Below are 115,343 nucleotides of genomic sequence, written 5' to 3'. Positions count from 1 at the left end.
CGCATCATAAAAGGGAGCAGGGAGGCAGCACTTATCAGTGAACATGCGAAAAGAATGAATGAAAAGAACCGATTTTCCAAATAGAATATGAGAATGCATGTTTATCATCTTCTCTATATTTAAATATCTTGAAATATGAAACGGTTATGAGACCAACCATTGAAAAAGGTTTTCAGAAACGATCAACAAGCAGAAGGTATTTATGAGATCGTTGAGGAAGGAGGTGGTTATATTTATTTTTTATATTAATTCATAAAAATATATTTCCAATAACTTGACTAAATGGAAATTTAATTCTATACTCTGTATCACAGAGTTCTTTGTGGAAGAGGAGTTTATTTATGAATAATGAAAAATTAAATAATTCAGAAATATTAGAGAATTTATCTCATATCAAGACGATTACAAATTATAAAACAGAGTATTGTAAACAAACTAGTATTTATTTTATCATTTGGGGCCTCATTTGGATAATGGGATATTCAATCCCTTTACTTTTTGCTAACTCAATAGCTACAGGTGTCTTTTGGCTTATTTTAGGAATTGCGGGCTGGGTTATCACTTTAACTACATATTTTAAACAAAAGAAAATGATACCGATGCCCTTGTTTTTAAGAACTCAATTGCAATACACATGGCTTGGTCTTGGAATCATTTTAGGTATCTTTATTTTTTTAATATGTGTTGGTTTATTACCATATACATTAAAGAATTTACCCTTTTATGTTGTTTTATTGGTTTCTATCATGTATTTACTCTTAGGTATTGTTCTGGCTAAAGAGATCTTTATTATGGGGTTCTGGCTAAGTGTTTTAGGTGTAACTACATTTTTATTATTTCCTAGTTTAATGAACATTATCTTTGCTTTTATTGGTGGAGGAAGTTTGTTATTAACTGGCGTGATTTTAAAAAGAAAAGGACAAGGAAATGAGTAATGTCAATAGTTTAAATGATTTAATCCATCCAAAAGTTCGATTAGGGATTATGAGTTTATTAATGGTTTATGAAAAATGTGATTTTAGCTTCTTAAAAGGTTCTTTATCTGTAACAGACGGTAATTTGGGTTCGCATTTAAAAAAATTAGAGGATGCAGGCTATGTGCTAATCACAAAGACTTTTGTGGATAAAAAACCAAAAACAATCGTTAGTATAACAGAGTTGGGAGAGCACGCCTACAAAGAATATTTGAGTGTTATTGAAGCCATTTTAAAAAATAAATGAGATGGAAGGAAAGGGTGCCAAATGTTGAAAATAGAAAACGTCAGTAAAAAATACGGGACTACCCAAGCGTTAGACAGTATTACATTAACGATTCCAGAAGGAGTTTGTTATGGATTAATAGGTCCAAATGGGTCTGGTAAATCAACCTTGATGAAAATTATATCTCACATCATAAAATCTTATGAAGGCAGAGTTGAGCATGTTGGTGAGTCTAAAAGTGTGCTCGGCTACATCCCTCAAGACATCAGCTTAGAGGAAAAGTTAACAGCTAAAGTAAATATGGAGTTTTTTGGACAGATTTATGGTTTAAAAGGGAAGACATTAGATGAACGAGTAGAAAAAACACTAAAAGATGTTGGATTGTGGGAAAGAGCAAATGATATAGTTGAAAGCTTTTCAGGAGGAATGAAACGTCGTTTGAATATTGGTTGCGCTCTAATGCACGCTCCTAAGTTAATTCTTTTAGATGAACCGACAGTGGGGGTAGATCCTCAATCAAGACGTTATATTTTCGACATCATTAACAAATTGAAGGAAGAGGGAAGAACTATTATCTATGTTAGTCATTATATGGAGGAAATAGAGAGTTTATGTGATTATGTGGCTTTCATTGATAAAGGGAAAATTGTAGAAGAAGGAAAAATAGGTGAGCTTTTGAATCGTTACGCAGAAACATCTGTCTTTTTTGAATCTATGATTCCTAATAAAACATTAACTAGTCTCGGGTATGATTTTATTACTCATCAAGGTGGAGTGTTAGTAAAAACTACAAAACCATTAGATACTTTAGAAGATTTGGCTAAACTGAGTAAAAAGGAATCATTGGTTCCCGAGCAATTATCTTTGTACAGACCGAGACTTGAAGATGTCTTTTTTCAATTAACAGGAACAGATTTACGTGATCAATTACAATAAATATCTTTATGAATGAAAACCACTCTCGTATTTCAATTAAATTAACTTAAAAGAGTAACTGATGTAGAAAGAGCATAAATCTAACGAACAGAATGAATTTGTGTGTACCGTAGATTTAAAATCATACGTAATTAGTCAACATTATGTGACTAATTCTAATTCGTCACATCCATAAATGGTAAAATAAATAAAAAATGTGATTATTTAAGAGTTATATAGAATGGGAATCAAATTAATATAACGGGAGTGATTTTTATGTGGCCATTAGTCCGCATCGAATCTATAAAACAGGTGAAAGATCGATCATTGTTGTTCTGGACCATTTTATTACCAGTTGCTTCAATTATTCTTTTAATAGAATTATTTACATCAGGTAGTTCTCAAGCACAAAAAACATTGGTTGCTTCTCAATCAGTGACAGGGATGAGCGTGTTTTTCTCCACATTTGTCATTATTTCAATTGTCATTAGTTTTGTAAAAGATCGTGAGAAAGGAATTGTGGCAAGGCTAGCAAGTACTCCTTTACAGCCGCATCATTTTTTTCTTGGAAAGTGCGTTCCTTTCTTTATCATCATTTTATTTCAAGTTTTGTTGTTAACCATTTTAGGGGTTTATTTATATGGTATTGAAATAACACAATACAGCTCGTATTTCTTAGTAGTTGTCCTATTATCAATGCAAGTGACTTCATGGGGAGTTGCCATCGCCGCATTTGCTAAAACTGAGAATACAGGCCTAGTGATGACAAACATGATTGCTTTAGGGACAGCAGTTGCTTGTGGTTTATGGACTCCATTTGATCAATTACCTGGTTATCTCAAAATAATTGGAATGCTCTTCCCGCAGTATTGGGCACATCAAGGCTTAGTGCAATCAGTATCAACACTACCCGGGGGAGAGAATTTGATCTTAGTAACAGTAGTCCTTATAGGCTATACACTGTTAGGGTTTATTCTTTCGTTAGTTGGCTATAAAAAATATATAAAGAGAGCCAGAGGCTAGCCTCTAAAAATTCCAGCTAAATGTTATGCACATAAACTTTAAATGTTGATTTTAATGATTTATCTAAAATTCAAGTAGTCTATTTCTAAAACGCTGACCACAAAATCAATACATGTATGCCGTCTGTAGAAAAGGAGTGAGGCAATGTTAAGTGAAGAGGTAGAACTGTATGTTGAAAGTTGTTTTCGGCCATATAAAATTTGACTGGAATTGATTCATCGGAAGAAGCCATACATTGTGCAAATAAATTGAATATAAAAGCTAATTTTATTTGTACAGATATCAAAAATTTTTCATCACATGCGAAAAGTTATGATGTGATTTTAATACATTTGTGTTTTGGGCTGTTTGATGATCCGTTAGCATTATTAGAACAGCTAATTCCTTATTTATCAAATGAATCTATTATTTATATTGTTGATTTAAATCGAGATAGTCTAGAAAGTGGATTGAGTTCAGTTCAGAACAAAGAAGAGGAACTGTATTTATATGATCAATATCACGCCTCTTTGACATTATCTGAGTTCGAACAGTTACTCACCTATATGACCAAAACTAGAAAAGATATGATGTATAAGATTGGTACTTCTATAATTGGAGGGTTTAGCCCATTTAGTATGGAGTTTTTATCGTTAATAGGAAATGAAAATTTACAACAAACGTTAAGACAGGTTCCAGACGAATATAGCAGTTCAGAACAGAAGACACCTTTACTTTTACATGCATGGCTTATTAAACAGTCTGGATAGAATAACTCCATGTAAACATGGTTCTTTCTTTATGTATAATGTGAATGATCTCTAAATTGCTATTCGCTAAAAATTAAAGTGGCGTTTGTTTCTTTGAAGTGAGGGAGCAAAGGGATTAAAATTGAACTGTTTATTTCTTTAGCGTTGAAGTTTTTATCCATTAGGGAGCTTTGAACTGATACACTCTTTTCTTCTATATGAATACCCACCCTGTGTCATACAAAATGTTTTTTCGAAATAGAAATGACTTAGTGTAGATATTACTTTCTTTCATAGGGGCCCTGTTCTTCGCTCTCATTGCATACAGCTGCATTATTCCCAGCCCGTTCTGGTCAGAGTGGCTTTCCGTCTATATATATCTATATATAAAGGAAGAGAGAGGTATTAATGGTACTGAACATGCTGCAGTAATCGATGAACGAGTACCTATTTTAAGGAGGAACTTCATTTGCATAAAAAAATTGGATATGGTATAGTTTTTATGGAAATGCTAACGATTACCGAGACAAGAGTGGGGAAACCCGCTCTTTTGTATTGAACAGGCAATTTTTGTCTCGACATTATTCATCCGTTTTCTGCTCCCCCTGCTCACATAAAGCAGGGTTTTTATGCAGAATGATTGATAAGAGCGTTTATCGAAAGCACAAGGAGGAAGAGAATGAGCAAAAAAGTAGTGGATGTCGTAAGCGAAATGGTACAGCCAATTTTAGATGGCTTACAGCTTGAACTCGTTGATGTTGAATTTGTCAAAGAGGGTCAAAACTGGTTCCTTCGCGTGTTTATTGACTCTGATAAAGGCGTCGATATCGAAGAGTGTGCCAAAGTGAGCGAAGCCTTGAGCGAAAAGCTTGATGAGGCAGATCCGATTAGCCAAAACTACTTTCTTGAAGTGTCCTCTCCTGGAGCGGAGCGCCCATTAAAGAAAAAAGCTGATTTTGAAAAAGCACTTGGAAAAAATGTTTTCATGAAAACATATGAACCAATTGATGGTGAAAAAGCATTTGAAGGTGAGCTTACAAGCTTTGATGGTGAGATTGCAACAGTGACAGTGAAGATCAAGACAAGAAAGAAAGAGATCAATATTCCATACGAAAAAATAGCTAACGCAAGATTAGCAGTTTCGTTCAATTAACCTTTTCATTGATATAAGGGGGAACCATAAAAATGAGTAGTGAGTTGTTAGATGCCCTGACTGTTCTTGAGAAAGAGAAGGGTATTAGTAAAGAAATTATAATTGAAGCAATAGAAGCTGCACTCATTTCTGCATATAAGCGTAACTTTAATCAAGCGCAAAATGTTCGTGTTGATTTAAACCGCGAAACGGGAACGATTCGTGTGTTCGCAAGAAAAGATGTTGTAGATGAAGTGTATGATTCTCGTCTTGAAATCTCAGTAGATGATGCAGCCAATATTAACCCGAATTACATGGTTGGTGACGTCGTTGAGATTGAAGTCACACCAAAAGACTTCGGACGCATTGCAGCTCAGACAGCGAAACAAGTTGTGACGCAGCGAGTGAGAGAAGCAGAGCGTGGTGTGATCTACACTGAGTTCATCGACCGCGAGGAAGACATTATGACGGGAATCGTTCAGCGAATTGACAGTAAATTCATTTACGTGTCACTTGGCAAAATCGAAGCCCTTCTTCCTGTCAATGAACAAATGCCAAATGAGGAATACAAACCGCATGACCGCATTAAAGTGTTCATTACAAAAGTGGAAAAAACAACTAAAGGACCGCAAATTTATGTGTCTAGAACACATCCAGGTCTTTTAAAGCGTTTATTTGAAATTGAAGTGCCAGAAATTTATGATGGTACTGTAGAGCTTAAATCGGTTGCTAGAGAAGCTGGGGACCGTTCTAAAATATCTGTTCGTACAGATGATCCTGATGTTGATCCAGTTGGCTCATGTGTTGGACCAAAAGGTCAGCGTGTACAAGCAATTGTCAATGAGCTAAAAGGCGAAAAAATTGACATTGTCCATTGGTCTAATGACCCGGTTGAATTTGTTGCCAATGCGCTGAGTCCATCAAAAGTACTTGATGTCATTGTGAATGAAGAAGACAAGGCGACAACAGTCATTGTCCCTGATTACCAGCTGTCATTAGCGATTGGTAAAAGAGGTCAAAATGCTCGTCTTGCAGCAAAGCTGACTAGCTGGAAAATTGACATTAAAAGCGAAACAGATGCAAGGGAACTCGGTATTTTCCCAAGAACTGAAGACTCTGAATCTCTTTTCTTAGAGGCTGAACCAGTAGCTGAGGAATCTGACGAATAAGAGGTGATGTTAAAGGTGAATAGCCGAAAAAAAATCCCGCTTAGAAAATGTGTCGTGACGGGAGAAATGAAACCAAAGAAAGAACTGATCCGTGTTGTTCGTTCTAAAGAAGGTGAAGTGTCTGTTGACGCAACCGGAAAAAAGAACGGACGCGGAGCTTACCTTTCTCTCGATAAAGAAACCATTCTTGCGGCAAAGAACAAACGCAGTTTACAGCAGCAATTTCAGACACAGATTGACGAACACATATTTGAAGAATTACTAGAACTAGCTGAAAAGGTGAAAAAACCAAATGAATGAATCTGAATGGTATCCTTTGCTTGGTCTAGCAAATCGAGCTCGTAAAGTCGTGTCAGGAGAAGATCTGGTGATCAAAGAAATTAGACATGCGCGTGCTAAGCTGGTTCTTCTTGCAGCAGATGCCTCATCTAACACAGAGAAAAAGGTATCTGACAAATGCAAATTTTATAATGTTCCGGTTAGAAAAGTTGAAGACCGTTCCGTTCTCGGACGTTCTATTGGGAAAGAAGCTCGCGTAGTTGTCGCTGTCACTGACCAAGGCTTCGCTAAGAAGCTCATAAGCTTGCTCGATTAATTTATTTGGGGGTGAACGAATGGCTAAAGTGAGAGTATATGAATACGCAAAAGCCATAGATGTTTCAAGTAAAGATATTATAGCAGCGCTTAAGGATATGAACGTGGAAGTGAACAACCACATGGCGACGCTTGAAGACGACACTGTGAAAAAGCTAGACGCTATCTATAAAAAAGCCAAAGCAAAAGAGACAGCTAACGAGAAACCCGCAGAACAAAAAAAACAATCATCTAACAAAAACAATGATAGAAAGAAGAATGACGTGCAGAATAATCAATTTAATAAAAACAAAAAAAACAACAACCAAAATAAAAACAAAAACAAACGCGGTGGAAATAACAAACCGCAGCATCAGCAAGCTAGACCTGTGAAGCCTAAAAAAGAGCTTCCTGAAAAAATTGAATTTACAAATTCAATGACCGTCGGCCAACTGGCTGATGAGCTTGGAAAAGAAACAGCTGAAATCATCAAAAAGCTGATGATGCTTGGTGTCATGGCAACGATCAACCAAGAACTTGATAAAGATACAGTTGAATTAATCGCTTCTGAATATGGTGTTCCAGTTGAGGAAGTCATCATTTTAGAAGAAACTGAACTTGAAAAGTATGAAGTTGAAGATAAAGAAGAAGATATGCAAGTACGCCCTCCAGTTGTGACGATCATGGGACACGTTGACCACGGAAAAACAACTCTTCTTGACAGCATTCGTAAGACAAAAGTCGTCGAAGGCGAAGCAGGTGGAATCACGCAGCATATCGGTGCATACCAAATTGAAGAAAATGGCAAAAAAATTACGTTCCTTGATACACCTGGACACGCAGCATTTACAACGATGCGTGCACGTGGTGCCGAAGTAACGGATACGACAATTCTAGTCGTTGCAGCAGATGATGGTGTCATGCCGCAAACAATTGAAGCCATCAACCATGCAAAAGCGGCAGAAGTGCCAATCATTGTCGCTGTCAACAAAATTGACAAACCAACAGCGAACCCTGACCGTGTGATGCAGGAGTTAACTGAGCATGGTCTTGTACCAGAAGCTTGGGGCGGTGAAACGATCTTCGTTCCACTATCTGCAAAAACAGGTGAAGGCATTGACGAATTGATCGAAATGATCCTTCTTGTCAGCGAAGTTGCAGAACTGAAAGCCAACCCAAATCGTGCGGCAAAAGGGACTGTCATCGAGGCTGAGCTTGATAAAGGAAGAGGTTCTGTTGCAACCCTCCTTGTTCAAACAGGTACACTTCATGTAGGTGACCCAATTGTTGTTGGAAATACATTTGGCCGTGTACGTGCAATGGTCAATGACATCGGTCGCCGCGTGAAAACAGCAGGACCATCTACACCTGTTGAAATCACTGGTTTAAATGATGTACCGAATGCAGGGGATCAGTTCCTCGTATTCAAAGATGAAAAAACAGCTCGTCAAGTCGGTGAGGCGCGTGCTTCTAAGCAACTGGACGAACAACGTTCAGATAAAGCGAAATTATCTCTAGATGACCTATTTGAGCAAATCAAACAAGGTGAAGTAAAAGATATCAACTTAATCGTAAAAGCAGACGTACAAGGTTCTGCTGAAGCATTAACGGCAGCTCTTCAAAAAATTGAAGTCGAAGGCGTAAAAGTGAAAATCATCCATACGGGTGTTGGAGCAATTACGGAATCAGATATCATTTTAGCAAGTGCTTCTAATGCCATCGTGATCGGCTTTAACGTACGCCCTGACGGAAATGCGAAGAGCACAGCTGATACAGAGAACGTAGATATCCGCTTGCACCGCATTATCTATAAAGTCATCGATGAAATTGAAGCTGCGATGAAAGGGATGCTTGACCCTGAATATGAAGAAAAAGTCATCGGTCAAGTTGAAGTTCGTCAAACGTTCAAAGTATCTAAAATCGGTACAATTGCAGGCGGCTATGTGACTGAAGGAACGATTACAAGAGATAGCGGAATCCGCTTAATCCGTGACGGCGTCGTTATTTTTGAAGGCGAAGTTGACGTGTTAAAACGATTTAAAGATGATGTGAAAGAAGTTTCACAAGGCTATGAATGTGGTATTACCATTAAGAAATACAATGATATCCGTGAAGGTGATGTCATGGAATCATTCGTTATGCAAGAAATCGAAAGAAAATGATCGGTTATACCGAATGTGAGTGCATGATCTATGATGCATCCTCACTGAAGGAAAAACGTGCGGTTCTTCAGCGTATATTGACAAGAACGCGTCATAAATTCAATGTAACCATTGCTGAAATGGATTACCAGGATACATGGCAGCGTACATCAATTGGAATCGCCGTGATTTCCTCATCTCGGGTTCAAGTGGAAAAGGAGCTTCAGCGTGTATTAAGCTTTATCGATTCTTTTCCTGAAATTGAACGAACGATCACGAAAACTGAGTGGTTTTAATTAGAGGTGATAAGATCATGAGTATGAGAGCAACCCGTGTGGGTGAGCAAATGAAAAAAGAATTGGGCGACATCTTAGGCAGAAAGCTAAAAGATCCAAGAATCGGCTTTTTGACTGTAACCGATGTCGAAGTATCCGGAGATTTGCAAATTGCCAAAGTCTACATTTCTGTTCTTGGCGACGAGAAGAAAAGGGAGGAAACCTTAAAAGGCCTTGCAAAGGCTAAAGGGTATATCCGCTCTGAAATTGGCAATCGAATCAGACTTCGCAAAACACCAGAACTGCATTTTGAATTCGACGAATCCGTAGATTACGGAAACCGAATTGAAAGCCTGATTGCTGAATTAAACACAAAAGATCACGAATAAGACGTTGAAATAAGGATAGGCGATGATCGTCTGTCCTTTTTCATCGTTTATGAAAGGAGAGAACGCAGATGATAAATGGTGTTCTTTTATTACATAAAGAAAGAGGCATGACCTCTCACGACTGTGTGTTTAAAGTAAGAAAGATCTTGCACACAAAAAAAGTTGGACATACAGGCACCCTCGACCCAGAGGTTTCAGGTGTTCTGCCTATTTGTATCGGAAGAGCAACGAAGATCGTAGAATACTTAACAGATAAATCGAAAACGTATGATGCGGAAATCACGATTGGCTTTTCTACAACAACAGAAGACCAAACAGGTGAGATTGTAGAAGAAAAAAAGGTGGAAAAACCGATCTCAGAAAAAGAAATTGATGCGGCGCTGAAGCAGTTTGAAGGAACCATTGAACAAATTCCTCCCATGTTTTCTGCTGTGAAAATTGGCGGGAAAAAGCTCTATGAATATGCAAGAGAAGGCATTGAAATCGAGCGGCCGAGCCGTGAAATTACCATTCACCGTATCGAGCGGACAACACCTGTCACATATAAGGATGGTAGCGTGTCATTTAGATTCACCGTTCTATGCTCAAAGGGAACGTATGTGAGAACTTTAGCGGTTGATATCGGGAAGAAACTAGGGTTTCCAGCTCACATGTCACATCTCATTCGCACAGGGTCTGGCGATTTTACACTTGATGAATGTATCACGCTGGATGAGCTGCGAGATATAAGTGAGGATGGAACTGTAGATGAGCACCTTGTCCCGATCGAGCGTGCGCTCAATCATTTGCCGAAATGGGAGATAAATGATACATTAGCAAGTAAAGTGGAAAACGGTGCAGTCCTGCCAATGCCTGATGAATTTGCTCATTTCGCAGAGGAGGATCGTGTCGCTGTATTTGCTCCTTCAGGTCGTTGTCTGGCGATATATATGAAGCACCCGACCAAACAGAACCTGATGAAGCCGGCGAAGATCTTATCTCAGGACAAGCAATCTTAAAGAAAAGGTGACATCTCGTGAAGACTATACATATTTCACACCCACATACATTGAATCAAAAGAATCAAGTCCCGTCTGTCATGGCTTTGGGCTACTTTGACGGTGTTCACCTCGGGCATCAAAAAGTCATTGATGAAGCAAAAAGCATTGCGAAAAAAGAAGGATTGGTCTTAGCGGTTATGACCTTTCATCCGCACCCATCACATGTTTTGCAAAAGGCACGGGAACCAAAAGACTTAATTACACCGCTTGAGGATAAAATTGATTTCATCGAACAGCTGGGCGCTGACTATTTATACATCGTGCAATTCAGCGAGAGTTTTGCAGCACTATCTCCTCAAGAGTTTGTGGATCAATATTTGGATGAACTGAATGTGAAGCACGCAGTAGCGGGGTTTGATTTTACGTTTGGCCGTTTTGGTGCAGGCACAATGGAAACGTTCGATGAATACGGAAAAGGGCGTATCACGGCAACTATTGTACCTAAGCTTTCCAATCAAGACCGAAAAGTCAGCTCCACTCTCATTCGTTCCGCATTAAAAAATGGGGATGTAGAATATGTGAGCGAGCTATTAGGAAAACCTTATCAGCTTCGTGGTATTGTCATCCATGGAGACAAACGCGGACGGACGATCGGTTTTCCGACAGCTAATGTCGGCTTATCTGCTGAATACATTATTCCGCCAACAGGGGTATATGCAGTAAGAGCAGAAGTGAAAGGCAAAGAATATGACGGCGTTTGTAACGTTGGCTATAAACCAACATTCTATGAAAAGCGTCCTGATCAGCCTGCCATTGAAGTAAACCTTTTTGATTTTAACGAAGAAATATATGGCCAGCCGATTAAATTACAATGGTTCAAGCGCATTCGCAGTGAACGAAAATTTAACGGAATCCAGGAGCTGACGGCTCAAATCAGTCAAGATAAAGAAGAAGCGATTCAGTTTTTTCAAGATCAGCTCAAACAAACAAAAAAATCATAGAAAAACTGCTCTACCATTTGCAAATTCAGCATATTTTTAGTATGATTATTCCTGTAGCTTTAAAACCACTTACTTGGCAAACCGACTTCACCGACGGTTGCGAGGTAGATGGGGCTAACATGATTTGGAGGTGAAACAGGATGGCAATTACTCAAGAGCGTAAAACGCAATTAATTAATGAGTTCAAAACACACGAATCTGATACTGGATCTCCAGAAGTTCAGATCGCTGTCCTAACAGAATCAATTAACAACTTGAACGAGCATTTACGTACTCATAAGAAAGATCACCACTCACGTCGCGGTCTTTTGAAAATGGTAGGTAGACGTCGTAATCTTCTTACGTATCTACGTAATAAAGACGTAACTCGTTACCGTGAGTTAATTAACAAACTAGGCTTACGTCGATAATCGTAAAAAGCGGGAGGATTCCCGCTTTTTTATCGTATAATCACTAATATTTTATGGTTAAAATGTTGAAAGAATGGCAAAAACCCTTCTACATACAGCTTTCACATTGATATGTGAAAATCATTTTGTTCATAATAAGAACTAACTAAAACTTTACGATAAGAGAGGAGTTTATCTCAGAATGGGACAAGAGAAACATGTCTTCACCATAGACTGGGCTGGACGTCAACTGACAGTTGAAACTGGCCAGCTTGCAAAGCAAGCAAACGGAGCGGTCCTCGTACGCTACGGAGATACGGCTGTGCTTAGCTCAGCAACAGCTTCTAAAGAACCAAAACCACTTGATTTCTTCCCGCTCACTGTGAACTACGAAGAAAGACTATACGCAGTAGGTAAAATTCCTGGCGGCTTCATTAAAAGAGAAGGCCGTCCAAGTGAAAAGGCTATCCTTGCGAGCCGCTTAATTGACAGACCAATTCGTCCGCTGTTTGCAGATGGATTTAGAAACGAAGTACAAGTCATTAGTATCGTCATGAGTGTGGATCAAGATTGCTCATCTGAAATGGCTGCAATGTTTGGCTCATCTTTAGCTTTATGTGTGTCTGACATTCCATTTGAGGGACCAATCGCCGGCGTTACAGTAGGACGAGTGAATGGAAAACTGATCATTAACCCAAATGTGGAGCAGCTTGAACAAAGTGACATCAATCTTGTGGTTGCCGGAACAAAAGATGCGATCAACATGGTAGAAGCTGGTGCTGATGAAGTACCGGAAGAAACAATGCTTGAAGCGATCATGTACGGTCACCAAGAGATCAAACGCTTAATTGAATTCCAAGAAGAAATTGTGAAGGCAGTCGGTAAAGAAAAAATCGATATTCCTTTATATGAAGTAGATCAAACGTTAGCAGACGAAGTAAAAGCACTTGCTGAAGCTGACCTGCTGAAAGCGATTCAAGTACATGAGAAGCATGCGCGTGAGGATGCAATCAGTGCTGTGAAAAAAGCTGTAGTAGAGAAGTTTGAAGCAGAAGAACGTGACGAAGCGACGATTAAACAAGCGAAAGATGTCTTAAACAAGCTTGTCAAAAACGAAGTTCGCCGTTTAATCACTGAAGAGAAAGTACGTCCAGATGGACGCGGCGTAGATCAAATCCGTCCACTTTCTTCAGAAGTAGGACTTCTGCCAAGAACGCACGGTTCAGGCCTATTTACAAGAGGACAAACACAGGCGCTCAGTATTTGTACTTTAGGTGCACTTGGCGATGTGCAAATTCTTGATGGTCTAGGTGTTGAAGAATCAAAACGCTTTATGCACCATTACAACTTCCCGCAATTCAGTGTTGGTGAAACAGGTCCAATGCGCGGTCCAGGCCGTCGTGAGATCGGACATGGCGCACTAGGTGAACGTGCACTAGAACCAGTCATTCCATCCGAAAAAGATTTCCCTTATACGGTTCGCCTCGTTTCAGAGGTATTAGAATCAAACGGATCTACTTCACAAGCAAGTATTTGCGCAAGCACACTTGCGATGATGGATGCGGGTGTTCCAATTAAAGCACCAGTTGCAGGGATTGCAATGGGACTTGTGAAATCTGGTGAATACTACACAGTGTTGACAGACATTCAAGGAATGGAAGATGCACTTGGAGATATGGACTTTAAAGTGGCAGGTACATCAAAAGGTGTAACAGCACTTCAAATGGACATCAAAATCGATGGTCTATCAAAAGACATCTTAGAAGAGGCTCTTCAACAAGCGAAAAAAGGGAGAATGGAAATCTTAGACAGCATGCTGTCAACGCTTCCTGCTTCTAGAGGAGAATTGTCTCGTTATGCACCAAAAATCTTAACGATGACGATCAATCCGGATAAAATTCGCGATGTCATTGGACCAAGCGGTAAACAAATCAATAAAATCATTGAAGATACCGGTGTGAAAATTGATATCGAACAAGATGGTACAATCTTTATTTCTTCTACAGAAGAAGATATGAACCAAAAAGCGAAGAAAATCATTGAAGATCTTGTGAGAGAAGTTGAAGTAGGACAGCTTTACCTAGGTAAAGTAAAACGCATTGAAAAATTCGGTGCCTTCCTTGAAATCTTCAGCGGAAAAGATGGACTTGTTCATATTTCTGAGCTTGCGCTTGAGCGTGTGGGCAAAGTAGAAGATGTCGTGAAAATTGGCGATGAATTACTTGTTAAAGTCACTGAAATCGATAAACAAGGCCGTGTGAACCTTTCTCGCAAAGCTGTTTTACGTGAAGAAAAGGAAAAAGAAGAAAAGCAGTCTTAATGAGATCAAATAAAATGTGTTAGAAGCCAGGTATCCGTGCCAGGCTTCTTTCTTTTCTTGCGCTAACAATAGTTCTAGCTTGTTTCTCCCCATCATAATTTGTGGTAAAGGGGAGGGACAACCATTGAAAAAAACGTTACCATTCATTGTGTTTGTATTTTTACTGCTCGTGTCATATCAAACGATGAAGCAGCCGGCTGCTGTTACATATATTGAATCAATGAAAGAGCATGCCGAGGCTGCATCTGTTTCAAAAGATATTTTATATCAGGAGATTGAATCGAAGTCTTCTGACTATGAAGTAAAGGCGCAAAATGCTAAGATTGATAAAGTGTGGAAAAAGATACCTGGCTTAAATGGACAGACAGTCGATATCGATGCTTCTTACGAAAAAATGAAGAAACAAGGAACATTCGATGAAAAGCTGCTTGTGTTGAAAGAAACAAAGCCATCTACTCATTTACATGAGCTTGGTGCTGAGCCCATTTATAAAGGGCATCCAGATAAAAAAATGAACGCATTCTTGATCAATGTGGCTTGGGGTGACGAGCATTTAATCAACATGTTAAAGACGCTCGAAAAGCATCAAGTCAAGGCGACCTTTTTCTTAGAGGGCAAATGGGTGAAAAAAAGCACAGAGCTTGCTAAAAAAATCGTGGCAGATGGTCATGAAATTGGAAATCATTCATACAATCACCCAGATATGCGCACACTGACAAGAGAACGAGCATTAGAGCAGATAACGAAAACAAATCGCCAAATTGAAGAATCCCTTGGGAAGAAACCAAAATGGTTTGCGCCTCCAAGCGGCAGCTTTAAAGATGAAACAGTCAAGCTTGCCAAACAAGAAGGCATGGAAACCATTATGTGGACAGTAGACACGATCGACTGGCAAAAACCATCCCCAGCTATTTTACAAAAGCGGGTGCTTGGGAAAATTCACAATGGGGCGATGATATTAATGCATCCAACAGATGCAACGGCGAAAAGTCTTGACGCACTTATCACTCAAATCAAGGAAAGAGGATATGAATTAGGGACGGTTTCTGACCTCCTAAGTGAAAAAAGACATCCGTGATGCGATCTGTTTGTTGAATAGGAGGAGCAAAACTTGGTCAAAACGTATACTTGCCAAAACGGAGTAAGAATTGTACTCGAAAACAATCCCACTGTAAGGTCTGTCGCAATTGGCGTCTGGATTGGAACAGGCTCTAGACATGAGACACCTGAAATTAATGGGATCTCACACTTTTTAGAGCATATGTTCTTTAAAGGGACAAAGACAAGATCTGCACGTGATATCGCAGAATCCTTTGACCGCATTGGTGGTCAAGTGAATGCCTTTACATCAAAAGAATACACTTGCTACTATGCAAAGGTGCTTGATTCACATGCTGGCTACGCCCTCGATGTATTAAGCGACATGTTCTTTCACTCAGCTTTTGATGAAGAAGAGCTGAAAAAAGAAAAAAATGTGGTGTACGAAGAAATTAAAATGTATGAGGATACACCTGATGACATCGTTCATGATTTATTAAGCAAAGCCATTTATGGTGATCATTCATTAGGATATCCGATTTTAGGAACAGAGGAAACACTCTCAACCTTTAACGGAGACTCACTTAGAAAATATATGGATGAATTCTATACCCCGGACCGCGTCGTGATCTCAGTTGCAGGGAATGTAGATGAGACCTTTATTCGTGAGGTTGAAAAGCTATTTGGCTCTTATGAAGGAAAAGGGAAAAAGCAGCCTGTAGAAGCTCCAGCATTTCATTATGACAAGCTCACACGCAAAAAGGAAACGGAACAAGCGCACCTCTGCCTGGGCTTTAATGGCCTTCCAGCTGGAGATAAGGGCATCTATGACTTAATCGTCTTAAATAATGTTCTTGGCGGAAGCATGAGCAGCCGGTTATTCCAAGATGTAAGAGAGGACAAAGGACTTGCTTATTCTGTCTTCAGTTATCACAGTTCATTTGCAGACAATGGAATGCTGACGATTTATGGCGGAACTGGAGCGAAGCAGCTTAACCTGCTTTCTGAGACCATCTTACAAACATTAGACGTCTTAAAGCGTGAGGGAATCACGCAGAAAGAACTAGAGAACTCTAAGGAGCAAATGAAAGGCAACCTCATGCTCAGCCTTGAAAGCACAAACAGCAAGATGAGCCGAAACGGTAAAAATGAACTGCTCCTTGGTAAACATCGGACACTCGATGAAATTATTGACGAAATCAACAACGTCACATTAGACGGCGTGAATAACTTATCTAAACGCATATTTACAGAAGATTATGCGCTCTCGCTTATTAGTCCGACGGGTGATGTACCTTCTGCTTAAACAAAAAAGGCATGTCTTTTAAAGAGATGCCTTTTTTTCATGCAAAAAGATTAATCAGCTAACTTGTTTTGCAGCTGATGAACAATTTTATTGATTGTCGAAAAGTGCTCTGTCAGTAATTCCTCATCTGCAAATTGAATATCAAAAACCTCTTCTAATTCCAAAATGAGTGAAACTGCTTTAATCGAATCGAGACCGTGATTTGTTAATTCTTCATCTGCACCAATAGAAACCTTGCTGCTATCATCCAAAGAACGCAGAACCAAATCTTTTACTTGACTTGAAAGTGAAAGGACATCCGTCGTTTCTTTCATCTGCAACGCTCCCTTTTACAAATTTTCTATCATTTACATAAATTAACTATATTAGAATGGAAAAACATTGTAAAGCAGTTTCGACATAAATAGGAATTGTTGATCATTCTATTCAAATGAAATATTTGGTAGAGTGAGAAGAAAAGAGACTGGAAGGATGAATCAATCCATGAATAAAACAGACCTTATGCAGCACATTCCCTTATTAAAAGAAGCAGTCAGCATAGACCAGATCGATAAAGGGTATTCTCGGGATGAAAAATGGGTCATGACTACGGTATCAGGTGAAAAATATGTCCTTCGATTCACAGATCAAGACCAGTATGACAAAATAAAGACGCAGTTTGAGCTGCTATATGAATTAAGGCGTCACGGTGTTCAGTGTGCTGATTCAGTGGACATCGGTGTTCTAGAAGCAAAACAGCAAGTGTACTATATTTTATCGTTTATAGAAGGCCAGGAAGCAAAAGAAATCATGAGTCAGTTAACTGAAGAAAAGCAGTATGCTCTCGGGGTAAGTGCAGGTCAGGATTTACGAAATATGCATAAATATCCGGCACCTTCACACATCGAATCTTGGGAAGATCGTGTCATGAAAAAGCATCATCGATATTTAACGGCTTATCGGGAAAGCGGTATCTCCCTTGAAGGGGATGAAAAAGTGGCTCAGTTTATAGCAAAGCACATAGATATTGTGAAAGGCAGGCCTAATCAATTTCAGCACGATGATTTTCATTTAGGGAACATTATTGTAAACAATAATAAATATGCAGGTGTTATAGATTTTAACAATTTTGATTGGGGAGATCCCATTCACGATTTTTATAAAGTAGCTCTTTTCAGCAGAGAAACTAGTGAAGCCTTTTCGGCTGGTCAAATCAATGGATATTTTGATGGGAACATTCCAGATGACTTTTGGCTGCTTTACTCTGTTTATGTCGCAATGAGTATCTTTTCATCGATTATGTGGGTCATTAAATTCGATCCGGGTCAAATGGATGAGATGATTGAAAGACTAGAAAATGTGCTAAAAGATCATGATTATTTTAATCAAATAGAGCCTGAGTGGTATGCGCGTATCACTAGATAACAGTGAAATATAGGACGATTAGGCAGTGATGGAAGTCACTGTCTTTTTTGTTATAATGATACAAATTACACATTGTCATGACTAAAAACATTTTATATAATCCAAACAAGGATCGAAAAAGATGTAAAAAAATTCCGTTTTTTGTTGAAAAAGAGCAAAAGGCTGGTGATGGATTGAAACAAATCGACAAGGGTTCAAAGCAGTTATGGCGTGTTTATTTATGGACACTCTCATTCTTAAAGCCTTATACAGGTAAAGTGATTCTAGTTATTATGAGTGGTTTCGTTATTACCTTGAGCGAGCTCATAATACCGAAATTTATTCAATATTTTATTGAGTCCATTTTGCCAGCAAAAGACTTTTCAAAAATGAATGGTTTATTGTTAGGACTGACTTGCTTAATTGTACTTGGTATTATACTGACAGCCGCACGAAATTTATGGCAAAGAAAATTGATTGAACAAGCCTCAAGAGATTCACAATTTGCTGCCTTCCAGCAAATTCGTCAACTTGGTTTCTCATACTACGAACAACATTCTGTTAGTGAAACACTCTCCTTTGTTAACACACAGACACGAGCTGTACAAGAAATTTACAGACGATACTTCCCACAATTTATCAATCAGATATTATTTATCGCCATCTCACTTTACTTTATGATAAACATTTCTATTTTTCTCACACTAATCATCATTCCAAGTTTTATACTCTACTATGTCTTCGGACCATGGCTTGAAAAAAAGGCAACGGTCTACGGTAGACAAAGTGCGGAAGGTTTTCGCACGCTGCAAACAAAATTATACGAAAGTCTTGCTTCGATGGAAGAGCTTAGAATTTTAGGCTATATGAAATGGGATATGGAACGGATTCAAACATTACATGAAAAAGTGCGCCAAGATCATGAAAAAAATGTTTTTTTCGCCTATTTACGAGGAAGCAACCGCAGGTTGACTTATTATATTGGTGCTCTTGCCACTTTTGTTATCGGTGTCCACCTTGTAAAGACTGGACAGCTAACGACAGGTGGTTTTGTGGCATATATACTATATTATTTTTCAGCGATGCATATGCTTACTTCCATTGTCACACTTTTAACAGAACAACGGATATTAACCTTTCAAATTGAACCTTTATATCATTTTATGAAAAAAACACCTGATATTAAAGAGCCTCAGCAGCCGGTGCACCTTGATCGTGTAGAAGGCGATATCGTCTTTCATGACGTCGATTTTCATTATCCAAATCATCCTCCTTTATTAAAAGGGATGAATCTACATATTCGGCAGGGGGAAAAAGTAGCGCTGGTCGGTACGAGCGGCGGAGGAAAAACATCGCTTCTTAAGCTAATTGGACGTTTTTATGATCCCTCATCAGGGGTGATTACAATGAATGGAGTCGATTTGCGCCGTTTACCTACTAGTCAAATAAGAGATGCGATGGGATTTGTTTTTCAAGAAACGTTCTTATTTAACATGAGTGTAAAGGACAATATTCGTTTTGGAGATACAAGTCTTTCAGATCAACAGATCATTGAAGCCGCAAAAAAAGCAGACTGTGATTCATTTATAAAAGAATTAGAAGATGGATACGACACCATACTCGGGGAAAGGGGATTAAAACTTTCCGGCGGGCAAAAACAAAAAATAGCGATTGCCAGGCTATTTGCTAAGAATCCAAGTGTTGTATTACTCGACGAAGCCACAGCATCTCTTGATAATGTCAGTGAGCAAAAAGTCCAGCAGGCATTACACCAAACATTTAAGGAATCTACTGTCATTGCAGTTGCGCATCGTTTATCAACGGTCAAACATTTTGACAGAATTATTTTGATAGAAGATGGTTGTGTGTTAGAGGCTGGACAATTTAATGAATTGATGAGGAAAAAGGGGCATTTTTACCAATTAGCGTCTGACCGCTCAGAAAAGGAGGCAGGTGTAACATGAGAAAAAATTGGCTGTTTCTTTTGATCACAAGGCAAAAATGGATGCTCATCCTTGCTCTTTTACTCGTTTTGATTGAAGCAGCAGCTAATTTAGCCATGATAGGACTGCAAAAGTGGCTCATTGATGATGTTCTTTTTAATAGTGGTATCAGTCAGCATTTCTCCCAAATCTTGATGCTGTTTGCCATTATATTTTTTGTATATGTTGTGATGTTTGTTGCCAGCCCATATGTGATGCATAAAAACTATCTGACCATCCACCATTCATTGCAGAAAATGATGTTAGATCAGCTTCAGCAAGTATCCATGAGATCATATAAAACTCACCCTGTTAGTTTTTATTTACACAAGCTGAATCAAGATGTAAAGACAGTTGCTGTTACGGCTGCTTTACATATACCGAAAATTGTACAAACGATTTTTATGGCCATTGTTTTATCTATCATTTTACTATCTGTGAGTTCTGTCTTATTTTTCTTGCTTCTTTTTGCAAGCGCTTGTTATTTCATAGTCGGTAAAAAAATGGCGAAAACGGCAACAAACATAGCAAAAGATGTGCAGGAGAGAAAATCAGAACTATTCGTGCATGTGGAAGAAGGAATTTCTTCTACAAGGGAAGTTGTCGCATTTAATCGACGCAAGTGGGAAATCGGTTTGTATGAAAAGCTATTTAACAAAATGATGGATCGTGTCATGAAGGAAGGAAAGTTTCAAAACAAGCTTCTTTTTTTAACAGAGCCATTGAAATGGTTTGGGATCCTATCAGTTCTAGTGTTTGGCACATATCAAGTAGCAGCAGGAAGCATGTCCATCGGTTTATTTGTCGTCATTTACCAATACGCATCTCAATTAATGAAGAGTTATCAAGAGTTATTCCAGTATGTATTTGAATTTTTCCAGCAGCGTGCATCTGTTCATCGAATCGCAGAAGTACTGCAAATGGAAAACGAAGAAAAAGGAACAAAACGAATAGATGCTGTAGAAGACGTGGTGTTTGAAAATGTTTGCTTTTCTTATGAACAAACATCTAAAGGCGCTTTAGACGGCTTGAATCTTCATATTCCAAAGGGAAGGAAAGTGGCGATTGTTGGAGCGAGCGGCAGCGGGAAATCGACAATCTCAAAGCTTACACTTGGACTTTACCAGCCAGATAGCGGGGGAATTTTAGTGAATGGGGTTGATCTATCAGAGATAAAGCCATCTCATTTATTAAAGCGAATAGCCGTTGTCCCGCAAGAGCCCTATTTTTTCCCAGACACTATACGCCTGAATTTAATCATGGGATTAAATGATGTGACCGAGGAACAACTTGAACAGGCTTGTGAAGTTGCACAAATTCTTTCCTTCATTAAAGGGCTTGAAAAAGGTTTTGACACAGTCATTGGAGAGAGAGGGATTTCCCTCTCAGGAGGACAAAGACAGCGATTAGCTATCGCCAGAGCACTTTTAAAACAGGCTGATTTACTTATATTAGATGAGGCGACCTCCGCGCTAGATCGGCAGACAGAAAGGAAGGTTCAACAAGGGATAGACGATGCCAAAGGGGGCGGAACCTTGCTTGTTATTGCACACAGATTATCGACCATACAAAATGCAGATATGATCTATGTACTTGAAGGCGGTGCTGTTCAAAGCTGCGGTACTCATGAGGAGCTGATGGAAGCCTCCTCGCATTACCGCTCTTTATTTATGGCCCAGGTGATTACAGCGTCTTAAGTCAGTTTGTTTTTAACCAAAGTGAAGAGTCGATCTAAGGTGCGGAAGTGATCGGGATGTAATTCTTCGTCTTCAAAGGCAATATGAAAGGTGTCCTCTAATGAAATAACAAAAGAGACGATTTGGACAGAATTTAATCCTAAAGCTTTTAAACTATCATCCCGGCCTGGCTGCTCATTGAGAGACAACTTATTCATGACAAGCTGGACAATTTTTTCTTCAACTTCAGTTATTGTCAATTCATTCATGCCGCGGCTCCTTTCTAAGAGATTGATATATGTTACATTTTGGTTGATGTAGGAAAAAAATGCAATTGTTTTTATAAATCTATCATAAGGGGTGGCATCCATTGTCATATGTAAGCTATCAAAAAAATGATGTTCGGGTCGTATTAGGTGCAGATGAATCAGTTCAGAATTTAGTTATAAGTAAAGTGCATCCCTATATTGATTGCAGCAAAATAACAGAAAAACATAAAGGTGACGTTTGGACGATTTTAACCAGTGAATATGCACAAGAAATTCAAAAAGAAATACCGCTTAAAGAAGTCTTTTACGAAACGAAGATGGAGCCCCGCTGCCGTTACCTGTATGACGGAGAGAAAAAAGTCATAGTGATAGATGAACCAAAAGATGTCAGATGGACAGCCCAGCATGCGCTTCGGTTAATAAGAGTTTTGCTTCGCCTTTTGTGTTATCAGGATGGACTCATCTATTTGCATGGGGGCATGATGGAGATGAATCAAAAGGGAATTGCCCTAGTAGGCGGATCAAGGGCAGGGAAAACGTCCACCATTTTATCCTTATTATCATTAACCGATGCCCAGTATATCACCAACGATGATATCGGTGTTTCATATACGAACTCCGAGTACACAGGAACTGGCTGGCCGAGATCTATGAGTATTCGGAAAGATTCGTTTGAAGCCATTGAAAAGCTTGGTACCCCATACAGACTCCAAACATCGAGTCATCCATTTAACGAGGATGATAAAAGCTATCATTTTGTATATCCAGAGGAGTTAGAAAAATGGTTTTCACGTGAAGTCAAAACAATGGGGAAAATCGATGTGATTGTGTTTCCTGAATTTTTACCTCACGGGCAAACTGGTGCAGAACTTTCGAAAATGACTCCAGAGGAAGCAGCGGAACGTTTGAAGCAGCATGCAGTCATTAATCCTGGAAGACATAATGAATTCTTATTACCGTATTTCACATTGCCAACACCCGAAGGGCTAGAGCCATTTCTTAACGCACTAGCGGAAAAGGTGCCTTGTTACTCATTAAAGCAGGCATTTACTTCTTTAGAGAAAGGCACTGCCCTCATTCAAGAGCTTATTGAACAATCCGACATTGTCGTGTAAGACTTTTTGGAGGTGAGTTATGGTTGAGCAGGAGTACAAATATTTGTTGTCACAAGCAGATTTTCAGCACATATATGACATGTTCATTCAAAGTCATACCCTTTCTTATGTACTTAATTTCAATTACTATTACGACACACCAGATTTTTTATTAAAACAATTTGGTTATACCGTACGTATCCGTCAAATCAGCGGCAAACTAACACTTGAAATCAAACGCCCCAGTCAAACGTCTGGCTATAAAAGAGTAAGAGAAGAAACGTCATTACCTATTGAGGAGTTACCGCGAAAACTAGATGTACAGAACATCATGACGTCTTTACCGATTACAATCACTCAACAGCCAGAATTGTTAGGACTATTGGTCACTGAACGAACAACCTTTTACATTGAGAAAGGCCTCAAAGTCGATTTGGATCAAAGCAGCTATCTGGGCATCACAGATTATGAACTGGAAATTGAATATGACAGTGAAAAAGCATATGAGGCAGATCAATTGTTTCATACACTAACTGATGATTTGGACATGCCAGACAATCGAAAAGGGAAGCGCTCTCGTTTTATCACTAGATTTCAATCGTTTTACGGGAAGGAGTAGTCAAACATGCGGGCTGTTTTGGATCAATCCACTCTCTCAAACGAGCAGAGGCTGTTATTACTTAGCTCACGTATTCAATTAAATGAACAAGAAGAAGAGTCTATTAGAGCTCTATTGAAAGATGGCATCGATATGCCTAAATTAATTGGCCTGGCATCAAGACATAAGGTGCTTCAGCTGATGACGCCTCATTTGATTCGTCTTGATGATGAAAAAAGCATGACGACAACATACAAATTTTTGCTTCACTATCACTATATAGGGAATCGGCAAAAAAATGTGGAGAGATTCAAAGAATTCAAGCGTCTTTTACAAACATTCCGAAATGCAAAGCTGAAAGCGGTCCCCCTTAAAGGTGCCATTTTAACCCCGCTTGTGTACAAAGATTATGGACTGCGAATGATGTCAGACCTTGATTTCTTAATTCATCCAGATGACCGGAAGAGTGCCTCTTCATTGCTCAAGAAGGAAGGGTTTATCATCGGGAAATATGACTGGGCAGCCGATCAGGAAATACCGATTGAAAGAGAAGAAGAAATGATGTGGAGAATGAATGCCGGGAATCTTTATTCACATATTAAACGAAGCGGAGAAGATTTTTTAAAGGTACACCGAGTCGATTTCTCTTATGATGTTGAGCTGAAAAAAAACTACGAAGCAACAAATGCTTTGCTGGATGCTGCTGAAGAAAAATCCTTTTTTCAAACAGATGTCTATTTGCTTCAGCCGTTAGATTTTCTTATCCATCTTGCCTTTCATCTATATAAGGAGGCAACAAACGTACAGTATGTCTACTTACATGCAGATCTTAATTTGATTAAGTTTTGTGATGTAAGGGAGTACGTCATGTTTGCCGAAGAGCAAAATCAGCTTGATTGGCATGCTTTGCAAGAAAGAGCGAAGAAATTAGGGGCCGAGAAAGCACTTTTTTACACGTTTACGTTTTTAGATTTATTGTATCAAACGAACTATATTGACCAATTGAAGCAGCTAGACATGAGTGACCAATCATTTTTAGAAGCCTATGGAGAGAATGATTTCGGTTCTTTGAAAATATGGAAAAAATCCTTTATGGAACGTTTTTTCAGCTTGGATAATCGCGATGAGCTTGAAGAGGAGCCAGCGATACAGCTATTTCCTGAAAGGCAATAGCAAATTGAAGAGGAGGATTCGATATGGATATAAAAGCGCTTTTTGAAAAGCCGAAGAACGATTTTCCTTATGAAAAATCATTTGTGTTTGCAGGTATTCATTTTCATATTCTATCAATGGAATTGCTGGCGATTGAAGATATTGAACATTATATCCCAAAAGAATTGGATCGCAGCGAGGGAGATATCCCTTCACAGATTGAAATACGTTTTATCATTGATCCGGAGCTTGAACAGTCTGTTCGCAGTGCTTGCTTTCAAAAGGGTGAAACCATTACAGCAAAAAGGAAGTTTACCTACAAACGATTAAAATTAGATGATCAAGTATTATTTGCCTCACATGAAGGTGACGAGCCGCACAGTGTGGCGGTCAATAAAGGGCGTTATGCTGTGATTGGAAAAAACAATAATGAGTCTGCGATACGCTGTCCACTGCGAATCGTTCGAGAAATTGCCCTTAGAACATTAGAAAATCAAGGTGGATGTTTTACACATGCTGCAGCTGTCTCTTTTGAAGATGGCCAAAAAGGAGCGCTCATTATCGGCGATAAAGGTGCCGGGAAGTCAACTACTATGTGGCAGTTTTTGCATCATGGAGGAGCAGATTTTATCACAAACGATCGTTCCATTTCAGTGCTTGAAGATCAGGAACTTACTGTGTATGGATGGCCGATGTGCTTGGCGCTTGGAGTAGGAACTGTTCAAGCCACAACAAATATACAGGAACTGAAAAACAAAAAATTCAGCCGGTCTCAAGATAAAAGAATATGGGATGAAACCATATCAACAGAGGAAGAGGCAAAAGAAAAATGGGCGAGCGGCTGTAAGTTTGAAATTACACCAAAAGAAGCTGCTGAAATGACAGGAACAACGATTAGAAGCTCTACGAAAGTAGATATGGTGATTTTTCCATCACTCAAAATAGGTTCTGGTGAGATTAGGCTTGTGCCGGTAAAAAAAGATGATCAAAGAGCAAAAGACATTATGGCAGCAAATATAAGAGAACCAGAAGATCCCGACTATTTAAAAGGCTGGCTCGGACTTCGGCATGTGTCAGATACCTTTCTGGAGCAAAAGGCATCTGAGCTTATCCATCACTTGTTTAACATGCCATGCTTTTATTTAGAGGGTGATCCGCGTCACCTGCAAGAAGCCATTCCAGATCTGTTAAACAAAAAAGTCAGTTCGATTTAAAGAGACGATTGTCTAAACATTCGTTTGAGCCGGTCTTCACGTTTTTTCATTTGCTCGTGATCTGCTGGCAGCAAAATTTGAAAGAGCATTTCGGCAATTGGCCGTGCGAGCCTTTCGTCAGAGTTCAATAGAATGCAAACACCTAATTTTCTCTTTGGAATGAATCCAATATAGGAGGTGAACCCTTTAATTTCTCCGCTATGTTCAGCTAAGGTGAATCCGTTAAAAGGTCTCAAAAACCATGAAAGACCAACACCTCTGCTGAAATCTTCTTCAACCATAACGGGGCTTTGCATTTCTTTTAGTGAATGCTGATGAAGCAGGCTGTTTGCACCGTATTGAGCTTGAATGAATTGAATCAGATCATCTGCTGTGGAGATTAGTCCGCTTGAACCATCCTCCCAAGATGGTGTTTCAGTACTTGGATAGGATACGCCGGACAGGCCTGAGGAAGAAACTGTATACCCTTTGGCTGTGGATGCTGTTTCAATAAATCCAGTTTGCTTCAAATCGAGCGGTTTTAGTATATGGGTGTGAACTAATTCTCTATATGGCTGATGACTCACCTTTTCTAGCACTTTACTTAATATAGAGTAGCCAAGACTAGAATAATTGATGATAGACCAAGGCGGTGTGAAAATAGTGAGTATTTCAATACACTGAGCTAGAGTCATATCTCGTAAATGATCGGCTTTGTCGAGTGCTTTGGGCAGGCCTGAGATATGAGAGGCAATCATTCGGAAAGTGAGTGGAATTGGTTCAGACAAGTGACTTTTTATGAAAGAAAGTAGTGGTTCGTAAGTATGAATGGGTGCATCGAGTTGAATAGATCCTTCCTCTCGCAATTTCATCATAACCATTGCAGTAAAAGGCTTAGTCACAGAACCAATTCGAAAGGTTGTGTCTTTTGTAACAGGGGTGCCGCTTTCAATATCAGCGAGGCCCTCATGCCACGACCAAATGTGCTCATCTTCATGAGAAATACAAATGGAACAGCCGGGGATTTGATGTTGTTCTAATAATTTCCTTATATCGGTGGTTGTATTTTGCAGACGCTGCACGATTGATTCATTGATCAAAATAGACACCTCTTTCATACAGAATATATATATATTACCAAATGTTTCATGTTGTTTTAAGATGAATGATTAATATTTTTATATTTTAAAAGAGAGCGGGCGATAGATAATGAAAACCATTCAAAAAACCATTCTTGATATTTTAAAAGGTGATGGCCAAGATATAGAACAAATTCCATATGAGCTTGTGGAACGTAAAGGTGTAGGACATCCAGATACGATGTGTGACGCTATAGCAGAAAGGGCTTCTCAATACTATTCTCAATATTGCATGGAGCATTTCGGCAGAGTGGCACACCACTGGTTTGACAAAGTCATGCTTCTTGGCGGAGATGCTGATGTTTCGTATGGGAAAGGGACAATGGTCAAACCGTATCAAGTTGTGTTTGCTGGAAAAGGCGCATACGCATACGGCGATGAGCCCATTCCTCTTAAAAAGATTCTTTTCGATGCGGCAAAGGATGTGTTATCAGAGGTGACAACAGGATTTGATCCTGAAGAACATCTCGTCATTGACTGCCGAATCGTTGATCATCAGGGGGCAGGCCGCAAAAATTCACGATATCGTCCGATGGTTGAAACGGACATGATTGAAATCGGTGATCCAAAGCTTGTGTCAAACGACTGTAACTTACTGCATGCTCATGCGCCATTAAGCCGTCTTGAGAAACTGGTTCTTTATACAGAGCGTTATGTGAATGGCCCAGAATTTAAAAAAGTCAATCCAGATACCGGCTGGGATGTAAAAATATTTGGAAGCAGACGTCATGAAGATTTTAAACTCATTGTGAACATGCCATTTTTAGCTAAAGATATTCATAGTCTTGAGGAGTATTTTGCCCGCAAAAAAGAATGCCAAGATCAAATCGCTCGCTATATTCATGAAACGTTAGGCCTCACGCCTGACCTCATGCTGAACGCTACAGATCGCAATGGGCGTCCGTACTTAACAGCACTAGGTTCTGTAGCAGATACCGGCGATGTAGGAGTTGTTGGAAGAGGAAATCGATTAAATGGACTGATCACCCCAATGCGGTCTATGAGTATAGAAGCGCCGGCTGGGAAAAATCCGCTTGATCATACAGGGAAATTATATGGAGTGCTCGCACAACGGCTGGCAGATCAAATTTTTGAGACCATTCAAAAGCCAACAGAAGTGCATATCTTTACTTCAAAAGAGGCACCGCTCCACAACCCGGATGAAATTTCCGTTCGTATTCAGCAGTGGGATGGAAATGAAGTGGATAGAAAAAGAATTGAAGACCTCGTCATGAATGCGGTTCATTCAATGGGCGATGTGACAACAGATTTAATTTTTAAAGGCGTGACAATGTGGTAAAAAGGATGAAAAAAAGAGTCATTGATGCCGTTCATGCATGTATTCATACAAAAGAACCTTTGGCAGTGACCATTCATCCATATGAAATTGGAAAACAACAACAATTGAACCAGCACCATCTTCTGTTGATGCTAAAGCCTGAATTAACAAGCATCAATAAAGGTGTACAGCTTGATCTAATACTAGATGAACTTCTCCACCGATTAGATGATCGTGATGTAGAAATAGGAGCCGTTCGCGTTATATCATCCTTATATTTGAAAGAAAAGAAAATAATTGAAAACCAATATGGGATGCTAAATAAAATTTCTAAAAACGGTCTGAGTGAAGTGTCAGATGCAGCAAAAAAGATGCTCGCTTTGAAATACCCAGAGTTTCAAAAGAAGGAACATTTCATATATGGAGGCCATCAATTTTTACAAAAGTACAAAGAGCTCACACCGTATGGTTTAGAGCTTTTAACCCGAAACGTCAAGGTTGACAAGCTGGGTGCGGGCACATACGCCATAGAGGCCGAGGTGGATGGAGAAAAAATGCTTCTGCTCAATTCATTCCACCCTTGCCAAATCGAGTGGTTCACTGCACCTGCAAAGTCTATTATCGTCATTGAATGTTTTTTAAAGCAGCCAATGAGGATGTTGAGAGAAGATTTCATCGGTGCAACGGACCCTAAAGAGGCTAAAGCGGGTTCTTTTAAACACATGCTGCTGTCGGAGCAAAAACGGTTTGGTTTATCTAACGTGTGTACTCGATTTAATGGCATTCACCTGTCACCGGGTCCTGTAGAAGCAATGGCGGGAATGATTCACTATTTTAGTACACCTGATACAAGACTGACTCCCGCGCATACACTTTTTGGACAGCTGTTAAAGGAAAATGGCTTTTCGGCGGAAGCATTAGATCTATTATGTAAAGATGTATCCATTCATTCAAGCGAAACGCCCGTATTTGAATTAACAGAAAACCTAAATTGGGATGAAGCACTTGATCTGCTAGTAAAAGTGAGAAACGACATTCAAAAGTATCAATGTGTTCTGTAACGGAGGGAACAACTTGAACAATAAAGGAGCTAGCCAGCGAATTTGGATTGTCGGTCCGCCTGGATCTGGAAAAACAACCCTTGCACATCAATTGAAGCAGGAGTTAACGTTACCTCACTATGAGCTCGATGCCCTATTTTGGCAAGCGAACTGGAAAAAAACAGATAAGTCGGTGTTTATCGATAACGTCCATGAAATTGTCAAACAAAAGAAATGGGTCGTTGATGGTCAATATTCATCTGTTCACCACATATTGGCTGAATATGCTGATACGATCATTTGGCTTGATATAAAGAGAAGACAGACATTCCCCCGTCTCATGAAAAGGACATTCAAACGGCTCATCACAAGGGAGAAACTTTGGAATGGAAATAAGGAGCGAATGGGGAACGCGCTCCAATTTTTCTCATATGCCTTTCAAGTCTATCCAGAGGTGATTCATCAAAACGAAAAGCTTTTTCACAAATTAAAAGAACAATCTCATGTGAAATGCTTGCGCATAGACAAACGGGACGAGGCAGATCAAGTGTTAATGAAAATCAAAAACCTTGAGAAAAAGGGGTGAGGACATGACGACATTAGATGATGCTAATAATGTCCTAAAATATTGGTTTTCGGAACAGCCGATTCGTTTAACACCTTTAAACGGAAGAAGCCCTAATGAAGGATGGCTTGTTGAAACGATCAAAAACCGTTTTGTCTTAAAAAAATGTGCGAGAAATCATGATGCGGAGTGGCTTCAATATTTAGAGGAATTAACAGATGCTCTGCTTGATCATGGCTTCCCGATTCAACCTATGATGGAAGCAAAAGACCGTCGTAAGACCATTTTATTCAAAGAACACTTTTGGCAGCTGCGGCCCTATTTCGAAGGAAGACCATATGAAATGGGAAATCGTTCAGATGAACAAGAAGCCATCCGGGTCTTAAAACAGCTCCATTCATTGAAGAACTTACCGAAAGGACCTGTGAATCCAAACTGCGAATTGAAGAACTGGATTACTTCTCCGGACGAAACGCTCGGCAAGACGGCTTACGCCCTAAAAAAGGTTGTTTCTTCTAAAAAGTCTGCTGCTTTGCTCAAAGTGTATGAACGGGAGCTAATGAATATCATCACGCTGCTAAACCCTAGTATATATGAAGCATTACCTCATGCTGTTACACATGGTGACTTTCATTCTGGCAACCTGTTAATTCGTAACAAAAAGCTTGCCATGGTTCTTGACTTTGATACAGCAGGCTATAGACCGCGGGTATATGATGCAGCAATATCTGCTTTTTTGTTAACGAGAATCAAGAGAGGAACGTTTCAACTAGATATTGTGAAAACGATTCAATTTTTAATGGCATATGCAGATGACTTATCCGAATATGAATGGCGTTCAATATCTGCTTTTATCAGACTTTTATATATTCCAACAGAGCGGTATTTAACACTGCTTCATACCTATACACCTCACTTACTAAACTGGTATATTGATTGGTCTTTCGAAGCACTAGAATCTGCATCGAACCAGCTGAAGGAAGATTGGTATCTCCAAAAGGAGATGAGAATATGAAGGTCGCTGTTGTCACTGGCGGAAATAGGGGCATAGGCAAAGAAGTATGCAGACAGCTTGCGCAGTGTGGAATACTTGTTATTTTAACTGCACGGCAGCTTGAAAGTGCCAAAATAGCTGCGTCTGAAATGACTGAGCATGTTGTGCCATTTCAGCTGGATGTAACAAATGAAGAATCGGTTGAATGTTTCTCGGCATTTATGAAAGATTCGTTCGGGAGAGTGGATGTGCTCATTAATAATGCCGGTGTCTTTCATGACAACATAAAGGATCATACATTTCCATCTTTTCTAGATCTTCCTGTATCGACACTCCAAGAAACGATGAATGTGAATGTGTATGGTGCAGTCAGAATGACCAAGGCCGTTTTCCCTTACATGAAAGAGGCTGGATATGGACGAATTGTCAATGTATCTAGCGGTATGGGAAGGCTCTCTGCGATCTACGCTTCAGGCGATGTCAGGCGTGACGGAAAAAGCGGTCCTTACTACCGGATGTCAAAAGCGGCGCTGCATGTTCTCACAAAAGTCACAGCTTTAGAGGGAGCACCCTATTCTATCCTTGCGAACGCAGTATGTCCTGGCTGGGTACAAACGGACATGGGGACATCTGAGGCTGTTAAAACCATACAGGAAGGTGCATCAGGAATCGTGTGGGCGGCACAGCTGCCCCGAGATGGACCAACAGGAGAATTATTGAGAGACGGTCAAAGACTTCAGTGGTAAGAGGAGGCAGCTACATGCGAGGTATGAAAGGAAAGACGGTTATTGTGACAGGCGGAGCTCAGGGGATTGGATATGCGGTCGCAGAACGAGCCGCACAAGAAGGTGCACAAGTCGCCATTGCTGATCACCATGAAGATTACGGAATTGCAGCAGAAAAACAGCTCAAAGCAAATGGATATGATGTTTTGTTTATAGAGGCTGATATTGCTGATGAAGCATCAATTGTTTCAATGATCGAAAAAACAGCCAATCATTTTGGGAAAATTGACATGCTGGTGAATTGTGCAGCCGTTTTTATCATGCGGGGTCTTGAAGCAACCGTTGAAGAATGGCGGCGCATCATGGATTTGAATATTATGGGACAAGCGCTTTGTGTCAAACATACTGCGCCTTACATGGAGAAAATAGGAAAAGGATCGATTGTAAATATTGCATCTATTTCAGGCCACATTGCCCAGCCAAAATATTTAACATATAACGCGACAAAAGCAGCTGTTGTCAATATGACGCGGTGCATGGCAATGGATTTGGCGGATGCAGGTATTCGTGTAAACGCAGTGAATCCAGGCACGGTGTGGAACAAAAATAACGAGCGGTTCCATTTAGAAGAGCTTGGATTGACAAGAGAGCAAGCAAATCAGCATCCTGATATTGGCGGGATGCACATGTTGAAACGAACCGCTGATCCAGAAGAGATCGCATCTGCTGTCATCTTCCTTCTTTCAGAGGAAGCGAGTTTTATTACAGGAGAAAATTTGATGGTTGACGGCGGCTATACTGCCATGTAGAGGAGTAAAAATTGCATGAAATTTGATCTGCACACACATCATCAACGCTGTGGTCATGCGGAAGGGAACATCAGAGAATATATCGATGAGGCTGTCAAATTAGGTCTGGATTTTATTGGAATATCAGATCACTCCCCGTTCTTTGGTGAAGAGGCTGACCACTTTAAACCCTGGGTAGCGATGGCTAAAAGTGAATTTCAATCATATATAGAGGAAGTCCTGCAGTTGAAAAAGGAATATGACGGAAAAATTCACGTGCTGTTAGGTGTCGAATCTGACTATTTTCCAGAACACGAGGCCCTTTACCGAGACGTGTATCGACATTATCCATTTGATTATATCATTGGCTCGGTTCATGTCAGTAATGGATATGACCTATTTAACCGGAAACGGTGGGAACGAATCACAGAGCAACAAGCCATCATTGAAAAAGAAACGTATTACGAGTTAATTAAAATGTCTGCTGAGAGTCAAATGTTCGACGTTTTAGGCCATATTGACGCCTTAAAAGGTTTTTATCCACAGATTGCTCATGTCAAAACAGAAGCTGTCGATGATGCACTGCAAGCAATTGCGGAGAGTGGTTCTGTCATTGAAGTGAATACCTCTGGCAAAACAAAAGACTGCGGCGGCTGGTATCCATCATTGGATCTATTAGAGCGAGCCAAATTTTACGGTGTGGATGTCACGTTTGGCTCAGATGCACATCAGCCAGCCCGAGTAGCAGATGATTGGCTGAAAGTAAAACAGACTCTGAAGGAACTAGGTTATCAGGAATGGTATATCTTTCAATCTCGTCAAAAGCGAAAATTGGCTCTATAAATTCTAAAAAAAGGGGTTATAAAAATGACAAAAGTTCGCGTAGCAATTGCAGGAGTAGGATCATGCGCTTCAAGTATCGTTCAATTTGTAGAATTGGCAAAGGAAAAGATGGATACGCTCTCCGGTGTTATGCATGATGTCATTGGAGGTTATCACTTGTCTGATGTGGAATTTGTTGCAGCTTTTGAAGTAGATCAAAATAAAGTAGGAAAAGACTTATCAGAGGCTATTTTTACTAAACCAACGGCTGCAGTAAAACATATTGATGTTCCGTTTTTCCAAGTACCCGTTGAAGCAGGTCCTTTATGTGATGGTCTTGAAGGAGATTTGTCCAACTGCATTCAGCCGCATGAACATTCATTAAAAATGAACACACATGATGTGACGCAAAGATTAAAGGACGTTCAGGCAGATGTACTAGTCTGCTTCTTACCGACTGGTTCATTTGAAGCTGTTCGAGTATATGCAGAGGCGTGTGCACACGCGCAAACTGCCTTTATTAATGCGACACCTGAACCGGTGGCAAATGATCCTGAATTTGTCAAAATGTTTGAAGAGTCGAATACACCGCTCCTTGGAGATGACTTAAGAAGTCATTTAGGTGCCACAACACTGCATACAGCGTTAATTGAGCTATTAAAATCCCGAGGGATTGACATTACCAATACGTATCAATTGAATGTCGGAGGCAATACAGACTTTTTAAACCTTGCCAACCCAATGAGATCAACGAGTAAACAAAAATCGAAGAGAAAAGCATTATTTGCCTCTGGTATTGATGCCAGCGAAGTGGCAGCAGGTCCAAATGGCTATGTCAGCTACTTAGGGGATCATAAAGTCTGCTTCCTGCGATTGGAAGGAAATTCTGTTTTAGATTCAGACATTTCGCTTGAAATCCGTTTACAAGTAGAAGATTCTCCGAATTCAGCTGGTGTTATCGCTAACGCAATGCGTGTAGCAAAAGCAGCTAAAGACATGAATCACAGCGGTGTCATACATGACGTCTGCCCGTTCTTATTCAAAAGCCCTCCAATTGGACAAGTAGATTCAGAGTCATTACGTCTATTCAATGAATATGTAGCAAATGCTGAGCTGAAAAAGGTGTGATCAGTGGAAGCAGAACTAAATCTTTGCGAGATAAAATTTGCCGCTTTTGACTTGGATGGAACATTAATTGATGACAGAGGCAGGCTTATTGGTGATGTCCATGGCGCAGTGAACATGCTGCGCCAAAGAGGCATTATTTCAATTATTGTCACAGGCAGAACCTATGATTCTTTCTTCTCTTTGAACTTAGATCCATCTTTACTCGATTTATTTCATCATGATGTTTTGCTAAATGATGGAAATGTGATTTGTCACCATCAAAAGAAAACATTTGACGTGAAACAATATCTAGATGCTGCTATATGCCAGCAGGTCATTTCATCACTTGATGGTCAAGCTGAATTTGTCATTGAATCACACGGGAAGCATGTGGCATCAAGTAAAAGCGCTAAGTTGAAATATTGCATGCTTTACACATTTCCACGAGAAAAAATAGAGGTAGGTCATCAGAAAGAATTCAAATTTGACCGTGTGACAAAACTATTTATTTTACCGAAAGTAAAAATAGATATCGCTCATCTATTAAGAGATTATCATTGTGATGTTGCGGATGCCCAGTTTTTAAATGCACAAGTGATATCCCCGAAAGGAATTTGTAAGGCAGATATGCTTGGGCAACATTTATTAGATTGTTTTGGAGAAAGTGATTTAAATCGTGTGATTGCTTTTGGAAATGGTCATAATGACAGACTGCTGCTGAAGAAGGCGAGGTGGGGGCTGGCAGTTCAAGATAGCCATCCATCGGCGATTGAGTTATGTGATGTACATCTGTGGGAGCCAATTTATGACTATCTTAATAAAGTTTTACAACCATTAGAAGCACCAGAAGTGATCAATGAAAAGGGAGGAATTTAGTTGAGAACCCTTCAGCTGCCTTTACCAGATGCGCTAGAAGATACAATGATACCGGATTTTGTGGAAAGAGTTTCTTTTCTATCAGCCCATATTTTGCACGTTGATCTTCTTGAAGAGGAATCTGTTATTGAAGTAACAGTCGATCATACGGGAGATGCAGAGGCAATATCAGCTGCGTTTTTAAAGTTATCGTCAAATGTAGCTCAACTGCGGAGGTTTCGTGAAAAGGAAATGAAATCAAATATTCATTTAAAAAGTGAGCCTGTTCATTCGAAACTAAGCGGGGATGACCAAAAGAGAACCTTCTACGATGAAATTGAAATGGAACTCGCACACTATTTTGATCAATTATTCTTAAATATGGGGGCTTCACTTGGAGCCAAATTAAGAAGATACCCTTCTACGATGAGTAAAGAATTAATGGAAAAGTGTAAATACCATACGAATTTTCCGCAAAATATTTATTCTGTCTTTGAAATACCTCATGATTACCAGGTTATTGATGACATTCGAGAAAAGCATCATGGTTTTCTTCCTGAACACTTCCAGCAAGCAGGCCGATTTTTACAACCGTGCATTTGTTATCATTGCTACGAGGAATGGGAAGGGAATACCTATACAGACAATCAAATGATGACAGCAGCGGGGCAGTGTTTTAGACATGAAATTTCTTGGAAAGTAGATCCACTAAGGAAACTAGAATTTAGTATGCGTGAAATTGTCTTTATCGGTGATAACGAGTACATCAATGAAACGAGAAAAACACTTCTTGAACACACATGGCAATGTTTTCATCAGCTTGGCCTTAGTGGAAAGGTCACCACCGCAAATGATCCCTTTTTCTTTTATGATGATATGGATAAAGCGAATTATCAATTAATGGCGAACAGCAAATATGAGTTAGTAGCTGTGACAGAAAAGAAAGACGTTTCGATCGCTTCATTTAACGACTGTGGAGAGATGCTTTGTGAAAGGTTCCAAATCAAGGGAGAAGATGATATGCCGCTTTATTCAGGTTGTGCCGCATTTGGTATCGATCGATGGGTGCAAGTATTTTTACAAACATACGGTCGAAATCGAAAGAATTGGCCGGATGAAATGCTTCATATAAAGGAGGGTCAATATGCTGCAAAGTAATCTGACTCAAGAAGAGCACACAGCCCTCATTTTATCTGATCCTTTTTTAGAAGACAGCCAGATAGAAGAGATGCAGGAGCTTCTATATCAGCAGCAAGACTGGAATGTCATTCTTGGAATGCTGCATGTTCACCGGACAGCCGGTATTGCATGGAAAAATATTAAACGTTACGCCATTCATTTAAGAAAAGATTTTAAAGCAACTTATTTTTTAAAGTCATTAGAGATTATGTATAAGGGGCAATTAGAAACGGCACGAGACAATATCAAGTTAAACGATCAGTTATTCCAAGCACTTGATCAAAAAGGAATTGAGTATGCCATTGTAAAAGGAAGTGTGATTGGTCAGTGGGCATACGGCGATATAGGGCTTCGCTTATTTGGGGACAACGATCTCTTTATCTCACAAGATCAGCTGCAAGAAACTGGACATGTATTAAAAGAATTAGGCTATATTCAAGGTTCTTGGAATTATGAAACGGAGACAGTCACACCTGCGAAACGAAAAGACATTCTTTACCTCATCATGAACTCACATCAAACCTACACCTACATGAAACCTACACCAGAATGCCGCTTTATCGACTGTCATAAAATCGATGTTCAGTTTTCAGTTGACCTCATGACAGGAAACCGGACAGATTCAATTGTCCAAGAAATGCTGTCTAGACGAATTCAAACGTCTGTTGACGAGCACCTTGTATGGTCATTAAAAGAAGAGGATATGCTGATTTTCTTATGTATTCATTTTTACAAAGAGGCGATTTATTTAAATGAAGTCGAGTCAATGAAAGATTTACTGCTTTATAAGTTACTTGATATATATGGGATGTTTATGAGAGAAGACCTATTGGATGTGGAGTTGTTTGTCCGTCGAACGAAAGCGTATGGCTTTGAAAAGATGGTCTATTTTGCTTTGCATTATGTGAATGAAGTCTTTCCTCATACGATTCCTGATCTTGTCATGGATGCACTTCAGCCTGAATCACTTGCTTATTTATCCGAAGTACTGGATGCAAATGATGTCGTTCATACCTGGAATCAGCCCATCCGTAAAAGATTCTTTCACATTAATCGGTCTTTAGAAATACAAAAGCATTCTGTTCATAAGGAGTAGTGTGATGAAAGATCCGGCAGCGCTATTTGATTTTAAGGGAAGAAACGACGTCATATGGTTTGGGAATATGAATCAAGAACAAAGCTGGGATCAAACAAAGGCTTTACCTGTTATGACAGACCATGTTCAAAATGAACTGGTTCTTCAGCAAGAACAACAACTGCTTTTAATTGCTTCTAAGGATCATCATGTCATCATGCATCATCAGCCTGAATCTGCTTTTTTAGCCTATTTGGAAAAGCAAGGTGTCAAGCTTCCGCATATGGTTCAAAAAGAAGATGCCTTGAAATTAAAGGGACTCATTGTACCTTATCTTTTAGATGAATCGGTTGAACAAGCATCGTCGCTTGAAAAAAGAAAGATTTATGGCTCAAATTCAACACTCGTAAAGCGATTCAATCATAAGATTTCGACTAGAAAATGGGCAAAAGAACATCAGTTTACCGTCACGTGTGGTGCTGTTTGTCAAAATACTGACGAGTTAAAACAGACGTATGAAGAATTAAGGGCGAATCATTTCTCAAAAATGGTTCTGAAAATACCTTATGGATCATCTGGTAAGGGACTTCGTATTTTAAAAAACGAGAGAGAATTCAAGCAGCTAGTGACCTTTATTGAAAGAAGAAAAATCCAAACAGACCTTCTCTTAGAAGGGTGGCATCCGATTAAGCGATCTTTAAATGCTCAATTGCTCATTCAAGAGGAAGGATCACACTTACTTTCAATTACAGAACAGAAAATTAATGAGGACGGCATCTACTTAGGGACCGATTTTGCGCCTATTTATGAACAGGACAAAAAACGTGAATATGAAGTAAGCATGCATCGAATCATAGAGCTTCTATATGAAGAAGGGTATCGTGGCGTGGTTGGCGTTGATTCGATCATTGATATAAATGAACAGCTCATACCGATTATTGAAATAAATGCCCGGTTCACGCAGGTTACTTATTTACTCCCAATCATTTGTCGTTTTTTTTCAACCTACGAATATATTGAAAGCCGCTTTAAAAGATTCTCATGCAGTGCCGACCTGCCGTTTGAAGATGTGTTAACGGAGGTAACAGAAGCACTCGATCCGGGAGAAGATGGTGGGTTTTTTATTTATACTTTCGGTAAAACGAGAGCGGATGATATGTGGCACTATCGACTGTTTATATTGTTTTACCATATGAAGAAGGACAAGCAGATTCATATGCTGACAAAGTTTGATGATATGGATTTTTCAGCAGAAAGGGGGAGAGAATTTGCCGAAAAATGACTCTACGCTCTTAGAGAAAGCGAATGGTTATGGGACGCCGATGTATGTATACGATGGAGATGCATTGAAAGATCACTATGATCACATTACAGCATGGCTCCATCAATCAGCTGAGGTGTTCTTTTCATTTAAGTCCAATGGAAATGTCTCGATTGCGTCATTGTTACAGTCTTTTGGGGCTGGTATAGAAGTGGCTTCTGCAGGAGAGCTCCTTATGGCTGTAAAAGCAGGTTATTCCCCGGAGCAAATCATTTTTTCTGGCCCTGGTAAGCGGAAGCAAGAGATCGATGTCGCGATCCAGCATGAGATCTATTGTATTATCGCAGAATCAAAGGAAGAGCTTATTTATATCGCTGAGTCTGCAAAGCATCAGGATAAACAGGCATCAGTAGGCATTCGGATTAATCCTGAATCCATTGAGTCACGAGCAAAAATCAAAATGGGCGGAGTTCCAAGTCCATTTGGGATAGATGAATCCAAACTGAAGGACGTATTTGACCTATTTCAGAAGTATGATCATTCGCTCGTATTTAAAGGGATTCATATGTATTTGGGAACTCAAGTTCTTGATGAAACATCGCTTTTATCATCGTTTGAATACACGCTCAATACAGCTGTTCGAATCAAGAAAGAATATGGACTAACATGCCAGATGGTTGATTTAGGCGGCGGGTTTGGTATTCCGTATTTTCAGCATGAGACACCACTAAATGCCGAACGGTTATTTCAAAACGTAGCGGAATTGATTCGAGCGTACGAAGCTGAGCTGGAATTTCCGAGATTTATTATTGAGATGGGGAGATTCCTTTTAGCGGAATGTGGTGTTTATTTAACAACTATACAATATGTAAAAGAATCAAAAGGACAGACGTTTTTAATTGCAGATGGAGGAATGCATCATCATCAAGCGATGACGTTTAGAGGCAGGCTGCTCCGCAATAATTATCCGATGCGGCTCATTAAACCTTCTAGCAAGCCCTCGGCTGTAGTGAAACAATCGATTGTTGGTCCACTATGTACTCCGGAAGATTTAATTGGCCGGCAGGTAGAGCTTCCGCAAGGCGATGTAGGTGATCTTCTTTGTATTGAGAAATCAGGGGCATATGGACTTTGCTACAGTCCAACCTTATTTTTAGGTCATTCTTCTCCGCTAGAGCTGCTTTTGTTTGATGGAAACGATTATGTCATTCGAGAGAGAGGGACCCCGGATGATCTTTTATTGAAACAAAATAGATTATTCTTTAGACAAAGGAGGGATGAATATGACACTGACGGAGCTACGACAAGAAACGATTGATCGTCTTGTTTTGCAATTTTCGGAAAGAGCGCGTCAGCTTGATGATGAATTTCAGTTCCCGCATCAAAATCTAGACGAGCTGATTAATTGTGGATTACATGTCGCCAATATGCCGCAACAAGACGGGGGTCTTGGATATGGATTTGAAGAAACGGTGACTCTTTTGTCACACATATCTAAAGGGTGCGCGTCGACAGGACTCATTATGGCGATGCATTACTATTCGCTCGGCGCATTTTCTGAAGTGCTTACAAGTGAGCAGCAGGCCGCAATTTTTGAAGATATTCGGCGTTCAGGAGAACTAATCGCTTCTGTTAGCGATCCGAATGTGATTTTTATTTATCAGCGTAAGCAAATGGACGGGATTCCGACCATTACCGCAGAGAAAACAGATGGCGGATATCTTGTGAGTGGAACTAAATTCACAGTGACTGGTGCACCGCGCATTAAATATTTACCGATTTATTGTCAGTATGCGCCGTCGTCTTGCACATCTCAATATGGAATGACTGCGCTCTTAATGACATTACCGAGTGAAGGCGCTGCAATTGAGGAATCGTGGAATTATTCGGGCATGAGAGCATCGATGAGTCATCACATTCATTTTGACCAAGTGTTTATACCCGATCATCAGCTCATCGGGCGGGAAGGCTACGCAATAGAAGATACTGAAAATTTAATCTATTGGTTTCGTCTAGCTGTTACAGCTGTTTATTATGGCATTGCAAAATCAGCATATGAACATGCCCTCGGTATGGCATATAAAAGAAATGATCGAATTTCCAAGAAAAAATCAGCCTTTTTACCAGGCCAGCAATTTCGTATTGCAGATATGAAAATTAAATTAGATGTTGCACATTCTCAGCTTATGGCCTGCGCTCAGCAAGCAGATCAAGAAAAGAAACAAAATCATTACACAAGTGATTTGTATACGAAGACGCTGATTACAAAACTTGTTGTTACGCAAGCAGCAGAAGAAATCGTACAGCTAGCTTCTCAGGTCGAGGGTTTTTCTTCATTACAGCAAGGATCTTTGCTTGAGCGTTTAAGCCGAGATGTGAAAGCGGCAAAATTTCATCCGCCTTCTGAAGATTTATTAAAAGAAGTGATTGCGAAAAAAGAGCTGGGCATTATCCCGTTAAAAAATCGCTGGGTATGATGGCCAGAAAAAGGAGGAGACATATGTGGCTACTGCAGCACCTATTTACCGGAACAATTATTTAAACTGTTCTCAATTAACGATTGCAGCCATGCTTCTTAGAAAAGGGATTGAAATTGATAGGGTTTGGAGGCAGGCAGGCCTTGTTTATAGACCTCAAGACAAAGGATTTGTTTTAATCGGTTCCTTTAAACATTTTCGTGAGGATATTCTCCATCATAATGGCATTCATTTAGAAGAAATTTTTTACACGGAAGAGGAATTAGACCTCTATATCAACCGTGTGTTTAAACAGCATCCAAGCGCAGGGACTGTCTCTGTTTCCTTAGATATATTTGAATTACCGTACTGTCCATTTTACGAAAGAGAACATGGATATCACACATTGGAAGTACTTGAGGTAAATGATGATCATGCAGTGGTCAGTGACCATGCTTACTCCTATCATGGCACATTGAGTAAAGACCATTTGATGAAAGCTGCCCGCTCTGTATATGAACATACACCTCGAACCGAGAATCGTTATAAGTGGATCAAACATGTGGAACTTCAGAAAGAACCGGATGTGCTGGTGATATTAAAGGAGCATGCTTCCATCTTAGAAGGAGCACCGCCGCATTTTGATTTGCCTGGAGCTGTCACAGGGCTAGGTGCTATTTCAGTCATTCAAAAGGATTATATTGATAGTATCAAAGACAATGAAAATGGTAATTTATTAGACAATGTTTATTTTGAAGGATTAAAAGATGTGGCCAACTCCAGAAAACATATGGTGACATTCTTATCTTCTTATGAAAATGAGCTTTTACATCCCCTTATTCAAGCGTTTGAAGATGCTTATCAAAGCTGGACAGTGCTCGCCAATTTTACGGCTAGAGTAGGGCTCAGTAAAAATCCTCGCAGTATGATAGACAGGACGGCGAATCGGTTTCAAAAAACATTAGAAGTGGAGACCAGCCTGCTCACAGAACTAAAAGAGGTGATTCAAAATGAAGACCTATCAAACTCTCTCTCTTCATGATTATGTCAATAACAGAGGCATCACATATCAAAATGAATATGACAAAGGCCAATTAACAATTGGCGGAGCTTCTTTGCCGGCTGAGTTAATCATGAACGTGCAAGATCCTATTATCGAAGGGATTCCTTTTCAGTTCATATATCAAGATCAAGGAGACAATATTGAATTAGAGGGACAGTCTCTTCGTTTTCCGCCACTTGAAGCAGAAGCGCTTCATGTCGTTGGCTGTTCATCCAATGGCAATCTTTACGAAGAGATTTCATTATTACGAGAGGGGAACGTTGTCTGTGAGACTCGGCTTTCATTAACGGATGTGATTGAACGTGAACCAGCATTTCATGATCGAGCGGCATATGCATTTGATTATATTCATACGGTATCCGGCATTAATCATCATTTGACATCAAATCTTTGGCTTGATTCGCTCACCTTTTCGCAAAAAGTAGTTTTTGATGAAATTCGCTTTCAAGATAATCCATTTATGCATATTTTCGCAATGACGATTCAGCAGTCAGATCATTAATGGAAGGGAGCCATGTCTATGTGCGGCATTGCAGGCTATTGTCATTTTAACCAAGCACCACTTGATCCTCACATCTTACTGAAGATGAAAAGCGCACTTGCTGTGCGTGGACCTGATGATAGTGGTGTCTATCAAGATGACTCAGTTGGTCTGGTTCATACGCGGCTTTCAATTATTGATATTCAATCTGGGCCGCAGCCAATAACAAATGAAGATGATTCTATATGTGTGATTCTAAATGGAGAGATTTATAATTTTAAAGAATTAAGAGAGAACTTATGGAATAAAGGCCATTTGTTTCGCACTGAGACAGATACAGAAGTGCTTGTTCATGGCTATGAAGAATACGGAATTTCCTTTGTTGAGCAATTAAACGGAATGTTTGCAGCTGCGATATGGGACAAAAAGAAGAAAGCACTTTATTTGTTTAGAGATCGTTCTGGGATTAAACCGCTGTATGTTTCAGAATGCCGGGGAGGGCTTATTTTTGGATCGGAAATGAAGGCTCTTTTTCAGCATCCAGACATACAAACTGCTATTGAGCCAGACGCTGTTCTTAGTTATTTATCCTTCCGTTATTCGATCGGCGAGCAGACTTTTTTTCAAGGAATTCAAAAATTACCCCCAGGTGTCATCTTGAAAATAGATGAAACAGGCATAACAAAAGAGACCTACTGGCAATATCCGCTCCCAGCTGATGGGATCGATCGGGGAGAACGTTATTATCAAAAGGAATTGTTTGAATTAATTCAAGATAGTGTGCAAAAACAGATGATGTCTGATGTGCCTGTGGGAGCTTTTTTGAGCGGGGGAGTGGATTCGACTTCGATTGTCGCTTTGATGTCCAAATACAAAAACGAGAATATTCATTGTTTTTCGACCAGCTTTGAAGAGGAAGGCTTTTCTGAAGAAAGCTATGCCAAACTCGCGGCAGATCAATACAATGTCAAGCTACACTCACATAGAATGAGTGAAGAAGAGTACTTTCAATTATTGCCTGAAGTTGTGAAGCGAAGAGATCATCCTCTTTCTATTCCTCATGAAGTCGCTTTTTACCATATGTCACGGGAAGCAAAAAAGCACGTGACGGTGGTTCTATGTGGTGAAGGAGCGGATGAATTGTTTGCAGGTTATGGACGTGTCTTTAGGAGTCCAGCAGATTGGCGGAAAATTTTATGGCTTCAAAAAAACCGAAAACTGTCCTCCATCCTTTCGAAGGTATTATTTGAACTATCCTTTCAGCAGCAGGTACATCAATTGATCGACCTTGAAGGTGAGATGGATCATTACAAAAAAAGGTATGCATGGTTTACTGCTGGCGAAAAAGAGCAGCTTTTAAGTCGGCACGCTAGTTCAATTGACCCTCCTGACTCACACATGAACCAGTTTATTGCCCATTGCTTTCAAAAGATGGAGGGTGCGTCGTATGAAAATAAACTGCTCTATTTATTCCAGCAGATTCATTTACCAAATCTGTTAGACCGGCTTGATATGATGACGATGTCACATGGACTAGAGGCGCGTGTTCCATTTCTTGATCATCGCATCATCCAATTTGTCAATGACATGCCCTTCAAATATAAGCTTCCTTATAAAGGACTGCCTAGCAGGCTGCAAGCATTTTTTCAGTCGAGTCTCAAAACGAGTGAGGTACAAGACATTCCGAAATATATGTTAAAAAAGACAATGGAGCAAACAGTGGATAAGCGTATATTATATAGAAGAAAAATGGGTTTTCCGGTTCCGGTGTATCATTGGATGAGCAAAAGGATGAAAGAAATCGAAGAGAAGCTTCTTGATCAACAAAGCTTTGCAACAGAACTGTTTCAAAGAAAGCCACTAGAACAATTTTTACGAAATCATTCGAATCAGAAAAACAAAAATGGAGCGGATCAAAAAGTCTGGATGCTGTACAACTTGGAATTATGGCATGATCACTACATGAAAGGGACGCAGCTTTCTCTCCAAACGAGTCATTAAAGAGATCCGGTCTATTCCCCTTGTCTGCTGCATATATGATACGGAAGGGAAGTGATGCGACTTTGAGGCTGAGTGAACTGTCGGGAAAAGAGATTGTCGATATTAAAAGAGCGGAGCGGCTTGGCGTGCTTGGACAAACTGATCTTGAAATCAATGAACAGGACGGTCAAATTACAGCACTCATTATACCTTCCGTGAAGTGGTTTGGCTTTCGAAAACAAGGAAATGACATCCGCGTCCCGTGGAATCACATTCAAAAAATAGGATCAGATATGATCATTCTCGATGTGCCTGAAGAACTTCAGCCGCACGGAGAAAAAGAGCACCCGTCATAAACGGGTGCTCTTTTTCTTTTCTCTCTCTGATTCGTTCACAGGCTGAATCCTCTCCTCATATGCTGAAAGGGAGATTCAGAAAATATTACAGACTTTTTTAAATAAAGAAGGTGAACGGTCAGTATGTTGAGCGGTTTAACGGTTGCGGTGATCGGGGGAGATGCAAGGCAGCTTGAAATTATTCGCAAGTTGTCACAGCAGCATGCCAAAGTGTTTTTAGTCGGATTTGATCAGCTGGACCATGGATTTATTGGCGCTGAAAAGCTGAAAATGTCTGAACTTCCATTCGAACAAGTAGACAGTATGATTCTGCCAGTATCAGGGGCAACGGATGAAGGCGTTGTTGCAACTGTTTTCTCAAATGAGCAGGTCTTGCTGGAAGCAAAATATTTAGAAAGAACCCCTGCCCATTGTACCTTGTACTCAGGTATTTCAAATACGTACTTAGACAATCTGGCAAAGCAGGTGAACCGGAAGCTTGTGAAGCTGTTTGAGCGAGATGATATTGCCATATATAACTCTATTCCAACAGTTGAAGGGATTATCATGATGGCCATTCAGCAAACGGACTATACGATTCACGGGTCTCATGTCGCTGTTCTCGGACTTGGAAGAACAGGACTCACGATTGCCCGCACATTTCGGGCACTAGGGGCAGACGTAAAAGTAGGGGCGGCAGACACAGCACATTTAGCGCGGGCCTTTGAGATGGGGCTTGATCCATTTTCAATGGACCGGTTAAAAGAAGAAGTAACAGACGTTGATATTATCATCAATACCATTCCAAGTCTTGTATTAGATTCATCTGTCATCGTCAGCATGACACCAAAGACACTCATTTTGGATATCGCCTCCCGCCCCGGCGGAACAGACTTTGACTTTGCACAAAAGCACGGAGTAAAGGCACTTCTTGCACCAGGACTCCCGGGGATTGTTGCACCAAAAACAGCAGGACAAATCATTGCAAAAGTGCTCTCCGGGCTTTTATGTGAACTTGCGGAGGAAAAAAGGGGGATGGAATCATGACATCATTAAAAGGAAAAAGAATCGGCTTTGGTTTAACAGGTTCCCACTGTACGTATGAAGCTGTTTTTCCGCAAATCGAAGCGCTTGTAAAAGAAGGGGCAGAGGTGCGTCCAGTGGTGTCGTACACGGTGCAGAGCACGAATACGAGATTTGGAGATGGAGCTGAGTGGATCGAGCGGATTGAGAAGCTGACTGGATTTAAGGCGATTGACTCAATCGTTAAAGCAGAACCGCTCGGACCTAAGCTGCCGCTTGATTGTATGGTCATTGCTCCTTTAACTGGAAACTCAATGGCGAAATTTGCAAATGCCATGACAGACAGTCCTGTTTTAATGGCTGCTAAAGCAACCATTCGAAATCATCGTCCTGTCGTTTTAGGTATCTCAACAAACGATGCGTTAGGCTTAAATGGTACAAATCTGATGAGACTGATGTCGACAAAGAATATTTTCTTTATTCCATTTGGCCAGGACGATCCATTCAAAAAACCGACCTCGATGGTCGCAAACATGGATCTGCTATCTCAAACAGTAGAAGAGGCGCTCCAGCATAGACAAATTCAGCCGATTTTAATTGGACCAAACGAATAATAGTTTCACTAGAAAATCATGAAAGATTCAAAAAAGATGCTTCAAGCCTTGCTTTTCTATGGTAAAATAAAATGTAAAAAGTCATAGGGTGGCCATCCGAAAGAAAAGAATCATGGATGGGTCGGAAGGAGTTTTACTGATGGGAAGAGGATTGCATGTAGCTGTAGTTGGAGCGACTGGAGCTGTCGGTCAACAAATGTTAAAAACACTAGCTGACAGAGATTTTGAAATGGATACACTTACTCTACTATCCTCAAAACGTTCTGCTGGAACAAAAGTGACATTCAGAGGTCAAGAGTACACTGTTCAGGAAGCAACACCTGAAAGCTTTGAAGGAGTAAACATTGCATTATTCAGTGCTGGAGGAAATGTTTCCAAGGCGCTAGCTCCTGAAGCAGTCAAACGAGGTGCGATTGTTGTTGACAACACTAGTGCTTTTCGTATGGACGAAAACATCCCTCTTGTCGTACCAGAGGTAAACGAAAAAGATTTGCATGATCATCAAGGGATCATTGCAAACCCTAACTGTTCAACGATTCAAATGGTAGCGGCATTAGAACCGCTTCGTCAGGCGTATGGAATGAAAAAAGTCATTGTCTCTACGTATCAAGCAGTATCAGGTGCGGGACATGAAGCCATTGACGAACTATACAGCCAATCACAAGCTATTTTAAATAAAGAAGATGTAAAACCAGAAGTCATGCCTTATCAAATTGCATTTAATGCGATTCCGCAAATTGATAAATTCCAAGACAATGGTTATACATTCGAAGAAATGAAAATGATCAACGAAACGAAAAAAATCATGCATATGCCAGAGCTGGAAGTAGCGGCAACATGTGTGAGACTTCCAATTGAAACAGGTCATTCAGAATCTGTTTACGTCGAACTAGAATCAAATGATGCAACAGTTGAAGACCTCAAATCAATTCTAAAAGATGCACCGGGAATTACGCTGCAAGATGATCCGTCTCAGCAAATTTATCCAATGCCTGCAGATGCTGTTGGGAAAAACGACGTATTTGTCGGCCGCATTAGGAAAGATTTGGACCGTCCAAACGGGTTCCATATGTGGATTGTATCTGATAACCTGCTTAAAGGTGCTGCATGGAACTCAGTTCAAATTGCAGAAAGCTTAAAAGCATTAAAATTAGTTTAACATTTAATGGATGTTGAGGACGAACAGAAGAGAGTTAGGCATCTTTCGCCTGCTCTCTTCTGTTACGTCAGAATGAACTTGGAGTGAAAACAGTGAAAATAATTGTCCAAAAATTTGGCGGTACATCTGTCAAAGATGATCAAGGTAGAAAAAGGGCACTTGCACATATCTTATCTGCAAAAGAGAAAGGCTATAAGTCGGTTGTCGTCGTTTCTGCAATGGGACGAAAAGGTGATCCCTATGCGACAGATACGCTGCTCGGTCTGCTTTACGGCAGCGCGCAGAACATGACAAATCGAGAAAAAGACTTGCTTGTTTCCTGCGGAGAGAATATATCAGCTGTTGTGTTTTCAAGTATGCTGAATGAAAACGGGCTAAAGGCTGTAGCGATGACTGGAGCTCAGGCGGGCTTTGTGACAGATAAGGAGCATACAAGTGCGAAAATTATTGACATGAAGTGCGAACGTCTGGAGGCAGCACTGTCTGAACATGATGTTGTCGTTGTCGCTGGGTTTCAGGGAGCGGCGAAAAATGGAGACGTGACAACAATCGGACGAGGTGGCAGTGATACGTCCGCAGCTGCTTTAGGCGCTGCATTGCAGGCAGACTTTATTGATATTTTTACAGATGTAGAAGGCGTTATGACAGCAGATCCCCGTATTGTTGAAAATGCAAAACCGCTTAGAGTCGTGACATATACGGAAATTTGCAACCTCGCATATCAAGGGGCAAAAGTCATTCACCCGAGAGCTGTCGAAATTGCGATGCAGGCAAAAGTACCAATGAGGGTGCGTTCAACATACTCTGATGATGAGGGCACACTCGTTACATCACACTACTCAGATAAAATGAGCCATGATGTGTACGACCGCCTCATTACGGGTATTGCACATGTCAATGATGTGACGCAAATCAAAGTTCCTGCAAAAGAAGGTCAGTACAGTGTACAAACAGAGGTCTTCAAAGCAATGGCAAACGCACAAATCAGTGTCGACTTCTTCAACATCACACCGAGTGAAATTGTGTATACAGTGACAGGTGCAATGACTGAAAAGGCAACGTCGATCCTAAAAGATCTTGGCTATACGCCAATTGTGACAACAAATTGTGCGAAAGTATCAGCTGTTGGCGCAGGCATTATGGGTGTACCAGGTGTCACATCTAAAATTGTATCGGCTCTATCCGAGCAAAACATTCCGATTTTACAATCAGCTGACAGTCATACGACCATTTGGGTGTTAGTGAACGAAGAAAACATGAGAGCGGCTGTCAATGCCCTGCATGAAGTGTTTGAACTTTCAAGATAAATGTGATTGAATCATGATGAGGTGAAAAAAATGAATTTCGGAAATATCGCAACAGCTATGATTACACCTTTTGATAAAAAGGGCAACATCGATTTCCAAAAGCTATCAATTCTCATTGATTACTTGTTAAAAAACGGCAGTGACTCTTTAGTCGTTGCAGGGACAACAGGCGAATCGCCAACTTTATCGAATGAAGAAAAAGTTGCTCTTTTTCAGCAATCGGTCAAATTAGCAAATGGTCGTTGTAAAATCATTGCAGGAACAGGCAGTAATAATACAAATGCGTCTATCAAACTAACGAAAAAAGCAGAAGAAGCGGGCGTTGATGCAGTGATGCTTGTCGTACCTTATTACAACAAGCCATCACAGGAAGGCATGTATGCACACTTTAAAGCAATTGCCGAGTCTACATCTCTTCCTGTCATGCTTTACAATGTACCAGGAAGAACGGCTGCGTCATTAGCACCAGAAACAACAATTAAGCTTGCACAAATACCAAACATTGTTGCCATCAAAGAAGCAAGCGGCGATCTTGATGCCATGACAAAAATCATTGCAGAGACGCCAGAAGATTTCGACGTATATTCAGGGGACGACAGCTTAACACTTCCGGCTGTATCTGTTGGTGCAAAAGGAGTTGTCTCTGTTGCGTCTCATATCGTAGGACTGGATATGCAGCAAATGCTGAAAAGCTATGCTTCAGGCCAAACAGCTAATGCAGCATTGATCCATCAAAAGCTGCTTCCAATCATGAAACAGCTTTTCTCAGCGCCAAATCCAACGCCTGTCAAAACAGCCCTTCAGCTGAAAGGACTAGACGTCGGATCTGTTCGTCTTCCGCTTTTGCCTTTGTCAGAAGAAGAGAGACTGGATTTAAGCAGCGTTTTAAACAGCTGATCAAAACAAAAGATTTCGTAAGCGGTCATTCTCAGATGTCCCTGAGTATGACCGTTTTTTATACATAAACACTTTCTTAAAATGTGACTTCATCTTGTTTTCTAAAATTAGATTCAGTTATAATAGCATTAAGCGATGATGGACGGGCTTGAGACTAGGAGGATAAGAATTTTGAAAAAGAAAAATACAGAGAACGTAAGAATTATTGCACTCGGAGGCGTTGGAGAAATCGGGAAAAACCTATATGTCATTGAGATTGATTCGGACATATACGTGGTAGATGCAGGCTTAATGCATCCAGAAAACGAAATGCTAGGCATTGACGTCGTCATTCCTGATATCTCTTATTTAACAGAACGTGCTGATCGGGTGAAAGCAATTTTTCTTACCCACGGACATGATGAAGCAATCGGAGGCGTATTCCATTGCTTGAGCAAATTGTCTGTACCAGTCTACGGAACGAAGCTGACCCTTGCGTTACTTCGAGAAAAATTAAAGCAGTATGGCTTCAATCAAAAAGCTGATTTGCGTGAGGTACATGCGAAATCAGTCATTACTTTTGAAACAACAAAAGTATCATTCTTTAGAACGAATCACAGCATCCCTGATTCAGTAGGGATCAGCTTCAAAACCTCTCTTGGTTCAATTGTATGCACAGGTGATTTTAAATTTGATCAAACCCCAGCGCTTAACCAAGCCTGTGACATCGGAGAGATTGCGAAAATTGGAAACAACGGCGTTTTAGCACTGCTTTCAGACAGTGCAAATGCTGAAAAACCAGGCTATACACCTTCTGAGGCGCTCGTCCAAGACGAAATCTCAAATGCGATGTACAATGCTGAAAATCGTGTGATTGTTGCTGTGTCTTCATCTAATATTAACCGCGTGCAGCAGATCATTAATGCAACAAATCAAAATGGCCGTAAGCTTGCCGTTGCAGGGAAGAATATGATGACCACCCTTCAGCTGGCGATCAAGCTAGGTTATGTTACAGCAGACGAAGAATTATTTGTACCCGTTCAAGAAGTGAAGAAAATGGCGAAAAACGATGTGGTCATTCTGACCGCTGGAAGCCACGGAGAACCTCTTGCTGCTTTAACAAAAATGGCGAAGCAAAATCACAAACAGCTTCATATTGAAAAAGATGACACGGTTGTGATTGCATCTACACCTCTTCCTGGACAAGAACTCACATACTCTAAAACAGTGGATTTCCTTACAAGAAGCGGAGCACAAGTCATTTTTGCGCAAAAACGAGTGCATGTATCTGGACATGGCTGTCAAGAAGAGTTAAAGCTGATGCTGAACTTACTAAAACCGAAGTATTTAATTCCGGTGAATGGTGAATATCGTATGCAAAAAGCCCATTCTCGTATTGCTGAAGAAGTAGGCATGAAACGCAGTGACATTTTCTTGATTGATAAAGGAGATGTTGTTGAGTTTAGAGGGCAGAACGTCAAAATCGGTGAAAAAGTTCATCAAGGAAACATTTTGATCGATGGACTTGGCGTTGGTGATATCGGAAACATTGTGTTACGCGATAGACGCCTATTGTCTCAAGATGGCATCTTGATTGTTGTCATCACGCTTGATAAACAAAAGAAACAATTAATTTCTGGACCTGAAATCATCACAAGAGGATTTGTCTATGTAAGAGAATCCGAAGAGCTGATTGTGAAAGCAACAGAAATGGTCAAAGGGATTGTCAAAGAGCAAACGGAAAACTCAATTGTTGAATGGTCAACACTGAAACAATCCATGCGCGATGTACTAAATCAATTCCTATATGAAAAAACAAAACGTAAGCCGATGATCATTCCAATTATTATGGAAGTGTGATGAGAAAAGCCCAAAGAGTATAAGCTCTTTGGGCTTTAGATTGTTGACAAAGTGCTAAAATGAACTTTATTTTAGCACTTTGTCTTCTTTTTAGCGTGATAGAAAACCTTTGCAGTCTAGAAAGGACGAGCACCGGAGCGGAGCGAATTTGACATTCGTGAGCACCGAAGCGCAGGACTGACAACGAATGCGAGGGTTTGTCTACACGCTAAGCCCAAGGAGCATAAGCTCTTTGGGCTTTTTTGATGTAGCGTGAGGAATGCGGATGGAATATGGCCTACTTGTTCATAATAGGAGAAGAGTTTGAGGAAAGGATGGAGACAAATGGACGAAAAAAATGAACAGCAGCCTGAGCGAAAGCCAGAAGAAAAAGATAGCATTATGAGCAAAATACAGCAGCTTGGTGAAACAGCCGTTCCACAGCTGCCGCAAGATACAAATATCCATTGCCTCACTATTATTGGACAAATTGAAGGCCACATGCAGCTTCCACCGCAAAATAAAACAACCAAATACGAACATGTCATTCCACAAATCGTAGCAGTTGAACAAAACCCTAAAATAGAGGGCCTTTTGATCATCTTAAATACAGTAGGAGGAGATGTTGAAGCGGGACTTGCGATTGCAGAAATGCTTGCTTCTTTATCGAAGCCAACTGTCTCGATTGTGCTTGGCGGCGGCCACTCCATAGGTGTCCCGATTGCTGTATCGTGTGACTATTCGTATATTGCAGAAACAGCCACAATGACGATTCATCCTGTGCGGTTAACAGGTCTTGTGATTGGTGTTCCGCAAACCTTTGAATACTTAGACAAAATGCAGGAAAGAGTCATTAACTTTGTCACAAGCCACTCCAACATTACAGAAGAGAAGTTTAAAGAGCTCATGTTCTCAAAAGGCAATTTGACAAGAGACATCGGAACAAATGTCGTTGGTCATGAGGCAGCGGAATACGGACTCATGAATGAAGTGGGCGGCGTAGGACAAGCGATTAAAAAGTTGAATGAACTTATCGGAGACAGGGCATCTCAAAACGAGGGGCTGATCCAATGATTTTATATACGCCTATGCCATATGAAGCCATTTATGCTGAAGAACAGGGAGAACGTAAACTTCAGCAAGTAAACATTCAAGGTGTGCCTGTGATGGTTGAAATGAAAGAAGATGAAGCAGAAATCGTTCAAGTCATGAGCACCAACCCAATGGATTTTCTCAATCAAGAGCTTGCACCAGGCAAGCGATTGAAGTTACATTTAGGCACCAATCAAACCGACTCATATGAATGATTCTATGCTATAATAAAGGGAAAACTTACAACAAGATGCAGCCAAAACCAGGCTGCTTTCTTTCTGATCTTTCGGTAGGTTATATTTTCTTTCGTAGTAAGGTGATGAGTATGGCTAAAAAGAGAAAACGGAAAACGAGAAAAAAACAAAATAAACAGCTAAAACTGAAATATGAACTAAATGGGTTAGTCTGTATTGCCATAGCGATCATTGCCATTTTACAGCTAGGCGTTGTTGGACAAACCTTTGTACATCTATTCCGATTCTTTGCAGGTGAATGGTTCATTCTCTGCCTTATCGGATTATTTCTTTTTGGTGTGACGATTTTCTGGAAAAAACAAATCCCAGATATTTTGACAAGAAGAAAAGCAGGTCTCTACTGCATCATTGCGAGTATCTTGCTTTTGTCACATGTGAAGCTCTTTCAGCATCTTTCATCTGCTGGTGTCATTGGCTCTCAAAGTGTGATTAGAAATACATTTGAGCTCTTCTTGATGGATATGAAAGGTGAAACAGGGTCGCCTGATTTAGGGGGCGGCATGATCGGCGCCGTCTTGTTTGCTGCTTCTTATTTCTTATTTGCACAAGCAGGCTCGCAAATTATGGCGGTTGTTCTCATGCTGATTGGAATCGTCCTGATTACAAACCGATCCCTTCAGGAAATGGTGAAAAAAGTGACGATTCCTGTATCACAATTTATGGTGAAGCAGTGGAAAGCGTTTGTTGAAGATATGAAAGGAATCAGGCAGGCGAAAAAGACCGCGTCCTCTCAAAAAACAAGTGAAAAGAAAAAACGTTCACGCATTCAAGAAGAAGACGAGGATGATCTGATCGTGATCGAAGAGGAAACGCCGTCTTCTGATAATAGCCAGCCAATTATTTCAAGCTTTGCAGACAGGGATGACATTCTCACACCGCCGGTTCAAAAAAAGCAGGCGGCAAAAGAAACAGATCCTCTTCAAGAGTCTGCGCAAAGTGCAGCAGTTCAATCAGAAACAGCCGATGAACCAAAAGAGGCGCCGCCGATGACGTTTACTGAACTTGAAAACAAAGATTACGAATTGCCGTCACTTGATATTTTGGCAGAGCCCCAGCATTCAGGTCAGCAAACAGATAAGAAAAATATATATGAAAATGCAAGAAAGCTTGAAAAAACATTTCAAAGCTTTGGTGTTAAAGCAAAAGTCACCCAGGTTCATTTAGGTCCAGCTGTGACCAAATATGAAGTATATCCAGATGTCGGTGTGAAGGTCAGCAAGATCGTCAATCTAAGTGATGATTTAGCCCTTGCACTCGCGGCAAAGGACATTCGAATTGAGGCGCCGATTCCTGGTAAATCAGCCATTGGGATTGAAGTTCCGAATGCAGAAATTGCTATGGTTTCATTAAAAGAGGTATTAGAATCGAAGCAAAATGACCGTCCAAATGCTAAGCTCCTCATTGGACTAGGCCGCAATATCTCGGGTGAAGCTGTGCTTGCTGAAATGAACAAAATGCCGCATTTGCTTGTAGCAGGTTCGACTGGAAGCGGAAAAAGTGTGTGTATTAATGGTATTATCACAAGCATTCTCATGAGAGCGAAGCCCCATGAAGTGAAAATGATGATGATTGATCCAAAGATGGTTGAACTAAATGTATATAACGGCATTCCGCATCTTTTGGCTCCTGTCGTAACAGATCCTAAGAAAGCCTCGCAGGCACTTAAAAAAGTAGTCAGCGAAATGGAACGCCGCTATGAATTGTTTTCTCATACGGGGACAAGAAATATTGAAGGCTACAATGATTACATTAAACGAATGAATCAAACAGAAGAAGCTAAACAGCCAGAACTACCTTATATTGTTGTCATTGTAGATGAGCTGGCAGATTTAATGATGGTCGCTTCCTCTGATGTGGAAGATTCTATTACAAGACTTTCTCAAATGGCTCGTGCTGCGGGCATTCATTTGATTATCGCTACACAAAGACCTTCTGTCGATGTCATTACAGGTGTCATTAAAGCCAACATCCCGTCCCGCATTGCCTTTAGCGTATCCTCACAAACAGATTCAAGGACGATCCTTGATATGGGGGGAGCAGAAAAGCTGCTGGGCAGAGGGGACATGCTGTTTTTACCTGTTGGTGCAAACAAGCCGGTTCGTGTGCAAGGTGCTTTTTTATCAGATGAAGAAGTGGAACATGTTGTTGATCATGTGATCACACAGCAAAAAGCACAATACCAAGAGGAAATGATTCCAAGCGAAGAAACGCAGGATCAGCTTGCGGCTGTGGAAGATGATCTATATGATGAAGCAGTTGAATTGATCATCGGCATGCAGACGGCTTCTGTTTCTATGCTGCAAAGAAGATTCCGCATCGGTTATACCCGGGCAGCACGTCTCATTGACGCAATGGAAGAACGAGGCGTTGTAGGACCATATGAAGGCAGTAAACCGAGAGAGGTTCTCCTCTCAAAAGAACAATATGACGAGCTCTCTTCATAAGTTGAAGAGAGCTTTCCTGAAAAATAGTAAACGATAGTATGATTATGTTAACTGGATGTCAGACTATTTATTTATTTGCAAAAACATGATATAGTTATGTTCAACTTATCTCGGAATAGAGATTTCTCATCTTATCATTTGCATTGATTAGACGGAGGGAAAACATGTCGACCAAAACAGACAATCGCCATTTATATTTGAAAGTGATTGACCGTATTAAAGAAGATATTCAAACAGGTGTATATGCCGAAAAAGAAAAGCTGCCTTCGGAGTTTGAGCTCTCAAAGCTTTTAGGTGTGAGCAGAGCGACACTGCGTGAAGCCCTTCGTATACTAGAAGAAGAGAAGTATTTAATTAGAAGGCATGGTGTGGGAACTTTCGTCAATTCAAGACCACTTTTTTCGACAGGCATAGAACAGCTGACAAGTGTCACGAAAATGATTGAGCAGGTCAATATGACGCCTGGTACCATCTTTTTATCCTCGCAAGAAGGTGAACCAACAGAGAATGATATCATTCGTTTTCAATGTGATGAATCTGATGGGATTTTTTCAATGGAACGCGTTCGAACGGCAGATGGACAGCCAGTTGTTTATTGTTTAGATAAAATTCCAGTCAAACATCTTCCCGCTTCTTTTACACATGAAGAAGAGTCTCTTTTTGAGCTGTTTGGAAGAGAACCGCACAACGGGATTAAATATGCAGTTGCTGACATCGAACCAATTGGCTATCACGATCAAATCTCACCGATTCTAGATTGTGACCCTGAAACGGCGTTATTATTACTGAAACAAATGCACTATGATCAAGATGATCAGCCGGTCTTATACTCCCTCAATTATTTTCGAGCGGATAAATTCAGCTTTCATGTCATACGCAAACGATTTTAATAAGCAGTCGCTTCCATAGGCGGCTGCTTTTTGTTTGCCCATACATAATACTCGTCAAACTTGCCACACTAATACGTAACAGTATATAGAATTGGGTGAATGATGTTGGGCGAGAAAACAGTCAGTAAAAAGAATATCATTGCATTATCATCAGTGCCTCTAATCATGACACTAGGGAACTCGATGTTAATACCAGTATTGCCAGAGATAGAAAAGAAACTCTCGATCACTTCCTTTCAAGTCTCTCTCATTATTACGGTATATTCGGTTGTAGCAATCTTATGTATTCCAATTGCTGGTTACTTATCAGACCGGATTGGGCGAAAAAAGGTACTGCTGCCGTGTCTTTTAATCGCTGGACTTGGAGGGGCTGTGGCGGCAGTCGCCTCAACGATCATGAAAGAACCGTATATGTGGATTCTGTTTGGCAGGGTCCTTCAAGGTGTTGGTTCAGCTGGAGCGGCACCTGTCGTTATGCCATTCATAGGAGATTTGTTTCATGATGATGAAGAGGTAAGTGCAGGACTTGGCGCCATTGAAACCTCTAACACAGCAGGAAAGGTACTAAGCCCAATTATTGGGGCACTTCTTGCTTCATGGTTTTGGTTTGTGCCGTTTTGGTTCATTCCGTTCTTTTCGATCATCAGCTTTCTCATGGTACTGTTCATGGTAGAGTCGGCGAAAAAAGAGGAGGACCCGCCTACATTTAAAGAATTTTTAAAATCAACAAAGACCATTTTTAAGCATGAGGGACGCTGGCTTTATGCCATTTTTGCTATTGGCGGTTTTATTATGTTTCTTCTTTTTGGTGTGCTTTTTTACTTATCCGATAACCTAGAGGCGGCTTATCAAATAAAGGGCGTCAAAAAAGGGCTCCTGCTGAGTATTCCGCTCCTTTTTCTATCAATCAGTTCCTACATAGCTGGAAAAACGATTGGAAAAGAAAAAGGAAAAATGAGAATCTTTTTAATCGTAGGGATGGCTTTGTTATCACTTTCTTATATTTTTTTATGGTGGAATCACAGCTTTTACTTATTGTTTATCTGTTTAAGCATTGGCGGAGTTGGCATCGGTATTGTGCTGCCTGCACTTGATGCGCTGATTACAGAAGGAATTGAAAAAGAGCAGTGCGGTACCATTACGTCATTTTATAGCAGTATGCGATTTATCGGTGTTGCTTTAGGACCTCCGATTTTTGCTTATCTTATGGATAAAGGGGACTCCATTGTTTTTATTCTCTCGACCATTTGCAGTCTCATTTCACTATTTTTGGTCCTCTTTTTCATCCAGCCAGATGAAGAGGATGAGAGTGAACAATTGAAAACGGTTTAAATATAGAAAAAAGATGGTATTTTGCCATCTTTTTTCTTTTTTATAAATTGACATGTAAAATTTTGATAGTTAAACTAATGTATAGTAATATCTTTTAAATTATCCCAAATCGGAGGTGTTCAAAAACATTCATTTTCTGTCTTTCTTTAGGCAGAAATTGAGCTCGCGTGCTGATGATGGAGATGTGTTTCTTCAACACGTAAGGACAATTGAATAGGTCATCCTGCCATTTGAAGGAGACGCAGTCAGCACTTCAGACACGCTCAAATACAGCAAATTGATTGATGAACTAGAAGGAGCTTGAAGCAGCTATGTTGCAAATAATTAAAGCAAGATGGATTGTATTATTGGTGTGGATGATAACAGCTGTGATTCTGTTTATTACTGCGCCCGATTTAGAGGAATTAACAAGAGAAAAAGGGCAATTAAAGGTTCCGGAGGGGACACCAACAGCTGAGGCACTTCAACTATTGGATAAGCTGTCAGATAAGAACGGGAAAAAAGATACAGGTGTGCTTGTATTCTCCGAACAACATCTGTTCCCTGCGAAAGAGCAGGAATTAAAAAAGGCTTTAGCTGCACTTACGACACATGCCCCAGAACTCCACATTGACGGAATTACTTCGTATTTTCATGTAGATCCGGACATTCAAAAACAACTTTTATCAAAGGATAAAAGTACACTTCTTGTTCCATTCAAATTCGACCACTACGAAACAAAAGCTGTGAAGATTAAAGAACAAATTGAGGAAGTTTTAAAGCCCTATCATGTCTCATATGAAATAACGGGTCAAAAATTTGTGGATTCAGATGTCATTCAAAGCTCTCAACAAGGTCTGAAGAAAACTGAACTTATTACGATGATTTTTATTTTCTTTATTTTAATAATTGTTTTCAGATCGATATTAGCACCTGTTGTTCCGCTCATTACGATAGGCATTTCTTACGCTGTCAGCCGGTGTATTGTGGCTTTTCTCGTAGAATATACACAATTTCCTCTATCTAATTTTACTCAGATTTTTATGGTAGCCATTATGTTCGGTATCGGAACGGATTATTGCATCCTGCTGTTAAGCCGTTTTAAAGAGGAGATCGGTCAAGGCCGTGATGTCAAAGAGTCGATTATCATCACGTATCAATGTGCAGGGAAAACGGTATTTTTCAGCGGCTTAGCCGTGTTAGTCGGTTTCTCAAGTATTGGATTTGCTAAATTCCAATTGTATCAATCAGCCGTTAGTGTTGCCGTTGGAGTAGGCATTCTGCTGATAGCCCTTGTCACCATCGTTCCCTTTTTTATGTCTGTTTTCGGAAAATCTCTATTCTGGCCGTCTAAAAGAGAAAACATTCAGCACCCGCAAAGTAAAATGTGGGAATGGGCTGGGCGTTTTTCATTTAAAAGGCCGCTGATCAGCTTAGGGTTAGTCGCTCTTATTACGGTACCTCCTATTCTGATGTACGACGGCACCCTATCTTATAACAGTTTAAATGAAATTGGGAATAAGTATGAGTCGGTGTCTGCATTTAATACGATATCAGAGCAATTTGGCTTTGGTGAAGCACTGCCGCTGAATGTGCTTGTCGAAAATGATGATAAGCTAGATAATCAAGAAAAAATTGTCATGATTGAAAAACTGACTCGTAAATTAAATGACATTGACGAAGTCAAAACAGTCCGCAGTGTCACGCGTCCTGTTGGGGACGGGCTGAGCCAGCTTTATGTCACCTCTCAAGCGAAAGAGCTGGGAGGAGAACTTGGCAAAGGCCATGAAGGAATCGGGAAAATTTCAGATGGTTTGACCGAAACAAATCTCGCCCTCCTCAAACAAAAACCAAAAATTGAAGAATCCGCTCAAGGCATTGACCAGCTGATTGATGGAACAAAAGCAATCAAAAGCGGTATCGGAGAAGTCAGGGAATCTCTTATCTCTTTAGAAGATGGGGTGAGGCGCAGTAAAGATGGCGTCGGCACCATTCGAAGTAAAATCAAAGAAGCGAAAAAAGAATTAGAGCAAGAATATCGCAGCAGCGAAACGATGATTCAAGAGCTTGAGCGAGTGGTGAATACACTGGAACGCCATGCGAAATCGAATCAGCAGCTGATGACAACCATTAAGAAAGTAAAGGCATCCTATGAAAATCTATCATTTGAAGCATTAGAAAATCGTCTTCCAGAAGTAAAAGATATGGATGAATATAAAGAAATCAAGAAAGTATTCAAAGAAACAAAAGGAATGCTTGATCAAGCAGGGGATCAAATGAGTGTATATGAAAAGGAAGCCGCTCACTTTAAGCAAAAGATCAAGCAGGCAGATCAAGTGATTCAAACCTTATCAAGCAAGCAAAAAGAAGTGAAACGCCAAGTGCAAGCGCTCATGGATGGGCTTGATCAAATTTATGACGGTCTTGAACAAACAAATGAGGGCCAAAAACAATTGATTAAAGAAATGCCTAAAATTGAAGATGGTGCAGATCAGCTGACAGACGGTCAAAAATCCATCAAAAAAGGATTTAGCCAGCTTTCATCAAAACTTACATTATTAACAGATGGATTAGATGAAAGTATTCAAGGGCTTGAACAGGTCAAAAGCGGCTTCACCGAGGCTGACGGCTACTTAAAGCAGCTTCAGCAAGCGCCAGATGAAGAAGTAACGGGCTGGTTTATTCCAGAAGAAGTACTGAAACGCCAAGAATTTAAGCAAATTTTTCATACGTATATGTCTCCAGATCGTAAATTAACGACTTTTGAAGTCATCTTAAATGTGAATCCATACAGCAATGAAGCGATGAAAGGTGTCGCGAAAATTGAGGAAACACTTGATCAATATTTACCTGTGAGTGGACTCAAAAATGCCAAATACGGTGTATCTGGTATCTCAAGTTTAAATGTGGATTTAAAAGAAACGTCTGACGGTGACTTTATTCGAACAGTCATCTTCATGTTAATTGGTATTTTTATTATTTTAATTATTTTATTACGGTCAATCGTCATGCCGATATACTTAACACTTTCACTGATTTTAACGTATTTTACATCGATCGGGTTAACAGAATGGATATTTAAAACATTTTTTGGCTACGATGGTGTCAGCTGGGCTGTCCCATTTTTCAGCTTTGTTATACTTGTGACGCTCGGGATCGATTATTCAATCTTCCTCATGGATCGTTTTAATGAATGGAAGGGAGAGCATGTACAAGCATCCATGATATCAGCGATGAGAAATATGGGGTCTGTCATTATTTCTGCAGTGGCTATTTTAGCGGGTACGTTCGCCGCTATGCTGCCATCGGGAGTATTATCACTTGTTGAAATTGCAACGGTCGTACTCATTGGACTTTTATTGTATGCTTTTGTTGTATTGCCGCTCTTTATTCCGGTCATGGTTCGGATTTTTGGTAAATGGAATTGGTGGCCGTTTAGAATGAAATAACGACTGGCGTCTCTGCTATGAGCAGAGGCGTTTTTATTTCCTATCCTTTCCTCTGATTGATATAATGTCTATTAAATGGCTGTTTTACGTATATATCAGCTATGTTCTAATACATAATAAATAGGATGAACAAAGGAGGTTTCTCATGACGTACTTACAAGAGAAGACACTGGACACACCTGGTCTTCATACTCATATTGTCAAAACAGAAAAATTTAAAACCGTGACAATCCTTTTTAAAATGCTTGCACCGCTATCCAAAGATGACGTCACCATGCGTTCTCTTTTCCCGCATGTGCTGTTAAGAGGAACAGAAAAAATGCCGAAAACAGGAGCATTGCGTGCCTATTTTGATGAGCTCTATGGAGCAACCGTTTCTGCCGACATGGCGAAAAAAGGTGAGAATCACATCATTACCTTCCGCCTAGAAATGGCGAATGAAAAATATTTAAAGGATCAAACCCCTTTACTAGAAAAAGGGATTGCCTTACTATCTGACCTACTATTCCACCCGTATGTTGAAGATGGGGTGTTTAGTCAATTATATGTAGATCAAGAAAAACGCACTTTAAAACAGCGAATTCAGGCAGTTTATGATGACAAAATGCGTTATTCGAATTTAAGACTCGTGCAGGAAATGTGTAAAGGTGAACCATATGCATTGCATGTCAATGGTGAAATGGAAGACATCGACGCAATCACACCTCACTCACTCTTTGAAGCTTATGAGCATGCGCTGCAATCAAACCAGCTTGATCTTTATGTTGTCGGAGATGTTGACGAACAGGATATCAGCCGAATGGTCTCTCAATACTTTAAAACAAGTGAAAGAGAACCAGTCCAACAGCAGGCTGAATCAACAAGACCTCAAAATGAACCAAAAGAAGTCATTGATGAAGAGGACGTGAAACAAGGCAAGCTGAATATCGGATTTCGCACACATACAACCATTGCCGATAAAGATTATCCGGCGCTGCATTTGTTTAATGGCATATTCGGCGGTTTCTCGCATTCTAAGCTATTCATCAATGTTCGTGAAAAAGCAAGTCTTGCGTACTACGCTGTGTCTAGACTTGAGAGCTTTAAAGGTTTGATGATGGTCATGTCAGGGATTGAAGTCGGCAACTACCAGCAGGCAGTAGACATCATCAAAGAACAATTTGAAGCAATGCAAAAAGGTGATTTTTCAGATGAAGCAATTGATCAAACAAAAGCAGTCGTCAAAAACCAGCTGCTTGAAACGATCGATACATCTTATGGGACAGCAGAATATTTGTATCAGCATGCCGTTGTGCCAACTGGGGAAACCCTTGATTCCTTTTTAGAAGCATTAGACCGTGTGACAAAAGAGGATATCATCAAAGTGGGTCAGAAAATCGAATGGGATACGACCTATTTTCTTAAAGGAACGGAGGGTGCTTCATGACAGTGAAAACAATTCAATTCGATCAGCTGCAAGAAACGGTCTATCACGAAAAAATGGAAAGCGGACTTGACGTCTATGTGCTGCCAAAGCAAGGGTTTAACAAAACCTATGCGACCTTTACAACAAAATATGGCTCTGTCGATAATGAATTTGTGCCGCTTGGCAAAGAAGACATGATTCGAGTGCCTGACGGTATTGCGCATTTCTTAGAGCATAAACTGTTTGAAAAAGAAGATGGAGACGTGTTTCATACATTTAGTAAACAAGGAGCATCCGCAAACGCTTTTACAACGTTTACGAGAACGGCTTATTTATTCTCAAGCACCTCAAATGTCGAACAAAATCTTGAGACACTCATTGATTTTGTTCAGGAGCCTTATTTTACTGAAAAAACAGTCGAAAAAGAAAAGGGCATCATTGGCCAAGAGATTAACATGTATGATGACAATCCGGACTGGCGTTTATTCTTTGGTCTGATTGAAAATTTATATCAAGAGCATCCTGTGAGAATTGATATTGCTGGAACAGTAGAGAGCATTGCCCCTATTACAAAAGATCATTTATATGAATGCTATGAAACGTTCTATCATCCGAGCAATATGCTTCTATTCGTCGTCGGTCCAGTTGATCCGAAGCAGATTTTAGATCAAGTCAGAGCGAATCAGGCGAAAAAGCCATTTACAGACCAGCCAGAGATTAAACGAAAAGACATCAATGAGCCTGAAGGTGTGTACCGGAAAGAATACGAACTTCCAATGAACGTACAAGGCTCTAAATGTATGTTCGGTTTGAAAACAAAGAACCCGCACAAAAAAGGAAATCAGCTGCTAAAGCATGAGCTTGGGATGAATCTCATTTTAGAGACGCTGTTTGGCAAAAGCTCCTTACAATATGAACAGATGTATGAAAAGGGCTTAATTGATGAAACATTCAGCTACGATTATACCGAAGAAGGCGGCTTTGGCTTCACTTCAGTTGGCGGGGATACAAATGATCCTGATCAACTCGCAAAAGTATTAAAAGAAACCCTTCTTCAAGCAAAAAGCCTCATGACAGAAGAGAAAATTGAGCTTGCACGCAAGAAAAAAATCGGCAGCTTTTTAAAAGCCATGAATTCTCCAGAATACATTGCGAACCAATTTACTCGATATGCATTCTTAGATATGAGCTTATTTGATGTCGTCACAGTACTGGAACAAATCCAATTAGACGATATTCAGCAAATTTTAGATGAAGAAATTGATGAAGAACGGATGTCTGTTTTCAAAGTCGTCCCGAAAACAAAATAAAATAAAAAAAAGACAAACTCAACGTATAAGAGTTTGTCTTTTTTGTGTCCAGCGGAAGAAAGCGCTTTATATGTGAGGATATTGATTGACAATTGTTTTGGTAATTAGTTAAACTCTTTAATAGTTAAACAATTAAACTAAAGGAGAAGCATATGGTACAAAATAAAATTGCACAGCTCATCCAGAGGTATGCGGACGTCTATCTCATGGTGGAGAAAAAAGTATCGAGTATGATCACGGAAAAGCTGGATAAAGAACTGACACTTGATCAATATTACTCGCTTCGATACATCAACTTACACCCAGGATGTACATCAACAGACCTTGCCATCGAATGTAATGTCAATAAAAGTGCTGTGACATCCATGACTAATCGTCTTTTTAATAAAGATTATATTTATCGAGAGCATGATCAAGCTGATCGAAGAAACGTTCATCTTTACGTGACACCTGAAGGAAAAGACGTGGTCAGCCGAATGGAGAAGCAGCTTCAGGATCTTGTTCGGTCTTATTTAGAAAAGTTTGATGAAAAGGAAATTGAATCATTTATTCAAACATATGAAAAGATTTATCAAATTATCATCGAAGAGGAGGCACAACATAGTAATGAGAGCAATCATAAAAGGTAGATGGCTGATCACGATCCTCTGGGTCGTACTAGCGGCAGTATTACTCATCACCGCTCCTAATATGGCACAATTAACTAAAGAAAAAGGTCAAATTTCTGTTCCTGATGGTTATCCTTCTTCCTACGCCGATCAATTATTAAAGAACATGTCTAAAAATGGGGATACGGAGAAATCGATCGTCATGGTTTTCCAAAATAAGGATATCGTTAAAGAAAGAGAAACCTCTTTAAAGAAAGCAATGGAGATATTAGAAAAGGATCAAGACCTCCATGTGCAAGACATCACTTCTTATTTTGATGCAAACAAAGATATCAAAAAACAAATGCTCTCTAAAGATCAAACAACACTTCTTGTTCCAGTTACATACGACTCGAACAAAATCAAAGCATCCGATTTTAAAGAAAGAGTCAATGAAAAGCTAAAGAGTCTGAACCTGACATTTGAAATGACAGGGCAACCACTGATCGACGATGATGTCATTACAAGCTCGCAAGAAGGTCTGAAAAAAACGGAATTCATTACAATTGGGTTTATTTTAATTGTTCTTGTGCTTGTCTTCAGATCGGCAGTAGCACCATTCGTTCCTTTAGTGGCAGTGGCGCTTTCTTATTTAATCAGCCAATCGATTGTGGCTTACCTAGTAAAGTATGTTGATTTTCCGCTCTCGACCTTTACTCAAATTTTTATGGTCGCCATCATGTTTGGGATTGGTACCGACTACTGCATCTTATTGCTAAGCCGGTTTAAAGAAGAACTATCTCATGGAAAAGATAAGATTGAGGCTATTATTACAACATATAAGACGGCAGGTAAAACTGTTTTATTCAGCGGAATTGCTGTCCTCATTGGTTTTACGTGTATCGGTTTAGCCCAATTCCAACTGTATAAATCAGCTGTAGCGGTTGCAGTTGGTGTCGCCGTGCTAATTGTGGCACTCCTCACGGTCGTTCCATTCTTTATGGCGGTTTTAGGAAAAGTGTTATTCTGGCCGATTAAAGGAAATATTGCCCACCCGCAATCGAAAATGTGGGAAACAGCAGGTCGTTTTTCATTTAAGAAACCACTTTTCAGCTTGTTAATCGTTGCAATGATTGCCCTTCCGCCGATTCTCATGTATAAAGGGACACTTTCATATAACAACCTTGACGAAATCGGCAATAAATACGAATCCGTCAATGCATTCAATACCATCTCTGACAAATTTGGACCAGGTGAAGCTCTTCCAGCAACAGTTGTGGTAAAATCATCTGATCTTTTAGACAATAATAAAGGCCTGATTGCTGTTGAAAAACTCAGCCGCGCGATCGAACAAACAGATGGCGTCAGTAAAGTGAGAAGTGCCACCCGTCCTGTTGGTAAAGGGTTGAATGATCTTTACGTGAAATCTCAAGCCAAAGAGCTAAATAGCGGGCTTGATAAAAGTAATGAAGGGTTGAAAAAGATCCAAGATGGACTTGCGAAAGCGAGTAAATCTATTGAAGATCAAACTCCACAAATCAAATCATCAGGAAAAGGCATCAACCAACTCATTTCGGGTACTGAGTCGGTACAAACGGGTATTCAAAACGTCGAGAAATCGTTGAAAAAACTAAAAGACGGTATCGATCAGAATAAACAAGGTGTTGCTAAAATTAAAAATGAAATAAAGACTGCGAAAAAAGAACTAACGGATCAGGTTGCACAAGTAAACCAGCAAGTGACCTTATATAAAAACATTTCCAAAGAATTAAAAGCAGCATTGGCACAAGTCGATACATCATCCTCTGCTGCAGCGGATGTAAAAGCTTTGATCAGTCAAGCGAATAAACAATTCAGTACACTTGAGAATCAAATTCCGCAAGTAAAAGAAAATCAATCGTATCAAGCCATCAAAGCTTCCTATAATGAACTTTCTGCTACTTTGCAAGAGGGTGCTAAACAGGCAGACAGCTATGCAAAACAAGCAAAAGAAGCCAAAAAGCAGCTTGAAGCAGCAGATGCTTTTATCGCAAAAGCCTCAGAGCAGCAAAAAGTGTTTACAAATAAAATCGATGAGCTGATTGCTGGCTTAGAAGCCATTGAAACTGGACTGAATCAAACATCTAAAGGCCAAGGACAGTTAGCAGATAGTATGCCTCAACTTGAAAATGGTGCAGGTAAAATCATTGATGGTCAAAAACAAATGAAAGAAAAGGTTGGAGGCTTTGGTGATGAGCTCACCAAACTGACAGATGGTCTCAATAAAAGTGTAGATGGACTTGAGAAAATTTCAAACGGCTTAATGGGTGCAGGAGACTACTTAGATGAACTGAAAAATGCACCAGATCAAGACATGGCCGGTTGGTTTATTCCAAAAGATGTCCTGAAAAATAAAGCATTCAAGCAAGTATTTGATTCATACATGTCGGATGACCGCAAGATGACAAAGATTGATGTCATTTTAGAAAACAATCCATATGGGAACGACGCCATGAAAACGATTAAACAAGTAGAAGCTTCGGTAGAACGTGCACTTCCTGAAACAAATCTAAAAGATGTTTCATTTGGCGTATCTGGTGTATCAAGTATGAACGCTGATTTAAAACAGCTGTCAGACCAAGACTTCAATAAGACGGTTCTTTACATGATGATCGGTATTTTCCTGATACTGGTGATTCTGTTCCGTTCTCTCGTTATGCCGCTTTACTTAGTTGGATCGCTGATTTTGACTTACTTCACTGCGATAGGTGTAACAGAATTTATTTTCACCCATTTCTTTGGATATCCGGGCATTAACTGGGCGGTTCCATTCTTTGGCTTTGTTATATTAATGGCGCTCGGAGTCGACTATTCGATTTTCTTAATGGAGCGGTTCAATGAATACAAAACAAAAGACATTCAGTTTGCGATGACCGAATCAATGAAGAATATGGGCTCTGTCATTATGTCTGCTGCTGTTATTTTGGCAGGAACATTTGCAGCCATGCTTCCATCAGGTGTGCTGTCTCTCCTGCAGATTGCAACACTTGTCCTCACAGGACTTTTACTGTACGCACTCGTTGTGCTACCATTGTTCGTACCTGTGATGGTGAAATTGTTCGGATCAGCCAACTGGTTTCCATTTAAACGAAAAGAATAGGTATTCTATATAGAAAGAAGGAATCAATGTGACGAGTCGTTGGGCGCTGATTACGGGTGCCAGTGGCGGGATTGGGCAGGCAGCAGCCAAAAAGCTTGCCCAAGAAGGCTGCAACCTAATGCTCCATTACCATAAAAATGAACAGGCAGCTGTACGTCTTGCCGCTCATTTGGATGAGGCATATCACATTCAGACGCACGTCGTTCAAGCAGATTTAGCTGTAACGGGCGGAGCAGATGAGCTTGTCAGCCGTCTGCCGCTCTTTCCAGATATTCTTGTTTTAAATAGCGGCAAGAGTCATGTCGGATTGGTGACAGACACAGAAAAAGACGTATTAGCCAGTATGGTGCAGCTTCATGTCACAAGTCCATATGAGCTTACCCAATCCCTTTTACCTGCCATGATTCAAAAGAAAGCAGGCCATATCATTGCGGTCAGCTCGATATGGGGAGAAACGGGAGCATCGTGTGAAGTGCTGTACAGCATGGTCAAAGGTGCGCAAAATGCGTTTATTAAAGGATTAGCAAAAGAGCTTGCTCCAAGTGGAATTAGAGCAAACGCTGTCTCACCAGGTGCTGTCAAAACAGATATGATGAATTGTTTTACGCAGGAAGACATTGCAATGCTGGAAGAAGAAATCCCGCTTGGCAGGCTTGCATCGCCTGAGGAAGTTGCAGATGTTATTTGGTTTCTCGCCTCAAAACAGTCAAGTTATATCACTGGTCAAATTTTATCTGTTAATGGCGGCTGGTACTGTTAAAAAACGTGTATAATTCGTCTCTCCATGACAAAAGCTATGGCTGTAATTCATCTTTTCGAATGGAGGAATCGACATGTCTGTACTTGAGAACTGGGACCATTGGAAAAACTTTTTAGGTGATCGCTTAAATCATGCGCAGGATAAAGGTTTAGAAGATGATACCATCAATAACCTTGCGTATGAAATTGGCGGATATTTAGCTAACGAAGTTGAGGCAAAGAACGAGCAGGAAAGAGTACTTGCTGATCTTTGGAGCGTTGCATCAGAAGATGAGCAGCGTGCCATTGCAAATATGATGGTCAAGCTAGTTGAAAATAATAGCTCGCACTAAACAAAAAGAGGGGTCGTTTGTGCCTCTCTTTTTATTTTAACCGTTTCACAACATTGTGCTTTCTAAAAATGTGAAAATGCTTTATGATAAAGGAAGGTAAAAATTTGCCACAATGAAGGGGGTAATATCATTTGGCAAAGCTCGAATGGTATTTTGAATATGAGATACAGGTAAACCGTCCCGGACTTTTAGGAGACATTTCTTCTCTAATGGGGATGCTTTCAATTAATATTGTGACAATCAATGGTGTTGATGTATCAAGACGCGGAATGCTTTTGCGCTGTGACCACACAGATCAAATTAAGCGCCTTGAATCAATTTTAAATACAATGGAAACGATAAAAGTAACGAAATTAAGACAGCCAAAGCTTCGTGACCGCTTAGCTGTTCGTCATGGAAGATACATACAGCGTGATGCGGATGACAAAAAGACGTTCCGTTTTGAAAGAGACGAGCTCGGTCTTCTTGTTGATTTTATGGCTGAACTCTTTAAAAAAGAAGGACATAAATTGATTGGGATTCGCGGAATGCCGCGTGTCGGAAAAACAGAATCAATTGTGGCTTCAAGTGTTTGTGCAAGCAAGAGATGGCTGTTTGTATCGTCTACTCTTTTGAAACAGACGATCCGAAGTCAGCTGATCGCAGATGAATACAGCCCAGATAACGTCTTTATTATTGATGGGATTGTGTCGACAAGAAGAGGTTCTGAGAAGCATTTGCAGCTTTTAAGAGAAATTATGAGACTGCCGGCAACCAAGGTGGTTGAGCATCCAGACATCTTTATTCAAAATTCAGAATATACAATGGATGATTTCGACTATATCATTGAATTGCGTAATAGCGCAGACGAAGAGATTACATATGAACACGCTGAAGAACCACAAGTGTTTGATCATTCTGGTTTTTCTGGCTTCGATTTTTAATATGGTAATGGTAGGTGTTTGTTTTGACTGAATTGGGAAAACGGCTCATTGAGGCCAGAGAGGAAAAAGGGATGTCGCTGGAGGATCTTCAGACGGTTACCAAGATCCAAAAGCGCTATTTGCTAGCAATCGAACAAGGAAACTATGATATTATTCCAGGTAAATTTTACGTCAGAGCGTTTATTAAGCAATATGCCGAAGCCGTTGGACTGAATCCTGAACAATTGTTCGAAGAATTTCGTAAAGATGTTCCAAGCACGTATAACGATGAAGTATCGGATAAATTATCGAATATTAAGCCGCAAAGAGAGCTGCCAAAGCCTGCCTCAAAAGTGCTTGAACTATTGCCGACAATTTTAATTATTGGAGGCATCCTTGTGGTCATCGCCATCATTTATGTGATCGTGCAGGCGGTCAATCATGATAGTGGACAGAAGAATAATCAGGCGGCCCCTCAGCAATCAGAATCTAAATACGAAGTATCTAAGGATTCATCTCTTGCAAAAGATCAAAAGAAAAAAGAAAAAACTTCGTCAGATGCTAAAGAAAAATCATCTAAAAAAGACGATTCATCAAAAGACGATGAAACTGTATCTTTAAAGGCGACGAATACAGAAGGCTCGACAACAACGTATGAAGTATCAGGTGCAGACGAAATGGAGTTAACCATTTCTGCCTCGCAAGCTTCATGGTTGCGCGTAAGAGACGAATCTGGAAAAGTGCTGAAGATGGGTGAACTAAAAGATGGCGAATCGTTTAAAACAGACCTGTCTGATCTTGCTCAGGTCGACATCCGTCTAGGCAATGCGTCTGGAATTGATATCAAGGTAAATGACGAGAAACTTAAGTACGAATTAGACCCTAAGAACACCATGACACAAAACATTGTGATTGTGAATAAAGGAAAGGAAAAGTCATCTTAAGCAAGTAGATGACTTTTCTTTTGTTCCTACTATTATATATACATAAAAAATTGCATTATTGGAGGATTGGATTTCATGTTTAACTTACCGAATAAAATAACCCTTTCTAGGATCGCCTTGATCCCTGTTTTTATGATCATTATGCTTGCACCGTTTGATTGGGGTGTTGCGCGCTTTGGCGACGTCAGCATCGAAGTGACGCATCTTGTTGGAGCGATCCTGTTTATTGTCGCTTCAACAACTGACTGGATTGATGGATACTACGCACGTAAGCTTAATTTGGTGACAAACTTTGGTAAATTTTTAGATCCGCTTGCAGATAAATTGCTTGTTTCAGCTGCTTTAATTATACTTGTTCAATACAACCTCACACCGGCATGGATGGCGATTGTAATCATTAGCCGTGAATTTGCTGTAACAGGTCTAAGGCTTGTATTAGCTGGAGGCGGTGAAGTGGTGGCGGCGAATATGCTTGGAAAAGTGAAGACATGGGCGCAAATCATTGCGATTTCAGCACTTTTACTGCATAACCTTCCGTTTGAACTTGTATCATTCCCGTTTGGTGATCTAGCGATGTGGGTAGCGGTGTTCTTCACTGTTGTCTCAGGCTGGGATTACTTTGCAAAAAACTGGGAAGCTTTAAAGAATTCTAACTAAAAAGGACGTGTACGCTTTGAAGTCAGAGAGAAAAGCAGAAATTATTGCAGTCGGTTCCGAACTATTGCTAGGGCAAATTACGAATACGAATGCACAATTCATCAGCAAACAACTAGCTGAAATTGGTGTGAATGTTTATTACCACACAGCAGTTGGTGACAATCCAGAGCGTTTAAAACAGGCCATTCAGGTGGCGCAGGAAAGATCTAATTTTATTATCTTCTCAGGTGGTCTTGGACCAACTAAAGATGACTTAACAAAAGAAACGATTGCGAGCACGCTCGGGAAAGAGCTTGTGCTAAATGAAGAAGCATTTGAATCGATTCAAGACTACTTTCGAAAGACCGGCCGCGATATGTCACCGAACAACCGTAAACAGGCGCTCGTTCTAGAAGGATCTGATGTGCTTGTGAACCGTTTTGGGATGGCCCCAGGTATGTTTGTTCAAGAAGACGATACGTTTTATATGCTTCTTCCTGGACCGCCAAGTGAACTGCACCCGATGTTTGAAAATGAGGCAAAGCCGCTGATTTCTGAGAAACTTGGCTTAAAGGAAAAAATCGTGTCTGTTGTTCTGCGTTTCTTCGGAATCGGTGAATCGCAGCTTGAAACAGACCTAGAAGACTTAATTGATGCTCAAACGAATCCGACGATTGCACCACTTGCATCTGACGGTGAAGTGACGCTAAGGCTAACTGCTAAGCATGAGGATGAAAAAGAAACAGAGCGTCTGTTAAAAGAAACAGAAACGAAAATTTTAGCGCGGGTAGGTGAGTATTTCTACGGATATGGGGATACATCACTTGTCCGCGAAGCGTCCAAAGCCTTGCACGAACACGGAAAAACAGTAGCAGCAGCAGAAAGCCTGACTGGCGGAATGTTCTCCGAATGGCTGACAGATCTCGAAGGAGCGTCATCCATTTTGAACGGAAGTGTGGTTTGTTATACAAACCAAGTCAAACAGCAGGTACTTGGCTGCCGGGAGGAAACATTGTCTTCCCATGGCGCTGTCAGCAAAGAGTGTGCTTTAGAGCTTGCTGAAGGGGTTAGAAAGCTGACCGGAAGTGATATTGGCATTAGCTTTACGGGTGTAGCAGGCCCTGATACCCATGAGGGTCAGCCTGTTGGAAAAGTGTTCATTGGTCTATCGACAAAAGACCAGACGGATGTGTTTGAATGGATGTTTACAGGCAGCCGGTCGGGCATTCGAAAGCGTGCTGTGAAATATGGTCTGCATCACTTACTCAACTTATTAAAAGAGAGTTAATTTTGTTTTTTGTTAGGTTTACTCCTTTATATAAGAGCGTTTTTTCTAATAGAAAACACTCTTTTCTTAAAAGATCTGCCGAGAAAAAAATCGAATATGTGTTCGTTTTTTTCTTGGCAAATGACGTAAAACAAGGTATAGTATAGATAGTGGAATTGATAAAGGAGGAAACAATAGAATGAGTGATCGTCAAGCAGCCTTAGATATGGCTCTTAAACAAATAGAAAAACAGTTTGGTAAAGGCTCTATTATGAAACTAGGAGAGCAAACAGATACACGTATTTCAACAGTACCTAGTGGTTCGTTAGCACTTGATACTGCGCTTGGAATAGGCGGATATCCCCGCGGCCGTATTATCGAAGTATATGGTCCAGAGAGTTCTGGTAAAACGACAGTAGCCCTTCATGCCATTGCTGAAGTTCAGCAGCAGGGAGGACAAGCTGCATTTATTGATGCAGAGCATGCACTCGATCCAGTTTACGCTCAAAAACTAGGTGTCAACATTGATGAACTGTTACTTTCTCAACCGGATACAGGAGAGCAAGCACTTGAAATTGCAGAAGCTCTTGTCCGCAGCGGGGCAGTTGATATTGTTGTTATTGACTCTGTAGCTGCTCTTGTACCAAAAGCAGAGATTGAAGGAGACATGGGTGATTCACATGTTGGTCTTCAAGCACGTTTGATGTCCCAAGCACTTCGTAAACTATCAGGTGCCATCAACAAATCAAAAACAATTGCCATCTTTATTAACCAAATTCGTGAAAAAGTTGGAGTCATGTTCGGTAACCCTGAAACAACGCCTGGTGGACGTGCGCTGAAGTTCTATTCGTCTGTTCGTTTAGAAGTGCGCCGTGCTGAACAGCTGAAACAAGGCAATGATATTATGGGGAATAAAACGAGAATTAAAGTGGTGAAAAACAAAGTAGCACCGCCATTCCGTATTGCGGAAGTAGACATTATGTACGGTGAAGGGATCTCAAAAGAGGGAGAAATCATCGACCTTGGAAGCGAGCTGGATATCGTACAAAAGAGCGGTGCTTGGTATTCTTACCAAGAGGAACGTCTTGGACAAGGCCGTGAAAATGCGAAACAGTTCCTAAAAGAAAATAAAGATATCATGCTGATGATCCAGGAGCAAATTCGCGAGCATTACGGTTTGGATAATAACGGAGTAGCGCAGCCGGAAGCTGAAGAGGCGCTAGAACAATTAGAATTAGAATAAAAATTAAATCAGTATGAAATAATAAAAAAGGCTGGGTGAAAAAACTCAGCCTTTTTTATTTTGCAAAAAACTTTCGACAACTTTTTCAGTACTTCATCCGTCTAAAGTGTACAAAACGGCATTTATTTTGGGAGGAAAAAGTCATGACAAGCCCGACCCGCAGAAGAAATGCAAAACGCAGCCGGAAACAACCAAGTCAGAGGGGAAAAATTGTGCTTGTTTTTTTAGCAGCGATGATTTGCCTAACGATGTGGAATGTGCTTCATCGAAATAGTGAAGAGAAGAACCCGTTTCAAAAAACTGCTGTAGCTTTAGAAAACAGTCAGAAAAAAGAAGTCAAAAGGAAAACCGCCAAAAAATCAGAGGAACAAATCAAAACAGTGGACCGCAATCACAAAATCAGCAGTTATTTAAAGGAGATCGGTTTCAGCGGAACCGCCATGATTGTTAGAAATGGAGAAATCGTAATAAATAAAGGTTTTGGTTATGCAGACCGTAAACGAAAAATTCAAAATAATCCATTGACATCTTTTTATGTCGGTTCGTCACAAAAAGCGCTAATTGCAACCGCTATTTTGCAGCTTGAGGAAAAGGGGAAACTTCAGACAAGTGATCCGGTAAGCACGTATTTACCTCATTTCCCAAACGGTCATACAATTACTTTGAAAAATCTGCTGACACATACATCGGGAATAAACGGACATATTGAAGGAAACGGCGCAATTACTCCGGACGAATTAATAAAAGACATAGAACGTCAGGGAATTAATCGTCAGCCGGGCGTTTGGAGCTACAAGGATTCCAACTATTCTGTTCTTGCTTATATTGTTGCTGAAGTAAGCGGTGAGTCCTATGAACAATATATAAAGAATCATATTTTTAAACCGGCGGGAATGACGCATGCAGGCTTTTACAAAACATATGAAAAAGAACCTTATCCTTCTGTCGGGTATAAGCTGAAAAGCAGCAAAGCGGTTACACCGTATATGCCCGATCTATCTCAGCTGTACGGTGCTGGAGATATTTATATGAGTGCTATAGATATGTACAAATTTGACCAAGCCCTGATAGACGGCAAACTGTATTCGCAGAAGAGCTATAAAAAGATGTTTACGCCAGGAAGCAGCTCCACATACGGAATGGGATTTTATGTTGCTCCTGGTAGCTATTCAAGCCATGGTGTCATGCCGGGCTTCAACATTTTGAACAGCTTTAGCAAATCTGGGCAAACCATCGTTGTTTTGTTCTCAAATATACAAAATAACACTAAACTGGGCCAAGTGAACAATAAAGTATATCAGCTGCTGAATCAAGAATAATTCTGATCTGCTTTTGCAAACGCTAAGATAGCTAGCTTGACAAGTATTTCCGACACAATTACAATGGGAATGTATCACTTGTTTTTCTTAACATGATTGATAACTAATTTAAACTTGACAAGGGCAGTGAGGATCTCATTCCCTGTGAAGGCCCTGTATGTTGAGACACAAAACAATGTACATGCCGACACTTTATTTGTAAAACCAAGTTCATAGCAAGAGGAGGTGAAAATATGTCGCCTACGATGTTTACGATCATCTCCATTTTGCTGAGCCTAATCTGTTTAGTTGTTGGCTACTTTGTTCGTAAAACCATTGCAGAAGCAAAAATATCCGGCGCAAGAAACATGGCCGAACAAATTGTTGAGGATGCAAAGCGTGATGCGGAAGCATTGAAGAAAGAAGCGCTCTTGGAAGCGAAAGATGAAATTCATTCGTTTCGTGTAGAGGCGGAGCAAGAAGTTCGTGAAAGACGTAATGAGCTTCAAAGACAAGAAAACCGTTTACTTCAAAAAGAGGAAAATCTTGATCGCAAAGACGAATCTTTAGATAAACGGGAGTCCCTGTTGGAGAAGAGAGATCATTCTCTGAATGAACGACAACAACATATTGAAGAGATGGAAAGCAAAGTGGATGATATGATTCGTTTGCAGAAAGCCGAGTTGGAACGCATTTCAAGTCTAACTCGAGATGAAGCGAAACAAATCATTCTGGATCAAGTTGAAAATGAGCTTTCCCACGACATTGCAGTCATGACGAAAGAATCTGAAAACCGAGCGAAAGAAGAGGCTGACAAAAAGGCGAAAAACATTCTTTCACTTGCGTTACAGCGTTGTGCAGCTGATCATGTGGCTGAAACAACGGTATCTGTAGTCAATCTTCCAAATGATGAGATGAAAGGTCGTATTATCGGACGTGAAGGACGAAATATCCGTACGTTAGAAACGTTAACAGGTATTGACTTGATCATAGATGATACACCTGAAGCTGTCATACTATCGGGCTTTGATCCGATTAGACGTGAAACAGCGAGGATAGCTCTGGACAAGCTAGTCCAGGATGGCCGCATTCATCCTGCACGAATTGAAGAAATGGTGGAAAAATCACGCCGTGAAGTCGATGATTATATCCGCGAGATGGGTGAACAAACGACATTCGAAGTCGGAGTTCACGGTCTGCATCCGGATCTGATCAAAATTCTCGGCCGCTTAAAATTCCGTACAAGTTATGGACAAAATGTCCTGAAGCATTCAATTGAGGTTGCACATCTTGCAGGTCTCATGGCTTCAGAGCTTGGAGAAGATGCAAAGCTTGCAAAACGAGCAGGTCTTCTGCATGACATTGGAAAAGCCATTGATCATGAAGTAGAAGGAAGCCACGTAGAAATTGGCGTTGAGCTTGCGACGAAATATAAAGAGCATCCTGTTGTCATCAACAGTATTGCCTCTCACCACGGTGACCAAGAACCGACATCTATAATCGCTGTTCTTGTTGCGGCAGCTGATGCATTATCTGCAGCACGCCCTGGTGCAAGAAGTGAGACGCTTGAAAATTACATTCGGAGACTTGAGAAATTAGAAGATATCTCTGAATCTTATGAAGGTGTTGAAAAATCGTTTGCGATACAGGCTGGACGTGAAGTACGTATTATGGTGAAGCCAGATTCAATTAATGATCTTGAAGCTCACCGTCTAGCAAGGGATATTCGTAAGCGAATTGAGGACGAGCTCGATTACCCTGGTCACATTAAAGTGACAGTCATTCGAGAAACTCGCGCAGTAGAGTATGCAAAATAGAGCGGTGCGCTTAGCGCCGCTTTATTTTTTTGTGTAAATATGCAACACTGATAAGAAGATCATTCTAAAAGAGAAAGGGTTCAAAGCGCATGAAAATATTATTTGTTGGAGATATCGTCGGTTCACCTGGCAGAGAGACACTGAAAGAATACTTGCCAAAGCTGAAGAGAAAATATCAGCCGCACTTTACCATTGTCAACGGAGAAAATGCTGCTCACGGGAAAGGTCTGACTGAAAAAATCTATCATGAGCTGCTGCAAGCAGGAGCTGATGTGCTCACAATGGGTAACCATACATGGGATAAAAGAGACATTTTCGATTTCATCGATGACGCAGCCAATATGGTCCGTCCTGCTAACTTCCCGGAAGGTACACCTGGAAAAGGTCTCACGTTTATTAAAAAACAAGGAAAAGAACTGGCTGTCATCAACCTGCAAGGACGTACGTTTTTACCGCCAATTGACTGCCCATTTCAAAAAGTAGATGAATTAATTGCGGAAGCATCCAAACGGACACCGTTTATTTTCATTGATTTTCATGGTGAAGCCACAAGTGAAAAGCAAGCGATGGGCTGGTATACAGACGGGCGTGCATCATGTGTCGTTGGAACGCATACACATGTTCAAACGGCAGATAACCGCGTATTGCCAAAAGGAACTGCGTATATTTCAGATGTCGGAATGACAGGACCTTACGATGGCATTTTAGGTGTTGACCGAGAAACGATCATTAAACGATTCAAAACAAGTCTCCCAGTCCGTTTTGAAATTGCAGAAGGCCGCACGACATTAAGTGCAGTGATCGTAGAAATTGACGAACAGTCGAAAAAAGCTGTCAAAATTGATCGAATTTTGATAAATGATGACCATATTTTCTTTGAATAAATGTTCACATATTTATTTCAGAAAAATATTAATCAGAAAGAAGGAATATGCGCCCTCTATAGTGAATATAGTAAAAATGGTAGGTAGCCTGCTATTTTTGAAAAACATTTTGGGGATGGATTTTCAAAAAAATAGCATCATCTAACAAAGATTGTTCTAATGAACACTCACTTATCCATTGTAAATTTAAGGGGGAGCAGAAATGGAAATTTTAAAAGTTTCAGCAAAGTCAAATCCGAATTCAGTAGCAGGAGCATTAGCTGGCGTTTTACGTGAACGCGGTGCAGCGGAAATACAAGCAATCGGCGCTGGAGCACTGAATCAGGCGGTCAAGGCTGTCGCTATTGCAAGGGGATTTGTTGCGCCAAGCGGAGTGGATTTGATATGCATTCCAGCCTTTACTGACATTCTGATCGATGGAGAAGAAAGAACAGCCATCAAATTGATTGTTGAGCCACGATAATTCTAATTTTATTATTTTCAACCTGCTTACATCATGTAAGCGGGTTGTTTTTGTTTACCGCTATACATTTCTTATATAACATATTCAGTTCGTGAAATAGATAAAAATGACATATTAGAGCTTGCATTTTTTCACCATGATGATAAATTAAGACTAAGTTGAATTTACTTCATCAAAAATAAATATTTAAGTAGGTGAAATAATGTTTGAAGCTTTTTTGAAAAGAGGAAAGCTTGTTTTTATTTTATTTTTTATCGTTCTCATTGCTGGCGGCTATTTATTCGCGCAGCTTCCTAAACGAGAACTGCCAGAATTCGAGGCGAATCTCGTCACGATTTCTACCGTTTTTCCTGGTGCGGATGCAAAACAGGTGGAAAGAGATGTTACCAATAAGCTAGAATCCGTCCTATCTGATATCAATGGTGTAGAGAAAACGAGCTCAGTTTCTGCCATTGGTTTCTCAAATATTGTGATTGAAATTGAGGACAAAGCCGACTTTCAAAAGGTGGCAAGTCAAATTAAGAATGAAACGACAAGTGCTGCGTCGTCTTTTCCTGACGGGGTGATGGAGCCGGAAGTAAAGGATGAATTCGGCAGCGTGCCGGTTGGTTCTTATATGATTGTGTCGAGTCAATCATCGGACTTAGCAAAGAGTCAGAAATCGCTGCGTGCATTGAAGGAAAAAGTAGAGGACATCAAAGGGGTAGACAGTGTCGTTATGAAAGGCTTCAATGACAAACAAGCGGTATTAGACTTAGATTCAAATAAGCTGGAGGGTGAAGGGTTCAATGTAACTGATGTCACAAATGCCATCAATCAGGAATTTGACACATCTCCACTAGGCGATATTCGGGCAGGCAAAGAGAAGGTGAAGCTGTCCATCGATACATATGACCGTTTAAATCAAATCAAAAAGATTGAGCTTTTCTCAAAAACGAAACGAGAGCCGGTCACAATTAGCCAGCTTGGCAGCTTAAAAGAAGTAGAAAAAGAGAAAAGTGATATTGTGTCGTATAACGGAAAGCCCGCCTATTCATTTACAGTGAATATTAAACCAGGGCTTGATATTCCTAAAATGTATGACAAAGTCAGTGATGTCATTGAGAAAGAAAAGCAGCTGCCAAATGGGGTGGAGTGGATAGACTACTATTCACAAAAAAGTGAAGTGGATGCCATTTTCAATGATCTAATGAAAGAAGCCATTGTTGCAGTCATCGCGGTTATTATTGTCACCACACTTGGTCTTACAATTGGCGGGGCGTTTATCGTTTCACTCGCCATTCCGCTATCCATAACAATCGGAACGATTCCGCTGCCATTTTTACAAGTGGATCTCAATCAAATTTCGATTATCGGGTTTATCATTGCCTTAGGGATACTTGTCGATGATGCGATTGTCGTCAATGATAATATTTTAAGACAGATGAAAAAATACGAAAGTCCGCTTAAAGGAACAATTGCAGGGGTGAAAGAAGTCGCAGGGTCCATTTTGACATCAACACTAGCTGTTGTGTTTGCCTTCCTGCCGCTTGTTTTCCTATCAGGTGCAAATGGTTCATTTATTCGGGCATTACCGTCTGTTCTAGTAACGACTGTGCTTGCGTCTATGGTGATTTCGCTGACACTTGTGCCAGTCTATCAATATACTGTGAACCGGAAAAGAAAGAGTAAGAAGAGTCAAAAAGAGCCGGGATTCCTAGGGAAACCATTAAAAAGGCTGGCTGATTTCTATGCGGACCGTGTGCTGAAAAACATTGTGAAGCGGCCGCTCGTTATTGGACTAAGTGGTTTGCTCGTTGCAACGCTTGCCTTTTTACTTATTTTCGTCACACCATTTGAATTTTTCCCTGCGGCGAATAAGAAAGAAGTGGTTGTCACTGTCACGCTTCCAAGTGAAACAACATTAGACAAAACAAATGAAACACTAAAGAAAATAGAACAAGAGATTAAGCAGCAAAAAGGCATTGAAGAAACGGCGGTTTTTGCAGGGGGTGGTGTGCCGAACCTGTTTAATGAAAGTATTTCAAATGCAAGTGACCACACCGGTCAGGTTGTTGTGAGAGTAGACAATGATCAGATGACAAGTAAGATATTAATAGATCGTATGACCGAGCCTTTGCGAGAGAAATTCAAAGAGGCTGATCTCTTTATGAAAACCATTGTTCAAGGGCCGCCAACTGGAGCGCCAGTGACAGTAACGGTTGCCGGTGACTCTTTTTCAAAGCTCATTAATGTCAAAGAAACGCTGACAAATGAAATGAAAGACAAAGGGGCAAGCTTGATCACGGACGATGTCAATAAGCCGGTGAAAACGATCTCCTTTGAATTAAACCGTGAGCGAATGGCAGAGGATGGGCTTAGTGCTCAGTTTGTCAGCAGACAGCTTGGTCTTGTGACAGAAGGGATTCCATTAGGCACCTTTAAACAAGGAACAAATGATATCGATTTAGTGGTGAAACAGGATATAGGCACACATCAAAATGGTTTAAAGCTAAAAGAAATGAAAGTGCCTGTGAATAATAATGAAATCGGTATGCCTCAACTTGAGCCGCTTAGCCGATATGTAAAAGAAAAAGAAACAGAGCAGTACGAAAGCATTCCACATGAAAATGGAGTTCCGACCATTACGCTGAAGGCGTACCCCGGCGCATCAGATTCGTTTAAAGACGATATGAAAGAAGTCGTCAATCAAGTGGGGAAAAGCGCTGCAGCGAAGGATTTGACCATTTCACAAGGTGGAGAAAATGAAAATCAGACCCAGTTCTTTATTGAAATTAGTCTCTTATTTGCAGTAGTCTTGCTGCTCATTTACGTGACCATCGCATTCCAGTTCAATTCATTGATGCTTCCGCTGTTAGTTCTAGGAACGGTATACTTAGCCGTATCAGGAGCCATTATTGGACTGTTTGTCACACAAACACCATTCAGCTTTATGGCAACAATGGGAATTGTCTCATTGGCTGGTATTGTCGTCCGAAATGCGGTCGTCCTATTCGAATTTATTGAGCAAAGGCGGAAGCAAGGGTTTGATCAACAGACAGCTGTAATTGAAGCAGGAAGAGCAAGGATTAGACCGATTCTCTTAACAGCATTTACGGCACTTGTTGCACTAATGCCTGTTGCATTAAGTCATGATCCACTCTTTAAGCCGCTGGCCATCTGCATTGTATCAGGTGTCTTTTTCTCAACAATACTGACATTATTCATTGTGCCAGCACTATATGTTGCCGTTTCAAAAAAACGCTGACGATGAAAGCAAATCTCCGATCGAAAGGAGATTTGCTTTTTTTTTTTAGAAAAATATCCAAAAAAATATGTGGGGTGTGCATTTGTCTTTATCTAGTAGACAGTAGTATTTACGACTAAAATAAGTCGTGTTAAAATCTGATTGGGAGAAGTTTTTTAACAAAGGGGTTGTACGTCATGTGTGGAACGATGAAAGCAATTGTTAAAAAAGAAAGCGCTTACGGAGCGGTGATGATGGAGATGCCGATTCCAGAAATCAAAGATCATGAAGTTTTGATCCAAGTGAAAGCCACTTCGATATGCGGAACAGACGTGCATATTTATAATTGGGATGACTGGGCTAAGGGAAGAGTCAAAGCGCCCTACATTTTTGGACATGAATTTACAGGGGAAGTTGTTAAAGTGGGGAAGCAAGTCTCACGAGCAAAAGTAGGGGAATTTGTATCGGCTGAGACGCATGTTGTATGTAATCAGTGTTATATGTGCTTAACAGGGCAGCAGCATTTGTGCAGTGAAACGAAAATTTTAGGGGTAGACATTGATGGCTGTTTTGCTGAATATGTCAAAGTACCTGAACAAAATGTGTGGCACAATCCAGCTCAAATGCCAGTTGAGCTTGCCTCTATACAAGAACCGCTTGGAAATGCTGTCCATACTGTACTGCATACACCTGTTTCAGGTAAGTCAGTAGCGATTTTTGGCTGCGGACCAATCGGTTTAATGGCTATTGCTGTCGCAAAAGCCTCCGGGGCTGTTCAAGTGTTCGCTGTTGATAAAAATGAATACAGGCTCGATCTTGCCCGAAAAATGGGTGCAGATCATATCGTGGATATTGGAAAAGATGATCCAGTCGCGATGATTAAGCAGCTCACGCGAATGGAAGGGGCAGATGTGATGTGTGAGATGTCAGGTCATCCAGCTGCCATTAATCAAGCACTCGAAGCTTGTGCAAATGGAGGAAAAGTCAATATACTAAGCTTGCCAGAACGGCCAGTAACAATTGATATTACGAATCAAATTGTTTTTAGGGGATTAACCGTGCAAGGGATCACGGGGAGAAAAATGTTTGAGACGTGGCGTCAAGTATCTGAGCTATTAAGAACGAATACCATTGATGTAAAGCCAGTTGTCACTCATACACTGCCATTTGAAGAGTTCGAAAAGGGATTTGAACTTATGCAAAGCGGTACGTGCGGAAAAGTCGTACTGATGATGCCATCATATCAAAGGGGGAAGAAATGATGAAAGAATTCACGTATTTACAAGATGAATTGGAAACAATGAAGCAGCAAGGAACCCACCAAACTTTGAAAGAGATCGAATCAAAACAATCATCCACTGTTACATTAAATGAACAATCTGTTATACAACTCTCCTCAAATAACTATTTAGGCCTCACCTCACACCCAAGGCTAATGAAAGCAGCAAAAGAGGCAATTGATGAATTCGGTGCGGGTACAGGATCTGTACGTACCATCGCCGGCACAATGACGATGCATGAACGTCTTGAAAAAAAGCTTGCTTCATTTAAAAAGACAGAAGCAGCTCTTGTATTCCAATCGGGCTTTACGACCAACCAAGGGGTCTTATCTAGTATCCTGACAAAAGATGATATTGTCATTTCAGATGAACTGAATCATGCCTCAATTATTGATGGAATCCGATTAACAAAAGCAGATAAAAAGGTATACGGTCATTCCAATATGGAAGAGCTGGAGAAGATTTTGAAAAAATCAATGAATTACCGCGTCCGGCTCATCGTTACAGACGGTGTGTTCTCGATGGATGGAGATATCGCGCCACTTCCTGAGATAGTCAGGCTTGCAGAAGCATATGATGCATTTGTGATGGTAGACGATGCGCATGCTTCGGGCGTGCTTGGTGAGAATGGCCGCGGGACGGTCAACCATTTTAAACTCGACGGCAGAGTGCACATTCAGGTCGGGACACTTAGTAAGGCAGTCGGAGTGCTCGGCGGCTATGTGGCTGGTTCAGCGGTTTTAATTGATTATTTAAAACATAAAGCAAGACCGTTTTTATTCAGCACCTCACATCCGCCAGCTGTGACTAGAGCGTGTGAAGAAGCGATTGAAGTGCTGTTAGATGAACCGGAGCGAATCGATACACTTTGGGAGAACGCCGCTAATTTTAAAGAAAAGGTCATCAGCCTTGGATTTCAAGTCGCCCCAACAGAGACACCGATTATCCCAATCATGATTGGAGACGAAGCACTTACTTTTCGTTTCTCAAAGGCTTTAATAGAACGAGGCGTGTTTGCTCAAGGCATCGCCTTCCCAACTGTGGCAAAAGGCAAGGCAAGAATTAGAGCCATCATCACAGCCGAGCACACAAAAGAAGAACTAGACCGGGCACTGACAATCATTGAAGAAGAAGCAAAAAAACTAAACATACTTGATTGAGAGAGCGCAGGCTCTCTTTTTCTTTTTGTGAAAAATGGTTATGACTAATAGGCAATTTTCATAGAAGAACCGTATATGATTTATTTTCAATTCATCACAAAATAGTCTATACTGTAGGGTGGAACTTGGTTTGAAAGGAGTACAAATTCATGAATGAAGAGCAGAGAAAAGCGAGCGGACAAGTAAGTTCATCGGACAAAAAATCCGAGAAGGACTACAGCAAATATTTTGAAGCTGTGTACATTCCGCCTTCCTTAAAAGATGCAAAAAAACGGGGTAAAGAAGAAGTCGAATACAATCAATTTCAAATTGACGAGCAGTTTCAAGGGTTAGGGAACGGCCGCAAGTTTTATATTCGCACATACGGCTGTCAAATGAATGAGCATGACACAGAAGTGATGGCTGGTATTTTTATGGCGCTTGGCTATGAACCAACAAACTCAACGGAAGATGCGAATGTCATCTTATTAAACACTTGTGCGATTCGTGAAAATGCGGAAAACAAAGTGTTTGGAGAGCTTGGTCATTTAAAAGCATTAAAGCGTGAAAAGCCAGATTTAATTTTAGGTGTCTGCGGATGTATGTCCCAAGAAGAATCTGTCGTGAGCCGTATTTTGAAGAAACACCCATTTGTTGACTTGATTTTCGGCACGCACAACATTCACCGCCTGCCAGAGCTGTTATCTGAATGCTACCTTTCAAAAGAAATGGTCATTGAGGTTTGGTCAAAAGAAGGCGACGTGATTGAGAACCTTCCGAGAGCCCGTCAAGGTAAAATCAAAGGCTGGGTGAACATTATGTACGGCTGTGATAAATTCTGTACATACTGTATCGTGCCTTACACGCGCGGCAAGGAAAGAAGCCGCCGCCCAGATGAAATTATTCAAGAGGTCAGACGTTTAGCGGCAGAAGGATATAAGGAGATTACCCTTCTTGGTCAAAACGTGAATGCATATGGAAAAGATTTTGAAGATATGGAATATGGTCTTGGCCACCTGATGGATGAGCTGCGAAAAATTGATATTCCGCGTATCCGTTTTACAACAAGTCACCCGCGTGATTTTGATGATCACTTAATCGAAGTGCTTGCCAAGGGCGGAAACCTTCTCGATCATATTCATCTGCCAGTTCAATCGGGAAGTTCTTCTGTGCTGAAGCTTATGGCGAGAAAATATGACCGTGAGCGTTACCTTGATCTTGTACGCAAAATCAAAGAAGCTATGCCGAAAGCTTCATTAACAACGGACATTATTGTTGGATTCCCAAATGAAACAGATGAGCAGTTTGAAGAAACCCTTTCGCTTTATCGCGAGGTTGAGTTTGATGCCGCTTATACGTTCATTTATTCTCCAAGAGAAGGAACACCGGCAGCAAAAATGAAAGACAACGTGCCAATGCATGTGAAAAAAGAACGTCTCCAGCGCCTAAATGCACTTGTGAATGAAATTTCTGCGAAAAAAATGAAGGAATATGAAGGGCAGATTGTCGAAGTATTAGTAGAGGGTGAAAGTAAAAACAACCCTGAGATCCTAGCCGGATATACAAGTAAAAGCAAGCTTGTGAATTTTAAAGCACCAAAAGAAGCGATTGGCAACATCGTCAAAGTGAAAATCACACAAGCCAAAACTTGGTCTCTTGACGGAGAAATGGTTGGAGAAGCTATCGAGGTGAATTAAAATGACACTTTATTCAAAGAAAGAGATTGTCGAGCGCGCAAGAGAGCTCGCTAAAATGATTTCTGAAACTGAAGAAGTTGATTTCTTCAAAAAAGCAGAAGCGCAAATCAATGAAAACACAAAAATTTCAACGATTATTAATCAAATTAAGGCGCTTCAAAAACAAGCTGTAAATTTAAAACATTATGGCAAACATGAAGCATTAAAACAAGTCGAAGAAAAAATTGATGCCCTGCAGGAAGAACTGGATGACATCCCAGTGATTCAAGAATTCAAAGAATCACAAACAGAAGTCAATTCCCTGCTTCAGCTTGTAGCGCACACGATTTCGAATCAAGTAACAGATGAAATCATTCTTTCAACCGGCGGTGATCTCTTATTAGGAGAAACCGGTTCAAAAGTGAAAAACTCATCACCAAGTTGCTCCATTAAATGAGAAAACCCCGCAGATGCGGGGTTTTTATTATATGAAATATATGTTATTTGTATTTTGCTACTGCATCAACAACAAAATGTTGATGCAGTAGCCCTTATATTTCGTAAAAAATAAATATTATATTGAAGTGTTATCAACTAAAAATTAATTGATTTTACAGATTAAAAGATTTGAATTGAAGCTCAATACTTAATCCAAAAATATTTATTATAATATTAAATTGTTTCATAAGATCTCCTCCTTATATAAAGAAGGGCTACTAACTTTATTACATCAAATTACACCATTTCAGTCAACTCCAAATCTCTCACTCTCCAACTTTTCCAATTTTCAAGGCAAGTTTATGGGCGACCATGCATACACTGAAACAGAAATGAATTTAATTGAACATGAAGTTCAAAATCGTGACACACTAGACGAATGCCCAGCATAAGATAAAACGATCAAGAACAAGGAGGCATGCCGGAATGTCTGAATACAGAGAAATTATTACAAAAGCGGTGGTTGCAAAAGGGAGGAAATTCACCCAAAGCACACACACCATTTCTCCATCGCAAAAACCAACCAGCATCCTAGGTGGTTGGATCATTAATCATAAGTATGATGCTGAAAAGGTCGGTAAAACCGTTGAGATCGAAGGAACATTTGATATTAACGTATGGTACTCTTACGCTGACAACACGAAAACAGAAGTCGTCACAGAGCGTGTGAAGTATGTAGACATCATTAAACTGAGATATAAAGATAAGAATTTCCTTGATGATGAGCACGAAGTGATTGCGAAAGTGCTGCAGCAGCCCAACTGCTTAGAAGTGACCATTTCTCCAAATGGCAATAAAATTATCGTTCAGGCAGAGCGTGAATTCATTGCTGAGGTAGTCGGTGAAACAAAAATTGTTGTAGAGGTCAATTCAAGCTGGAAAGAAAAAGATGATCACGAGTGGGAAGAAGAAGTGGATGAGGAGTTAGAGAATATTCATCCAGAATTCCTAGCAGGTGATCCAGAAGAGTAATGAATGACTAGGGCGCATATCCCCCTAGTTTTTTTGTGCCTGTACTAGGAGAAAAAAGGTGATTTTTTATGCTATAATATTAGATGGTATGAATTCGAAAGTAATATAGTGAGGGATTAGAAATATGGCAAGTTATACGCCCATGATACAGCAATATTTAAAGATCAAGGCAGATTATCAAGATGCCTTTTTATTTTTTCGCTTAGGCGATTTTTATGAGATGTTTTTTGATGATGCAAAAGAAGCCGCGCAAGAACTAGAAATTACGTTAACAAGCAGAGACGGCGGAACAATTCCAATGTGCGGCGTTCCTTATCATTCTGCTTCTGCATACATAGAACAGTTGATTTCAAAGGGCTACAAAGTCGCCATTTGTGAGCAGGTGGAAGACCCTAAAACGGCAAAAGGTGTAGTCAAAAGGGAAGTCGTTCAACTGATTACACCAGGTACCGTCATGGATGGTAAAGGATTAAGTGAAAACGAGAACAACTTTATCGCGTCTGTTACCAGCTTTCAAAATGGGTACGGTCTTGCGCTGTCTGATTTATCAACAGGTGAAAACATGGCGGCTTTCATCGATCGATTAGATGAAGTCGTATCAGAAATTTATTCTGTCGGTGCAAAAGAAATTGTGGTGTCAAAGCAGCTGGATGAGGAAACAGTCAAAACCCTTAAAGAACGCTGCCAAGCGACTATTTCATACGAAGATAGTGATGAATTATTAGATGAAGCTGAACGGCTCGTTTCCCATCTTGACGAAAAGTTGAAAACGTCATTTTTAACACTATATGCCTACTTAAGAAGAACGCAAAAAAGAAGCTTGGATCACCTTCAGAAAGTTCAAGTGTTTGAGCTTGAACAAACGATGAAAATCGATCTTTACTCAAAACGAAACCTTGAATTAACAGAAACCATTCGTTCAAAAAGCAAAAAAGGCTCTTTATTATGGCTGTTAGATGAAACAAAAACAGCGATGGGCGGCAGACTGCTCAAGCAATGGATCGACCGGCCGCTCATCCGTCTTTCGCAAATCAACGAGCGTCAGGAAATGGTGCAGATTTTGATGGATCATTTCTTTGAGCGAGAGGATCTGCGCGAACGATTAAAGCAAGTATACGATCTTGAGCGTCTAGCGGGCCGCGTAGCTTTTGGCAACGTGAATGCCCGTGATCTCATCCAGCTCAAGGAATCCTTAAAACAAGTACCGGATATTAAACAACTCGTTCATTCATTACCAGAGGAAATGGCAAAATCAAGAGCGAATGAGATTGATCCTTGTGGCGACTTGCTGGAGTTATTAGAAGATGCACTTTATGAGAATCCGCCGATCACGATAAAAGAAGGCAATTTGATTAAAGATGGCTACAATGAAAAATTAGATGAATACCGTGATGCCAGCCGAAACGGAAAGGACTGGATTGCACGGCTTGAACAGCAGGAAAGAGAATATACCGGCATTCGCTCCTTAAAAGTCGGGTTTAATAAAGTGTTTGGTTATTATATCGAAGTGACACGCGCAAATACACATCTGCTGGAGGAAGGGCGTTATGAAAGAAAACAAACGCTTGCCAATGCAGAGCGGTATATCACACCTGAATTAAAAGAAAAAGAAGCACTGATTCTTGAAGCAGAATCAAATATTAACGAATTGGAATATGAACTATTTGCAGCTCTCAGGGAGCAAGTGAAAGGCTATATTCCTAGATTACAGCTGCTTGCAAAACAAATGAGTGAGCTGGATGCGCTTCAATGCTTTGCGACTGTCAGTGAAAAGCGCCGTTATATCCGTCCGGAATTCTCAGAGGATGACGTGGATGTCAAAGATGGCCGTCACCCTGTCGTTGAAAAAGTGCTGGATCACCAGGAATATGTACCGAATGACTGCCATATGGGAAAAGGCAGACAAACCTTACTCATCACTGGACCGAATATGTCAGGGAAAAGTACGTATATGAGACAAATGGCTCTCATCTCGATTCTTGCACAGATTGGCTGCTTTGTACCTGCGTCAAAGGCGACGCTTCCAATCTTCGATCAAATCTTTACGCGTATTGGTGCAGCAGATGATTTGATTTCTGGTCAAAGTACTTTTATGGTAGAGATGCTCGAAGCAAAAAATGCGATGGTGCACGCAACGAAAAACAGCTTGATTTTATTTGATGAAATTGGACGCGGGACAAGCACCTATGATGGAATGGCTCTTGCGCAGGCGATCATTGAATTTGTTCATGATCATATTGGAGCTAAAACCCTATTCTCTACACATTACCATGAGCTCACGGTCCTTGAATCTCAATTAAGCGAGCTGAAAAATGTTCATGTGCGAGCTGAAGAGCATGAAGGCACGGTCGTTTTCTTACATCAAATCAAAGAAGGTGCAGCTGATAAAAGCTATGGTATTCATGTAGCGCAGCTTGCTGAATTGCCTGATGCCATCATTAATAGAGCCCAGACCATCTTAACTGAGCTTGAGAGCGGATCACATGATGTGACCCCGCACGTCGTATCTGCAGCACCAAAAGCAGAAAAGACTGAAGAAAAACAGCAGCTATCTTTCTTTGAAGTAGAAGAAAAACCGCAGACAAAAGCTGCCTTAAAACAGAAAGATCAAGCGGTCATTGACGAATTAAAGTCATTCAACTTAATGGATATGACGCCGCTTGACGCCATGACAAAGCTGTATGAATTGCAAAAGAAATTATAATGTAAGGTGAGGTGAGCAGAAATGGCAAAGATTATTCAGTTATCCGATGACCTATCCAATAAAATTGCTGCAGGTGAAGTGGTCGAGCGTCCGGCTTCTGTTGTAAAGGAGCTTGTGGAAAATGCGATCGATGCAAAAAGTACAGTGATTGAAATCGATGTAGAAGAAGCAGGTCTTTCTTCTATAAGGATTATTGATAATGGTGTTGGAATCGATGCTGAAGATTGTAAGCTCGCCTTCCAGCGCCATGCAACGAGTAAAATCAAAGATGAAAATGATCTGTTTCGTGTTAGAACGCTCGGATTCAGAGGAGAGGCGCTGCCAAGTATTGCATCCGTCTCTCATCTAGAAATGAAAACAAGTACTGGCGAAGGAGCTGGGACACACTTAGCTTTGCAAGGCGGGAAGATCATTTCAGAGAAAAAAACCTCTGGCCGCCGCGGCACCGAGATTGTGGTCACCAACTTATTTTACAATACGCCAGCCCGTCTAAAATACATGAAAACCGTTCATACGGAACTTGGCAATATATCGGATGTAGTCAATCGAATTGCGCTAGCTCATCCCGAAGTATCGATCCGTTTGCGTCATCAAGGGAAAGTCCTGCTTCAGACAAATGGAAACGGAGATGTGCGTCATGTACTAGCAGCCATTTACGGGACAGCTGTGGCCAAAAAAATGCTGCCGCTTCACGTACAATCACTTGATTTTGAAGTGAAAGGATATATTTCCTTACCAGAAGTGACGAGGGCATCACGAAATTATATGTCTTCTGTTGTAAACGGCCGATATGTCAAACATTTTCCGCTTGTGAAAGCGATCCATGAAGGATATCACACGCTGCTTCCGATTGGCCGCCATCCAATCACATTTATTGAGATGAAGATGGATCCAATTTTAGTGGACGTGAACGTTCATCCTTCGAAGCTTGAAGTGAGACTAAGTAAAGAGCAGGAACTTCATGAGCTGATTAAACAAGGAATTAAGGAAGTATTTCAAAAGCAGCAGCTCATTCCAAGTGCTTCAGTGCCAAAAAAAGCACCAATGCCAGCTGTGAAAAATGAGCAGCAATCCTTAACCTTTGATGCGAAACAAAGGAACTCAAGCCCAGCGGAAACACCAGTAACCTATCAGGCGGAGCCGCACGAGTCGGTCGTATATGAGACAAGTCATACCGATGCATACGGAATGCCTAAACAAGAGAAGACAGAAGCATCATCACCAGTATTTTATGAAGAAACCTCATCTGAGCGTGTTCATTTAGAGGAATCAGCGGCTTCACTTGAAGAGACGGTACTGCACGAAGAAGTGACAGAAACGATTCCTGAAAATGAGCGCGTCCCTGTGATGTATCCAATTGGGCAAATGCATGGCACATATATTTTGGCCCAAAATGAACGAGGGCTTTATATCATCGACCAGCATGCAGCTCAAGAGCGAATCAAGTATGAGTATTATCGTGAGAAGGTGGGAGAGATCGAACAGGAAGTGCAAGAAATGCTCGTCCCCTTAACATTTCACTACTCTAAAAATGATATGCTGATTATTGAAGAGCATAAGGATATTCTAGCGAAAGTGGGGGTCTTCTTAGAGCCCTTTGGTTCAGGAAGCTACATCGTTCGGTCGCATCCGCAGTGGTTTCCAAAAGGTGAAGAAGCTGAACTGATCGAAGAGATTATAGAGCAAGTGCTTAATGAAAAGCGTGTTGATATCAAGAAACTGAGAGAAGAAGCGGCAATTATGATGAGCTGTAAAGGATCAATCAAAGCAAATCGTCATTTGCGTCATGATGAAATCAAAGCTTTATTAGATGAACTCCGGCAAACGAAGGACCCATTCACCTGTCCGCACGGCCGGCCGATCATTATTCATCACTCCACTTATGAAATGGAAAAAATGTTTAAACGGGTGATGTGATATAAAAAAAGCGCTCTTAAAAGAGCGCTTTTTTATTTAGCATCCGCAAGGATCTGGCGGTGTGACCACAACTGGCCGTGTATTAATATCAATCGTATCTTCTGCATAAAATGTGGAACCGATGCTGATTGCTCGATTTTCTGCACGGAACGTGTATGTACCTGCAGCAGGAAGTACTTTATGTGAAAGCTTTAATGTATATTTGGAAATTCCAAGTAAATCCAGTCTGAGCGGAATACGAACTGTTTGTCCGTTGTTCAAAATATAGCTGTCTTTTAATGCTTTGCCGTTCATAATGTCTTTAGTTGTTGCTTGGAAACCCTTTGGCAGAGTGAACTCAACCGCACCAAGACTTAGAATAGAATTTGGGCTGTACGTCAGCTCAATGTCAGAAAAAGACCATTCCTGCTTACTTGCTCCTGTAATTTTTGCGTAAAGTGCAGCTGGTTTTGCATTGGTTGTTGCTTTGCCGGCTTCCTCAGCAGATGCAGAAAGCGGTACTGACAGCGCCATAACCAATGTGAGCATCCCCATCATAAGAATCGTCCATGTTTTTTTCATTTTTTCCTTCCCCCTTGTTGAATATAGGTAAATAATAGATGATTACACCCATTATTTACCTATAATGTTACCATATTACCATATGGTATTAAATGGGATATTATACCCTTATTTTGTCATTCTTTAGTAATAGCGGGGAAATAGCGCATTTGGTTGATTCATTCCGTAATAATGGCCTGCCATTTGCTGGTTTGTTGGCATCATCATGTGGTGCATATCTTGATATCCGTATGGATGGTGTGGCATCATCCCATATCCACCATAATGGCCTAGATGATGGTGATCCTTCATTGGAATATGCTTTGAAAAGTAATCATGCTGATTTGGAAACGTTGAATAGGGTGAATGATGATGTGGATGGTGCGCGTTATACACATCTTTTTTGCCGCTATGATAATGGTTTGGCATATTCATATGATCATGCATGTTTGGCGCAATCATATGCTCATGATTGGCTGTATACACATTTTCAAATGTGTGATAGGGATTTTCTTGGTGATAATGATTCATTTGGCTGTTCATATCGTTCATGTATATCTCATCCTTTATGTCAGGTTGCCATATCCTATGAGACAGAACTGCTTCATGAGCCTATCCATATGAAAGAAAAAAAACCGGCTTTTCAGCCGGGAAAAGGAAAAGCAGGTAAAGCGTCAAGCCTTAAATTTCGAAGCGATGTCTTCTTCTACGACGCTTTTTACATCTGCTGCAGACACTTTTAGGAAAATAACAGGGATCGTAGCTTCGAGAGGTATCCCAAAAATCGCTCTCAAACCATTTATCTTTTTTATGATGAAACTTTTTTTCTTTACATGGATCCTCATGGCAATGATCGTCATGCTTTTTATGGCAGTGTGAGTGGGAATGTTTGCACTTGCATTTGCACATTGTCATCCCTCCTAAATGTGACTCAATGCTAGTATATGCAAGAAAGAGTCATGGGGACTGGATGTTCTCGCTTCTTTTGTAAAAAAAGGCTTTTTCTGAAATAATTCAAATAAAAATAATTGACTAGTGCTAAAATAACATGATAAAATATAAATTTTTATCCTCTGATGAAATGTGTTATAATGATATTGTGAATACTTTCGGAGGTGGCGGATTTGTTTCAAATAGGTGATAAAATTGTTTATCCAATGCATGGAGCCGGTGTGATTGAAGGAATGGAAGAAAAAGAGATTTTAGGTAAGACGCAGGAATATTTTCTGATTCAAATGCCGAATATGCAGATGATGGTCCCAAAAGGCAGAATCAATCAACTAGGTATACGTCCGGTTGCAGATCAAGCAACGCTGAAAGTTGTGATGAACAATTTTGCAGAAGAAACAAACGACGACACGCTTACTTGGAAGCAAAGATATGATGAAAATCTGAAGAAGCTAAAAACAGGTGCGATCGAAGATGGTGCAGACGTTGTCAAAGATCTAATGAGACGAAATCAGAAGAAAGCATTGAATTCAAGTGAAAAGAAGATGCTTGAAGATGCTAGAGGCATGTTAGTGAGTGAGATTTCACTTGCACAGGGACTAACGCAAGATGAAGTAATGTCAGCTTTAGAAAATGAATTAAGAATATAATGACGATATACAGAGACTGGCTGTAAATAGAAGGGGACACTCCTTTTGTTTACAGCTTTTTTGTTTGAAAAAAGAGGAATATTTCCATTTTTGTAGGTGGTTTTAACTAAAATTGAAATGAGGTCATACGATTTAGTTTTTATGTGCACAACAAAAATTCAAAGACCTCTGAAATACCTAGGATGATATGAAAAACAGGTAAGTTCTCCTGATTCATTCAAATGAGCCTTACAACCTTTGAATTTTCTAAGCCATTAATAGTAAAATATTGCGGTAAGATGACACCTAAGAGAAAAAAGGAGCGGTGAAATGAAAAGGCTACTAATATGTGGATTCATCTTTCTAATCCTGTGTGCTCTTTTAATGGTGAAATGCAGCCATTCTGTTCAAGAAAAAAAAGAGCAAAAGCAGCATCATCAAGAGGTAGAAAAGTATCAAAAAGAGCGAAAACAAGGCGATCAATATGAAAACTTTAAACAGCTCATGCGATATGAAAGAGATGGTTATGAAATAGAATTTCACGAAAAGGGCGGAAGTGATTTACTTGTATTTTCTCCTCATGGAGGTGAAATTGAACCAGGAACAAGTGAAATTGTAGAAGCCTTTCAAGAAAGGTACTCTACGTATTTGTTTGAAGGTACGAAGCAAGACAATAACCGGGACCTGCATATCACGAGTACCAATTTTGATGAACCCATTTTGGTTCAAATGATTAAAACGTATCCCTTTTCAATTTCCATCCACGGCTATAAAAGTGATAAAAGACACACGCTCGTTGGCGGCACAAATGAAAAAATGCAAAGAGCGGTAGTGCGAGAACTAAAAGATCGGGGATTTTCCGCAGAAATGGTACAAAAAGGCGAACGGCTTTCTGGTACAGATCCCAAAAATATAAATAATCAAAATGCGAGTGGTGAAAGTGTTCAGCTAGAAATTAGTACAGCGCAAAGAGAAGCTTTTTTTGACAATTTTGATACGAGAAAAGGAAAGAAAAAAGCATTCAGACGTTATACCAATGCGTTAAAAGAAGTACTAAGAGAATTCGATCCGTCTTCTTAAAAAAGTTTTGATGGGCAAAAGTACTCTATTTAAACTTGGTAAAAAAGATAGGAATATGCGATTTGAACATAAAATATGTAATAACTTACAATTTGCCTTGAAAACATAAATTATGTAAAATAATAGTTATCAGTTTGATATGATAGAATGGGGCTGAAGTGGATGGCACACAAAATACCATCTTCCGAAGTAGGTGTAAAGATCAATCAATGGTACACGCATATTTGCAAATTTGAAGTTGAACAGGCTAACGGCATGAAGCGCCTTGTTGAAGAAGAAATTCATGATATGGAAGAGGATCAAGATTTACTCCTATATTATTCTCTAATGGATTTTCGTCATCAAATGATGCTTCAGCACTTAGCGCCAGTCCATGCAGGGAGTGAAACGCTTCAAGCAGTGTCCTTTCCTAAAGAAATTGACGATGCAGAAGATGAGATGACAGGCTTACTCGGCTATTATTTTCATTTTTTTCATGGAATGTATGCGTTTATCCAGCGCCGGTATATCGAGGCCATTTCATATTACAAGCATGCGGAACATCAACTGATTTTAGTGACAGATGAGATTGAAAAAGCAGAATTTTACTATAAAATCGCAGAAGTATACTATCATATGAAACAAACCTATTTCTCCATGCACTATGCTAAAAAGGCGAGAGACATCTATAAGAAACATCAGCTTTATGGAAAGAGAAGCATTCAATGTGATTTTGTCATGGCAGGTAATTGGATTGATGTCAATCAGTATCAAAAAGCGCTTCCTTATTTAGAAAAAGCGTTAAAGGTCTGTGAAGCGATGGAACAAAAAGAATGCACATCTTACTTTAAAGCGATGGCTCTTAATAACTTAGGCACTTGTCATTATAGTATGGGAACATACCATACAGCGACTGTCTTTTTTGAACAAGCCATTTCACTTTATCAGAAAGATCAAGCATCTACGATGATCAAATCGTTGTTTTCACTTGCCCTCACTTGTTTTAAACTCGGAGATATCAAGCGGGCAGGCGAGGCCATATCTACAGGAATGAACGAGGCTTATGTATTGGAAGATGAAATTTATCAATTGAAATTCCAATTTTTGCAAGCTCTCTATATAGAGAAAGACGGCTGTGAGCAATTGAGGTCAGCACTTTTTGGTCTGAGAAATAAAAAAATGTTTGCTGATTTAGAGGAATTAGCACTTGATGCGGCTAATTATTATAAGGAACGCGACATGTACAAGGAATCCTCCACTTTTTTTGAGATTGTGATCGAAGCGCGTACGCACATTCAAAAAGGAGATGAGATGTATGAGAACGAAGCATAACATGTCAGCTGCTCAAGTAGATGAAAGACTTCACACTTAAAAACGAGACAAACAACACCCTTTACGCATAAGCGTAAAGGGCTTTTTTCTTTATTCTTTGATTGCTTTTTCTGCGTCAATTGCACCTGCTCCATAAATCATCGTGTCATCCCCAGACCACTTGCTTGTATTTTCTTTTAACAAGGTTTTGACTTCATCCGGCGTTAAATCTGGTGAATGCTCTAACAGTAGAGCGCAAATACCAGCACAAATCGGTGTTGCCATCGAGGTGCCAGATAACGTTGTATAATCATCGTCGACTCTGCTTGATTTATCGAGTTTATCCAGAAAGGATCTTGGTGATCTGAGAGAAACGATGTTTACTCCTGGTGCGAGGATATCAGGCTTTGCTTCACCATAAACAGTTGGCCCTCTGCTTGAAAACGGTGCCACGATATCGTCGCTTGATTCTGGTGTATTCCGGTCATCATAGGCTCCGACCGTAATGACCTTTTGACTGACAGCAGGGCTTGCAATCGTCTGGCTGTTAGGACCGGAGTTTCCAGCAGCGACGCATACAACAATGCCTTGATCCCAAGCAGCATTGACAGCACGCACCATTGGATCGTCTTGTTCGTCATCATAACGCTGGGCAGCGCCGCCTAGCGACATACTGATAATATGAATCGGATCATCGGGGTGGTCTTCGTTGAACTGTATGCACCATTCAACCCCTTCTATAATAGTAGAAAGTGATCCAGCCCCTTGTTTATTTAACACTTTCACACCAATCAGATTTGCTTTTGGGGCAGGCCCTTTGTATAAGCCGTCTGAGGCGGCTCCATCTCCCGCGACATCTCCCGCGCAGTGAGTACCGTGGCCATTATCATCATAAGGCTTCTTTTTTTGTTTGACTAAATCCACAAAATCACGAATTCTTCCATCTAAATCTTCATGCGGATAGATTCCCGTGTCAATGACAGCGACCGTAATGCCTTCCCCGGTTAAAGTTGTCCCGTTTCGGATGACTTCTTCAGCATGACTTGCTTGTGTGGCTACATCTAGCAGCGCATGAACTTTCCGGTCTAAATAAATTTTGCGAATATGCTCACCGTTTGCTAATAAATCCTCTAAGGCAGCAGGTGTTAGATCAGCAGCGCAGCAATTGATATGTGAGAAATGTCGTTTTATATTTGTTTTTCTGCTTTTTTTCATGAGCTGTTTTGTGCTTTGAATCTCTGCTTCAGCTGCACCTTCCTTAAATTCAATGATCACACGAAGTTTCTTTTTCTTCTTCAGTCTGCCTTCGAAAAAACGATGAAGAAAGCATGGCGTCCATTTAAAAGGTTTATAAAGGTGAAGAACGGTCTCTCTTAAAGGCTGATCGAGTTTACTAGCATGTGTTCTGACCATTTGCACCATAGAAAATCCAAACATGTGATGCCCTCCATTCTAGCTATCCATTCTCGTACACTCTTACATTATGAGAATGTGAACTGCTTGGTTCGGATTCTTGTCCTTCCTTTTCTTCATATTGGCGGCTTGCTTATGTCTTTCAAAAAAGAAAAGCGCTTACATTTTGTAAAATAATAGAAAAAGGTGGAAATCATGTAGAAACTGCCGATGTTAGGTGAGAGAGTTCTTCTGAGAGAATCAGTGAAACAAAGCATTTTGCAGAAAAAGGAGGGGTGTAGACAGGGTCAATGCTCATATAAATGTGACTCGGTACAGATGAAAAAAATCAAATCCTTATCAAAAAAAGCCGAATTAAAGAAAACAGACTGGATAGGACTAGGTCATATTAAACATAACGTCATTTGTTTGTCATACTATTCTAACTCTGTTTTCAAAGACGACAGGCGTTTCTGTGTATATAAATGCAATTATCTTATTTTTGAGGAATCTCATGATCTAGAGTGTTATGATCAAACGTGAAGAGAAAATGTGGAAAAAATGATAAGAAATGATGATTCAATATAAATCATAGAAACGGCTTAGAAATCTGTTAAAGGAGAACGGGAATGAAGAAGTTTTTTGCTTTGCTTCTCCTGCTTGCGATCGGATGGGGCGTTTATTATACCATGCAAGCACAGGAACATGATGAGCCAGTGTCATCAGGTGGGGAAGACGAAAGCGGTTCAAATGATATTTATCGAAATTTTAAAGAACTGGAAGAAAACGAATCAACAAGCAGCTACAACATTACAGCCAACCCAGTGCCCGGCAGCCGCCTTCTTGTGATGTCGCCTCATGGCGGGAGAATCGAAGGCGGCGTGAGCGAGATCGTCCATTTTTTTGACAACGATTTTTCGACGTATTTATTTGAAGGTCTAAGAGAGAATGCATCAGAACTTCATATTACAAGTACAAACTTTGATGAGCCAATCGGCGTCGCGCAGGCAAAAGCACATGATTACATCTTAGCCGTGCATGGATACAAAGGCGAGGAAGGGATTGACCATACTCTCGTCGGCGGAACAGATTACGACCGAGCAGAGAAAATTGTGAACTCATTAGAGCGGAACGGGTTTTCTGCTGAACTGGCTGTCGCACACGCAACCCTGAGCGGGACAAGCAATCATAATATTAATAATCTTACAAAAACAGGGCAAAGTGTGCAGCTTGAGATTAGTAGAAGTCAGCGTGAAGCTTTATTTGACAGTTTCGACTTTCGGAGGCGGTCAAGTACAAAAAACGAGGCGTTCTATCGTTATGTCAGGGCAATTCGGACAGTGCTGGATGAAGAATATACATAAGGGCTGTGCACATGTTAAGACAAGCAGGGGAAATCTTGTTACACTATGAACAGTGATAACAAAAGGAGAGACGGATATGGCGCGTCATCATTTTCATCTTCAGGCAAGCTGGCCTGGTCTGCGTAACGATGTGGGTACAATCGCATGTGAACAATTAAAAACAAAGATTTCGATTCCAAAGGAAATGGACGGTCCTGGTGTGGGAACCAATCCAGATGAGATGCTCTTAGGTGCAGCGGCTACGTGTTATATCATTACGCTTGCAGCCATGATGGAGCGGAGTCAATTAGAAAAAGAGGATCTGTCGATGAGCTCTGAAGCCATCGTAGATGTGACAAATGGTGTGTTTACTTATGAGGAAATTATTCATCGACCTGTCATCACCCTTAAAGAGTCCGCTTCCGCACATGAAATTGAGCTGGCCCGTAAGCTTGCGCATAAAGCCGAAAGCTCATGTATGATCTCAAGAGCTGTTCAGGGTAATGTGAACATTATCTTAGAAGAAACCATTCAAGTCGGCCGTTAAAACCAAAAAGTCATTTTCTCTTGAAATATGGAGAAAATGACTTTTTTTATGATGTCCATTCGGTTTGATCGAGTTGTGCTTTGGTTTCGTTCTTTTGCTTTTTGGACTGATTTAAGACAATCACGCCGCAGATGACAAGTGCAAGGCCGATGAAGCCTTTCGTGCTGATGGTTTCGTTAAACAGCACAAGTCCTACAAGAGCAGTAAGTGCTGTTCCAACGCCAGACCAGGTTGCATAGGCAGACGAAAGCTCAATGGTTTTAAGTGCCAAACTGAGGAAAGTAAAGGCGCAGCCAAATCCGATCAGTACCCCAATACTCGGCAGCAGCTGCGAAAAGCCTTGAGAAAGCTTCAGCATTGTACTGCCAAAAACCTCCGTTAAAATCGCTCCTGTTAAGTAGAGCATTCCTTTCATGATCTCTCACATCCTTTATGACATATTTAATAGTACGACACCTGAGACAAGCATCGTCATCCCAATGACTGCTTTTTGGTTCAAGGTTTCTTTGAAAAAGAGCACGCCAAAAATAGCCGTGAGGACCGTACCAACCCCAGACCAAGTTGCATAAGACATGCTAAGCGGAATGATGTTCAGTGTCAATGACAGCATATAAAAAGCAAGTGTATAGCCAGCCACAACGACAGCGCTAGGTTTCCAGCGCGTAAACCCATTTGATAATTTTAACATCGCGGCGCCAATGGCTTCTGAAAAAATGGCAACAGCCAAAAAAAGATATCCGAGGATCATGATCATCCCTCCTCTAATAGGTGTAAAATCCGATGAAGTAAAAGGGTTTTCTCCTCTCTTTTCAGCGGTTCAAGCTGAAACATTTCTGAAAACCATATCCCATCACATACAAGGCGGATCAGCTGACTCAGTGCAGGATCGTTTATTTCCTCAGCTGCTTTTTCTTTGAACTCCGCATAAAAATCACGCCAAGGTTGCAGCAGCGCATCATCAAATGACATGGTAGCCAGCATGCTTGTACATAGCTGGGTTGTATGCTGCATATCTAAATCATGTAATGTGGCCAATATATATGCGCGTACATAAGGCGCTTTTTCGTGTTTGTATGTTTCTTGATACGTCTCGAGCTGCTGACGAAAACAAAGAATCGCGTGCTCATTCATTTGTTGGATGAGCTCTTCCTTGCTTGAAAAATGATAAAGCAGACCAGCTTTGGTCATATTTGCATGCTCTGCAACCTGCTGAAGGGTGAGCTGGCTTAATCCTTCTTTTAAAATTGTGCTGGCAGCTGCATCAAAAATTTGCTCTTTTTTGGTTTTAGACATAAAAAAAACACCTACTTTACTGAACAGTCGGTAAAGTAAATGTTAACCCATGAAAAAAGAGTGTGTCAATCGATTCATTTTATGAACGGATGTTTTCGCTTAAACGTCATATTTAATAATAAGGGTATGGTCCATATGGCGGGTATGGCGGCGGATAAGGGTATCCATATCCATAGCCATATCCTGGCGCAAGTAGAGATCCAGCAAGCAGGCCTCCAGCAAAACCACCTAAAAATGGAGGTCCAAAGAATCCAGGGCGTCCAAATCCGAATCCAGGTCTCCCAAAGCCGAATCCGGGTCTCCCAAACCCAAAGCCAGGGCGTCCAAATCCAAAACCAAAAGGTCTTCTCATGTCTTCTTCAATAACTGGAGGTGTATCAAAATAATTCATAATAAAAGGCTCCTTTCTCATAAAATCACTGTAACTGAAATCAGTGTATTCCGTTGGCCTACATATGTTTGGGTGAACGCCTAATATAAGGAGGAATGTCAAAAATGGGCCTGTATCCATCTGATTGGGCAAAGTGTCCGCCGCATGCTCATGCATATAAAGCGCGTACGGATGTAACAGAGGAGCATTATCATTTAATAGAAGGTATTTCTCAGCCTGTGAATGGAAGCAGTACCGACGGGCATACTCATTTTTATCGCGGAATCACCTCCTTTGAAAGAGGGCATTTCCACAGGTATTACGGGGTCACAGGGCCTGCAATTCCAAGAGTGGATGGAACACATTATCACGAGATCGAGGAAGTCACCTATTCAGCCTATCTCGATTCTGTACCCATCCCATATGGAGGTGTCGTCTATAGTCCAGATGAGAAGCGGCCAACCCATAAGCATCGTTTAAAAGGAAAAACATATGAAGTGGTTGGAAATGAACCGCTTGGCTGGTGATGGGCAGCATATAGGAGAGTAAGAAAAGTTATGCTATACTGTAGGCAGTTTTGTAAAAGTGAGTGATGTTATGAATAAAGCGAAGCAGCCAGTAATCGTGTTAGTAGGGCCGACGGCTGTCGGCAAAACCAAATTGAGCATTGATATAGCCAAAGCATTTAATGGAGAGATTATCAGCGGGGATTCTATGCAGATTTATAAAGGAATGGACATCGGAACTGCTAAAATCACCCCCGAAGAAATGAATGGCATCCCGCACCATTTAATTGATATTAAACAGCCGGACGAATCTTTTTCGACAGCTGAATTTCAGCAGCTGGTTCGTATGAAAATTAAAGAGATTGCTGCTAGAGGGAAAACGCCAATGATTGTCGGCGGAACAGGCCTCTATATCCAATCTGTTTTATATGATTACACATTTACGGATGAGAAAAGTGATCCTGCTTTTAGAGAAGAAATGGCGCTGTTTGAACAGCAGCATGGTGCGCTTTTGCTGCACGAAAAGCTAAAGGCAGTAGATCCTGATGCTGCAAACGCAATTCATCCGAATAACGTCCGCCGCGTGATCCGGGCGCTTGAAGTGATCCATACAACAGGTCAGAAAATGTCGGAGATGCAAAACGGGCATCAAGAAGTTCCTCTTTATGATACAGCCTTCATTGGGCTGAAAATGGATCGAGAGCTTTTGTACGAGCGCATTCATCAAAGAATTGATATGATGATAGATGAAGGCTTAATTGAAGAAGTGAGAGCACTTTATCAATCTGGCTTGAAGGATTGTCAGTCTGTTCAAGCCATTGGTTATAAAGAGCTGTATGCCTATTTTCAAGGTGACTGCTCACTTGATGAAGCCATCCAGCAATTAAAGCAAAATTCCCGTAGATATGCGAAGCGTCAGTTCACGTGGTTCCGTAATAAAATGGCGGTCACTTGGTTTGATATGACACCGCCTTGCCACTTTTCGGACAAAAAAGAGGAAATTTTCGCATATATAGCAGGAAAGCTTGGACTTAAAGCGAAACTGTAGTTATCAGAATCAAGGAGGACGAAACATGAAACCGATTAATATTCAGGAGCAGTTTTTGAATCAGATCCGCAAAGACAATACATTTGTCACAGTATTCTTACTGAATGGCTTTCAGCTTCGCGGTCAAGTGAAAGGGTTTGACAATTTCACGGTGCTGCTTGAGACAGAAGGGAAGCAGCAGCTTATTTATAAACACGCCATTTCTACATTTGCACCTCAAAAGAATGTAAATCTAGAATTAGAATAGGATATGTTGTATTTAAAATAGCCCCATGCATCTGCGAATAAACCGGCCGGAACCCGCTACGTTTTTTGTCAGTGCAGAGGGGCTATTTTGTATGCAATGAAACTTTTCTGCCAATTTTTCGTATAATTCCTTATTGGATATTAGAAGGGTGAGGGGATTCATATGGAAAATGCAGAGCTTGAATTAAGAAGGATTAGAGTGATCCTCCTTTTGATTGGAATTGTTGTCTTGTTTGGATCGTGCGCTATCTCAAACATTGAAACGAGACAAGAAAGTTGGAATAATCATTCTCATGAAAATGTAGATGGAATTTTATCATCATCTGCTGCACTAAAAAATAATCATTTTGCTGTTGTGAAAGATGATCAAGTACATGTGTACCGGTTTGATGAAAAAGAAGGAGAGCTGACTCTCGTTACAACGAAATACATAGATGAATGGGACGACGAAGAATATGATGATGGCTCTGATGAAGAAGAGTAAGCACGTAAATTTACAAATGAATGTGAAGCCGCTACACTATAAACATGCATCAGACATCTAGACAGAAAAGGATGAGTTCATGACACATAAAATTAAAATTAATCATTGGGAACAAACTTGTGAAGACGATTCCTGTTTCGAATATGGAACGAGTGTTTCTGTAAATGGGAAAGAATTAGTGAGAGAAGCTTCAATCGTCTCTGCGCTTGAAGCGGTGCTAAAAGAATTAGGTGTTGAAGTGGAAATTACAGAAGTGTCAGAAGATTTACAGTGCGATGCCTACAAAAAATAAAACAAAAAGTCTAGTCTACTAAGCGATTTTTTTTCGTGTTATGATAGATTTCGGTTTCAGTTGAATAGGGAGTAGAGCAGTCTATTTTTAGATCCTGTTCTGCTCTATTTATTTGAACGTACGAGTTCGGCTATGAAGGTTCGGCCGGGTTGGTTGATTTTTTTCGTTTCGAACATCTATATGTTGTGTTTTGAAAAAACATAGTATACTATATATAGTGAATAGCGAAATGATCAACAATACTAAAAACTAGGTCGTGATGGAATTGATTCAAATCGTATTTGATTCAAAAACAGGAAATGTTCAACGCTTTTTGGACAAGACCCCTTTTACAGACAAACGAAAATTGACTGGAGAAGAGTTTTTGGATACGCCGTTTATTCTCGTCACCTTTACGACAGGATTTGGACAAGTCCCTAGTACCACTCAGTCCTTTTTAGAGAAAAATGCTCACCTTTTACTAGGTGTTGCGGTGAGTGGCAACAAAGTGTGGGGAGATAATTTTGCAAAAAGCGCCGATACGATTTCTAAACAATATCAAGTTCCTATTTTGCACACCTTTGAACTAAGCGGAACAAAAAGGGATGTTGAATTGTTTACACAGGAGGTAGAAAGAATTGTCACAAAATCAGGTTCCAAAGTGGATACAATTAAATAACGAGATTATGATTCAAAAAGAAGGAAAGTTTCAGTTCGATAAGGACAAAGAAGCTGTACATAGTTATTTCGTAGATTACATTAATCAAAACACGGTCTTTTTTCACAATCTAGAAGAGAAGATTGATTACTTAATAGAAAACGACTACTATGAGGAAGAATTTTTAAGACAATACAGCATGGCAGATATTAAAGAAGTCTTTGAAGCTGCATATGCCAAAAAATTTAGATTCCCATCATTTATGAGTGCCTTTAAGTTTTACAATGACTATGCACTGAAAACAAATGATAAAAAGAAAATCCTTGAACGCTATGAAGACCGCATTTCAGTTGTAGCACTATTCTTTGCGGGTGGAGATAAAGAAAAAGCACTTGAGTTTGTAGAACTGATGATCAATCAAGAGTACCAGCCAAGTACACCAACCTTCTTGAACGCTGGACGTAAAAGACGCGGTGAGCTTGTGAGCTGCTTCTTGCTTGAAGTAAATGACTCACTAAACGATATTTCAAGAGCGATTGATATTTCAATGCAGCTGTCAAAACTAGGCGGCGGCGTCAGTTTGAACCTGTCAAAACTTCGTGCAAAAGGCGAAGCAATCAAAGATGTAGAAAACGCGACAAAAGGTGTCGTCGGCGTGATGAAGCTTCTTGATAATGCATTCAGATATGCAGATCAAATGGGGCAAAGACAAGGATCAGGCAGTGCCTACCTGAATATTTTCCACAGAGATATCAATGATTTCTTAGATACGAAAAAAATCTCTGCCGATGAAGATGTTCGCGTGAAAACTCTGTCCATTGGAGTCGTCATCCCGGATAAATTTATCGAGCTTGCTAGAGAAGATAAAACAGCTTACACCTTCTATCCGCACACAGTCTATAAAGAATATGGACAGCATCTTGATGAGATGGACATGGAAGAAATGTATGACGAGCTTGTTGAAAACCCGAAAGTCAAAAAAGAAAAAGTCAATCCGAGAAAGCTTCTTGAAAAATTGGCTGTTCTACGCTCAGAATCAGGCTATCCATATATCATGTTCCAAGATAATGTAAATAGAGAGCATGCCTTGAACCATATTTCACGAGTGAAATTCTCAAACCTTTGCTCAGAAGTGCTTCAGGCTTCAGAAGTTTCTTCTTACACGGACTATGATCAAGATGATGAAATCGGTCTTGATATTTCTTGTAACCTTGGTTCATTAAATATCATGAATGTCATGAAAAACAAATCGATCGAAAAAACAGTCAAACTTGCAACAGACTCACTAACGCTTGTGTCTGAAACAACAGACATTCGCAATGCACCAGCTGTACGTAAAGCGAACAAGGCGATGAAGTCAATCGGACTTGGCGCGATGAACCTTCACGGGTATTTAGCTCAAAACCAAATTGCCTATGAAAGTGAAGAAGCAAGAGATTTCGCAAATACATTCTTTATGATGGTGAACTATTATTCAATTAAACGCTCAAGTGAGATTGCAAAAGAAAAAGGAGAAACATTCCATCGTTATGAGGGCTCTGGCTATGCAACTGGTGAGTACTTCAATAAATACGTGGAGAATGATTTCACACCAAAAACAGAAAAAGCAGCAGCACTATTTGAAGGCATGCACATTCCAACAAAAGAAGATTGGGCCGCACTCAAAGAATTTGTAGCGGAAAACGGCATGTATCACAGCTATCGTTTATGTATTGCACCAACAGGTTCCATTTCTTATGTTCAATCGGCAACAGCCTCTGTTATGCCAATTATGGAACGTATCGAAGAAAGAACATACGGCAACAGCAAAACCTATTACCCAATGCCAGGTCTTTCAGCACAAAACTGGTTCTTCTATAAAGAAGCGTACGATATGGACATGTTTAAAGTGGTCGATATGATCGCAACAATTCAACAGCACGTCGATCAAGGAATCAGCTTTACACTATTCCTGAAAGATACGATGACAACGCGTGATTTAAACCGCATCGATCTTTATGCACACCATAAAGGCATTAAGACACTTTATTATGCAAGAACGAAGGATACAGGGCAGGAAGGCTGTCTTTCTTGTGTTGTTTGATTAAAGGAGAGTTTAACGTGACAAAAATTTATGATGCAGCCAACTGGTCAAAACACGAAGACGATTTTACACAAATGTTTTACAACCAAAATGTGAAGCAGTTCTGGCTTCCAGAAGAGATTTCCTTAAACGGAGATCTCTTAACATGGAAATATTTAGGCGAAAAAGAGCGAGATACGTACATGAAGGTACTTGCTGGACTGACTTTACTTGATACAGAACAAGGAAATACAGGGATGCCGATTGTTGCTGAACATGTGGACGGCCATCAGCGTAAAGCTGTACTCAACTTTATGGCAATGATGGAAAATGCGGTGCATGCGAAATCATACTCAAATATCTTCATGACACTCGCACCAACTGAAACGATCAGTGAAGTGTTTGAATGGGTCAAGAAGAATAAATTCCTGCAAAAGAAAGCAGATATGATTGTCAGTTTATACCGTTCGATTCAAAAGGACGATCCTATTTCTCTCTTTAAAGCAATGGTTGCTTCTGTCTATTTAGAAAGCTTCCTATTTTATAGTGGTTTTTACTACCCGCTTTATTTCTATGGGCAAGGAAAGCTCATGCAAAGTGGTGAAATCATCAACTTAATTTTGCGTGATGAAGCGATTCACGGTGTGTACGTTGGATTATTAGCACAAGAAATTTACAACAAACAAACACCTGAAGTGCAAAAAGAGCTATATGATTTCTCTATTGACCTTTTAAACGAGCTTTATGAAAATGAACTTCATTACACTGAAGATATTTATGACCAAGTCAATTTATCGCATGATGTGAAAAAGTTCATTCGTTACAATGCCAATAAAGCGTTAATGAACCTTGGATTTGCCCCTTACTTTGAAGAAGAAGAGATCAACCCAATTGTATTGAATGGACTCAATACAAAAACAAAGTCGCATGACTTCTTCTCAATGAAAGGGAACGGCTACAAAAAAGCAACAGTTGAGCCATTAAAAGATGACGACTTCTTCTTTGGAGATGAATCATAAGGAAAGCATAAAAGTCAAAACGCATCACTCGTTTTGGCTTTTTGCCATTTCTAACAATGTGTTAGTTACATACTGGAGGTTACCGAACATGGGAAAAATGGACGAAATTATTTTAGTTGCACCACGCGCACGCGTGTTTCAAAACGAAACACTTGCGTTTAATGGTGTGAACAGTGAAGAGAAAACAATCAGCACAATTATGAAAGAAATCGAAGAGCACTTCGAGCAAATGCGAAGAGGCGATGCAGAAGAAAATCCTGACTTCAAGCAGCCAATTCCTTATGTCGTGATTAAGCGTGAGGACGAAGTGTATGTATACGAAAGACTTCAAGGCGGAGGAGAGACTCGCTTACATCATAAGTTATCTCTTGGCTTTGGGGGGCATATGAATTTCATCGAAGGAAAAAACTTTGCTGAGATTCTAAAAGAAAATACGGATCGTGAGCTCGACGAAGAACTTTCTATTCAAGAAGAAGACAAACTTGAAATGAAAACCCTTGGATTAATCAATGACGATGACAACAGTGTCGGCCGTGTGCACATCGGGCTGTTATCAGCGCTTGAGCTATCTCCGGGTGCTCATGTGGAAGTAAAAGAAACAGATCAAATCTCAGGAAAATGGATGAAAGCAGCCGATTTGAAAAAGCCTGAATACTTCGATCGTCTTGAAACATGGTCTCAATTTGTCGTCAACATCCTAGCGTAAATGAATACACAACAAACCGGCTCAGCGAAAGACTTGAGCCGGTTTGTTTCGTTACAACAGCTTCAGCTTATTGGAAAACAAATGCGTCGTGACCGGCCTGCTTCAATCTTGCGACGAGGTCATCTGCATTTTGTTTTGTACGGAAAGCCCCGGCTTGTACTCGGAACATGCCGCCGTCTAATACAACAAACGCGTCAAAGCCTTTGGATTTAAGTGTGGCTGCTAATTCATCCGCATTGGCTTTCACCTTGAAAGCTCCTGCCTGCACTTTATAAAGATTACTTGCTTTTTTTTTCAATTGAAAGGCTTCTTCAAGACCAGTTGCATGAGCGCGAGCGATGCCTTGAAGGAAGGTTGCGTTGCGGAGCTTATTAGCATCAGCTGCCGTATCAATGAAACCATTCTCTGTTAAAATAGCGGACATAGAAGTTTCTCGAAGAACGTGGAAGTTCGCAGTTTTCTTGCCGCGGTTAGCAAAATCAACCGAGCGGACAATTTCATCATGAAGGGCGTTGCGATACGTGGTGGTCGGTGCTGAAACGCCTGGATACACATAGCTTTCAAACCCTGTGCCCCCGCCAGCATTAATATGAATAGACACGAAATAGTCAGCTCCCCAGCTGTTTGCAGCATTCGTACGCTGGGACAAAGTGACGGATTGGTCAGTTGAACGACTTAAGCGGACAGAAACCCCATCATATTCACTAATCAAAATGTCTCTCAATAAAAGCGCGATTTGAAGTGTTATATTTTTCTCCAAAAGTCCATTAGCACTAGCTCCAGAATCCGTTCCTCCGTGGCCAGGATCAATAAAAATTTTCACCATCTATTCATCACCTCGTCTTTATTTTATGAGAAAATAGAAGAATTGCCTGTACAAAATGCGGAAATCATTGAGACTCTTTTCTGCATGATTTGTGATCAAAAAGCTACATTTTTCTAAGAAAAAGCAAATTGTTGGTTTGTCCGCCCAAAAGGGATGAATACAATGGAAATAGCACATCATTTCCTGGGAAACCGCAGAAATCCCTACAATATTCGGTATCTCGGGTCATTTTGACAGCAAACTTGGGCTTAGGCGGGCGATTGTCACGATTACAGCTCCACCCGAATAGAATAAAGAGAGAAGAGCGAGAGGTGAATACGTTGGAGCGAGCTGTCACATATAAAAACAACGGCCAAATCAATATTATACTTAACGGACAAAAGCAAGTATTGGTTGATGCAGACTCAGAGGCAGAATACCTAGAAGCCTTGCAGAAAAATGAGGCAAAACACAGCATCTTACGGGAAATAGAGCGTGAAATGAACAGCCTTGTCGGTATGGATGAAATGAAACGAAACATAAAAGAGATTTATGCTTGGATTTTTGTTAATCAAAAACGGCAGGAACAAGGGTTAAAGGTAGGGAAACAAGCGCTTCATATGATGTTCAAAGGAAATCCAGGCACAGGGAAAACCACAGTTGCAAGACTTGTCGGGAAGCTTTTCTTTGAAATGAATGTGCTGTCAAAGGGTCACTTAATTGAAGCAGAACGCGGTGATCTTGTTGGGGAGTATATTGGTCATACAGCGCAAAAAACAAGGGATTTAATTAAAAAATCACTAGGTGGTATTTTGTTCATTGACGAAGCCTATTCTCTTGCGCGCGGAGGAGAAAAGGATTTTGGAAAAGAGGCGATAGATACCCTTGTAAAACATATGGAGGACAAACAGCACGAATTCATTCTCATTCTTGCTGGCTACTCCAAGGAAATGGAACATTTTCTTTCTTTAAATCCCGGCTTGCAATCAAGATTTCCAATCAACATCAGCTTTCCTGATTATACAGTCGATCAGCTCATGGATATTGCTAAACGAATGATGGCGGACAGGGAATATGTTTTTACCCAAGAAGCTGAATGGAAGCTGCGGGATTATTTAATGCACATTAAAAGTACCACGAGCCCGGCAAAATTCAGCAACGGCCGGTTTGTGCGAAACACCATTGAAAAAGCCATACGAACCCAGGCGATGAGACTGCTTCTTGTGGATCATTATGATAAAAAAGATCTGCTGACCATTAAAAGTCACGATCTTCAAATGAAAGAGGATACGCCTTCTTGAAATGGCGTATCCTTTTTATAAAGAGATACTAAAATAAACCATCCGAATAGTGGTATACGTGTGATGTGTTTGGTATGATGGTACTACTGAAAACTTAAGTACAGAAAGGAAACAACTGACGTTGAATGAACATGAAATGACTGAAAAAGCGATCCTAGTCGGCTGCCAATTGCCGCATGTAACGGATGAACGCTTTCAATACTCAATGGAAGAATTAGCTTCTTTAACTAAAACGGCTGGCGGTGAAGCTGTCAGCGTGATGACGCAGAAGAGAAATAGACAAGACAGCGCAACGTATATCGGTAAGGGGAAAGTAGAAGAACTTGAAGTGCTTTGCGAGGAATTCGAATGCGATGTCATTATTTTTAACGACGAGCTTTCTCCAAGCCAGTTAAAAGCTTTGGCGACTGCTTTAGATGTGAAAATTATTGACCGTACGCAATTGATTTTAGATATCTTTGCGAAAAGAGCCCGTACAAGAGAGGGGAAGCTGCAAATAGAGCTTGCCCAGCTTCAGTATGCCCTGCCGAGACTAAGTGGACAAGGGATCAGCCTCTCAAGACAAGGAGGCGGAATTGGCGCAAGAGGTCCAGGTGAAACAAAACTGGAAACAGATAGACGCCATATTCGAAACCGCATTCACGAAATTAACGGGCAGTTATCTGCAGTCAAAGAACACCGAACAAGATATCGGGAACGCCGAAAGAAAAATGGTGTGTTCCAAATTGCCATTGTCGGGTATACGAATGCCGGAAAATCAACTTTGTTTAATCAATTAACAGAAGCGGATAGTCATGAAGAGGATTTGCTATTTGCGACACTTGATCCAATGACACGTAAGATGACATTAGAATCTGGCTACAGTGTGCTGATTTCAGATACAGTTGGCTTTATCCAAGACCTTCCGACCACACTGATTGCCGCATTTCGTTCCACCCTTGAAGAAGTGAAGGAAGCCGATTATTTGCTTCATGTCATCGACTCTTCTAATGAGGATTATGAAGGGCACGAACGAACGGTTCATGAGCTTTTAGAAGAATTAGAAGCGGACCGTATTCCGATGTTGACTGTTTATAACAAGGAAGATCAAATCAGACCAGATTTCATCCCATCTACAAAGCATCGCCACATAATAATCAGTGCTAGACGCAAAGAAGATGTGAAAAGGTTAAAAGCGGATATTATGGCTGAGCTGAAAAAAGCCTTTTTAAAGCCATATCATGTGAAGATTCCAGCGTATGAAGGGAAGCTCATCTCCGCATTAAAATCAGAAACGCTTGTGGAATCACTAGAATTTCAAAAAGAAGCAGAGATTTATGATATCACCGGATTTAGTGGTGAGGATCAGACCATTTTAGGTCAAATCAAGAAGTATATGTTGGAAAGGAATTAAATCAAGATGTTTCACACATTAAAACACGGCAGTATTTTAGAAAAAGCAGCAGCAGAAACAGAACAAGAGATTTTACACGTGCATCAGCAAATTGATCAAAAGAGTGAACAAAATGAGTGGCGGGTGCTTGAAAGCTATCGAAAGCACAAAGTCAGTGACTCTCACTTTAATCCGACGACTGGATATGGCTACGATGATATGGGAAGAGACACATTAGAAAAGATTTATGCGGATGTCTTCGGAGGAGAAAGCGGCCTTGTGCGTCCGCAAATTATTTCCGGGACACACGCAATTTCTATTGCCTTATTTGGTGTGCTGAGACCTGGCGATGAACTGATCTACATGACGGGAAAACCATACGATACGCTAGAAGAAATTGTCGGGATTCGCGGTAAAGAAGGGACAGGCTCATTAAAAGACTTCCAGATTGACTACAAAGCCATTGATTTACGTCAAGATGGATCCGTCGATTACGACAAAGTAAAAGAGTCGATTTCCTCTAAAACAAAAGTCATCGGCATCCAGCGCTCAAAAGGCTATGCGTCAAGACCATCCTTTACAATAGAAGAAATTGAGCAAATGATTTCATTTGTGAAAGAGATTAATGAAGAAATCATTGTATTTGTAGATAACTGTTATGGTGAATTTACTGAATTGCAAGAGCCATGTCATGTCGGAGCTGATCTCATGGCCGGTTCACTCATTAAAAACCCAGGCGGAGGCCTTGCCAAAACAGGCGGCTACATCGTTGGAAAAGAAAAATGGGTAGAAGCTTGCTCTTATCGAATGACTTCTCCAGGCATCGGCAGTGAAGCGGGTGCATCGCTGTATGCGCTCCAAGAAATGTATCAAGGCTTTTTCTTGGCGCCGCATGTTGTAGCTCAAAGTTTAAAAGGCGCAGTGTTTACGGCTCGTTTTCTTGAGAAGCTCGGATTCCAAACAAACCCAGCGTGGAATGCGAAAAGAACGGATTTGATTCAATCAGTCGAATTTGGAGATCCTAAAAAAATGATTGCGTTCTGTCAGGCAATCCAGTATGCCTCTCCTATTAATAGTCACGTCACACCACATGCAAGCTATATGCCCGGCTACGAGGACGATGTCATTATGGCAGCGGGCACGTTTGTACAAGGAGCTAGTATCGAATTATCAGCCGATGGTCCGATCAGACCGCCTTATACTGCCTACGTTCAAGGCGGACTCACGTATGCCCATGTGAAAAATGCGATTTGCAGTGCTGTCGATGCCTTATTGGAACAAGGTTTTATTGAAGTGCCTGCTCGATAAAAAAATCCATGTTAATATTCCTAACATCTTGTTGACACATAATATAACATGACATATAATAAATTTAAGCAAAGAGGAGGAGACAGTTGAGATGAGTGATAACATTCGCCGCTCAATGCCTTTATTCCCAATTGGGATTGTCATGCAGCTAACAGAATTATCTGCAAGACAAATTCGCTATTATGAGGAAAATGGTTTAGTATTTCCAGCAAGAAGTGATGGAAACCGCCGATTATTTTCTTTTCATGATGTTGATAAATTACTAGAAATTAAAAACCTCATCGAACAAGGTGTAAACATGGCAGGAATCAAAAAGCTTTTTGCCAAAGCTGAGGCAGAAAATCCATCGTCTGATACAAAGACGGATGAAAAAGCTACTGCTAAGCACAACTTGACAGATGATGAACTCAGGAAGCTACTGAAGAAGGAACTCATTCAGGCTGGACGTTTCCAACAAGGAACGACCTTTAGGCAGGGGGATATGTCAAGGTTCTTCCGTTAACCAATTAGCAAAAGCATTGCTATACACATTTTACCTTTTGTAGGGGAGGAGTTTTACGAAATGGCAAAGTACACAAGAGAAGATATCGTAAAATTAGTAAATGAGGAAAACGTAAAGTACATCCGTCTGCAATTTACAGACATTCTCGGAACGATTAAAAATGTTGAGATTCCTGTGAGCCAGTTAGAAAAAGCTCTCGATAACAAATGTATGTTTGACGGTTCATCTATTGAAGGATTCGTACGTATCGAAGAATCAGATATGTACCTATACCCAGATCTAAACACATTTGTTATTTTCCCTTGGACAGCAGAAAAAGGTAAAGTTGCACGCTTTATTTGTGACATTTATAAGCCAGACGGGACACCATTTGATGGAGACCCGCGTAACAACTTAAAGCGTATCTTAAAGGAAATGGAAGAACTAGGATTTAGTGATTTCAACCTTGGACCTGAGCCAGAATTTTTCTTATTTAAATTAGATGAAAAAGGCGAGCCAACGCTTGAACTAAACGATAAAGGCGGATACTTTGATCTTGCACCAACAGATCTAGGCGAAAACTGCCGCCGTGATATCGTGTTAGAGCTTGAAGAAATGGGCTTTGAAATTGAAGCATCTCACCACGAAGTAGCACCTGGACAGCATGAAATTGATTTCAAATATGCAGGCGCGATCCGTTCTTGTGATGACATTCAAACGTTCAAACTCGTTGTCAAAACCATTGCAAGAAAGCACGGTCTTCATGCGACATTCATGCCAAAACCATTGTTCGGTGTAAACGGATCTGGTATGCACTGTAACCTATCATTATTCAAAAATGGTAAAAACGCATTCTTCGATGAAAAAGCAGATTTACAATTAAGCGAGACTGCTAGACACTTTATCGCAGGTATCGTCAAGCACGCAACAAGCTTTACAGCGGTCACAAACCCAACGGTAAACTCTTACAAGCGTCTTGTACCTGGCTATGAAGCACCTTGCTATGTAGCATGGAGTGCACAAAACCGCAGCCCATTGATCCGTATCCCGGCATCACGCGGCATCAGCACACGCGTAGAAGTGCGCAGCGTAGACCCTTCTGCAAACCCATACCTTGCACTAAGCGTATTACTTGCAGCAGGTCTAGACGGAATCAAAAACAAACTAGAAGCACCAGCACCAATCGACAGAAACATCTATGTCATGGACAAAGAAGAGCGCCTTGAAAACGGCATCGCTGACCTTCCTGCAACACTTGCAGAAGCACTCGAGCTGCTAAAATCAAACGAAGTCATGATCAACGCACTAGGCGATCACCTATTCGAGCACTTCATCGAATCAAAAGAAATCGAATGGGATATGTTTAGAACCCAAGTACATCCGTGGGAACGCGATCAGTATATGTCTCAGTATTAATAAAGAAACGTTGATTTAAAAGGGTTTTAGAAAAGGATTTGGTGGTCAAATTCATAGTGACCACACCAGTAAAAAGGTTTGACCACTATTTGACCACCAAATTCAACAAAAAATTTCAACTCAGAATTGAGTTGATGTAATTCTCGAAACTGTCCACAGATTTATTTTCGAGTTTTTCACTTATATGAGCATACACGTCAGAAGTTATGCTTATATTTTTATGTCCCAATCTTTCTTGGATGAACTTCATGCTCTGGCCAGCTTCTAATAGAAGAACGGCGTGAGTATGTCTTAGTCCATGGATTGGGATATTTTCTATTTCAGCCTTTTTCAATATTCTTTTAAGAGCATTGAAGAGGGAGGACTTTGGTAAAGGATCACCTTTTTCTCTGCAGAAAACAAGGTCTAGATCATGATCATATATCTCATTAAAGACCATTTTGTTATCGTTGATCCACTTCATATGAGCGTGAAGTTCCTTTGCAAAAGACTCAGTAATTTT

110 protein-coding genes (2 of these 110 cut by a window edge) are annotated in these 115,343 nt (G+C 40.5%); 98 read left to right on the top strand and 12 right to left on the bottom strand.

Going from position 1 to position 115,343, the window contains the following annotated elements; all coding sequences use genetic code 11:
* The 19 genes from MHI60_RS18610 to MHI60_RS18520 form a co-directional block, all read left to right on the top strand.
* Positions 1-84: the 3' end of a cellulase family glycosylhydrolase gene (locus MHI60_RS18610; RefSeq protein ID WP_144485208.1), read on the top strand. 1,059 nt of this gene lie to the left of the window's left edge; 84 of the gene's 1,143 nt are visible here — the last part of the coding sequence; its start codon lies off the left edge, out of view; it ends in the stop codon at positions 82-84.
* Between the two features lie 257 nt (positions 85-341).
* Positions 342-935: a hypothetical protein gene (locus tag MHI60_RS18605; protein WP_144485210.1), complete on the top strand. Its 594-nt coding sequence runs from the start codon at positions 342-344 to the stop codon at positions 933-935.
* The gene (locus MHI60_RS18600) at positions 928-1,221 is read left to right on the top strand and encodes a transcriptional regulator (RefSeq protein ID WP_144485212.1); all 294 of its coding nucleotides are present in this window, start codon (positions 928-930) and stop codon (positions 1,219-1,221) included. Before MHI60_RS18605 ends, MHI60_RS18600 begins: the two co-directional genes overlap by 8 nt.
* A gap of 21 nt (positions 1,222-1,242) precedes the next feature.
* Complete coding sequence (locus MHI60_RS18595; protein ID WP_144485214.1) at positions 1,243-2,136, top strand: ABC transporter ATP-binding protein; 894 nt, start codon at positions 1,243-1,245, stop codon at positions 2,134-2,136.
* A gap of 255 nt (positions 2,137-2,391) precedes the next feature.
* Positions 2,392-3,138: an ABC transporter permease gene (locus MHI60_RS18590; protein WP_144485216.1), complete on the top strand. Its 747-nt coding sequence runs from the start codon at positions 2,392-2,394 to the stop codon at positions 3,136-3,138.
* A 200-nt stretch (positions 3,139-3,338) separates the two neighbouring features.
* A complete protein-coding gene (locus tag MHI60_RS18585; RefSeq protein WP_144485218.1) occupies positions 3,339-3,887 on the top strand; it encodes a class I SAM-dependent methyltransferase in 549 nt (182 codons plus the stop codon).
* Between the two features lie 658 nt (positions 3,888-4,545).
* Entirely contained in the window at positions 4,546-5,019 is a 474-nt protein-coding gene (gene rimP, locus MHI60_RS18580; RefSeq protein WP_003211398.1) for a ribosome maturation factor RimP, read from the top strand.
* 32 nt (positions 5,020-5,051) lie between these two features.
* The gene (nusA, locus tag MHI60_RS18575; protein WP_024424140.1) at positions 5,052-6,167 is read left to right on the top strand and encodes a transcription termination factor NusA; all 1,116 of its coding nucleotides are present in this window, start codon (positions 5,052-5,054) and stop codon (positions 6,165-6,167) included.
* A 15-nt stretch (positions 6,168-6,182) separates the two neighbouring features.
* Entirely contained in the window at positions 6,183-6,467 is a 285-nt protein-coding gene (locus MHI60_RS18570; RefSeq protein ID WP_095408688.1) for a YlxR family protein, read from the top strand.
* Positions 6,460-6,762, top strand: a complete 303-nt coding sequence (locus tag MHI60_RS18565) for a YlxQ family RNA-binding protein (RefSeq protein ID WP_024424138.1) — start codon at positions 6,460-6,462, stop codon at positions 6,760-6,762. Before MHI60_RS18570 ends, MHI60_RS18565 begins: the two co-directional genes overlap by 8 nt.
* A gap of 19 nt (positions 6,763-6,781) precedes the next feature.
* Positions 6,782-8,902, top strand: coding sequence for a translation initiation factor IF-2 (infB, locus tag MHI60_RS18560; RefSeq protein ID WP_095408504.1), 2,121 nt, complete (start codon positions 6,782-6,784; stop codon positions 8,900-8,902).
* On the top strand, positions 8,899-9,177 hold the full coding sequence (locus MHI60_RS18555; protein WP_024424137.1) for a DUF503 domain-containing protein: 279 nt from the start codon (positions 8,899-8,901) through the stop codon (positions 9,175-9,177). The genes infB and MHI60_RS18555 overlap by 4 nt, the downstream gene beginning before the upstream one ends.
* A gap of 17 nt (positions 9,178-9,194) precedes the next feature.
* Positions 9,195-9,545, top strand: a complete 351-nt coding sequence (gene rbfA, locus MHI60_RS18550) for a 30S ribosome-binding factor RbfA (RefSeq protein ID WP_007499525.1) — start codon at positions 9,195-9,197, stop codon at positions 9,543-9,545.
* A gap of 68 nt (positions 9,546-9,613) precedes the next feature.
* Positions 9,614-10,543: a tRNA pseudouridine(55) synthase TruB gene (gene truB, locus MHI60_RS18545; protein WP_144485220.1), complete on the top strand. Its 930-nt coding sequence runs from the start codon at positions 9,614-9,616 to the stop codon at positions 10,541-10,543.
* A 17-nt stretch (positions 10,544-10,560) separates the two neighbouring features.
* A complete protein-coding gene (gene ribF / locus MHI60_RS18540) occupies positions 10,561-11,526 on the top strand; it encodes a bifunctional riboflavin kinase/FAD synthetase (RefSeq protein WP_144485222.1) in 966 nt (321 codons plus the stop codon).
* A 140-nt stretch (positions 11,527-11,666) separates the two neighbouring features.
* A complete protein-coding gene (gene rpsO, locus MHI60_RS18535) occupies positions 11,667-11,936 on the top strand; it encodes a 30S ribosomal protein S15 (RefSeq protein WP_008354438.1) in 270 nt (89 codons plus the stop codon).
* A gap of 181 nt (positions 11,937-12,117) precedes the next feature.
* Positions 12,118-14,235: a polyribonucleotide nucleotidyltransferase gene (gene pnp / locus MHI60_RS18530; protein WP_144485224.1), complete on the top strand. Its 2,118-nt coding sequence runs from the start codon at positions 12,118-12,120 to the stop codon at positions 14,233-14,235.
* Positions 14,236-14,359: 124 nt separating this feature from the next.
* Positions 14,360-15,313, top strand: a complete 954-nt coding sequence (locus tag MHI60_RS18525) for a polysaccharide deacetylase family protein (protein ID WP_144485226.1) — start codon at positions 14,360-14,362, stop codon at positions 15,311-15,313.
* Between the two features lie 33 nt (positions 15,314-15,346).
* Positions 15,347-16,579, top strand: a complete 1,233-nt coding sequence (locus MHI60_RS18520; protein ID WP_095408509.1) for a pitrilysin family protein — start codon at positions 15,347-15,349, stop codon at positions 16,577-16,579.
* 50 nt (positions 16,580-16,629) lie between these two features.
* Here MHI60_RS18520 and MHI60_RS18515 read toward each other — a convergent pair whose 3' ends face one another.
* Entirely contained in the window at positions 16,630-16,893 is a 264-nt protein-coding gene (locus MHI60_RS18515; RefSeq protein ID WP_048654556.1) for an acyl carrier protein, read from the bottom strand.
* Positions 16,894-17,062: 169 nt separating this feature from the next.
* Between MHI60_RS18515 and MHI60_RS18510 the strand changes: the two genes are divergently transcribed.
* From MHI60_RS18510 to MHI60_RS18500, 3 genes are all read left to right on the top strand, one after another.
* Positions 17,063-17,983, top strand: coding sequence for an aminoglycoside phosphotransferase family protein (locus MHI60_RS18510; protein WP_263640204.1), 921 nt, complete (start codon positions 17,063-17,065; stop codon positions 17,981-17,983).
* A 173-nt stretch (positions 17,984-18,156) separates the two neighbouring features.
* Positions 18,157-19,926 (top strand): ABC transporter ATP-binding protein, encoded by a 1,770-nt coding sequence (locus tag MHI60_RS18505; protein ID WP_186437325.1) that lies wholly within the window; start codon positions 18,157-18,159, stop codon positions 19,924-19,926.
* On the top strand, positions 19,923-21,641 hold the full coding sequence (locus MHI60_RS18500; protein WP_144485230.1) for an ABC transporter ATP-binding protein: 1,719 nt from the start codon (positions 19,923-19,925) through the stop codon (positions 21,639-21,641). The genes MHI60_RS18505 and MHI60_RS18500 overlap by 4 nt, the downstream gene beginning before the upstream one ends.
* On the opposite strand, the gene MHI60_RS18495 is transcribed toward MHI60_RS18500, so the two are convergent.
* Entirely contained in the window at positions 21,638-21,889 is a 252-nt protein-coding gene (locus MHI60_RS18495; protein ID WP_186318636.1) for an acyl carrier protein, read from the bottom strand. The two genes, MHI60_RS18500 and MHI60_RS18495, sit on opposite strands and share 4 nt — an antisense overlap.
* A gap of 101 nt (positions 21,890-21,990) precedes the next feature.
* Between MHI60_RS18495 and MHI60_RS18490 the strand changes: the two genes are divergently transcribed.
* From MHI60_RS18490 to MHI60_RS18475, 4 genes are read left to right on the top strand one after another with little or no spacing between them, the layout of a single operon-like run.
* Entirely contained in the window at positions 21,991-23,004 is a 1,014-nt protein-coding gene (locus MHI60_RS18490) for a hypothetical protein (RefSeq protein ID WP_095408513.1), read from the top strand.
* A gap of 43 nt (positions 23,005-23,047) precedes the next feature.
* A complete protein-coding gene (locus tag MHI60_RS18485; RefSeq protein ID WP_186437326.1) occupies positions 23,048-23,602 on the top strand; it encodes a CYTH domain-containing protein in 555 nt (184 codons plus the stop codon).
* Between the two features lie 6 nt (positions 23,603-23,608).
* Entirely contained in the window at positions 23,609-24,754 is a 1,146-nt protein-coding gene (locus tag MHI60_RS18480) for a nucleotidyltransferase family protein (protein WP_144485236.1), read from the top strand.
* A gap of 23 nt (positions 24,755-24,777) precedes the next feature.
* Positions 24,778-25,947: a hypothetical protein gene (locus MHI60_RS18475; protein WP_095408516.1), complete on the top strand. Its 1,170-nt coding sequence runs from the start codon at positions 24,778-24,780 to the stop codon at positions 25,945-25,947.
* Here the strand turns inward: MHI60_RS18475 and MHI60_RS18470 are convergent.
* Positions 25,944-27,026: a serine hydrolase domain-containing protein gene (locus tag MHI60_RS18470; RefSeq protein ID WP_186437327.1), complete on the bottom strand. Its 1,083-nt coding sequence runs from the start codon at positions 27,024-27,026 to the stop codon at positions 25,944-25,946. The genes MHI60_RS18475 and MHI60_RS18470 overlap by 4 nt on opposite strands.
* A 109-nt stretch (positions 27,027-27,135) precedes the next feature.
* On the opposite strand from MHI60_RS18470, the gene MHI60_RS18465 reads away from it, so the two are divergent.
* The 53 genes from MHI60_RS18465 (at position 27,136) to mutL (ending at position 91,726) form a co-directional block, all read left to right on the top strand.
* Complete coding sequence (locus tag MHI60_RS18465) at positions 27,136-28,365, top strand: methionine adenosyltransferase (protein WP_048239769.1); 1,230 nt, start codon at positions 27,136-27,138, stop codon at positions 28,363-28,365.
* A gap of 5 nt (positions 28,366-28,370) precedes the next feature.
* Complete coding sequence (locus MHI60_RS18460) at positions 28,371-29,405, top strand: hypothetical protein (RefSeq protein ID WP_144485238.1); 1,035 nt, start codon at positions 28,371-28,373, stop codon at positions 29,403-29,405.
* A 13-nt stretch (positions 29,406-29,418) separates the two neighbouring features.
* Positions 29,419-29,970, top strand: a complete 552-nt coding sequence (locus tag MHI60_RS18455; RefSeq protein ID WP_095408519.1) for an AAA family ATPase — start codon at positions 29,419-29,421, stop codon at positions 29,968-29,970.
* Between the two features lie 4 nt (positions 29,971-29,974).
* Positions 29,975-30,964, top strand: a complete 990-nt coding sequence (locus MHI60_RS18450; protein ID WP_144470536.1) for a phosphotransferase — start codon at positions 29,975-29,977, stop codon at positions 30,962-30,964.
* Positions 30,961-31,689, top strand: coding sequence for an SDR family NAD(P)-dependent oxidoreductase (locus MHI60_RS18445; RefSeq protein WP_144485240.1), 729 nt, complete (start codon positions 30,961-30,963; stop codon positions 31,687-31,689). The genes MHI60_RS18450 and MHI60_RS18445 overlap by 4 nt, the downstream gene beginning before the upstream one ends.
* Before the next feature lie 14 nt (positions 31,690-31,703).
* The gene (locus tag MHI60_RS18440) at positions 31,704-32,477 is read left to right on the top strand and encodes an SDR family oxidoreductase (RefSeq protein WP_095408522.1); all 774 of its coding nucleotides are present in this window, start codon (positions 31,704-31,706) and stop codon (positions 32,475-32,477) included.
* Positions 32,478-32,492: 15 nt separating this feature from the next.
* Complete coding sequence (locus tag MHI60_RS18435; RefSeq protein WP_144485242.1) at positions 32,493-33,299, top strand: histidinol-phosphatase; 807 nt, start codon at positions 32,493-32,495, stop codon at positions 33,297-33,299.
* Positions 33,300-33,323: 24 nt separating this feature from the next.
* Positions 33,324-34,406, top strand: a complete 1,083-nt coding sequence (locus MHI60_RS18430) for a myo-inositol-1-phosphate synthase (RefSeq protein WP_034281869.1) — start codon at positions 33,324-33,326, stop codon at positions 34,404-34,406.
* Positions 34,407-34,409: 3 nt separating this feature from the next.
* Entirely contained in the window at positions 34,410-35,261 is an 852-nt protein-coding gene (locus MHI60_RS18425; RefSeq protein WP_144485244.1) for an HAD hydrolase family protein, read from the top strand.
* Positions 35,262-36,398, top strand: coding sequence for an aminoacyl--tRNA ligase-related protein (locus MHI60_RS18420; RefSeq protein ID WP_144470546.1), 1,137 nt, complete (start codon positions 35,262-35,264; stop codon positions 36,396-36,398).
* A complete protein-coding gene (locus tag MHI60_RS18415) occupies positions 36,385-37,515 on the top strand; it encodes a nucleotidyltransferase family protein (protein WP_144485246.1) in 1,131 nt (376 codons plus the stop codon). Before MHI60_RS18420 ends, MHI60_RS18415 begins: the two co-directional genes overlap by 14 nt.
* A 4-nt stretch (positions 37,516-37,519) precedes the next feature.
* Complete coding sequence (locus tag MHI60_RS18410) at positions 37,520-38,776, top strand: ATP-grasp domain-containing protein (protein ID WP_144485249.1); 1,257 nt, start codon at positions 37,520-37,522, stop codon at positions 38,774-38,776.
* Positions 38,763-40,073, top strand: a complete 1,311-nt coding sequence (locus MHI60_RS18405; RefSeq protein ID WP_186437328.1) for a hypothetical protein — start codon at positions 38,763-38,765, stop codon at positions 40,071-40,073. Before MHI60_RS18410 ends, MHI60_RS18405 begins: the two co-directional genes overlap by 14 nt.
* The gene (locus MHI60_RS18400) at positions 40,039-41,232 is read left to right on the top strand and encodes an acyl-CoA dehydrogenase family protein (RefSeq protein WP_186437329.1); all 1,194 of its coding nucleotides are present in this window, start codon (positions 40,039-40,041) and stop codon (positions 41,230-41,232) included. The genes MHI60_RS18405 and MHI60_RS18400 overlap by 35 nt, the downstream gene beginning before the upstream one ends.
* Before the next feature lie 25 nt (positions 41,233-41,257).
* Complete coding sequence (locus MHI60_RS18395) at positions 41,258-42,253, top strand: hypothetical protein (RefSeq protein ID WP_144485255.1); 996 nt, start codon at positions 41,258-41,260, stop codon at positions 42,251-42,253.
* The gene (locus MHI60_RS18390; protein WP_095408532.1) at positions 42,222-42,776 is read left to right on the top strand and encodes a hypothetical protein; all 555 of its coding nucleotides are present in this window, start codon (positions 42,222-42,224) and stop codon (positions 42,774-42,776) included. Before MHI60_RS18395 ends, MHI60_RS18390 begins: the two co-directional genes overlap by 32 nt.
* Positions 42,777-42,788: 12 nt before the next feature.
* The gene (gene asnB, locus MHI60_RS18385) at positions 42,789-44,756 is read left to right on the top strand and encodes an asparagine synthase (glutamine-hydrolyzing) (protein ID WP_144485257.1); all 1,968 of its coding nucleotides are present in this window, start codon (positions 42,789-42,791) and stop codon (positions 44,754-44,756) included.
* 62 nt (positions 44,757-44,818) lie between these two features.
* The gene (locus MHI60_RS18380; RefSeq protein ID WP_008344726.1) at positions 44,819-45,091 is read left to right on the top strand and encodes a YlmC/YmxH family sporulation protein; all 273 of its coding nucleotides are present in this window, start codon (positions 44,819-44,821) and stop codon (positions 45,089-45,091) included.
* Positions 45,092-45,214: 123 nt separating this feature from the next.
* Positions 45,215-46,117 (top strand): dipicolinic acid synthetase subunit A, encoded by a 903-nt coding sequence (gene dpaA, locus MHI60_RS18375; RefSeq protein ID WP_095408534.1) that lies wholly within the window; start codon positions 45,215-45,217, stop codon positions 46,115-46,117.
* Positions 46,114-46,707: a dipicolinate synthase subunit B gene (gene dpaB, locus MHI60_RS18370; RefSeq protein ID WP_048239799.1), complete on the top strand. Its 594-nt coding sequence runs from the start codon at positions 46,114-46,116 to the stop codon at positions 46,705-46,707. Before dpaA ends, dpaB begins: the two co-directional genes overlap by 4 nt.
* A gap of 139 nt (positions 46,708-46,846) precedes the next feature.
* Complete coding sequence (asd, locus tag MHI60_RS18365) at positions 46,847-47,866, top strand: aspartate-semialdehyde dehydrogenase (protein WP_024424127.1); 1,020 nt, start codon at positions 46,847-46,849, stop codon at positions 47,864-47,866.
* A 92-nt stretch (positions 47,867-47,958) separates the two neighbouring features.
* A complete protein-coding gene (gene dapG, locus MHI60_RS18360) occupies positions 47,959-49,173 on the top strand; it encodes an aspartate kinase (RefSeq protein ID WP_048239801.1) in 1,215 nt (404 codons plus the stop codon).
* Positions 49,174-49,203: 30 nt separating this feature from the next.
* Positions 49,204-50,070 (top strand): 4-hydroxy-tetrahydrodipicolinate synthase, encoded by an 867-nt coding sequence (gene dapA, locus MHI60_RS18355; RefSeq protein ID WP_024427012.1) that lies wholly within the window; start codon positions 49,204-49,206, stop codon positions 50,068-50,070.
* Between the two features lie 171 nt (positions 50,071-50,241).
* The gene (gene rnjB / locus MHI60_RS18350; protein WP_012010007.1) at positions 50,242-51,909 is read left to right on the top strand and encodes a ribonuclease J2; all 1,668 of its coding nucleotides are present in this window, start codon (positions 50,242-50,244) and stop codon (positions 51,907-51,909) included.
* A 324-nt stretch (positions 51,910-52,233) separates the two neighbouring features.
* Positions 52,234-52,962, top strand: coding sequence for a ClpP family protease (locus MHI60_RS18345; protein ID WP_024424124.1), 729 nt, complete (start codon positions 52,234-52,236; stop codon positions 52,960-52,962).
* Positions 52,959-53,195, top strand: a complete 237-nt coding sequence (locus tag MHI60_RS18340) for a YlzJ-like family protein (RefSeq protein ID WP_008344712.1) — start codon at positions 52,959-52,961, stop codon at positions 53,193-53,195. The genes MHI60_RS18345 and MHI60_RS18340 overlap by 4 nt, the downstream gene beginning before the upstream one ends.
* A 110-nt stretch (positions 53,196-53,305) precedes the next feature.
* Positions 53,306-55,678, top strand: a complete 2,373-nt coding sequence (locus MHI60_RS18335; RefSeq protein ID WP_144485259.1) for a DNA translocase FtsK — start codon at positions 53,306-53,308, stop codon at positions 55,676-55,678.
* A gap of 164 nt (positions 55,679-55,842) precedes the next feature.
* Positions 55,843-56,568, top strand: a complete 726-nt coding sequence (locus MHI60_RS18330) for a GntR family transcriptional regulator (protein WP_095408538.1) — start codon at positions 55,843-55,845, stop codon at positions 56,566-56,568.
* 99 nt (positions 56,569-56,667) lie between these two features.
* Positions 56,668-57,900, top strand: coding sequence for an MFS transporter (locus MHI60_RS18325; RefSeq protein ID WP_186318641.1), 1,233 nt, complete (start codon positions 56,668-56,670; stop codon positions 57,898-57,900).
* 311 nt (positions 57,901-58,211) lie between these two features.
* Positions 58,212-61,328 carry an MMPL family transporter gene (locus tag MHI60_RS18320; RefSeq protein ID WP_144485261.1) on the top strand — a complete coding sequence of 1,039 codons (3,117 nt, stop codon included), beginning with the start codon at positions 58,212-58,214 and terminating at the stop codon, positions 61,326-61,328.
* A gap of 145 nt (positions 61,329-61,473) precedes the next feature.
* Positions 61,474-62,754 (top strand): pitrilysin family protein, encoded by a 1,281-nt coding sequence (locus MHI60_RS18315; protein ID WP_144485263.1) that lies wholly within the window; start codon positions 61,474-61,476, stop codon positions 62,752-62,754.
* Positions 62,751-64,043 (top strand): pitrilysin family protein, encoded by a 1,293-nt coding sequence (locus tag MHI60_RS18310; protein ID WP_111290998.1) that lies wholly within the window; start codon positions 62,751-62,753, stop codon positions 64,041-64,043. The genes MHI60_RS18315 and MHI60_RS18310 overlap by 4 nt, the downstream gene beginning before the upstream one ends.
* Before the next feature lie 152 nt (positions 64,044-64,195).
* Positions 64,196-64,672 (top strand): MarR family transcriptional regulator, encoded by a 477-nt coding sequence (locus MHI60_RS18305; protein ID WP_144470560.1) that lies wholly within the window; start codon positions 64,196-64,198, stop codon positions 64,670-64,672.
* Positions 64,650-67,769, top strand: coding sequence for an MMPL family transporter (locus tag MHI60_RS18300; RefSeq protein ID WP_144485265.1), 3,120 nt, complete (start codon positions 64,650-64,652; stop codon positions 67,767-67,769). Before MHI60_RS18305 ends, MHI60_RS18300 begins: the two co-directional genes overlap by 23 nt.
* Positions 67,770-67,797: 28 nt before the next feature.
* On the top strand, positions 67,798-68,529 hold the full coding sequence (locus MHI60_RS18295) for an SDR family oxidoreductase (RefSeq protein WP_095408545.1): 732 nt from the start codon (positions 67,798-67,800) through the stop codon (positions 68,527-68,529).
* A gap of 73 nt (positions 68,530-68,602) precedes the next feature.
* Positions 68,603-68,860, top strand: a complete 258-nt coding sequence (locus tag MHI60_RS18290; protein ID WP_095408546.1) for a DUF3243 domain-containing protein — start codon at positions 68,603-68,605, stop codon at positions 68,858-68,860.
* A 131-nt stretch (positions 68,861-68,991) separates the two neighbouring features.
* Positions 68,992-69,783: a DUF3388 domain-containing protein gene (locus tag MHI60_RS18285; RefSeq protein ID WP_003211480.1), complete on the top strand. Its 792-nt coding sequence runs from the start codon at positions 68,992-68,994 to the stop codon at positions 69,781-69,783.
* Positions 69,784-69,806: 23 nt separating this feature from the next.
* Positions 69,807-70,706: a helix-turn-helix domain-containing protein gene (locus MHI60_RS18280; RefSeq protein WP_095408547.1), complete on the top strand. Its 900-nt coding sequence runs from the start codon at positions 69,807-69,809 to the stop codon at positions 70,704-70,706.
* A 75-nt stretch (positions 70,707-70,781) separates the two neighbouring features.
* Positions 70,782-71,363: a CDP-diacylglycerol--glycerol-3-phosphate 3-phosphatidyltransferase gene (gene pgsA, locus MHI60_RS18275; protein WP_047202208.1), complete on the top strand. Its 582-nt coding sequence runs from the start codon at positions 70,782-70,784 to the stop codon at positions 71,361-71,363.
* Positions 71,364-71,379: 16 nt separating this feature from the next.
* Positions 71,380-72,630, top strand: a complete 1,251-nt coding sequence (locus tag MHI60_RS18270) for a competence/damage-inducible protein A (protein WP_144470564.1) — start codon at positions 71,380-71,382, stop codon at positions 72,628-72,630.
* A 178-nt stretch (positions 72,631-72,808) separates the two neighbouring features.
* Entirely contained in the window at positions 72,809-73,852 is a 1,044-nt protein-coding gene (recA, locus tag MHI60_RS18265; protein ID WP_047202210.1) for a recombinase RecA, read from the top strand.
* A gap of 143 nt (positions 73,853-73,995) precedes the next feature.
* On the top strand, positions 73,996-75,171 hold the full coding sequence (locus MHI60_RS18260) for a serine hydrolase domain-containing protein (RefSeq protein WP_144485267.1): 1,176 nt from the start codon (positions 73,996-73,998) through the stop codon (positions 75,169-75,171).
* Between the two features lie 233 nt (positions 75,172-75,404).
* On the top strand, positions 75,405-76,967 hold the full coding sequence (gene rny, locus MHI60_RS18255; protein WP_003211958.1) for a ribonuclease Y: 1,563 nt from the start codon (positions 75,405-75,407) through the stop codon (positions 76,965-76,967).
* A gap of 89 nt (positions 76,968-77,056) precedes the next feature.
* Entirely contained in the window at positions 77,057-77,851 is a 795-nt protein-coding gene (locus MHI60_RS18250; RefSeq protein ID WP_048239828.1) for a TIGR00282 family metallophosphoesterase, read from the top strand.
* 202 nt (positions 77,852-78,053) lie between these two features.
* Positions 78,054-78,314 carry a stage V sporulation protein SpoVS gene (gene spoVS / locus MHI60_RS18245; protein WP_003211281.1) on the top strand — a complete coding sequence of 87 codons (261 nt, stop codon included), beginning with the start codon at positions 78,054-78,056 and terminating at the stop codon, positions 78,312-78,314.
* Between the two features lie 202 nt (positions 78,315-78,516).
* The gene (locus tag MHI60_RS18240; protein WP_144485269.1) at positions 78,517-81,561 is read left to right on the top strand and encodes an efflux RND transporter permease subunit; all 3,045 of its coding nucleotides are present in this window, start codon (positions 78,517-78,519) and stop codon (positions 81,559-81,561) included.
* A gap of 176 nt (positions 81,562-81,737) precedes the next feature.
* Complete coding sequence (gene tdh / locus MHI60_RS18235) at positions 81,738-82,802, top strand: L-threonine 3-dehydrogenase (RefSeq protein WP_111291013.1); 1,065 nt, start codon at positions 81,738-81,740, stop codon at positions 82,800-82,802.
* Positions 82,802-83,980, top strand: coding sequence for a glycine C-acetyltransferase (locus MHI60_RS18230; protein ID WP_144485270.1), 1,179 nt, complete (start codon positions 82,802-82,804; stop codon positions 83,978-83,980). The genes tdh and MHI60_RS18230 overlap by 1 nt, the downstream gene beginning before the upstream one ends.
* 149 nt (positions 83,981-84,129) lie before the next feature.
* Positions 84,130-85,656 carry a tRNA (N6-isopentenyl adenosine(37)-C2)-methylthiotransferase MiaB gene (miaB, locus tag MHI60_RS18225; protein ID WP_144485272.1) on the top strand — a complete coding sequence of 509 codons (1,527 nt, stop codon included), beginning with the start codon at positions 84,130-84,132 and terminating at the stop codon, positions 85,654-85,656.
* Between the two features lies 1 nt (position 85,657).
* Positions 85,658-86,092 (top strand): RicAFT regulatory complex protein RicA family protein, encoded by a 435-nt coding sequence (locus MHI60_RS18220; RefSeq protein ID WP_047202216.1) that lies wholly within the window; start codon positions 85,658-85,660, stop codon positions 86,090-86,092.
* Positions 86,093-86,559: 467 nt separating this feature from the next.
* Positions 86,560-87,105 (top strand): outer spore coat protein CotE, encoded by a 546-nt coding sequence (cotE, locus tag MHI60_RS18215; RefSeq protein ID WP_144485274.1) that lies wholly within the window; start codon positions 86,560-86,562, stop codon positions 87,103-87,105.
* A 124-nt stretch (positions 87,106-87,229) separates the two neighbouring features.
* On the top strand, positions 87,230-89,809 hold the full coding sequence (mutS, locus tag MHI60_RS18210; protein ID WP_144485276.1) for a DNA mismatch repair protein MutS: 2,580 nt from the start codon (positions 87,230-87,232) through the stop codon (positions 89,807-89,809).
* Between the two features lie 21 nt (positions 89,810-89,830).
* The gene (gene mutL, locus MHI60_RS18205) at positions 89,831-91,726 is read left to right on the top strand and encodes a DNA mismatch repair endonuclease MutL (protein ID WP_144485278.1); all 1,896 of its coding nucleotides are present in this window, start codon (positions 89,831-89,833) and stop codon (positions 91,724-91,726) included.
* A gap of 36 nt (positions 91,727-91,762) precedes the next feature.
* Here the strand turns inward: mutL and bslA are convergent, their stop codons facing one another.
* The gene (gene bslA, locus MHI60_RS18200; protein WP_144470576.1) at positions 91,763-92,287 is read right to left on the bottom strand and encodes a biofilm surface layer hydrophobin BslA; all 525 of its coding nucleotides are present in this window, start codon (positions 92,285-92,287) and stop codon (positions 91,763-91,765) included.
* A gap of 123 nt (positions 92,288-92,410) precedes the next feature.
* Entirely contained in the window at positions 92,411-92,818 is a 408-nt protein-coding gene (locus tag MHI60_RS18195; RefSeq protein ID WP_144470578.1) for a hypothetical protein, read from the bottom strand.
* 572 nt (positions 92,819-93,390) lie between these two features.
* Between MHI60_RS18195 and MHI60_RS18190 the strand changes: the two genes are divergently transcribed.
* The 3 genes from MHI60_RS18190 (at position 93,391) to MHI60_RS18180 (ending at position 96,234) form a co-directional block, all read left to right on the top strand.
* The gene (locus tag MHI60_RS18190; RefSeq protein WP_048239848.1) at positions 93,391-93,864 is read left to right on the top strand and encodes a CarD family transcriptional regulator; all 474 of its coding nucleotides are present in this window, start codon (positions 93,391-93,393) and stop codon (positions 93,862-93,864) included.
* 309 nt (positions 93,865-94,173) lie between these two features.
* Complete coding sequence (locus MHI60_RS18185; RefSeq protein WP_095408559.1) at positions 94,174-94,923, top strand: poly-gamma-glutamate hydrolase family protein; 750 nt, start codon at positions 94,174-94,176, stop codon at positions 94,921-94,923.
* 162 nt (positions 94,924-95,085) lie between these two features.
* Entirely contained in the window at positions 95,086-96,234 is a 1,149-nt protein-coding gene (locus MHI60_RS18180) for a Rap family tetratricopeptide repeat protein (protein WP_095408560.1), read from the top strand.
* Between the two features lie 90 nt (positions 96,235-96,324).
* On the opposite strand, the gene MHI60_RS18175 is transcribed toward MHI60_RS18180, so the two are convergent.
* Complete coding sequence (locus MHI60_RS18175) at positions 96,325-97,650, bottom strand: S8 family peptidase (RefSeq protein WP_144485280.1); 1,326 nt, start codon at positions 97,648-97,650, stop codon at positions 96,325-96,327.
* Between the two features lie 584 nt (positions 97,651-98,234).
* Here MHI60_RS18175 and MHI60_RS18170 point away from each other — a divergent pair.
* Entirely contained in the window at positions 98,235-98,969 is a 735-nt protein-coding gene (locus MHI60_RS18170; RefSeq protein ID WP_144470582.1) for a poly-gamma-glutamate hydrolase family protein, read from the top strand.
* A 76-nt stretch (positions 98,970-99,045) separates the two neighbouring features.
* The gene (locus MHI60_RS18165; RefSeq protein WP_144470584.1) at positions 99,046-99,495 is read left to right on the top strand and encodes an OsmC family protein; all 450 of its coding nucleotides are present in this window, start codon (positions 99,046-99,048) and stop codon (positions 99,493-99,495) included.
* 46 nt (positions 99,496-99,541) lie between these two features.
* Here the strand turns inward: MHI60_RS18165 and MHI60_RS18160 are convergent, their stop codons facing one another.
* The 4 genes from MHI60_RS18160 to MHI60_RS18145 all read right to left on the bottom strand — a co-directional run bounded on the left by MHI60_RS18160 (position 99,542) and on the right by MHI60_RS18145 (position 101,179).
* Positions 99,542-99,910 carry a multidrug efflux SMR transporter gene (locus tag MHI60_RS18160; RefSeq protein ID WP_048239858.1) on the bottom strand — a complete coding sequence of 123 codons (369 nt, stop codon included), beginning with the start codon at positions 99,908-99,910 and terminating at the stop codon, positions 99,542-99,544.
* A gap of 15 nt (positions 99,911-99,925) precedes the next feature.
* Complete coding sequence (locus MHI60_RS18155; protein WP_095408565.1) at positions 99,926-100,243, bottom strand: multidrug efflux SMR transporter; 318 nt, start codon at positions 100,241-100,243, stop codon at positions 99,926-99,928.
* 2 nt (positions 100,244-100,245) lie between these two features.
* A complete protein-coding gene (locus MHI60_RS18150) occupies positions 100,246-100,788 on the bottom strand; it encodes a TetR/AcrR family transcriptional regulator (protein WP_144485282.1) in 543 nt (180 codons plus the stop codon).
* A 112-nt stretch (positions 100,789-100,900) separates the two neighbouring features.
* Complete coding sequence (locus MHI60_RS18145; protein WP_095408567.1) at positions 100,901-101,179, bottom strand: spore coat protein; 279 nt, start codon at positions 101,177-101,179, stop codon at positions 100,901-100,903.
* Positions 101,180-101,283: 104 nt separating this feature from the next.
* Here MHI60_RS18145 and MHI60_RS18140 point away from each other — a divergent pair, with 104 nt between their 5' ends.
* The 9 genes from MHI60_RS18140 to MHI60_RS18100 all read left to right on the top strand — a co-directional run bounded on the left by MHI60_RS18140 (position 101,284) and on the right by MHI60_RS18100 (position 108,158).
* Positions 101,284-101,685: a YmaF family protein gene (locus MHI60_RS18140; protein ID WP_095408568.1), complete on the top strand. Its 402-nt coding sequence runs from the start codon at positions 101,284-101,286 to the stop codon at positions 101,683-101,685.
* A 70-nt stretch (positions 101,686-101,755) separates the two neighbouring features.
* Complete coding sequence (gene miaA / locus MHI60_RS18135; protein WP_111292936.1) at positions 101,756-102,712, top strand: tRNA (adenosine(37)-N6)-dimethylallyltransferase MiaA; 957 nt, start codon at positions 101,756-101,758, stop codon at positions 102,710-102,712.
* A gap of 25 nt (positions 102,713-102,737) precedes the next feature.
* Complete coding sequence (gene hfq / locus MHI60_RS18130) at positions 102,738-102,959, top strand: RNA chaperone Hfq (protein ID WP_024424088.1); 222 nt, start codon at positions 102,738-102,740, stop codon at positions 102,957-102,959.
* A gap of 162 nt (positions 102,960-103,121) precedes the next feature.
* The gene (locus MHI60_RS18125; RefSeq protein ID WP_144470586.1) at positions 103,122-103,442 is read left to right on the top strand and encodes a YmzC family protein; all 321 of its coding nucleotides are present in this window, start codon (positions 103,122-103,124) and stop codon (positions 103,440-103,442) included.
* A gap of 79 nt (positions 103,443-103,521) precedes the next feature.
* Entirely contained in the window at positions 103,522-103,734 is a 213-nt protein-coding gene (locus tag MHI60_RS18120) for a hypothetical protein (protein ID WP_003212415.1), read from the top strand.
* Between the two features lie 265 nt (positions 103,735-103,999).
* Positions 104,000-104,392, top strand: coding sequence for a class Ib ribonucleoside-diphosphate reductase assembly flavoprotein NrdI (nrdI, locus tag MHI60_RS18115; RefSeq protein WP_008360380.1), 393 nt, complete (start codon positions 104,000-104,002; stop codon positions 104,390-104,392).
* Positions 104,352-106,454: a class 1b ribonucleoside-diphosphate reductase subunit alpha gene (gene nrdE, locus MHI60_RS18110; protein ID WP_048239869.1), complete on the top strand. Its 2,103-nt coding sequence runs from the start codon at positions 104,352-104,354 to the stop codon at positions 106,452-106,454. Before nrdI ends, nrdE begins: the two co-directional genes overlap by 41 nt.
* Before the next feature lie 17 nt (positions 106,455-106,471).
* The gene (gene nrdF / locus MHI60_RS18105) at positions 106,472-107,452 is read left to right on the top strand and encodes a class 1b ribonucleoside-diphosphate reductase subunit beta (RefSeq protein ID WP_034662137.1); all 981 of its coding nucleotides are present in this window, start codon (positions 106,472-106,474) and stop codon (positions 107,450-107,452) included.
* An 88-nt stretch (positions 107,453-107,540) separates the two neighbouring features.
* A complete protein-coding gene (locus MHI60_RS18100; RefSeq protein WP_024424084.1) occupies positions 107,541-108,158 on the top strand; it encodes a hypothetical protein in 618 nt (205 codons plus the stop codon).
* A 67-nt stretch (positions 108,159-108,225) separates the two neighbouring features.
* Here MHI60_RS18100 and MHI60_RS18095 read toward each other — a convergent pair whose 3' ends face one another.
* Positions 108,226-108,984: an N-acetylmuramoyl-L-alanine amidase gene (locus MHI60_RS18095; protein WP_095408571.1), complete on the bottom strand. Its 759-nt coding sequence runs from the start codon at positions 108,982-108,984 to the stop codon at positions 108,226-108,228.
* A 320-nt stretch (positions 108,985-109,304) separates the two neighbouring features.
* On the opposite strand from MHI60_RS18095, the gene spoVK reads away from it, so the two are divergent.
* The 5 genes from spoVK (at position 109,305) to glnA (ending at position 114,841) form a co-directional block, all read left to right on the top strand.
* Entirely contained in the window at positions 109,305-110,264 is a 960-nt protein-coding gene (gene spoVK / locus MHI60_RS18090) for a stage V sporulation protein K (protein ID WP_048239875.1), read from the top strand.
* Between the two features lie 121 nt (positions 110,265-110,385).
* Positions 110,386-111,657 (top strand): GTPase HflX, encoded by a 1,272-nt coding sequence (gene hflX / locus MHI60_RS18085; protein WP_144470588.1) that lies wholly within the window; start codon positions 110,386-110,388, stop codon positions 111,655-111,657.
* Positions 111,658-111,663: 6 nt separating this feature from the next.
* Positions 111,664-112,944 carry an aminotransferase class I/II-fold pyridoxal phosphate-dependent enzyme gene (locus tag MHI60_RS18080; RefSeq protein WP_048239877.1) on the top strand — a complete coding sequence of 427 codons (1,281 nt, stop codon included), beginning with the start codon at positions 111,664-111,666 and terminating at the stop codon, positions 112,942-112,944.
* 91 nt (positions 112,945-113,035) lie between these two features.
* The gene (locus tag MHI60_RS18075) at positions 113,036-113,446 is read left to right on the top strand and encodes a MerR family transcriptional regulator (RefSeq protein ID WP_041109160.1); all 411 of its coding nucleotides are present in this window, start codon (positions 113,036-113,038) and stop codon (positions 113,444-113,446) included.
* Positions 113,447-113,506: 60 nt separating this feature from the next.
* Positions 113,507-114,841: a type I glutamate--ammonia ligase gene (gene glnA, locus MHI60_RS18070; RefSeq protein ID WP_025093273.1), complete on the top strand. Its 1,335-nt coding sequence runs from the start codon at positions 113,507-113,509 to the stop codon at positions 114,839-114,841.
* A 115-nt stretch (positions 114,842-114,956) separates the two neighbouring features.
* On the opposite strand, the gene MHI60_RS18065 is transcribed toward glnA, so the two are convergent.
* A protein-coding gene (locus MHI60_RS18065) for a site-specific integrase (protein WP_342502662.1) crosses the window boundary here: on the bottom strand, positions 114,957-115,343 show its end. Its footprint extends 768 nt past the window's final position; the window shows 387 of its 1,155 coding nt (coding positions 769-1,155); its start codon lies beyond the right edge, outside the window — the gene reads right to left on this strand; its stop codon occupies positions 114,957-114,959.

The sequence above is a fragment of the Bacillus sp. FSL K6-3200 genome (genome assembly GCF_038630485.1).
Classification (GTDB): Bacteria; Bacillota; Bacilli; order Bacillales; family Bacillaceae; genus Bacillus; species Bacillus safensis.
Note: the sequence above shows the minus strand (reverse complement) of the source record. Positions and strands in the feature narration are given on the sequence as shown.

Coding starts and splice junctions, on each gene's coding strand:
- pnp (WP_144485224.1), top strand. CDS start 12,118: ATGGGACAAGAGAAACATGTCTTCACCATAGACTGGGCTGGACGTCAA.
- MHI60_RS18410 (WP_144485249.1), top strand. CDS start 37,520: ATGAAAGATCCGGCAGCGCTATTTGATTTTAAGGGAAGAAACGACGTC.
- MHI60_RS18260 (WP_144485267.1), top strand. CDS start 73,996: ATGACAAGCCCGACCCGCAGAAGAAATGCAAAACGCAGCCGGAAACAA.
- MHI60_RS18430 (WP_034281869.1), top strand. CDS start 33,324: ATGACAAAAGTTCGCGTAGCAATTGCAGGAGTAGGATCATGCGCTTCA.
- MHI60_RS18335 (WP_144485259.1), top strand. CDS start 53,306: ATGGCTAAAAAGAGAAAACGGAAAACGAGAAAAAAACAAAATAAACAG.
- MHI60_RS18080 (WP_048239877.1), top strand. CDS start 111,664: ATGTTTCACACATTAAAACACGGCAGTATTTTAGAAAAAGCAGCAGCA.
- MHI60_RS18515 (WP_048654556.1), bottom strand. CDS start 16,893: ATGAAAGAAACGACGGATGTCCTTTCACTTTCAAGTCAAGTAAAAGAT.
- cotE (WP_144485274.1), top strand. CDS start 86,560: ATGTCTGAATACAGAGAAATTATTACAAAAGCGGTGGTTGCAAAAGGG.
- tdh (WP_111291013.1), top strand. CDS start 81,738: ATGTGTGGAACGATGAAAGCAATTGTTAAAAAAGAAAGCGCTTACGGA.
- MHI60_RS18605 (WP_144485210.1), top strand. CDS start 342: ATGAATAATGAAAAATTAAATAATTCAGAAATATTAGAGAATTTATCT.
- mutS (WP_144485276.1), top strand. CDS start 87,230: ATGGCAAGTTATACGCCCATGATACAGCAATATTTAAAGATCAAGGCA.
- MHI60_RS18220 (WP_047202216.1), top strand. CDS start 85,658: ATGACACTTTATTCAAAGAAAGAGATTGTCGAGCGCGCAAGAGAGCTC.
- MHI60_RS18415 (WP_144485246.1), top strand. CDS start 36,385: ATGCTGCAAAGTAATCTGACTCAAGAAGAGCACACAGCCCTCATTTTA.
- MHI60_RS18155 (WP_095408565.1), bottom strand. CDS start 100,243: ATGATCCTCGGATATCTTTTTTTGGCTGTTGCCATTTTTTCAGAAGCC.
- MHI60_RS18340 (WP_008344712.1), top strand. CDS start 52,959: ATGATTTTATATACGCCTATGCCATATGAAGCCATTTATGCTGAAGAA.
- rimP (WP_003211398.1), top strand. CDS start 4,546: ATGAGCAAAAAAGTAGTGGATGTCGTAAGCGAAATGGTACAGCCAATT.
- hfq (WP_024424088.1), top strand. CDS start 102,738: ATGAAACCGATTAATATTCAGGAGCAGTTTTTGAATCAGATCCGCAAA.
- truB (WP_144485220.1), top strand. CDS start 9,614: ATGATAAATGGTGTTCTTTTATTACATAAAGAAAGAGGCATGACCTCT.
- MHI60_RS18555 (WP_024424137.1), top strand. CDS start 8,899: ATGATCGGTTATACCGAATGTGAGTGCATGATCTATGATGCATCCTCA.
- MHI60_RS18290 (WP_095408546.1), top strand. CDS start 68,603: ATGTCTGTACTTGAGAACTGGGACCATTGGAAAAACTTTTTAGGTGAT.
- pgsA (WP_047202208.1), top strand. CDS start 70,782: ATGTTTAACTTACCGAATAAAATAACCCTTTCTAGGATCGCCTTGATC.
- rny (WP_003211958.1), top strand. CDS start 75,405: ATGTCGCCTACGATGTTTACGATCATCTCCATTTTGCTGAGCCTAATC.
- MHI60_RS18195 (WP_144470578.1), bottom strand. CDS start 92,818: ATGAACGATATGAACAGCCAAATGAATCATTATCACCAAGAAAATCCC.
- miaA (WP_111292936.1), top strand. CDS start 101,756: ATGAATAAAGCGAAGCAGCCAGTAATCGTGTTAGTAGGGCCGACGGCT.
- MHI60_RS18590 (WP_144485216.1), top strand. CDS start 2,392: ATGTGGCCATTAGTCCGCATCGAATCTATAAAACAGGTGAAAGATCGA.
- dpaB (WP_048239799.1), top strand. CDS start 46,114: ATGACATCATTAAAAGGAAAAAGAATCGGCTTTGGTTTAACAGGTTCC.
- MHI60_RS18500 (WP_144485230.1), top strand. CDS start 19,923: ATGAGAAAAAATTGGCTGTTTCTTTTGATCACAAGGCAAAAATGGATG.
- MHI60_RS18480 (WP_144485236.1), top strand. CDS start 23,609: ATGCGGGCTGTTTTGGATCAATCCACTCTCTCAAACGAGCAGAGGCTG.
- MHI60_RS18120 (WP_003212415.1), top strand. CDS start 103,522: ATGACACATAAAATTAAAATTAATCATTGGGAACAAACTTGTGAAGAC.
- MHI60_RS18100 (WP_024424084.1), top strand. CDS start 107,541: ATGGGAAAAATGGACGAAATTATTTTAGTTGCACCACGCGCACGCGTG.
- MHI60_RS18600 (WP_144485212.1), top strand. CDS start 928: ATGAGTAATGTCAATAGTTTAAATGATTTAATCCATCCAAAAGTTCGA.
- rpsO (WP_008354438.1), top strand. CDS start 11,667: ATGGCAATTACTCAAGAGCGTAAAACGCAATTAATTAATGAGTTCAAA.
- MHI60_RS18305 (WP_144470560.1), top strand. CDS start 64,196: ATGGTACAAAATAAAATTGCACAGCTCATCCAGAGGTATGCGGACGTC.
- MHI60_RS18495 (WP_186318636.1), bottom strand. CDS start 21,889: ATGAATGAATTGACAATAACTGAAGTTGAAGAAAAAATTGTCCAGCTT.
- spoVS (WP_003211281.1), top strand. CDS start 78,054: ATGGAAATTTTAAAAGTTTCAGCAAAGTCAAATCCGAATTCAGTAGCA.
- MHI60_RS18150 (WP_144485282.1), bottom strand. CDS start 100,788: ATGTCTAAAACCAAAAAAGAGCAAATTTTTGATGCAGCTGCCAGCACA.
- MHI60_RS18330 (WP_095408538.1), top strand. CDS start 55,843: ATGTCGACCAAAACAGACAATCGCCATTTATATTTGAAAGTGATTGAC.
- MHI60_RS18095 (WP_095408571.1), bottom strand. CDS start 108,984: ATGGTGAAAATTTTTATTGATCCTGGCCACGGAGGAACGGATTCTGGA.
- MHI60_RS18075 (WP_041109160.1), top strand. CDS start 113,036: ATGAGTGATAACATTCGCCGCTCAATGCCTTTATTCCCAATTGGGATT.
- glnA (WP_025093273.1), top strand. CDS start 113,507: ATGGCAAAGTACACAAGAGAAGATATCGTAAAATTAGTAAATGAGGAA.
- MHI60_RS18565 (WP_024424138.1), top strand. CDS start 6,460: ATGAATGAATCTGAATGGTATCCTTTGCTTGGTCTAGCAAATCGAGCT.
- MHI60_RS18450 (WP_144470536.1), top strand. CDS start 29,975: ATGACGACATTAGATGATGCTAATAATGTCCTAAAATATTGGTTTTCG.
- MHI60_RS18165 (WP_144470584.1), top strand. CDS start 99,046: ATGGCGCGTCATCATTTTCATCTTCAGGCAAGCTGGCCTGGTCTGCGT.
- MHI60_RS18230 (WP_144485270.1), top strand. CDS start 82,802: ATGAAAGAATTCACGTATTTACAAGATGAATTGGAAACAATGAAGCAG.
- MHI60_RS18510 (WP_263640204.1), top strand. CDS start 17,063: ATGAATAAAACAGACCTTATGCAGCACATTCCCTTATTAAAAGAAGCA.
- MHI60_RS18170 (WP_144470582.1), top strand. CDS start 98,235: ATGAAGAAGTTTTTTGCTTTGCTTCTCCTGCTTGCGATCGGATGGGGC.
- MHI60_RS18310 (WP_111290998.1), top strand. CDS start 62,751: ATGACAGTGAAAACAATTCAATTCGATCAGCTGCAAGAAACGGTCTAT.
- asd (WP_024424127.1), top strand. CDS start 46,847: ATGGGAAGAGGATTGCATGTAGCTGTAGTTGGAGCGACTGGAGCTGTC.
- MHI60_RS18125 (WP_144470586.1), top strand. CDS start 103,122: ATGGAAAATGCAGAGCTTGAATTAAGAAGGATTAGAGTGATCCTCCTT.
- MHI60_RS18175 (WP_144485280.1), bottom strand. CDS start 97,650: ATGTTTGGATTTTCTATGGTGCAAATGGTCAGAACACATGCTAGTAAA.
- miaB (WP_144485272.1), top strand. CDS start 84,130: ATGAATGAAGAGCAGAGAAAAGCGAGCGGACAAGTAAGTTCATCGGAC.
- MHI60_RS18250 (WP_048239828.1), top strand. CDS start 77,057: ATGAAAATATTATTTGTTGGAGATATCGTCGGTTCACCTGGCAGAGAG.
- MHI60_RS18325 (WP_186318641.1), top strand. CDS start 56,668: ATGATGTTGGGCGAGAAAACAGTCAGTAAAAAGAATATCATTGCATTA.
- dapA (WP_024427012.1), top strand. CDS start 49,204: ATGAATTTCGGAAATATCGCAACAGCTATGATTACACCTTTTGATAAA.
- MHI60_RS18345 (WP_024424124.1), top strand. CDS start 52,234: ATGGACGAAAAAAATGAACAGCAGCCTGAGCGAAAGCCAGAAGAAAAA.
- MHI60_RS18140 (WP_095408568.1), top strand. CDS start 101,284: ATGGGCCTGTATCCATCTGATTGGGCAAAGTGTCCGCCGCATGCTCAT.
- MHI60_RS18160 (WP_048239858.1), bottom strand. CDS start 99,910: ATGAAAGGAATGCTCTACTTAACAGGAGCGATTTTAACGGAGGTTTTT.
- bslA (WP_144470576.1), bottom strand. CDS start 92,287: ATGAAAAAAACATGGACGATTCTTATGATGGGGATGCTCACATTGGTT.
- MHI60_RS18315 (WP_144485263.1), top strand. CDS start 61,474: ATGACGTACTTACAAGAGAAGACACTGGACACACCTGGTCTTCATACT.
- MHI60_RS18390 (WP_095408532.1), top strand. CDS start 42,222: ATGAAGACCTATCAAACTCTCTCTCTTCATGATTATGTCAATAACAGA.
- MHI60_RS18145 (WP_095408567.1), bottom strand. CDS start 101,179: ATGAATTATTTTGATACACCTCCAGTTATTGAAGAAGACATGAGAAGA.
- infB (WP_095408504.1), top strand. CDS start 6,782: ATGGCTAAAGTGAGAGTATATGAATACGCAAAAGCCATAGATGTTTCA.
- MHI60_RS18440 (WP_095408522.1), top strand. CDS start 31,704: ATGCGAGGTATGAAAGGAAAGACGGTTATTGTGACAGGCGGAGCTCAG.
- dpaA (WP_095408534.1), top strand. CDS start 45,215: ATGTTGAGCGGTTTAACGGTTGCGGTGATCGGGGGAGATGCAAGGCAG.
- nusA (WP_024424140.1), top strand. CDS start 5,052: ATGAGTAGTGAGTTGTTAGATGCCCTGACTGTTCTTGAGAAAGAGAAG.
- MHI60_RS18595 (WP_144485214.1), top strand. CDS start 1,243: ATGTTGAAAATAGAAAACGTCAGTAAAAAATACGGGACTACCCAAGCG.
- MHI60_RS18300 (WP_144485265.1), top strand. CDS start 64,650: ATGAGAGCAATCATAAAAGGTAGATGGCTGATCACGATCCTCTGGGTC.
- MHI60_RS18445 (WP_144485240.1), top strand. CDS start 30,961: ATGAAGGTCGCTGTTGTCACTGGCGGAAATAGGGGCATAGGCAAAGAA.
- rbfA (WP_007499525.1), top strand. CDS start 9,195: ATGAGTATGAGAGCAACCCGTGTGGGTGAGCAAATGAAAAAAGAATTG.
- MHI60_RS18185 (WP_095408559.1), top strand. CDS start 94,174: ATGAAAAGGCTACTAATATGTGGATTCATCTTTCTAATCCTGTGTGCT.
- mutL (WP_144485278.1), top strand. CDS start 89,831: ATGGCAAAGATTATTCAGTTATCCGATGACCTATCCAATAAAATTGCT.
- MHI60_RS18460 (WP_144485238.1), top strand. CDS start 28,371: ATGAAAAAAAGAGTCATTGATGCCGTTCATGCATGTATTCATACAAAA.
- MHI60_RS18475 (WP_095408516.1), top strand. CDS start 24,778: ATGGATATAAAAGCGCTTTTTGAAAAGCCGAAGAACGATTTTCCTTAT.
- asnB (WP_144485257.1), top strand. CDS start 42,789: ATGTCTATGTGCGGCATTGCAGGCTATTGTCATTTTAACCAAGCACCA.
- MHI60_RS18320 (WP_144485261.1), top strand. CDS start 58,212: ATGTTGCAAATAATTAAAGCAAGATGGATTGTATTATTGGTGTGGATG.
- recA (WP_047202210.1), top strand. CDS start 72,809: ATGAGTGATCGTCAAGCAGCCTTAGATATGGCTCTTAAACAAATAGAA.
- MHI60_RS18400 (WP_186437329.1), top strand. CDS start 40,039: ATGACACTGACGGAGCTACGACAAGAAACGATTGATCGTCTTGTTTTG.
- MHI60_RS18180 (WP_095408560.1), top strand. CDS start 95,086: ATGGCACACAAAATACCATCTTCCGAAGTAGGTGTAAAGATCAATCAA.
- MHI60_RS18435 (WP_144485242.1), top strand. CDS start 32,493: ATGAAATTTGATCTGCACACACATCATCAACGCTGTGGTCATGCGGAA.
- MHI60_RS18240 (WP_144485269.1), top strand. CDS start 78,517: ATGTTTGAAGCTTTTTTGAAAAGAGGAAAGCTTGTTTTTATTTTATTT.
- MHI60_RS18465 (WP_048239769.1), top strand. CDS start 27,136: ATGAAAACCATTCAAAAAACCATTCTTGATATTTTAAAAGGTGATGGC.